89 protein-coding genes are annotated in these 87,505 nt (G+C 64.3%); 26 read left to right on the top strand and 63 right to left on the bottom strand.

All coding sequences use genetic code 11. The features are described 5' to 3' along the window. Window positions 1-75: 75 nt before the first annotated feature. Complete coding sequence (gene hisC / locus CIC12_RS19680; RefSeq protein ID WP_168666108.1) at window positions 76-1,155, top strand: histidinol-phosphate transaminase; 1,080 nt, start codon at window positions 76-78, stop codon at window positions 1,153-1,155. Between the two features lie 83 nt (window positions 1,156-1,238). Here the strand turns inward: hisC and CIC12_RS19675 are convergent, their stop codons facing one another. The 3 genes from CIC12_RS19675 to rsmD all read right to left on the bottom strand — a co-directional run bounded on the left by CIC12_RS19675 (window position 1,239) and on the right by rsmD (window position 2,799). Then, window positions 1,239-1,496, bottom strand: a complete 258-nt coding sequence (locus tag CIC12_RS19675; protein ID WP_168666106.1) for a YfhL family 4Fe-4S dicluster ferredoxin — start codon at window positions 1,494-1,496, stop codon at window positions 1,239-1,241. A 63-nt stretch (window positions 1,497-1,559) separates the two neighbouring features. Beyond that, entirely contained in the window at window positions 1,560-2,075 is a 516-nt protein-coding gene (gene coaD, locus CIC12_RS19670; protein ID WP_168666104.1) for a pantetheine-phosphate adenylyltransferase, read from the bottom strand. 109 nt (window positions 2,076-2,184) lie between these two features. Then, entirely contained in the window at window positions 2,185-2,799 is a 615-nt protein-coding gene (gene rsmD, locus CIC12_RS19665; protein WP_168666102.1) for a 16S rRNA (guanine(966)-N(2))-methyltransferase RsmD, read from the bottom strand. 254 nt (window positions 2,800-3,053) lie between these two features. On the opposite strand from rsmD, the gene ftsY reads away from it, so the two are divergent. After that, a complete protein-coding gene (gene ftsY / locus CIC12_RS19660; RefSeq protein ID WP_168666100.1) occupies window positions 3,054-4,235 on the top strand; it encodes a signal recognition particle-docking protein FtsY in 1,182 nt (393 codons plus the stop codon). Between the two features lie 82 nt (window positions 4,236-4,317). On the opposite strand, the gene maiA is transcribed toward ftsY, so the two are convergent. Together maiA and CIC12_RS19650 are read right to left on the bottom strand one after the other, a co-directional pair. After that, window positions 4,318-4,962 (bottom strand): maleylacetoacetate isomerase, encoded by a 645-nt coding sequence (maiA, locus tag CIC12_RS19655; protein ID WP_168666098.1) that lies wholly within the window; start codon window positions 4,960-4,962, stop codon window positions 4,318-4,320. Window positions 4,963-4,991: 29 nt separating this feature from the next. After that, window positions 4,992-5,690 carry a fumarylacetoacetate hydrolase family protein gene (locus CIC12_RS19650; RefSeq protein ID WP_168666097.1) on the bottom strand — a complete coding sequence of 233 codons (699 nt, stop codon included), beginning with the start codon at window positions 5,688-5,690 and terminating at the stop codon, window positions 4,992-4,994. A 261-nt stretch (window positions 5,691-5,951) separates the two neighbouring features. On the opposite strand from CIC12_RS19650, the gene ybiB reads away from it, so the two are divergent. Next, window positions 5,952-6,920, top strand: coding sequence for a DNA-binding protein YbiB (gene ybiB / locus CIC12_RS19645; RefSeq protein WP_168666096.1), 969 nt, complete (start codon window positions 5,952-5,954; stop codon window positions 6,918-6,920). Between the two features lie 167 nt (window positions 6,921-7,087). Here the strand turns inward: ybiB and CIC12_RS19640 are convergent, their stop codons facing one another. Beyond that, window positions 7,088-7,471, bottom strand: a complete 384-nt coding sequence (locus CIC12_RS19640; protein ID WP_168666095.1) for a nuclear transport factor 2 family protein — start codon at window positions 7,469-7,471, stop codon at window positions 7,088-7,090. A 42-nt stretch (window positions 7,472-7,513) separates the two neighbouring features. Next, window positions 7,514-8,077: an acyloxyacyl hydrolase gene (locus CIC12_RS19635; RefSeq protein WP_168666094.1), complete on the bottom strand. Its 564-nt coding sequence runs from the start codon at window positions 8,075-8,077 to the stop codon at window positions 7,514-7,516. A 361-nt stretch (window positions 8,078-8,438) separates the two neighbouring features. Here CIC12_RS19635 and rpoH point away from each other — a divergent pair, with 361 nt between their 5' ends. The 5 genes from rpoH to cydX all read left to right on the top strand — a co-directional run bounded on the left by rpoH (window position 8,439) and on the right by cydX (window position 12,882). Beyond that, complete coding sequence (gene rpoH, locus CIC12_RS19630; protein WP_168666093.1) at window positions 8,439-9,374, top strand: RNA polymerase sigma factor RpoH; 936 nt, start codon at window positions 8,439-8,441, stop codon at window positions 9,372-9,374. A gap of 346 nt (window positions 9,375-9,720) precedes the next feature. Further along, window positions 9,721-9,981, top strand: coding sequence for a cytochrome oxidase putative small subunit CydP (gene cydP / locus CIC12_RS19625; protein ID WP_168666092.1), 261 nt, complete (start codon window positions 9,721-9,723; stop codon window positions 9,979-9,981). Continuing rightward, complete coding sequence (locus CIC12_RS19620; RefSeq protein ID WP_168666090.1) at window positions 9,971-11,566, top strand: cytochrome ubiquinol oxidase subunit I; 1,596 nt, start codon at window positions 9,971-9,973, stop codon at window positions 11,564-11,566. The genes cydP and CIC12_RS19620 overlap by 11 nt, the downstream gene beginning before the upstream one ends. Window positions 11,567-11,600: 34 nt before the next feature. Then, window positions 11,601-12,737: a cytochrome d ubiquinol oxidase subunit II gene (gene cydB / locus CIC12_RS19615; protein WP_168666089.1), complete on the top strand. Its 1,137-nt coding sequence runs from the start codon at window positions 11,601-11,603 to the stop codon at window positions 12,735-12,737. A gap of 28 nt (window positions 12,738-12,765) precedes the next feature. Continuing rightward, on the top strand, window positions 12,766-12,882 hold the full coding sequence (gene cydX / locus CIC12_RS19610; RefSeq protein ID WP_168666087.1) for a cytochrome bd-I oxidase subunit CydX: 117 nt from the start codon (window positions 12,766-12,768) through the stop codon (window positions 12,880-12,882). Between the two features lie 159 nt (window positions 12,883-13,041). Here cydX and nagE read toward each other — a convergent pair whose 3' ends face one another. From nagE to CIC12_RS19585, 5 genes are all read right to left on the bottom strand, one after another. Continuing rightward, window positions 13,042-14,832, bottom strand: coding sequence for an N-acetylglucosamine-specific PTS transporter subunit IIBC (nagE, locus tag CIC12_RS19605; protein WP_168666086.1), 1,791 nt, complete (start codon window positions 14,830-14,832; stop codon window positions 13,042-13,044). Window positions 14,833-14,929: 97 nt separating this feature from the next. Then, on the bottom strand, window positions 14,930-17,521 hold the full coding sequence (ptsP, locus tag CIC12_RS19600) for a phosphoenolpyruvate--protein phosphotransferase (RefSeq protein WP_168666084.1): 2,592 nt from the start codon (window positions 17,519-17,521) through the stop codon (window positions 14,930-14,932). Window positions 17,522-17,532: 11 nt separating this feature from the next. Beyond that, window positions 17,533-18,540 carry an SIS domain-containing protein gene (locus CIC12_RS19595; protein WP_168666124.1) on the bottom strand — a complete coding sequence of 336 codons (1,008 nt, stop codon included), beginning with the start codon at window positions 18,538-18,540 and terminating at the stop codon, window positions 17,533-17,535. Beyond that, the gene (nagA, locus tag CIC12_RS19590) at window positions 18,533-19,636 is read right to left on the bottom strand and encodes an N-acetylglucosamine-6-phosphate deacetylase (protein WP_168666083.1); all 1,104 of its coding nucleotides are present in this window, start codon (window positions 19,634-19,636) and stop codon (window positions 18,533-18,535) included. The genes CIC12_RS19595 and nagA overlap by 8 nt, the downstream gene beginning before the upstream one ends. Window positions 19,637-19,760: 124 nt before the next feature. Then, window positions 19,761-20,495 carry a GntR family transcriptional regulator gene (locus tag CIC12_RS19585; RefSeq protein WP_168666082.1) on the bottom strand — a complete coding sequence of 245 codons (735 nt, stop codon included), beginning with the start codon at window positions 20,493-20,495 and terminating at the stop codon, window positions 19,761-19,763. 373 nt (window positions 20,496-20,868) lie between these two features. Between CIC12_RS19585 and CIC12_RS19580 the strand changes: the two genes are divergently transcribed. Further along, on the top strand, window positions 20,869-21,795 hold the full coding sequence (locus CIC12_RS19580; RefSeq protein ID WP_168666081.1) for a bifunctional helix-turn-helix transcriptional regulator/GNAT family N-acetyltransferase: 927 nt from the start codon (window positions 20,869-20,871) through the stop codon (window positions 21,793-21,795). 55 nt (window positions 21,796-21,850) lie between these two features. Here the strand turns inward: CIC12_RS19580 and CIC12_RS19575 are convergent, their stop codons facing one another. Together CIC12_RS19575 and CIC12_RS19570 are read right to left on the bottom strand one after the other, a co-directional pair. Next, the gene (locus CIC12_RS19575; RefSeq protein ID WP_168666080.1) at window positions 21,851-22,663 is read right to left on the bottom strand and encodes a MetQ/NlpA family ABC transporter substrate-binding protein; all 813 of its coding nucleotides are present in this window, start codon (window positions 22,661-22,663) and stop codon (window positions 21,851-21,853) included. Between the two features lie 222 nt (window positions 22,664-22,885). Continuing rightward, window positions 22,886-24,739, bottom strand: a complete 1,854-nt coding sequence (locus CIC12_RS19570; RefSeq protein WP_168666079.1) for a methyl-accepting chemotaxis protein — start codon at window positions 24,737-24,739, stop codon at window positions 22,886-22,888. Window positions 24,740-24,984: 245 nt separating this feature from the next. Between CIC12_RS19570 and CIC12_RS19565 the strand changes: the two genes are divergently transcribed. Continuing rightward, window positions 24,985-25,275, top strand: a complete 291-nt coding sequence (locus CIC12_RS19565; RefSeq protein ID WP_168666078.1) for a YciI family protein — start codon at window positions 24,985-24,987, stop codon at window positions 25,273-25,275. Between the two features lie 83 nt (window positions 25,276-25,358). Here CIC12_RS19565 and CIC12_RS19560 read toward each other — a convergent pair whose 3' ends face one another. The 5 genes from CIC12_RS19560 to CIC12_RS19540 all read right to left on the bottom strand — a co-directional run bounded on the left by CIC12_RS19560 (window position 25,359) and on the right by CIC12_RS19540 (window position 29,574). After that, on the bottom strand, window positions 25,359-25,976 hold the full coding sequence (locus CIC12_RS19560) for an SCO family protein (RefSeq protein WP_168666076.1): 618 nt from the start codon (window positions 25,974-25,976) through the stop codon (window positions 25,359-25,361). Between the two features lie 4 nt (window positions 25,977-25,980). After that, window positions 25,981-26,886 (bottom strand): heme o synthase, encoded by a 906-nt coding sequence (cyoE, locus tag CIC12_RS19555; RefSeq protein ID WP_168666074.1) that lies wholly within the window; start codon window positions 26,884-26,886, stop codon window positions 25,981-25,983. 6 nt (window positions 26,887-26,892) lie between these two features. After that, window positions 26,893-28,002 carry a COX15/CtaA family protein gene (locus CIC12_RS19550; protein ID WP_168666072.1) on the bottom strand — a complete coding sequence of 370 codons (1,110 nt, stop codon included), beginning with the start codon at window positions 28,000-28,002 and terminating at the stop codon, window positions 26,893-26,895. 36 nt (window positions 28,003-28,038) lie between these two features. Next, entirely contained in the window at window positions 28,039-28,701 is a 663-nt protein-coding gene (locus tag CIC12_RS19545; RefSeq protein ID WP_168666070.1) for a cytochrome C oxidase subunit I, read from the bottom strand. Window positions 28,702-28,857: 156 nt separating this feature from the next. After that, entirely contained in the window at window positions 28,858-29,574 is a 717-nt protein-coding gene (locus CIC12_RS19540) for an SURF1 family protein (RefSeq protein WP_168666068.1), read from the bottom strand. 111 nt (window positions 29,575-29,685) lie between these two features. Between CIC12_RS19540 and CIC12_RS19535 the strand changes: the two genes are divergently transcribed. After that, window positions 29,686-29,895, top strand: coding sequence for a twin transmembrane helix small protein (locus CIC12_RS19535; protein ID WP_121316432.1), 210 nt, complete (start codon window positions 29,686-29,688; stop codon window positions 29,893-29,895). A 180-nt stretch (window positions 29,896-30,075) separates the two neighbouring features. On the opposite strand, the gene CIC12_RS19530 is transcribed toward CIC12_RS19535, so the two are convergent. The 8 genes from CIC12_RS19530 to CIC12_RS19500 form a co-directional block, all read right to left on the bottom strand. Then, the gene (locus CIC12_RS19530; RefSeq protein ID WP_168666066.1) at window positions 30,076-30,933 is read right to left on the bottom strand and encodes a cytochrome c oxidase subunit 3; all 858 of its coding nucleotides are present in this window, start codon (window positions 30,931-30,933) and stop codon (window positions 30,076-30,078) included. Window positions 30,934-31,071: 138 nt separating this feature from the next. Continuing rightward, window positions 31,072-31,281, bottom strand: coding sequence for a DUF2970 domain-containing protein (locus CIC12_RS19525; RefSeq protein ID WP_168666064.1), 210 nt, complete (start codon window positions 31,279-31,281; stop codon window positions 31,072-31,074). 35 nt (window positions 31,282-31,316) lie between these two features. After that, window positions 31,317-31,928 carry a cytochrome c oxidase assembly protein gene (locus tag CIC12_RS19520; RefSeq protein ID WP_168666062.1) on the bottom strand — a complete coding sequence of 204 codons (612 nt, stop codon included), beginning with the start codon at window positions 31,926-31,928 and terminating at the stop codon, window positions 31,317-31,319. A gap of 48 nt (window positions 31,929-31,976) precedes the next feature. Beyond that, on the bottom strand, window positions 31,977-32,111 hold the full coding sequence (locus CIC12_RS33230; protein WP_042328734.1) for a cytochrome oxidase small assembly protein: 135 nt from the start codon (window positions 32,109-32,111) through the stop codon (window positions 31,977-31,979). A gap of 116 nt (window positions 32,112-32,227) precedes the next feature. Beyond that, window positions 32,228-33,841: a cytochrome c oxidase subunit I gene (ctaD, locus tag CIC12_RS19515; protein ID WP_168666060.1), complete on the bottom strand. Its 1,614-nt coding sequence runs from the start codon at window positions 33,839-33,841 to the stop codon at window positions 32,228-32,230. Window positions 33,842-33,885: 44 nt separating this feature from the next. Then, window positions 33,886-35,508, bottom strand: coding sequence for a cytochrome c oxidase subunit II (gene coxB / locus CIC12_RS19510; protein ID WP_168666058.1), 1,623 nt, complete (start codon window positions 35,506-35,508; stop codon window positions 33,886-33,888). Between the two features lie 66 nt (window positions 35,509-35,574). Continuing rightward, window positions 35,575-36,048, bottom strand: a complete 474-nt coding sequence (locus CIC12_RS19505) for a DUF2244 domain-containing protein (RefSeq protein ID WP_168666122.1) — start codon at window positions 36,046-36,048, stop codon at window positions 35,575-35,577. Between the two features lie 294 nt (window positions 36,049-36,342). Beyond that, window positions 36,343-37,308, bottom strand: coding sequence for a methyltransferase domain-containing protein (locus CIC12_RS19500; protein WP_168666056.1), 966 nt, complete (start codon window positions 37,306-37,308; stop codon window positions 36,343-36,345). Between the two features lie 167 nt (window positions 37,309-37,475). On the opposite strand from CIC12_RS19500, the gene CIC12_RS19495 reads away from it, so the two are divergent. After that, window positions 37,476-38,177: a phosphoribosyltransferase family protein gene (locus CIC12_RS19495; RefSeq protein ID WP_168666120.1), complete on the top strand. Its 702-nt coding sequence runs from the start codon at window positions 37,476-37,478 to the stop codon at window positions 38,175-38,177. A gap of 18 nt (window positions 38,178-38,195) precedes the next feature. Then, a complete protein-coding gene (gene trmL / locus CIC12_RS19490; protein ID WP_168666054.1) occupies window positions 38,196-38,666 on the top strand; it encodes a tRNA (uridine(34)/cytosine(34)/5-carboxymethylaminomethyluridine(34)-2'-O)-methyltransferase TrmL in 471 nt (156 codons plus the stop codon). Here trmL and CIC12_RS19485 read toward each other — a convergent pair. The 5 genes from CIC12_RS19485 to CIC12_RS19465 form a co-directional block, all read right to left on the bottom strand. Continuing rightward, on the bottom strand, window positions 38,639-39,187 hold the full coding sequence (locus CIC12_RS19485; RefSeq protein WP_168666052.1) for an O-acetyl-ADP-ribose deacetylase: 549 nt from the start codon (window positions 39,185-39,187) through the stop codon (window positions 38,639-38,641). The genes trmL and CIC12_RS19485 overlap by 28 nt on opposite strands. Before the next feature lie 110 nt (window positions 39,188-39,297). Next, window positions 39,298-40,296, bottom strand: coding sequence for an NAD(P)H-dependent glycerol-3-phosphate dehydrogenase (locus CIC12_RS19480; protein ID WP_168666050.1), 999 nt, complete (start codon window positions 40,294-40,296; stop codon window positions 39,298-39,300). Window positions 40,297-40,318: 22 nt separating this feature from the next. Beyond that, complete coding sequence (secB, locus tag CIC12_RS19475; protein ID WP_074762880.1) at window positions 40,319-40,789, bottom strand: protein-export chaperone SecB; 471 nt, start codon at window positions 40,787-40,789, stop codon at window positions 40,319-40,321. A 162-nt stretch (window positions 40,790-40,951) separates the two neighbouring features. Next, entirely contained in the window at window positions 40,952-41,212 is a 261-nt protein-coding gene (gene grxC, locus CIC12_RS19470) for a glutaredoxin 3 (protein WP_028199035.1), read from the bottom strand. Continuing rightward, a complete protein-coding gene (locus CIC12_RS19465; protein WP_168666118.1) occupies window positions 41,209-41,634 on the bottom strand; it encodes a rhodanese-like domain-containing protein in 426 nt (141 codons plus the stop codon). Before CIC12_RS19465 ends, grxC begins: the two co-directional genes overlap by 4 nt. Window positions 41,635-41,771: 137 nt before the next feature. On the opposite strand from CIC12_RS19465, the gene gpmA reads away from it, so the two are divergent. The 3 genes from gpmA (at window position 41,772) to CIC12_RS19450 (ending at window position 45,328) form a co-directional block, all read left to right on the top strand. Continuing rightward, a complete protein-coding gene (gpmA, locus tag CIC12_RS19460) occupies window positions 41,772-42,518 on the top strand; it encodes a 2,3-diphosphoglycerate-dependent phosphoglycerate mutase (protein ID WP_168666048.1) in 747 nt (248 codons plus the stop codon). A gap of 304 nt (window positions 42,519-42,822) precedes the next feature. Further along, a complete protein-coding gene (locus CIC12_RS19455) occupies window positions 42,823-44,406 on the top strand; it encodes a S41 family peptidase (RefSeq protein ID WP_168666032.1) in 1,584 nt (527 codons plus the stop codon). Window positions 44,407-44,569: 163 nt separating this feature from the next. Then, a complete protein-coding gene (locus CIC12_RS19450; protein ID WP_168666030.1) occupies window positions 44,570-45,328 on the top strand; it encodes a HesA/MoeB/ThiF family protein in 759 nt (252 codons plus the stop codon). Window positions 45,329-45,411: 83 nt separating this feature from the next. Here CIC12_RS19450 and ptsP (CIC12_RS19445) read toward each other — a convergent pair whose 3' ends face one another. The 7 genes from ptsP (CIC12_RS19445) to CIC12_RS19415 form a co-directional block, all read right to left on the bottom strand. Beyond that, window positions 45,412-47,160 (bottom strand): phosphoenolpyruvate--protein phosphotransferase, encoded by a 1,749-nt coding sequence (gene ptsP / locus CIC12_RS19445; RefSeq protein WP_168666028.1) that lies wholly within the window; start codon window positions 47,158-47,160, stop codon window positions 45,412-45,414. Between the two features lie 300 nt (window positions 47,161-47,460). Further along, window positions 47,461-47,730 carry an HPr family phosphocarrier protein gene (locus CIC12_RS19440; RefSeq protein ID WP_133650007.1) on the bottom strand — a complete coding sequence of 90 codons (270 nt, stop codon included), beginning with the start codon at window positions 47,728-47,730 and terminating at the stop codon, window positions 47,461-47,463. 111 nt (window positions 47,731-47,841) lie between these two features. Then, a complete protein-coding gene (locus tag CIC12_RS19435) occupies window positions 47,842-48,369 on the bottom strand; it encodes a PTS sugar transporter subunit IIA (protein WP_121319215.1) in 528 nt (175 codons plus the stop codon). A gap of 329 nt (window positions 48,370-48,698) precedes the next feature. After that, window positions 48,699-49,655 carry a glutathione synthase gene (gene gshB, locus CIC12_RS19430; RefSeq protein WP_168666025.1) on the bottom strand — a complete coding sequence of 319 codons (957 nt, stop codon included), beginning with the start codon at window positions 49,653-49,655 and terminating at the stop codon, window positions 48,699-48,701. Window positions 49,656-49,756: 101 nt separating this feature from the next. After that, window positions 49,757-51,046, bottom strand: a complete 1,290-nt coding sequence (gene gshA / locus CIC12_RS19425; protein WP_168666023.1) for a glutamate--cysteine ligase — start codon at window positions 51,044-51,046, stop codon at window positions 49,757-49,759. 236 nt (window positions 51,047-51,282) lie between these two features. Next, window positions 51,283-52,782 carry an ammonium transporter gene (locus tag CIC12_RS19420; protein ID WP_168666021.1) on the bottom strand — a complete coding sequence of 500 codons (1,500 nt, stop codon included), beginning with the start codon at window positions 52,780-52,782 and terminating at the stop codon, window positions 51,283-51,285. Window positions 52,783-52,826: 44 nt separating this feature from the next. Next, window positions 52,827-53,165, bottom strand: a complete 339-nt coding sequence (locus CIC12_RS19415) for a P-II family nitrogen regulator (protein WP_006048089.1) — start codon at window positions 53,163-53,165, stop codon at window positions 52,827-52,829. Window positions 53,166-53,565: 400 nt separating this feature from the next. On the opposite strand from CIC12_RS19415, the gene CIC12_RS19410 reads away from it, so the two are divergent. Both CIC12_RS19410 and CIC12_RS19405 read left to right on the top strand, forming a co-directional pair. After that, a complete protein-coding gene (locus CIC12_RS19410; RefSeq protein ID WP_168666019.1) occupies window positions 53,566-53,823 on the top strand; it encodes an accessory factor UbiK family protein in 258 nt (85 codons plus the stop codon). A gap of 120 nt (window positions 53,824-53,943) precedes the next feature. After that, on the top strand, window positions 53,944-55,551 hold the full coding sequence (locus CIC12_RS19405) for a YifB family Mg chelatase-like AAA ATPase (RefSeq protein ID WP_168666017.1): 1,608 nt from the start codon (window positions 53,944-53,946) through the stop codon (window positions 55,549-55,551). 332 nt (window positions 55,552-55,883) lie between these two features. Here the strand turns inward: CIC12_RS19405 and CIC12_RS19400 are convergent, their stop codons facing one another. Then, window positions 55,884-56,567, bottom strand: a complete 684-nt coding sequence (locus CIC12_RS19400; RefSeq protein WP_446728022.1) for a hypothetical protein — start codon at window positions 56,565-56,567, stop codon at window positions 55,884-55,886. A gap of 171 nt (window positions 56,568-56,738) precedes the next feature. On the opposite strand from CIC12_RS19400, the gene CIC12_RS19390 reads away from it, so the two are divergent. Next, window positions 56,739-57,266, top strand: a complete 528-nt coding sequence (locus CIC12_RS19390; protein WP_168666015.1) for a peroxiredoxin family protein — start codon at window positions 56,739-56,741, stop codon at window positions 57,264-57,266. 75 nt (window positions 57,267-57,341) lie between these two features. Here the strand turns inward: CIC12_RS19390 and CIC12_RS19385 are convergent, their stop codons facing one another. The 4 genes from CIC12_RS19385 to ugpQ all read right to left on the bottom strand — a co-directional run bounded on the left by CIC12_RS19385 (window position 57,342) and on the right by ugpQ (window position 63,261). Next, window positions 57,342-58,694: a sigma-54-dependent transcriptional regulator gene (locus CIC12_RS19385; RefSeq protein ID WP_174772104.1), complete on the bottom strand. Its 1,353-nt coding sequence runs from the start codon at window positions 58,692-58,694 to the stop codon at window positions 57,342-57,344. 18 nt (window positions 58,695-58,712) lie between these two features. Then, on the bottom strand, window positions 58,713-60,713 hold the full coding sequence (locus CIC12_RS19380; RefSeq protein WP_168666013.1) for a sensor histidine kinase: 2,001 nt from the start codon (window positions 60,711-60,713) through the stop codon (window positions 58,713-58,715). 48 nt (window positions 60,714-60,761) lie between these two features. Continuing rightward, window positions 60,762-62,042 (bottom strand): C4-dicarboxylate transporter DctA, encoded by a 1,281-nt coding sequence (locus CIC12_RS19375; RefSeq protein ID WP_168666011.1) that lies wholly within the window; start codon window positions 62,040-62,042, stop codon window positions 60,762-60,764. A gap of 433 nt (window positions 62,043-62,475) precedes the next feature. After that, window positions 62,476-63,261 (bottom strand): glycerophosphodiester phosphodiesterase, encoded by a 786-nt coding sequence (ugpQ, locus tag CIC12_RS19370; protein ID WP_168666008.1) that lies wholly within the window; start codon window positions 63,259-63,261, stop codon window positions 62,476-62,478. Between the two features lie 346 nt (window positions 63,262-63,607). Between ugpQ and CIC12_RS19365 the strand changes: the two genes are divergently transcribed. Then, a complete protein-coding gene (locus CIC12_RS19365; RefSeq protein WP_238812720.1) occupies window positions 63,608-64,030 on the top strand; it encodes a MarR family winged helix-turn-helix transcriptional regulator in 423 nt (140 codons plus the stop codon). A 102-nt stretch (window positions 64,031-64,132) separates the two neighbouring features. Here the strand turns inward: CIC12_RS19365 and lipA are convergent, their stop codons facing one another. The 3 genes from lipA to CIC12_RS19350 all read right to left on the bottom strand — a co-directional run bounded on the left by lipA (window position 64,133) and on the right by CIC12_RS19350 (window position 66,428). Beyond that, entirely contained in the window at window positions 64,133-65,140 is a 1,008-nt protein-coding gene (gene lipA, locus CIC12_RS19360) for a lipoyl synthase (protein WP_168666006.1), read from the bottom strand. Window positions 65,141-65,153: 13 nt separating this feature from the next. Next, on the bottom strand, window positions 65,154-65,879 hold the full coding sequence (gene lipB / locus CIC12_RS19355; protein WP_168666004.1) for a lipoyl(octanoyl) transferase LipB: 726 nt from the start codon (window positions 65,877-65,879) through the stop codon (window positions 65,154-65,156). Between the two features lie 222 nt (window positions 65,880-66,101). Continuing rightward, window positions 66,102-66,428 (bottom strand): DUF2917 domain-containing protein, encoded by a 327-nt coding sequence (locus tag CIC12_RS19350; protein WP_168666002.1) that lies wholly within the window; start codon window positions 66,426-66,428, stop codon window positions 66,102-66,104. 98 nt (window positions 66,429-66,526) lie between these two features. On the opposite strand from CIC12_RS19350, the gene CIC12_RS19345 reads away from it, so the two are divergent. Next, window positions 66,527-67,495, top strand: coding sequence for a transcriptional regulator GcvA (locus CIC12_RS19345; RefSeq protein ID WP_168666000.1), 969 nt, complete (start codon window positions 66,527-66,529; stop codon window positions 67,493-67,495). A gap of 21 nt (window positions 67,496-67,516) precedes the next feature. Here the strand turns inward: CIC12_RS19345 and CIC12_RS19340 are convergent, their stop codons facing one another. The 10 genes from CIC12_RS19340 to CIC12_RS19295 form a co-directional block, all read right to left on the bottom strand. Continuing rightward, on the bottom strand, window positions 67,517-67,786 hold the full coding sequence (locus CIC12_RS19340; protein WP_168665998.1) for a DUF493 family protein: 270 nt from the start codon (window positions 67,784-67,786) through the stop codon (window positions 67,517-67,519). Next, the gene (locus tag CIC12_RS19335) at window positions 67,758-68,735 is read right to left on the bottom strand and encodes a D-amino acid aminotransferase (RefSeq protein WP_168665996.1); all 978 of its coding nucleotides are present in this window, start codon (window positions 68,733-68,735) and stop codon (window positions 67,758-67,760) included. Before CIC12_RS19335 ends, CIC12_RS19340 begins: the two co-directional genes overlap by 29 nt. A 12-nt stretch (window positions 68,736-68,747) precedes the next feature. Continuing rightward, window positions 68,748-69,977, bottom strand: coding sequence for a D-alanyl-D-alanine carboxypeptidase family protein (locus tag CIC12_RS19330; RefSeq protein ID WP_168665994.1), 1,230 nt, complete (start codon window positions 69,975-69,977; stop codon window positions 68,748-68,750). A 316-nt stretch (window positions 69,978-70,293) separates the two neighbouring features. Next, window positions 70,294-70,938 carry an alpha/beta hydrolase gene (locus CIC12_RS19325; protein WP_168665992.1) on the bottom strand — a complete coding sequence of 215 codons (645 nt, stop codon included), beginning with the start codon at window positions 70,936-70,938 and terminating at the stop codon, window positions 70,294-70,296. Between the two features lie 8 nt (window positions 70,939-70,946). Beyond that, complete coding sequence (locus CIC12_RS19320) at window positions 70,947-71,270, bottom strand: (2Fe-2S) ferredoxin domain-containing protein (RefSeq protein WP_168666110.1); 324 nt, start codon at window positions 71,268-71,270, stop codon at window positions 70,947-70,949. A gap of 171 nt (window positions 71,271-71,441) precedes the next feature. Beyond that, the gene (locus CIC12_RS19315; protein WP_168665989.1) at window positions 71,442-72,599 is read right to left on the bottom strand and encodes a VanZ family protein; all 1,158 of its coding nucleotides are present in this window, start codon (window positions 72,597-72,599) and stop codon (window positions 71,442-71,444) included. Window positions 72,600-72,630: 31 nt separating this feature from the next. Continuing rightward, window positions 72,631-73,257 carry an ABC-type transport auxiliary lipoprotein family protein gene (locus CIC12_RS19310; RefSeq protein ID WP_168665987.1) on the bottom strand — a complete coding sequence of 209 codons (627 nt, stop codon included), beginning with the start codon at window positions 73,255-73,257 and terminating at the stop codon, window positions 72,631-72,633. 29 nt (window positions 73,258-73,286) lie between these two features. Continuing rightward, the gene (locus CIC12_RS19305) at window positions 73,287-74,249 is read right to left on the bottom strand and encodes an MlaD family protein (RefSeq protein WP_168665985.1); all 963 of its coding nucleotides are present in this window, start codon (window positions 74,247-74,249) and stop codon (window positions 73,287-73,289) included. 16 nt (window positions 74,250-74,265) lie between these two features. Further along, on the bottom strand, window positions 74,266-75,144 hold the full coding sequence (locus tag CIC12_RS19300; RefSeq protein ID WP_168665983.1) for an ABC transporter ATP-binding protein: 879 nt from the start codon (window positions 75,142-75,144) through the stop codon (window positions 74,266-74,268). Beyond that, on the bottom strand, window positions 75,141-76,274 hold the full coding sequence (locus CIC12_RS19295; protein WP_168665982.1) for an MlaE family ABC transporter permease: 1,134 nt from the start codon (window positions 76,272-76,274) through the stop codon (window positions 75,141-75,143). The genes CIC12_RS19300 and CIC12_RS19295 overlap by 4 nt, the downstream gene beginning before the upstream one ends. Before the next feature lie 106 nt (window positions 76,275-76,380). Here CIC12_RS19295 and CIC12_RS19290 point away from each other — a divergent pair, with 106 nt between their 5' ends. Genes CIC12_RS19290 through CIC12_RS19280 form a run of 3 tightly spaced genes read left to right on the top strand, consistent with a single transcriptional unit; the run spans window position 76,381 to window position 78,425 of the window. Continuing rightward, window positions 76,381-77,298 (top strand): biotin--[acetyl-CoA-carboxylase] ligase, encoded by a 918-nt coding sequence (locus CIC12_RS19290; protein WP_168665981.1) that lies wholly within the window; start codon window positions 76,381-76,383, stop codon window positions 77,296-77,298. Further along, window positions 77,295-78,128 (top strand): type III pantothenate kinase, encoded by an 834-nt coding sequence (locus tag CIC12_RS19285; protein WP_168665980.1) that lies wholly within the window; start codon window positions 77,295-77,297, stop codon window positions 78,126-78,128. Before CIC12_RS19290 ends, CIC12_RS19285 begins: the two co-directional genes overlap by 4 nt. Before the next feature lie 57 nt (window positions 78,129-78,185). Next, entirely contained in the window at window positions 78,186-78,425 is a 240-nt protein-coding gene (locus CIC12_RS19280; RefSeq protein ID WP_168665979.1) for a hypothetical protein, read from the top strand. Between the two features lie 49 nt (window positions 78,426-78,474). Here the strand turns inward: CIC12_RS19280 and rfaE2 are convergent, their stop codons facing one another. The 6 genes from rfaE2 to CIC12_RS19250 form a co-directional block, all read right to left on the bottom strand. Further along, window positions 78,475-78,957, bottom strand: a complete 483-nt coding sequence (gene rfaE2, locus CIC12_RS19275; protein ID WP_168665978.1) for a D-glycero-beta-D-manno-heptose 1-phosphate adenylyltransferase — start codon at window positions 78,955-78,957, stop codon at window positions 78,475-78,477. Between the two features lie 161 nt (window positions 78,958-79,118). Then, window positions 79,119-79,991: a ferritin-like domain-containing protein gene (locus CIC12_RS19270; protein ID WP_168665977.1), complete on the bottom strand. Its 873-nt coding sequence runs from the start codon at window positions 79,989-79,991 to the stop codon at window positions 79,119-79,121. 563 nt (window positions 79,992-80,554) lie between these two features. Further along, window positions 80,555-81,352 carry a PhaM family polyhydroxyalkanoate granule multifunctional regulatory protein gene (locus CIC12_RS19265; RefSeq protein ID WP_168665976.1) on the bottom strand — a complete coding sequence of 266 codons (798 nt, stop codon included), beginning with the start codon at window positions 81,350-81,352 and terminating at the stop codon, window positions 80,555-80,557. An 82-nt stretch (window positions 81,353-81,434) separates the two neighbouring features. Further along, window positions 81,435-82,379 (bottom strand): enoyl-CoA hydratase/isomerase family protein, encoded by a 945-nt coding sequence (locus tag CIC12_RS19260; RefSeq protein ID WP_238812718.1) that lies wholly within the window; start codon window positions 82,377-82,379, stop codon window positions 81,435-81,437. Window positions 82,380-82,457: 78 nt separating this feature from the next. Next, window positions 82,458-83,702, bottom strand: coding sequence for an ABC transporter substrate-binding protein (locus tag CIC12_RS19255; protein WP_168665975.1), 1,245 nt, complete (start codon window positions 83,700-83,702; stop codon window positions 82,458-82,460). A 247-nt stretch (window positions 83,703-83,949) separates the two neighbouring features. Then, window positions 83,950-84,933, bottom strand: a complete 984-nt coding sequence (locus tag CIC12_RS19250) for a fumarylacetoacetate hydrolase family protein (protein WP_168665973.1) — start codon at window positions 84,931-84,933, stop codon at window positions 83,950-83,952. 252 nt (window positions 84,934-85,185) lie between these two features. Between CIC12_RS19250 and CIC12_RS19245 the strand changes: the two genes are divergently transcribed. Next, window positions 85,186-86,082 (top strand): IclR family transcriptional regulator, encoded by an 897-nt coding sequence (locus tag CIC12_RS19245; protein WP_168665972.1) that lies wholly within the window; start codon window positions 85,186-85,188, stop codon window positions 86,080-86,082. 293 nt (window positions 86,083-86,375) lie between these two features. Further along, on the top strand, window positions 86,376-87,505 hold a 1,130-nt coding region (locus CIC12_RS19240), incomplete at its 3' end, for a DUF3108 domain-containing protein (RefSeq protein ID WP_168665971.1).

Below are 87,505 nucleotides of genomic sequence, written 5' to 3'. Positions count from 1 at the left end.
AACTCTGGTCGACCGCCTTGCATGGGACCAGAGTAAGCGCTAAAGCGCTAACTCTGGTCGACACAGGAGAATTGCTTGAGCCGCTATTGGAGTGACATCGTTCATCGTCTGACGCCGTATGTGCCGGGCGAGCAGCCCGCGCTCGCGCATCCGGTGAAGCTGAACACCAACGAGAATCCCTATCCGCCGTCGCCGCGCGTGCTCGATGCGATCCGCCGGGAGCTTGGCGACGCTGGCGAATCGCTGCGGCGCTATCCCGATCCGACCGCGCTCAAACTGCGCGAAACGGTGGCCGCTTACCACGACATCCGCGCAGACCAGGTGTTCGCGGGCAACGGCTCGGATGAAGTGCTGGCGCTCACGTTCAAGGCATTGCTGAAGCACGATCAGCCGCTGCTGTTCCCGGACATCACGTACAGCTTTTATCCGACCTACGCGCGGCTCTTCGAAGTCGATTATCGGACCATCGCGCTCGACGACAGCTTCGCGATCAACGTCGACGACTACACGGCGCCCAATGGCGGCGTGCTGTTCCCGAACCCGAACGCGCCAACCGGCCGTCCTCTGCCGCTTGCCGACATCGAGCGTCTGGTGACAAGCAACGCGCAATCGGTCGTCGTGATCGACGAGGCTTACGTGGATTTCGGCGCGGAGTCGGCCATTGCGCTGATCGACCGCTATCCGAACCTGCTGGTCGTTCAGACGACCTCGAAGTCGCGCTCGCTGGCCGGCATGCGCGTAGGTTTCGCGTTCGGTAATCCGGCGCTGATCGAAGCGCTGAACCGCGTGAAGGACAGCTTCAACTCCTATCCGCTCGACCGCCTCGCGCAAGCCGCCGCCACCGCCGCGTACGAAGATGACGCGTGGTTCCGCGCCAACTGCGCCAAGGTGATTGCGAGCCGCGAGCGGCTGGCGGCGGGACTGACGGCGCTCGGCTTCGAGGTCATGCCATCAGCGGCCAATCTGCTGTTCGCGCGCCACGAAGGCTACGACGCGGCCACGCTCGTCTTGCGCCTGAGGGAAAAGGAGATTTTCGTGCGTCATTTCAAGGCGCCGCGAATCGACCAGCATCTGCGAATTTCCGTCGGCACCGACGCCGAATGCGACATTCTGCTGGACGCGTTGCGCGATATCTTCAGCGCTCACGTCGGCTAGTCCGCGCACGACGAAAACGCGCCGCGGCAAAAGAAAAACGGCGAGGCCAAAGCCTCGCCGTTTTCTCATCGACACTGCAGATTTTATGCGCTCTTCACGGCTTGCAGGGCATGATACTTCGCCAGCAAGCCGTCGGGCGTTTCCAGGTGGTCAGGGTCGCGCGGAATACACTCGACCGGGCACACCTGGATGCACTGCGGCTCGTCGAAATGGCCGACACACTCGGTGCATTTCTTCGGGTCAATCACGTAGATTTCCGGGCCCATCGAAATCGCGTCGTTGGGGCACTCAGGCTCGCACACGTCGCAATTGATGCACTCGTCGGTAATCATCAGGGCCATGCTTCTCTCACTTCGTGCCGGCGGCAGCCGGCTTTGATCCGTCAAACCGACAGTTTACGCCGGTTACGGCTGCGCCGCAGAAGCGCCGTTGTTTGGATCCAGCGCGGCAACTTTCTCGTGCAGCCATTTTTCGACCGACGGGAACACGAATTTGCTGACGTCGCCGCCCAGCTGCGCGATCTCGCGCACGATCGTGCCCGAAATGAACTGGTACTGGTCGGACGGCGTCATGAACATGGTTTCGACGTCAGGCAGCAAATAGCGGTTCATGCCCGCCATCTGGAACTCATATTCGAAGTCCGAGACGGCGCGCAGGCCTCGCACGATCACCCGTGCGTTATTGCTGCGCACGAAGTCCTTCAGCAGTCCCTTGAAGCTCATCACCTGGACGTTCGGGTAGTGCCCGAGCACCTCGTGAGCGATGTCCAGACGTTCTTCGAGCGTGAAGAACGGCTTCTTGTTGCGGCTATCGGCAACGCCCACCACCAGCGTGTCGAAAATGCTCGACGCGCGCCGAACGAGGTCTTCGTGACCGCGCGTCAGCGGGTCAAACGTGCCCGGGTACACGGCGACTACCATGAGACTTCTCCTCTCTTCAGACAAAGGGCACGTCAAAAGCGTCGCGACGCATTTGGCACCGACCGCGCTCGTGACGTCAAACCGCCCGGCGCCTGTTTTAGAACGCGCATTATTCCTTATTTTCGCGCTGCAGCAAATGAAAGTGGACAGCGCCCGCTTTCCCCTGCCGCACGATTTCCCAACCGGCGAGCGTCTCGTTCCCGTCGAGTTCGAGACCGTTGCCCGCTTCCACGTACAGAAACCCTGCCGCGCTGACGAGCGGCACGGCCAGCGCGAGCGCTTTGCCGAGCAGGTCGCCGTCGAACGGCGGATCGAGGAACACCACGTCGAAGGAGCCGGGCGCGAGACTCGCGGCGAGACGCAACCCGTCCGCCTCGGCAATTTCGATCGTGCGTGCGGCCAGCCGTTCCTGGTTCGCGCGCAACTGGCCGGCGGCACGCGCGTTGCGCTCCACCATCAGCACCCGCGCCGCGCCGCGCGACGCGGCCTCGAAGCCCAGTGCACCACTGCCGGCGAACAGGTCCAGACAGCGCTGTCCGTCGAGGCGCTGGCCCAGCCAGTTGAACAGCGTTTCGCGCACGCGGTCGGGCGTGGGGCGCAGGCCGTCGAGATCGAGCACAGGCAAAGGCGTGCGCTTCCAGTCGCCGCCAATGATACGGATGGCGTGCGGCTTGCCGCCTTTGGATGAAGCGCCGTGGGCGCGTGAGGGTGCGGAACGAGGCATGCAGTTTCAATGACGTGATGAATGCACCCGCGACGTCGATGCGCGCGGGGTCCGAGCGACAACGTTACCACAGGGGCGGCCCGCGTCCAGCCTGGCCGACCGGCCGATACGACGGGTGGCGGCGCGCCTGATAAAATGTGCGGCTTCCAGCGCCTCGCATCCCGCGCTTTGTCTACCCCTGCAACGCTGCCTGCTGCTCCCGCCGGTCTTGTGCCGGCTGCGCGCATCGGCGCGCGCTCTCACCACGCCAGATCATGTTCAGCTTTTTCAAACGATTCAAGGGTTCGAAAGAGTCCGATACCGCGGCAGACGAATCGCAGGCGGCACCCGAAGCCTCGACGCCCGAGGCCGCCGCAGCGGTGCCGGCAGTGCCGGTCGTGCAGCCGGCTCCGCGTCCTGCAGCCTCCGTCGGCATCGAAGCGCCGACGCCCGCCCCGGCCGCAAGCGTGCCGGAGCCTGAGCCGGAACTCGAGCCGGCCCCCCCCGCCTTGGAGACCGTCGAAATCGTCCCGCCGCCCGTGCAGGACGCGGGCGCGAAACGCTCGTGGCTCACGCGCCTGAAAACCGGCCTGTCGAAGACGAGTTCGAGCCTGACCGGTATTTTCGTCGGCGCGAAGATCGACGAAGACCTGTACGAAGAACTCGAAACCGCACTGCTGATGTCGGACGCGGGCGTCGAGGCCACCGAATTCCTGCTCGAGTCGCTGCGTGAGAAAGTGCGCAGCGAGCGCCTCACCGATCCGCAACAGGTCAAGGGCGCGCTGCGCACGCTGCTGGTCGACCTGCTCCAGCCGCTGGAAAAATCGCTGATGCTCGGCCGCGCGCAACCGCTCGTGATGATGATCGCGGGCGTCAACGGCGCGGGCAAGACCACCAGCATCGGCAAGCTCGCCAAGCATCTGCAGAGCTTCAATCAATCGGTGCTGCTGGCCGCGGGCGACACGTTTCGCGCCGCCGCGCGCGAGCAGCTGGCGATCTGGGGCCAGCGCAACAACGTGACCGTGGTATCGCAGGAAAGCGGCGACCCGGCGGCGGTAATCTTCGACGCGGTCGGCGCCGCGCGCGCGCGCAAAATCGATGTGATGATGGCGGACACGGCCGGTCGTCTGCCGACCCAGCTGCACCTGATGGAAGAGTTGCGCAAGGTGAAGCGCGTGATCGGCAAGGCGCACGACGGCGCACCGCACGAGGTGCTGCTCGTGATCGACGCGAACACCGGCCAGAACGCGCTCGCGCAAGTAAAGGCCTTCGACGACGCGCTCGGCCTGACAGGCCTGATCGTCACCAAGCTCGACGGCACCGCGAAGGGCGGCATTCTCGCCGCGATTGCGCGGCAGCGTCCGATTCCGGTGTACTTCATCGGCGTGGGCGAAAAGGTCGAGGACTTGCAGCCGTTCAGCGCGGAAGAGTTTTCGGACGCATTGCTGGGCGGTTGAAACTCCCGCCCGCGCAAGGTTCGGCGCACGCGCCAGCAAAAAGGGCACTCCACGGAGTGCCCTTTTTTATTCAACCACCCTGTCACTCGGCGTCCGGCTGCACACCAGGCGCTGCGCGGGCGAACGCGTCGATCTGCATCGCGTGGTCGTAGATGCGCTGGATCGTCGGAAACCGCGTCGTGTCCACCTTGAAGCGCTGCGCATTGAACACCTGCGGGATCAGACAGGCGTCGGCGAGCGTCGGCGTATCGCCGAAACACAGCTTGCCGGTGCGCGCGTTGCCGGCCAGATGGGCTTCGAGCGTCGCGAAGCCCGCCTCGACCCAATGCCGATACCAGGCGTCCTTCGCGTCGTCGTCGACACACAGCGTGTGCTTCAGATACTTCAGCACCCGCAGATTGTTCAACGGATGAATCTCGCACGCGACCTGTAACGCCAGAGAACGAACGTACGCGCGGTCGCCCGGCGCCTTGGGCAGCAACGGCGGCTCGGGATGCGTCTCCTCCAGATACTCGATGATCGCAAGCGACTGCGGCATCAGCTCGTTGCCGTCGACGAGTGTCGGCACGATGCCATCCACATTCACCTTGCGATACTCCGGCTTCAGTTGCTCGCCGCCGTCGCGCACGAGGTGCACGGGCACATAGTCGTACGGCAGCTCCTTCACGTTCAGCGCAATGCGCACGCGATAGGACGCCGAGCTCCGGAAATAGCTGTAGAGCTTCATGTAGTCTGTCTCCTCCAAGCCGCCGCCTGTCAGACGACGCGTACGCTGAACTCGCCGAGTCCGTCCACACCGCCCTTCATCAGATCGCCCTTCACCACCGCGCCGACGCCTTCAGGCGTGCCGGTGAAAATCAGATCGCCGGGCTGCAATTCGAACAGCGTCGACAAATAGGCGACCGTCTCCGGCACCAACCAGATCAGCTGCGACACGTCCGAGCGCTGCTTTTCCTCGCCATTTACCGACAACCAGATCGCGCCGTTGCCAACATGGCCGCTCGCCGTCACCGGATGGATCGGGCCGAGCGGAGCCGAGTGGTCGAAGCCCTTCGCGGTATCCCACGGACGGCCCAGCTTCTTCGCTTCGGCCTGCAGATCGCGGCGCGTCATGTCGAGACCGAGCGCATAGCCGTAGACGTGGTCGAGCGCGCTTTCGGCCGGAATGTCCTTGCCGCCTTTGCCGATCGCGGCCACCAGTTCCATTTCGAAGTGGACGTTTTTCGACTGCGTTGGATACGGGAATTCGCCCGTGGCGCCGGGCGCGACGTACAGCACGGCATCGGCTGGCTTGGTGAAGAAGAACGGCGGCTCGCGGTCGGGATCGTGACCCATCTCGCGCGCGTGTGCTTCGTAGTTGCGTCCCACGCAGTAGATGCGACGCACCGCGAACTGCTCGCTGGAACCCACAACCGGCACCGCCACCTGCGGTGCGGGTGCAAATACGTAACTCATCCCGTTCTCCGTTGCTTGATTTGTGCCGACGAGGCGGCGAGAAAACATCGAGTGTAACGCGCGGCAAAGCGCCGCGCGCGGCAGTCGGACAGGCGCGCGCCCCGGCGGACGGCCGCGCGCCGCGCGCCGCGCGCCGCGCGCCGCGCCTCGCAGGATCGCCATAGATGCGATACTGACACCCAACAACGACCCAACAGCTTCCCTTGAATACCGTTGGTGAGCCGCCAGCGCGCGGCACGCCTTCACGCCCCCTTGCGCCCGATGACCGACACCGCCATTGACACCCCGTTCCCCTGCGCCCGCTTCATCAAGGAAATCGGCCGCGGCCCGAATGGCGCCCGCGCGCTGACCGCCGACGATACCCGCGCGCTCTACACCGCAATGCTAGATGGCCGCGTAGCCGAGCTCGAACTCGGCGCGGTGCTGCTCGCTTATCGCGTGAAAGGCGAAACCGCCGACGAACTCGCCGCGATGCTGGCGGGCGCGCACGCGTCGTTTGAGCCGATCCATTTGCCGCACGGCGCATTCCGGCCCGTCTCGATCCCCACCTACAACGGTGCGCGCAAGCAGCCGAACCTGGTCCCACTGCTGGCCCTGCTACTGGCACGCGAAGGCGTGCCGGTGCTGGTGCACGGCGTCACCGAAGATCCGGGCCGCGTGACGAGCGCGGAGATTTTCACGCATCTGCAAATCCAGCATGCGCGCTCGCACGCCGATATCGAAGACGGTCTCGCCGAGCACCGTCTCGCGTTCGCGCCGATCGACGTGCTCGCGCCGAAGCTCGCACGCCTGCTTGCGCTGCGACGGCGCATGGGCGTGCGCAACTCGACGCATACGCTGGTGAAAATCCTGCAGCCGTTCGCGCCGGCGGGGCTGCGCCTCGTGAACTACACGCATCCGCCGTATCGCGACAGTCTCACCCAGTTGTTCAACTCGCATCCGGATGCGGCCGTGGGCGGTGCGCTGCTTGCGCGCGGCACCGAGGGCGAAGCGGTGGCCGACACGCGGCGTCAGGTGCAGGTGGACTGGCTGCACGACGGCATCTGCGAAACCCGCGTGCCGCACGAGCGCTCGTCGCCCGAGGCGCCGGAAGTCGACTTGCCCGAAGCGCGCGATGCCGCCACCACGGCCGCGTGGATCAGCGCCGTGCTGCGCGGTGAAGCGCCAGTGCCGAGCGCGATCGAACGGCAAGTGGAACTGATCGCGGACGTCGCGAAAATGCCGGTGTGAAGCGTTGAAAACGAAGTTGAAGTCGTGGTCGACGCCCATGCGTGAGCCGGCGTGGCACGCTCCTGTGGCAGGAGCTAGCGCGAGGAGGCTGGGGTCGCGGGTTGACACACCGCTTCAGACCACAGTACACGAGACGCGACCGGCCTGACGATGTGAACCCAAAAGGCTTACTCGAGCGCGCACCGCGTGGCCTGCCACGCAATCAGGCGCCACTGCCCGTCTTCCTGCGTGTGAATCGCGGTGTAAGCGATCGGAAACAGCAGCGCGCCGTTATTCGCCTCCATCTCGATCAGCGCGCGGCCGGTGACGACATACGTTTCCCGTCCGGCCGGCAGCACCTCCTGCGACTGCACTTCGATCTGCCGATAGCGGCGGCGTCCTCCCGTAATCCCGTCGATGAACTGCCGCTTCGTTTCGCGTTTGCCATTCGTGTGCACATAGCTCACGTTGTCCGCGAGCAGCGTGTCGAGCGATTGTCCGTCGCCTTCGACCATCGCACGAAAGCGCTCTCGCTCCAGCCCGCGAATCGCTTCGATCATCTTTGCCGCCATTGCTCAGCCCCCACACCGGTAAGCCACACGCGGCCTCGGTCGTCAGAAGTTATATTGCAAATATAGCTGGCTGAAATTTATACCAGGATTTGGCTCTTTGATACCGCCGTTGGAAATATGCTGGAAGCGGTAGCCCGCGAGGTACTGCTGGCGGCGCCCGAACTGCACGCCGACGCCCGCGATCTCGGCGAACTGGAACGCGGTGCCGAGCGTGAAGTCCGAAGCAATCCGGGGGCTCGACAGGAGGCGGACGCCAGCGCCTACTTCAACGAAGGGGCGAACCGATCCCGATACCCTGATGAAGCGGATCACAGGCGTCACGCCGATCTCGGCGATGTCGCCGTGCACGTTCGCTTCATCGGTATGCCACCAGGCCGCGTGCGCTTCGCCGATCAGCGCGAAATGCCAGTCACCCATCTGCCACCAATACAGCCCTGGATCCCAAGCCACGCCGAAGTCAAGTTTCTTGACGTGACGATCGCCCGCGCCGACAGCGACCTGCAGCCCAAACGGACCGGCGGACGCTAGAGCCGGTGCCACGAGTAACAGGCCAGCCACGACGCTTTTTAGAGCCAGACCACGTAAAACATTGTTTTTGTTGTCCATCTAACACCCGAAGCTGCCGAGGTTAAAAATGCATAACTGTTTTGCCTATTCTAGAGAGAAAGTCGATTTCGTGGATCGTATGAAAAATACTTATTTTTCGCAATTAGTCACTTCAGATCCCGCAAATATCGGTCGTTTATAAGAGCGTAATCCGATGAGCGGGTAATTTCTACGCAGCGCGCAACATTGCTCAGTTGGTGTACCCTATGGCTATTGAAACGAGAATTTCAATAGGACTTTGCGGAACTCGGATGCCCCTACTCCCTCTAAGTATTAGCACTCCCCAAATCAGAGTGCTAACATCCATCGCTGGAGTCGTTTACTGAATACGCTTTTGTCTGATTCCAAAGGAGTTTCCCACGTGAGCCATGCAATGACCCTTCCGAGTGTTTTGAGCCCGTCGTCGGCTAAGGCCGCTTCGGCAGGTGCACTGGCGCTCTCGCATTCCTCGCTGCTGCCCGGTCAACTGGGCAATATCGACGCCTACATCCAGGCCGTTAATCGGATTCCGATGCTGACGCCGGCGGAAGAACGCCAGTTCGCCACCGAATTTCGCGAGCAGGACAACCTGGAGTCCGCGCGCCGTCTCGTGCTGTCGCACCTGCGGCTGGTCGTATCGATCGCGCGCAACTATCTCGGTTACGGACTGCCGCACGCCGATCTGATCCAGGAAGGCAATATCGGCCTGATGAAGGCCGTGAAGCGCTTCGATCCGGAGCAGAACGTGCGCCTCGTGTCGTACGCGATGCACTGGATCAAGGCTGAGATCCACGAATACATTCTGCGCAACTGGCGGATGGTGAAGGTCGCCACCACCAAGGCGCAGCGCAAGCTGTTCTTCAACCTGCGCAGCCACAAGCAGGGTTTGGGCGCCTTCACGCCGGACGAGATCGAAGGTCTCGCGAAGGAACTGAACGTGAAGCGCGAAGAAGTCGCCGAAATGGAAACGCGCTTGTCCGGCGGCGACATCGCGCTGGAAGGCCAGGTCGAGGACGGCGAAGAGTCGTATGCGCCGATCGCCTATCTCGCCGACTCGCATAGCGAACCGACTGCCGTGCTGGCTTCGCGTCAGCGTGACCGCCTGCAAAGCGATGGTATCGCCAGCGCGCTGGACGCGTTGGACGCCCGTAGCCGCCGCATCATCGAAGCACGCTGGCTGAAGGTCGAAGACGACGGTTCGGGCGGCTCGACGCTGCACGAACTGGCTGACGAGTTCGGCGTGTCCGCCGAGCGTATCCGGCAGATCGAAGCGAGCGCAATGAAGAAGATGCGCGGCGCACTGACCGAATATGCATAAGGCCTGAAGCTGTCAGCACGCCGGTTCGCCCGACGTGCGCCACCCGGCCTCGAGCCCCGCCCTCGCAAGACGGCGGGGTTTTTTTCGCCCGCGCGGCGACGCACTCGCGCACGCCCACACCGGCTGGATGAAATGGCCTGACGACGGCCTGACGCCGCAGCTTTCTTGACGTATCACAAACCAGATAGCAATACTGGACAAACGCGGCGAGTTTAGCGACTCAATGCCGCACTGCCGAATCGATGCGCGCGAGGTTCCGCTCCTAAAATCGGGATGCACTCGCCAGACCGCTCAGGCGGCCTGGATCCAGCCGGGTTCACCGGTGTGAAGTCGCTTTCGACCGACTATGACCATAGCCCTCAATCGCAATACCCCTCTCCGGCCGCGCTGGCGCAAGCGGCTCGCCGCCTGGGTGCGCGGTCCCACGCTGGCGCGGGATATCGCCATCGTCCTCGCCATCAAATTCGTTCTGCTGATGGCGCTCAAATACACCTTTTTCAATCATCCGCAGGCGGAGCATATGTCGCTGCCGCCCGAACAGGTCGCGCAGGCGCTGCTGTCCGCGCCTGCCTCGCATTCGTCTCAAGGTGATCAACATGCCCGTTAGCGAAGTCGTAGAACTGTCGCGCCTCCAGTTCGCCATCACGGCGCTCTATCACTTTCTGTTCGTGCCGCTCACGCTCGGCCTCGCATGGTTGCTCGTCATCATGGAGTCCGTCTATGTGATGACCGGCAAACAGATCTACAAAGACATGACCCAGTTTTGGGGCAAGCTGTTCGGTATTAATTTTGCAATGGGCGTCGCCACGGGTCTCACGCTCGAATTCCAGTTCGGCACCAACTGGGCGTACTACTCGCATTACGTCGGCGACATATTCGGCGTGCCGCTCGCCGTCGAAGGCCTGATGGCCTTCTTCCTCGAATCGACGTTCGTCGGCCTGTTCTTCTTCGGCTGGAAACGGTTGTCGAAGGTACAGCATCTGATCGTCACGTTTCTCGTCGCGCTTGGCTCGAACCTGTCGGCGCTGTGGATTCTCGTGGCCAACGGCTGGATGAACAATCCGGTCGGCGCCGTCTTCAACTACCAGACCATCCGCATGGAACTCGACAGCATCGGTTCCGTCCTGTTCAACCCGGTCGCTCAGGTGAAGTTTGTGCACACGGTGTCGGCCGGGTATGTGACCGCGGCGATGTTCGTGCTCGGCGTGTCGTCGTGGTATCTGCTGAAGCGCCGCGATACCGAATTCGCGCTGCGCTCGTTCGCGATCGCCGCGGGCTTCGGCCTCGCGTCGACGTTGTGCGTGATCGTGCTCGGCGACGAATCCGGCTACCGCACCGGCGAAGTTCAGCAGGTGAAGCTGGCCGCGATCGAATCCGAATGGGAAACCGCACCGGCGCCGGCGCCGTTCACGATCTTCGGCATTCCGAATCAGGCGGAGCAGCGCACGGACTACGCGATCCGGGTTCCGTACGCGCTCGGCATCATCGCCACACGCTCGATCAGCGAGCCGGTGGTGGGTCTGAGAGACCTGATCGCACGCAACGAAGGGCGCATCAAGAACGGCATGCTGGCCTACGCCGCGCTCCAGAAGTTGAAACAAGGCGACGCCACCGACGAAGCCCATGCCGCCTTCGAACTCCACAAGCAGGATCTCGGCTACGGCTTGCTGCTCAAACCGTTCACGGCGAACGTGACCGACGCCACACCGGATCAGATCGCCCAGGCGGCCAAAAGGACGATTCCACCGGTCGCACCGCTGTTCTTTTCGTTCCGCCTGATGGTCGGCCTGGGCCTGCTGTTCCTCGCGACCTTCATCCTGGCGTTCTGGTTCTGCGCGCAACGTACGCTCCTGCTGGAAAAGCGCCGCTGGTTCCTGCGCTGGGCCGTGTGGGCAATTCCGCTGCCCTGGCTCGCAGCCGAATTCGGCTGGATCGTCGCGGAAGTGGGCCGTCAACCGTGGAGCATCGCCGGTATTCTGCCGACCAGTCTCGCCGCGTCGAATCTGGTGCCACGCGATCTGTATCTGAGTATCGCCGGCTTCGTGCTGTTCTACACCGTGCTGTTCATCATCGAGATCATGCTGATGTTCAAGTACGCGCGGCTCGGCCCTTCGTCGTTGCATACGGGCCGCTATCACCACGAAGTGAAAGAGCCGCTCGTCCGGCCGCTGTCGCCCAACCCGGCTGCATGATTCACCACCGCTCTGTTCCAAGGGAAAGTTCATCATGGATTACGCAACCCTCAAGCTGATCTGGTGGGTATTGATCGGCGTGCTGCTGATCGGCTTCGCGCTCACGGACGGCTTCGACATGGGCGCGGCGATTCTGCTGCCGTTCATCGGCAAGACCGACGCCGAGCGGCGCATCGTCGTGAACACGGTCGGCGCGACGTGGGAAGGCAACCAGGTGTGGTTCGTCACCGCAGGCGGCGCCATGTTCGCCGCGTGGCCGCTGGCTTACGCGGCGTCGTTCTCCGGCTTCTACTTCGCGATGCTACTGGTGTTGTTCGCGCTGTTCTTCCGGCCGGTCGGCTTCGACTACCGCGGCAAACGTGAAGACCCGCGCTGGCGCGCCGCGTGGGACTGGGGACTCTTCATCGGCGGCTTCGTGCCGGCGCTGGTGTTCGGCGTCGCATTCGGCAACCTGTTGCAAGGCGCGCCGTTCTCGTTCGATACCGACCTGCGCGTCACCTATCACGGCGGTTTCTTCGGTCTGCTTAATCCATTTGCGCTGCTGTGCGGCCTCGTGAGCGTCGCGATGCTGGCCGCGCATGGCGCCGCCTTCGTGAAGCTGAAGTCGGATGGCGTGATCGCCGCGCGCGCGTCGCTGGCGCTGCGCATTGCAGCGGCGAGCGGCGTGATGCTGTTCGTGGTGGCCGGCGCGCTGGTCGCCACCATGATCCCCGGCTATCAGATCGTCGACGCCCCGCCGCTCGACGCGGTCGCCAATCCGTTGATGAAGACCGTGATCAGCGCGCCCGGCCTGTGGCTCTCCAATTACGCGCTGTATCCGTGGACGGTGATCGCGCCCGCCGCCGCACTGGTCGGCGGCTTGCTGGCGGCGCTGCTTGCGCGCTCACGCTTCGAGAAGAGCGCGTTTCTGTCGACCGGGCTGATGATCATCGGCGTGATCCTGACGGCGGGCTTCTCGATGTTCCCGTTCATCATGCCCTCCTCGCTCGACGGCCGCAGCAGCCTGACCATGTGGGACTCGACTTCGAGCCGCCTGACGCTGGAGATCATGCTGTTCGCCGTGATCATTTTCCTGCCGATCATCCTGCTGTACACGAGCTGGGTGTATCGCGTGCTGCGCGGCAAGGTGACCGCCGCGGCGCTCAAAGAGAATCACCATACGATGTATTGAACGGCACTACGCTTAACAGGAGTTCGTGATGTGGTATTTCAGTTGGCTGCTCGGTATCGGTGTCGCGTTGGCGTTCGGCATCATCAATGTGATGTGGCTCGAATCGGGCAGGTCGTCGGAAGCGGTGAAAATCAAAACGCACTGATGCAGGACGAACCGGCCTCGAGCCGGTCAACGCAAATGCGGCACCTTGAATCAAGGTGCCGCATTTTTTTGCTGGCTTATCGCCGCCTCATGATCGCTTTACTGCCGCATCAGCGAATGCACAGCATGGCAAGCCGCTTCGTTAGCAGCCCTGCACGCTTTACGCGGGCAACGGCGTTGCGCCGCCGCTTTCCGACATCCGCGTCGCCAGCCGCGCGGCATAGCGCTGCGCCGCTTCGCCGACGACGATGTGAAACGTGTCGCCAGAGATCCATGCGGTGTCGAGCGAGGAAAGACGCTGACGATCGACCGCCGACGGATCACGCACCACGATACGCAGACGCGTCGACGCCACTGCATCCAGCGACACCACGTTGCCCGCGCCGCCGAACACGGCGAGCCAGCGCAGCGGATCCGGGTCGAGCGGGCCGGCAGCAGCACCCGTGGTAGCACCTGCACCCGGCGCGCTTGCAGCACTCGCAACGACAGCAGCCGGAGCAGCGGCCACCACCGGCGCCACCACCTCACCACCACCCTGCGCGATCACCGTACGCATTTCGTCCGCGATGATGTCCGCTTCCGGTCCGATGATCACCTGCACATTGTTCGAGCCGCGCTTGAGCACGCCGCGCGCGCCAATCGTCTTCAGTTCGCTTTCAGAGACCTTGTTCGCATCGACCACCGACAGACGCAGACGCGTCGTGCACGCATCCACCACCGACAGATTCGCCGCGCCGCCGAGCGCCGCGATATAGCGTTGCGCGCGCGGCACGGCCGCACCGGCTGCTGGCGAAACGAAGCCGCCCGCCGCGAACGACTCGGCCTGCTCATCGGCGGCAGCGGGTTCGCGGCCCGGCGTCGCCATGTTGAACTTGCGGATGAAGAAGCGGAATAGCCCGTAGTAGGCGACCGAATACACGAGGCCGATCGGAATTGCCCACCAGCCCTTGGTCGACAGGCCGAAGTTCAGCACATAGTCGATGAAACCCGCAGAGAACGTGAAGCCGAGGTGAATGCCGAGCGCCGAGCAGATCGCGAGCGACAGCCCCGTCAGCAGCGCATGGATCACGTACAGCACCGGCGCGAGGAACATGAAGCTGAATTCGATCGGCTCGGTCACGCCCGTCAGGAACGAGGTCAATGCCATCGAGAACAGCAGGCCGCCGACCACCGCGCGGCGCTCCTTCGGCGCTTCATGGAACATCGCGAGACACGCGGCCGGCAGGCCGAACATCATCACCGGGAAGAAGCCGGTCATGAAGGTGCCCGCGGTCGGGTCGCCCGCGAAGAAGCGATGCAGGTCGCCCGTCACCGCTGCGCCGCCCGGCGGCGTGAAGGTGCCGAACACGAACCACGTCAGCGAGTTGAGGATGTGATGCAAGCCCGTGACAAGCAGCAGCCGGTTCAGCACGCCGAACACGAATGCGCCGAGCGCGCCTGCGGTGGTCAGCCAATGCCCAGCCGTATCGATGACGGCCTGCACCGGCTGCCACACGTAGCCGAACGCTATGCCGAGCCCGAGGCAGACCACCCCCGTGGCAATCGGCACGAAGCGTTTCCCTCCGAAGAACGCGAGGTAGTCGGGCAGCTTGATGTCCTTGTACTTGTTGTACAGCAAGCCCGCGACGATACCCGCCACGATCCCGGACAACACGCCCATATTGAGCTTGTCGTTGATGTCCTTCATCACCGCGATCTGCACCAGATAGCCGATCGCACCGGCAAGCCCCGCGACACCGTTGTTGTCTTTCGCGAAACCGACCGCCACGCCGATCGCGAACAGCAGCGGCAGGTTGTCGAAGATCGCGCCGCCCGCGTCGGCGATCATCTTGATGTTGAACACATCGGGCTGGCCAAGGCGCAGCAGCAGGCCGGCAACCGGCAGCACCGCGATAGGCAGCATCAGCGCGCGTCCCAGGCGCTGAATCTTCAGAAACGGATTCCCATCCATTGATATCTCCAATCCTTGTCTCGTGGTCGAACGTCGTCGTTGAGTTTTTGTCGCTATACGAAGTAACTGTGCGAAGCTGGTTGCGGACTGTGTGGGTTCAGTCCAGAGGCCAGGTTTCGCGACTTACTGCTCTTACCGCCTGCGCCGATTCGAGCGCGAGAGCATCCTGAGCGCGTTGACGGCACAGCTGATAATCGAGGTTGCGCACCCGCGCCTTGATGCCCGGCACCGACACCGGGTCAACCGACAGTTCGGTCACGCCGAGGCCGACGAGCAGCGGCATCGCGAGCGGATCGCCCGCCAGCGCACCGCACACGCCGACCCATTTGCCATGCTTGTCCGCGCCCTGCACGGTGGCCGCGATCAGGCGCAACACGGCCGGGTGCAAGCCGTCGGCCTGCGCGGCGAGATCGGCCTGGCAGCGGTCCATCGCGAGCGTGTATTGCGTGAGATCGTTGGTCCCGATCGACAGGAAGTCCGCGTGTTGCGCGAGTTGATCGGCCAGCAGCGCCGCCGACGGCACTTCGATCATCACCCCCACTTCGATCGGCTCCGTGCGGCCCGCTTCACGCGCCAGTTCGTCGATTCGCTTGCGGATGCGGATCAGCTCGCCGACATCGGTGACCATCGGCAACAGGATGCGCACCGAGCCGAGCGGCTGTACCGCGAGCAAGCCGCGCAACTGATCGTCGAGCAGATCCGGGCGCACCTGGGCGAGGCGAATGCCGCGCAGGCCGAGCGCCGGGTTCGGTTCGGGAGGCAGCGTGAGGTAGTCCACTTCCTTGTCCGCGCCGACATCCAGCGTGCGAATGATCGCAGTGCGGCCGCTCAATGCGTCGACGATTCCCTGGTAGCTCTGACGATGTTCGTCGGTGGTCGGCGCCGCCGCGCGATGGATGAACAGCAGTTCGGTGCGCAGCAGGCCCACCGCATCGGCGCCGTTGTCGACGGCGGCTTTCGCGTCGTCGAGCGTGGCGATGTTCGCGGCCACTTCGATCGCGCGGCCATCGGACGTCACCGCGGCTTGCTGCGACGTGCGGCGATTCGCTTCGCGCACGTCGGCAAGACGGCTGCGCTCGCGGCGAGCCCGTTCGACGTCGAGCTCGGTCGGCGCGAATTCGAGGCGGCCGGTGCTCGCGTTCACCACCACTTGCGTGCCTGGCGGGATCGCATGCAGCGCGTCGCCGAGCGCGACCAGCGCAGGAATGCCCGCCTGGCGCGCGAGAATCGCCGCGTGCGAGGTCGCACCGCCACGCGCCATTACCAGCGCGGTGACGCGCGAGCGATCCAGCGACGACAGATCCGAGGGCGTGAACTCTTCCGCGGCGAGCACGGCTTCTTCCGGCAACGTGCGCGCGGCGGCGTTCGTATAGCCGAGCGCGCGCACGACGCGCTTGTCGATGTCACGCAGATCGGCGGCACGTTCCGCGAGCAAGGCGTCTTCCACCTTGCTCAGGATGCCGATCTGTGCGCGGATCGCCTCGCGCCAGGCAAAGCCGGCGCTCTTGCCGAGACTGATCAGATCGCGCGCGGCGTCGAGCAGCGTGGGATCTTCGAGCAGTACGCGATGCACCGCGAAAATGCCCGCTTCGCCGTGCGCGCCGCGTTGCGACGCGTCGCGTACGGTCATGTCGAGATCGGCGTCGACGGTGGCGATCGCTTTGTCGAGCAAACGGCTTTCAGCGGCGGACGTGCCGCTTGCCTGCTCCGGCGGATCGATGTCCGCATCGTCCCAACGCACCAGCTTGCCGACCGCAATGCCCGGCGCCGCGCACACACCGGCGAGCGTATTCGGCGCGAGCGCTTCGCCTGCCGCACGCGCAACCGCCTGCGGCGCAGGCGAACTTTGCCGCGCCGGTTTCTCTTCGACTTCGCCGTGTGCTTCGCGCGTCAGTTCATGAGCGATCGCGTCAACTGCGGCTTGCGCTTGCGGACCGACACCGAGCAATTCGACGCTCGCGCCCTCGCCCGCGCCGAGCCCGAGCAGTCCGACCACGCTTTCGATCGCCGCTTTACGCCCGTCGTATCGCACTTCGACGCGCGCATCGAAACCGCGCGCCGCTTCGCGCGCACGCGCGGCAGGCCGCGCATGGAGACCGCCCGCGTGAACCAGCGTGACCTGGCGGCGCGCTTCCTCCATTACCTTCGTCGCGCTGAGCTGGCGCGACGCGTCGGCTGCCGCGCCGTCTCGGGCACGCAGTATCAGCAGCGGCGTTTCCCCCGCCTTCAGCACACCACCTTGCGCACGCTCGACGATCTCGAACGCATCCGAATTGGCGATCGCGATTACCGACACGAGGCTCGGCGCATTCAACGCGACCTGATCCTGATCGAACTCGATCAGCACCTCGCCCGCACGCACGTGCGCGCCCTGCTCGACCATTGGCGCAAAGCCTTTGCCGTTCAGCTCGACCGTGTCGATACCGATGTGCAGCAAGATCTCGGCGCCTTCGGCAGTGGCCAGCGTGAGCGCATGACCGGTGCGCGCGAGATGGGTAATGGTGCCGTCGCACGGCGCGACCAGCCGTCCCTCCAAAGGATCGATGCCGATGCCGTCGCCGAACATGCCGCCCGAAAACACCGGGTCGGGCACCTGCGCGAGTAGCACGACCGGACCGGTCAGCGGCGCGAGCAAAACAATATGGCCTTCAGAATGGCTCTTCAAGCGGGACTCCTCGACACGTCGCATCTGATGTCTCGTCAGTGAGTTTCGGTGACTTTGTTGAGATGGCGCGGCGCATCGGGATTGCGCCCGCGCGCGGCGGCAAGGCCGGCGGCCATCACGTAAAAGGACAGGATGGCGGCGATCGGGTCGAGCGCCGCGTGAGCGGTGGCGGCCAGCGGCAAGGTGGCCTCGGGCACGTCGTCCGGTGCGGCGAGCAGCACGCGCGCGCCGCGCGCCCGCATGTCGTGGGCGAGTTGCAGCAGACCGGCCTGCTCGGGGCCGCGCGGCGCGAACACCAGCAGCGGATAATCCCGGTCGATCAGTTCCATCGGACCGTGACGCACTTCCGCACTCGAAAACGCTTCGGCCTGGATACCGGACGTTTCCTTCAGTTTCAACGCGGCTTCCTGCGCGATCGCGAGACCCAGACCCCGGCCGATCACGATCATGCGCTCGACGCCGCGCAGTTCGTCCACGGCCTTCGACCAGTCGAGCTTGCCTGCGGTCTGCAAAGCGTCGGGCAGCGAGTTCAGCGCGCCGAGCAATTCGGCATCCTTCTGCCAGTGCGCGACCAGTTGCGCGGAAATCGACAGCATCGCGATATAGCTCTTGGTGGCCGCGACGCTCAGTTCAGGACCGGCGACGAGCGGCAGTTGCCATTCGCATGCATCGGCCAAAGGTGAATTCGGCGCATTCACGGCGGCAACCGTCAATGCGCCCGCCTGGCGCAATGCCTGCATCGTGCCGACCAGATCCGGACTCTTGCCCGATTGCGAGAACGCCAGTGCGAGTTGATCGCGCACCTGCAGCGGCGCCTGTTGCAGCGTCGCGACCGACATCGGCAGCGATGCGACCGGCACGCCGAGGCGGCTCATCGTCAGCGATGCGAAGTAACTCGCCGCATGGTCCGAGCTGCCTCGCGCGACGGTCAGCGCGACGTGGCGCGGCTGTTGCGCCAGTGTCGCAGCGAGCGCCGCGACGCGCGAGGTGTCCGCGAGTTGCGCGGCGACCGTTTCAGCGGACGCCAGCGCCTCCTTAAGCATATTCGACAATTGCTTCTCCTTCGACGTAAGTCGCGGTCAATGCCAGTTCACGATCGAACACGACCACATCGGCCCAGGCGCCGCGCGCGATACGGCCGCGGTCCTCGATACCGAGATAGTCGGCGGCATAGCGCGACAAACGGTTTGATACGTCGGCGATCGGCAGGCCGATCGATACGAGATTGCGCAGCGCCTGATCCATCGTCAGGGTGCTGCCGGCAAGCGTGCCATCGGCGAGACGCACACCGCCCAGGCACTTCGTCACGTGCTGGCTGCCGAGGCGGTACTCGCCGTCGGGCATGCCGGTGGCCGACGTGCTGTCCGTCACCACGTAAAGACGCGGAATCGCGCGCAACGCGGCGCGGATCGCGCCTGGATGAACGTGCAGCAGGTCGGGAATGATTTCGGCGAACTCGGCATGCGCGAGCGCCGCGCCCACCAGCCCAGGGTTGCGGTGATGCAGCGGCGACATCGCGTTGAACAGGTGCGTGAAGCCGCACGCGCCGTGCTTGAGCGCGGCGACGGCGTCGTCGTAGGTGCCGAGCGAATGGCCGAGCTGCACGCGCACGCCGCGCGCCGCCATCGCGGAGATGATCTCCATATGACCGGCGATTTCGGGCGCCAGCGTGACCACGCGGATCGGCGCGATCGACAGATACTTCAGCACTTCGTCCATCACCGCCGACACCGCCGCGTCCGGTTGGGCGCCGAGCTTGCCGGGGTTGATGTACGGCCCTTCCAGATGCACGCCGAGCACGCGCGCGCCCCCCGGCGTGCGCACCTTCGCATTGTTGCCGAGCCCGGCGACCACGTTCATCAGTTCGTCGCGCGGCGCGGTCATCGTGGTGGCGAGCAGGCTCGTCGTGCCGTAGCGCGCATGCGTGCGGGCGATGACTTCGATCGCGTCGCCGGCCTCCATCACGTCGGAACCGCCACCGCCGTGCACGTGCAGATCGATGAAGCCCGGCAGGATGTACGGCGCATCGTTCGTCGACGGATCGACGCGCTCGCCGCTGAGCGCCGTGATGCGGCCGTTTTCGTATTCGAGCGTGCCGTGGATCCACCCATCGGTGGTGAGTATGTTTCCGGTCAGCATGAGTCTTCCTGGTGAGGCGTAACACGGGTGTGGCCGACTTGCGCTCGCCGGCGCCGCGTCCGGCGGCTGGCCACCGGGGCCGCGCCTCGCGGTGCAACCGGCTGAGGCAAGTCAGACGCGCAACTCAGGTGCGCAATTCGGCGACGAAGTCGTAATAGTCGTCGCGGCAAAAGGTATCGGTCAGTTCGATCGCGCGCTGGTCCGCGCTATAGCCGATACGGGTAATGACCAGCAACGCCGTGCGCGGTTCGATGTCCATCAGCGAAGCGATCTCGCTCGACGCATTGACCGCCCGGAAGTGCTGCAACGCGCGCACGACCGCCGCGCCACGCTGCTCCAGATAGCTGTAAAGCGATACGCCGATGGCCTGGGGGTCGGGCACGATCGACGCCGGCAGCGCCGAATGCTCGACCGCCATCACGATGCCGTCCGCGCGCCGTAGCCGCCGCAGACTTGCGACCGCCGCGCCGGGCGACAGTCCGAGGTGCACCAGCTCGTCGCGGTTGGCGGCGCGGATATCGCGCTCGAGCCACACGGAATCCGGCCGGAAACCGCGCTGCTGCATCTTCTTCGTGAAACCGGTGAGCCGCGACAGCGGATCTTCGACGCGCGGCGTGATGAAGCTGCCAGCGCCGCGTGCGCGCCGGATCAGGCCTTGTTCGACCAGCAGCTCGATCGCCTTGCGCGCGGTGATGCGCGACACGCCGATCGCATCCGACAGCGTGCGCTCCGACGGTAGCGCCTCGCCCGCCGACCACACGCCGCAATGGATCGCCGTCGCCAGATTGCGCGCGAGCTGCAAATAGAGCGGCGTGACGTTGCGGGCGTCAGGCATCAGTGCGGACCAGCGAGTTTCCATGGGGCTCCGGCGGCCGTCACGAACGGATAGGCCTACGAAAAGTGAGAGCCCATTATATAACCAACATAATACCAGTCAACCAACTGGTTCCATGCCGGTACGAATGGCCGCAAAGCCTTGCCGGATAAGGCTGACGCGGGTCTCGGGGTACCGCCGGGAGGACATTTCGACGATCGGAATTTACCCGCACTCACCCCACCCGAAAAGGGTTCTCGTGGTCTTGACTAGCTGCCAATTTGATCGAATGGCAGGTCCTGATTGATACCTGTTTAATACCAGTTCGGCGCACCCTCGGTCGGCGTGTCTTTGCTCCCGACGGCCGTTCAAATATAGTGCGGGATACCAAGCCATAAAAATCCCCGGGGAGCCGCACTTGACCGATTCCGAAGCGCGGCGGCGCGCTCAGGTCGTCCGCCATTTCAACCGCTTCTACACCCAGCACATTGGCGCATTGCATGACCATCTGGCGAAGAGCGAGTTCTCGCTGACGGAGGTGCGCGTGCTGCACGAACTCTCCCGCGGCCGTGCGCAGACCGCCTCCGTGCTCGGCCGCGCGCTCGGTCTCGACAGCGGCTATCTCAGCCGTCTGCTGACCAGTTTCGAGCGACGCCGCCTGATCACGCGCCGCCCGTCCGAGTCGGACGCGCGGCAGTCGCTGATCGCCCTCACCGAGGCTGGCCACGCGGCCTACGCCCCGCTCGACGCCGCCGCCATCGACGAAGTGTCGGCGCTGCTCGGCCGCCTCACGGTGCTCTCGCAGGAGCAGCTGATCACCGCGATGAAACTCATCGAGCGGCTGCTGCGCGACAAACCGAAGCACGAACTCGTGACACTGCGGCAGCCGCGTGCCGGCGAGTGCAGCTGGCTCGTGTATCGGCAGGCGCAATGGTTCGCCGCGCAATACGGTTGGGATCGATCGTTCGAGGGGTTGCTGGCGCGCGTGGTCGCCGATTACACGCAGCGCGACGACCCATTGCGCGAGATGTGCTGGGTCGCCGAACAGGACGGTATGGTGGTCGGGTCGGCGTGCGTCGTCGGGGTGTCGACGACGGTGGCCGGCGTGCGGCTGCTATGGGTCGAACCGGACGTGCAGCGCCTCGGCATCGGCGCGCAACTGCTCAGCGAGTCGATGCGGTTCGCGCGGCGCGCGGGTTATACGAAGCTCACGCTGACCACCGCCAGCTCGCTCGGCGAACCGCGGCGGCTTTGCGAGCGCGCCGGGTTCAGGCTTGCCGGCACGACGGCTGAGCGCCGTTTCGGCAAGGATCTGATGATCGAAAGATGGGAACTGGACTGGTAGCAGCAGACGCGCGGCGGATATGGCCACGCGCGCCTGGGCGCTCAGTGCCGTTCGCTTAGAACGACGGCACCATCGAACCCTTGAACTGGGTCTTGATGAACTGGCGCACATCTTCCGACTGATAAGCCGAGACCAGCTTCTTCACCCACGGCTTGTCTTTGTCTTGCGCGCGCACGGCGATCAGGTTCGCGTACGGGCTGTGGATGTCTTCCAGCGCGATCGCGTCTTTGGTCGGCTGCAGGCCGGCGGCCAGCGCGAAGTTCGTGTTGATCACGGCCGCGTCGACGTCGGACAGCGAGCGCGGCAGTTGCGCGGCGTCGAGTTCGATGAACTTGATCTTCTTCGGATTGGCGGCGATGTCGAGCGGCGTCGCGTTATTGCCGCCCGTGCCCGAGCCAGCCTTGAGCTTGATCAGACCTTGCGACTGCAGCAACAGCAGCGCGCGGTTTTCGTTCGACGGATCGTTCGGCACCGCGACCTTTGCGCCTTGCGGCAGGTCCTTCAGCGACTTCAGCTTCTTCGAGTAGACGCCCAGCGGCGAGATGTAGGTGAGACCGGCGTTGACGAGCTTGTAGCCGCGCTGCTTGATCTGGCTGTCGAGGTACGGCTGGTGCTGGAAGCTGTTCGCGTCGAGGTCGCCTGCGTCGAGCGCGGCGTTCGGTTGCACGTAATCGTTGAATTCGACGACCTTCACGTTCAGGCCTTCGCGCTTCGCCACCTTGGTGACGACTTCCCAGATTTGCGCATCCGGGCCGCCGATGGTGCCGACCTTGATCACCTTGTCGTCGGCATGGGCGCCGACGCTGGTGAAGATCGCCGCGCCGGCGACGACGGCGGAGAGGGCTTTGAGGAGGGTTCTGCGCTGCATGTGATTCTCGCTGTTTCTAATCGACTATTTCGCACCGATGCTTCGCTCGGTGTCGGATTCGGGTGGAAGCCGGCGGCCGCCCACGGATGCGAGCGCCGCCAACCAAGCCCTAAATGGTCTCATATGCACGGCGAGATGGGAAATAGCGCGATTGCATATCGGTATGCATATGAACGGCGGGACCGCATCCGCTGAAAACGCGGTATGCGGCCGGAGTAGTGATTAGAAGGTGGTCCAGTCGTCGCCGGAGGTGCTGGTGCTTACGGAAGCGGGCCTTGCCGAAGCACCGGACGCACGGGTGGCGGCCTTGGCGTTCACAGTCGATGCGGTCAATGCAGCCGATGCGGTTCTCGCCGAACTGGTGGCCGAAGCCGGCGTGGTCAATTTCGGCTCGGCGCGTATGGGCGCGTCCTTGGCCTGAGCCGCAGCGCTGCCGTCCGGTGCCGCCCCTGCAAGCGCTGCTGGTGCCGCTTCACGCCGCCGCCCCGCAACCGCTCGTTCAGCCGCGTCCACCGCCCCACTCCCACCGCCGTTCACACGAAACGCGCTCACCGTATCGCGCAGACGCCCGGCCTGGTCCTGCAACGATGCCGCCGCAGCCGCGGCCTGTTCGACCAGCGCGGCATTCTGCTGCGTCACTTCGTCCATCTGCGTGACGGCGCGGCCGACCTGCGAGATGCCACTGCTCTGCTCCTCGGACGCCGCCGCGATTTCGCCCATGATGTCGGTCACGCGCTGCACCGCGTGCAGAATCTCGCCCATGGTCGCACCGGCCTGCTGCACCAGCGTCGACCCGTTGTGCACGCGCTCCACCGATGCGCCGATCAACTGCTTGATCTCCTTGGCCGCCGTGGCCGAGCGCTGCGCGAGGCTGCGCACCTCGCCCGCAACGACCGCGAAGCCGCGCCCCTGCTCGCCGGCGCGCGCGGCTTCCACCGCCGCGTTCAACGCCAGGATATTGGTCTGGAACGCGATCCCTTCGATCACGCCGATGATGTCGGCAATCTGCCGCGAGCTATCGTTGATCTCGCCCATCGTGCCGATCACGCGGCTCACGACGTCGTTGCCCCGGGTCGCGATTTCCGACGCATTGTGAGCGAGCCCGCTCGCCTGGCGCGCGTTGTCGGCGTTCTGCTTGACCGTCGCGGTCAGCTCTTCCATGCTCGCCGCGGTCTCCTGCAGCGACGCCGCCTGCTGTTCGGTGCGCTGCGACAGGTCGCCGTTACCGGCGGCAATCTGCTGCGTCGCCGACGCGATCGATTCCGCCGAGCGCCGGATCTCGCCGATCGTGCGTTGCAACCGATTCTGCATGTCCCGCATCGCGGCCATCATGCTCGTCGTGTCCTGCGCGCGAACCTCCACCGCGTGCGTCAGATCGCCCTGCGCAATACTGGCGGCGAGCCGCGCCGCCTGGTCCGGCTCGCCGCCGAGACTCGCGCGCACGTTGCGGATGATCAGCACCATCGCCAGCGAAATGACCGCGCCGATCACCAGCACGACCACGAGGTGACCGAGCAGCGTTTCGTAGTACACCGTGTCGATGTCCTTGATGAACACGCCGCTCGTGATATTCCAGTCCCACGGCGCGAACCGCACCACGTAACTGATCTTCGGCACCGCCGTTTCGCTGTGCGGCAGGCGCCCGCGATACTGCGCGAAGCCGCGGCCGCTGGACTTGGCCGCGTCGACGATCGCCACGTATAGCAGCTTGCCGTCCGGGTCCTTGAAGTCGCCGACGGGCTTGCCGGTCATTTGCGGCAGCGTCGGGTGCATCAGCACGACCGGCTTCGAGTCCATCACGAACAGATAGCCAGATTCGCCGTAGCGCATCGTGGCGAGTCGGGCGAGCGCCTCGCGCTGCGCGTCGGCCTCGCTCATTCTGCCGCTCTGCGACAGCGCGTAGTAGCCGCTCACCACCCCCTGCGCCGCCTCGACAAGGTTCGCCATGCCCGCCTTGCGCTCGGCCAGCATCGTGCTGCGGGTTTCGACCGCGCTCCACAGGCCGACCCCAAGCAGTCCGAGCCATACGAGCGCGAGCGACAGCCATAGTTTGCGATTCAAACTCATCCTGCTCATTGTTGTGGTCTCTCTCGTGTGATTCGTCTGCGATCCGCTTCGCGAGCGTGTTGCCGCGCGCGAAGCGCAAACGATTGCCTGAGTTATATCGGCATGCCAGCCGGCCAACTTGAGGGACCTGGCTGCGCTGCACGGCGGCGCGCGCATGAGGACTCACGCAATAAAGCGCTCGCTGACCCATAATTCAAGGTCGCAGCCGCGAGCGCAAATGCGCGCGGCTCGTTCAATTGCCTGCGAGATCGCTCATGTACGTCATCAACCTTATCTACACCGCATCGCTCGAACGCATCGACGACGCGCTCGACGCTCACCGCGCGTTTCTCGCGCAGCAGTTCGACGCGGGGGTATTCGTCGCCGCCGGACCGAAAGTGCCACGCGACGGCGGCATCATCCTGGCGGTGCGCATCGAGCGCGAGAGGCTGGACCAGATCCTCGCCAGCGACCCGTTCGCCGAGCAGAAGCTCGCTCGTTACGAAGTAACGGAGTTCAAGACGACGCGTCTCGCACCGGGGTTGCATCTGCCGATGCCGGTCTGAGAATTGGCTGGATGGGTTGCTGCGAGGGGAGTTGAAAATGGGCGCGTGATCCGATCACGCGCCCGTGTTGATGGCGCCGCGACTCAGTCGAGCAGCAGCTTGATATCGTGCACCCACGGCGTGGCGCCCTGGCCGTCGCGCGCGAACAGACGCAGCTTGCCCTGCGTGTCGAACACATAGCTCGCGGCCGTGTGATCCATCGTGTAGCTGTCGGGCGTCTTGCCCGGCACCTTCGCGTAATAGACGCGGAAGTCTTTCGCGAGCTTGGCGAGTTGCGCCTCGTCGGCGGGACGCAAGCCGACGAAAGTCGGATTGAACGCGGGTACGTATTGCCCCAGCAATTGCGGCGTATCACGCTCGGGGTCGACGGTGACGAACAGTACCTGCACGCGCTTCGCGTCTGCGGGGCCGAGTTGCTGCAACGCTTGCGAGAGTTCGGCCATGGTGGTTGGGCAAACGTCCGGACAATGCGTATAGCCGAAGAACAGCACCACCACCTTGCCCTTGTAATCCGCCATCGTGCGGATTTTGCCGGACGTGTCAGGCAGCGAGAAATCGCTCGCGAATTGGGTATTGCCCGTGATGTCGAGATTGGTGAACGCCGGCGGCTGCTTGCCGCAGCCCGCCACCAGCATCGCGCCGCCTAGCGCGCAAGCGATCACGGCGGCACGCGCGACGCGCGCGAAGCGGTTTGTGAGCATGGTATTACGCGCCGATCAGGACACGTGCATAGTGGTCGATCAGCAGCGCGGCGAACAGCAGCGACAGATAGACGATCGAGTAACGGAAGGTGCTGCGCGCCAGATCGTCCGAGTATTCCCGATAGATCTTCCACGCATACGCGAGAAACACGGCGCCCAGCAACACGGCTGCGGCAAGGTACACCACGCCGCTCATGCCGGAGATGAACGGCATCAGCGTGACCGCGAACAGGATAACCGTGTACAGCAGAATATGCAGACGCGTGTACTTCTCGCCGTGCGTGTTCGGCAGCATCGGCAGGCCGGCGTTCTCGTAGTCCTTGCGGCGATACAGCGCGAGCGCCCAGAAATGCGGCGGCGTCCACACGAAGATGATCAGCACCAGAATCCAGGCATCGCCTGGCACGTGGCCGGTGACCGCGGCCCAACCCAACGCGGGCGGCATCGCACCCGACGCGCCGCCGATCACGATGTTCTGCGGCGTAGCCGGCTTGAGCAACAGCGTGTAGATGACCGCATAGCCGACGAAGGTGGCCAGCGTGAGCCACATGGTCAGCGGATTGGCGAACGTGTAGAGCGTCCACATGCCGATGCCGCCGAGCACCGCCGAAAACAGCAGAATCTGCGCCGTGGTGATTTCACCGCGCGCGGACGGGCGCCACGAAGTGCGGCGCATCTTTGCGTCGATTTTCTGCTCGACGAGGCAATTGATTGCGAACGCGGCACCGGCCAGCAGCCAGATGCCGACGGTGCCGCCGATCAGCACGGTCCACGGCACCATGCCAGGCGTGGACAGGAACATGCCGATGACGGCGCAGAACACGGCGAGTTGCGTGACGCGCGGCTTCGTCAGGGCGATGTACTGGGAGACCCGGCTACCGGGCGTTTGGGAGAGTGTTGTGCTGTCCATGTGGAGTCACGCTGGCGCGGCATCGCGCGCTGGGAGCACGGCGCGGCCGGGACGGCTATAAGCGATCCGAAAGTTTAACATAACGAGCAAAAGCAGCAGGATCGCGGCCCCGCCGTTATGCGCGACCGCGATCGGCAAAGGCCATTGCAGGACGATGTTCGACAGCCCGGTGACGAACTGGATCAGCACCACCAGCAGCACGCCGTTCGCCGGCGCACGCAGCGATTCGAAGCGGCGCAGCTTTGCCGCGAACCACAACAGATAGGCGATCACCACGAACGCAAACGTGCGATGCGTCCAGTGGATCGCCACCAGCGCGTCCTGGGTGATCACGTCGCCGTCGCCGGTCATGCCGAGCGCACGCCACAGGTGAAAGCCGTGCGCGAAGTCCATCGGCGGAATCCATTGGCCGTTGCAGGTCGGGAAGTCGGTGCACGCGAGCACCGCGTAGTTCGTGCTGACCCAGCCGCCCAACGCAATCTGTGCGACCAGCAGCGCGAGGCCCGCCAACGCCGCCGCGCGCCAGCGCGCGGCTTCGGGCTCATAAGCCGGCAAGGGCGTGAGCCGCGCCGCCAGCCAGCCGAGCGTGCCGAGCAGCGCGAGGCCGAGCAGCAGATGCGTCGTCACGATGACCGGTTGCAGCTTCATCGTCACGGTCCACGCGCCGAATGCGCCCTGCACGAGGATCAACAACAGCAGCGAGGTCGGCCACCACGGGGACACATGCAGCGGGCGGCGCTTGATACGCGCAGTCCACGCAATGATCGTCTGCGCGATGATCAGCACGCCGATCGCCATCGCAAAGTAGCGGTGGATCATTTCGATCCAGGCCTTCGCCATGCTGACCGGCCCGGTGGGCATTGCCTGATGTGCGGCCGAAATCGCCGCGTGCGCGATGAACGGCGACGAGGTGCCGTAGCAGCCCGGCCAGTCCGGGCAGCCGAGTCCGGAATCGGTGAGGCGAGTGAAGCCGCCGAACATCACGAGATCGAGCGTGAGGAAGGTGGTCAGCCAGACCAGCTTGCGGAATTTATTGTCGTCGGCCTTGACCCACACGTAGGACAGCGGCAACAACGCAATACACAAGCCGATCAGGGCCAGTTGCAATACGAACATCTTTTTTTACTCTGTCGTCTTAGCCTGGTTGCGGCATCAGCCGATGCTCGACCATTTGAGCAGCTTGGTCACGTCGGCCTTGATCTTGCTGGGATTCGGATCTTTCGGAAAACGCATCATCAAATTGCCGTTCGGATCGACCATGTAGATGTGGTCGGTGATCTGGCTGCCCGTGTCGGCGGGCAGCCATGCGGACACCTGCGCTGGATCGGCGACCAGCATGTTGGTGTCCGGGTAGGCGGTTTGTATCACGTCGGCGACCTTGCCCGCATCGGTGCGCAGCCACACTTCCACGACGCGCTGGCGCTCCGGGCCCTGCGCTGCGCGGATTTGTCGCATGAAGTAGAGCTTGGTGACACATGCTTTGTCGCATGCGCTATTGTCGACCGAGACCAGCAGCCAGCGGCCGCGCAGCGTCGCCAGCTTGAGCGGCTTGCCGTCTTCGCCGGTGACCACGAGCGAGTCGGGAATCGGTCGCTGCGGGTCGACCAGCGCGCCATAACTCGTGCTGCCACCACTCGGCTTGATCACGTAGTACATGAAATACGATACGGCGATCGGCGCGGCGCAGATGACCGTCAGCAGCAGCAGCATCCAGCGGCCGCGCTGCCAGGAACCTTTGCCAGTGGGTTGGCCGGGCATCGATTTCGATGCGGCGGGTTTGCCGGCTCGCGGCGAACGGGGAGATTGCGTCGACACTACAGACCTCTTTCAATGATTGCGCGGCCTGTCCGTTATTTACCGGACCGTTACGCCGACTGTGCTGCGTCACGCACACAGCGCGTGCTCTGTTTCGTTACGCACCCCGCGCGTGCTTTTTCTCACGACGCGGCCTGAGCGCAGGTCACATTGCGATTACGCGCCCGGTGCTTGCTCTTTCTTGCCGGCGCGGCGCGCGGCGTACAGCCCGAAGGCCAAGGCCGCGGCTGCCATGCCCCACCACTGGAACATGTAGCCGTAGTTGCGCTCGACACCACTGGTCGGAGCGGGCCAGTCGCGCACCAGTTTGTCGCGGTCGTCGCTCAGTTGCTGAATCACGAACGACTGCAACGGCAGCCCGGTTTCCGCGGCGTACGCAGCGATATCCAGATTCTGGCGGATCAGTTGATGCGCGGCCGAACCGCCCTGCCCCAGCTCGAACGCGCGCGACGCGTCGGCCCGCGCGATCCCTTCGATCTCGATTTCGCCTTGCGGCGTCGTGTACGGCGCGATGGTCTCGCGACTGCTCAGGTTGCGCGGCAGCCAGCCGCGGTTGACCAGCACATAACCGCCGTCGGCCAGTTTAAAAGGCATCACGACGTAAAAGCCCGGTTGATCGTTATACGGACGATTATCCAGGTACACGACCTTGTCCGCGACAAAACTGCCGCGCGCCTTCACGCGATGAAACTCGATGTCCTTCAGTGCGACCGGCGCGGCACTCACCGGCTGCGCGGGCGCATTTTCGAACTGCGTAATGTGCGCTTCGAGCGCTTCCTTCTGATGCGCGCGCTCGCGCTGCCAGAAACCGAGCCGCACCGTCACGACGATCACCAGCAGAATCAGCAGCGCGGGAATCAGGCGGAACTTCATCGAACACGCTCCGACACGGCTTGCAGCACCAGCTGGAACCGGCGGCAAACGCTCACGCACGGTGCGATAATAAACTTCTTGCCTCTGCGCTTCCTGGTTTCAACCAGTTCCATGCACATTCTCGTTCCCATTGCCTTCGCTCTGATCATCGCCAGCATGGTGTCGGCGCTGTACTTCATGATGCATGACAAGGGCAAAACCAAGCGGATGGTCTGGTCGCTCGCCACGCGGGTGGGTCTCTCGATCTCGCTGTTTCTGTTCATCCTGTTCGCGCACTGGATGGGCTGGATTCAGTCGACCGGTATTCCTTACGGGCGCTAACCGCGTACGGCGGACGAACCCTCGCGCAGCCAACCGCAGCCAAACAAAACGCCGCCCTGACAGGGTCGAGGGCGGCGCTGCTTGCGTGCTTGCATACTGCTCGTGCGCCCCGCCCCGAAGGACGTCGCGCGAACGGCCTGCACGCGGTCCGGTTAGCCGGTCGGCACAGGCCAAACTCCGTTACAGCCAGTACACGACGACGTACAACCCGAGCCACACGACGTCCACGAAGTGCCAGTACCATGCGGCGCCTTCGAATGCGAAGTGATGCTCCGCCGTAAAGTGGCCGCGGATCAAGCGCGCCAGCACCACCGCCAACATCGTGCCGCCGAGGAACACGTGGAAACCGTGGAAGCCCGTCAGCAGGAAGAACGTCGAACCATACACGCCCGACGACAGCGTCAGATTCAGTTCGTTGTACGCGTGGAAATACTCGAAGCCTTGCAGAAACAGGAAGCAGACGCCGAGCACGAGCGTCGCCGCCAGCCAGATGATCGCTTTCTTGCGATGATTTTCACGCAGCGCATGGTGCGAAACCGTCAGCGTGGCGCCCGAGGACAACAGCAGCGCCGTGTTGATGGTCGGCACGGGCCACGGCTGCATCGACTTGTAGGTCGACACGAGCGCAGCCGGTCCGTTGTTCGGCCACACCGCCGAGAAATCCGGCCAGATCAGCTTGTAATCGAGACTGCCGAGTGCATGCATCGCGATTTCACGCGCATAGAACAGCGCACCGAAAAACGCGCCGAAGAACATCACTTCAGAGAAGATGAACCAGCTCATGCTCCAGCGATACGACTTGTCGACGTTCTTGCCGTACATGCCGCCTTCCGACTCGGCGATCGCGTCGCCAAACCAGTGCCACAGCGTAAAGAGCAGCCACAACAATCCGGCGAAGACGCCGATCGGCGCCCAGCTTTGTTCGTTGATCCAGGCCGCAAGCGATCCGAGCATGACCAGCAAGCCGGTGGCGGCGCTGATCGGATGCCGCGACGGATGCGGTACGAAATAGTACGGGCTCTCGTTTTGACCGCTCATTCTTGATTCTCCACTTCAGTCCAGTTGTTCCGGAATCACCGGCTGTATCTTCGGCGGCGCGTCGATACCGCACCGCTTCACTCAAATTCGTGGGCCCTGCTTCGTCTCGCCCTGCTCGCTGCTCGTGTGCCCGAACGTCTATCCCACCACGACGCGCACGATCAGGATCAGCACGCCAATCAGGATAGCCGCGGCGATCAGCGCCGCCGCGATCACATGCAGCGGGTTCAACTGTGTCGCATCCGCTTCCAGATCGCGGCGCTTGCGCACGCCGAAAAACGACCACAGCACGGCCCGCATTGACTGACCGAAATTACTCTTGCGCGGACTTCCGCCGTTCTCGCTCATCTTGTCTCGTCTTCCTTCGCCCGCGGCTCACGCCATCAGACGGGATGGGCAGCGGTTGCCGCCGTATTGACCGTGGGCCCCGCCCCGGCCTTCCCCGCTGCCGGCGTGCTCAACTCGAAGAACGTGTACGACAACGTGATCGTCTTCACATCGTTCGGCAACTTCGGATCGACCACGAACACCACCGGCATCCGTTTGGTCTGATTCGCCGTCAAAGTCTGCTGCGTAAAGCAAAAGCACTCGATCTTCTTGAAGTACTCGGTAGCCTGCTTCGGCGCGTAGCTCGGAATGGCTTGCGCCTGAATTGTGCGCGCCTGCTCGTTGCTCACCTCGTACATCACCGTCGTCACTTCGCCCGGATGCACGTCGAGGCTGCGCTGCTCCGGCTTGAAACCCAATGGACCGCGCGCGTTCGCGTCGAACTCGATCGAAATCGTGCGGCTCGTGTCGACCTGCGTATTCTTCGCCTCGCGCGCCGTGGCATCGCGCTGCACGAGGTTGTTCACACCGGTGATCTGGCAGATCGCGCGATACATCGGTATCAGCGCGAAGCCGAAACCGAACATCATCAAGGCGACGATGAACAGTTTGATCAGCATCGAACGGTTGAAAGAGCGGTCGGCCTGAGCCGGCGGTTGCCTCGACATCTCAATCCTCAACAAACCTGCATACAGACTCGAACGGCCAGGGCTGCCTCAGGCGAACCAGCACTGCTTGATGATGACGCTCGCGAAAAAGATCGCTGCGACGGCCAGCATCACAAGACCTATTCGCCTGTTGCCCGCGCGGATCTGCTCCGGTGTACGTCGTTCCTGTGGATTGCGCGTCATGCTCGACTTTCTGAATACTTTCCGTGACTGGCGAGTTGCGGCCGCCGCCCGACGGGTGCCCGGTTCCTCGCGACGCAGTCATGCGACGCCGGAGCCGGGCATCTCGCCGAAGACCTTTATTCGACCGTCGGCGGATGTTCAAACGTGTGGAACGGAGCCGGGCTCGGCACGGTCCACTCGAGGCCCGTTGCGCCGTCCCACGGCTTGTCGCCGGCTTCTTCGTGTTCGCCGCCGCCACGGTAGGCCGGCAGCGCAACCGCGAAGAGGAAGTAGACCTGCGCGAGGCCGAAGCCGAACGCACCGATCGAGATGACCTGGTTCCAGTCGGTGAACTGTGCCGGGTAGTCGGCATAACGGCGCGGCATACCGGCGAGACCGACAAAGTGCATCGGCAGGAACGCGAGGTTGAAGAAGAACATCGACGCCCAGAAGTGGATCTTGCCGCGCGTTTCGTTGTACATCCAGCCGGTCCACTTCGGCGCCCAGTAGTACCAACCGGAGAACAGCGCGAAGAGAGAACCCGCCACCAGCACGTAGTGGAAATGCGCGACCACGAAGTAGGTGCCGTGGTACTGGATGTCGAGCGGCGCCATGGCCAACATCAGACCCGACAGACCACCGAACGTGAACACCAGCAGAAAGCCGACTGCGAACAGCATCGGCGTTTCGAAGCTCAACGAACCGCGCCACATCGTCGCGACCCAGTTGAACACCTTCACGCCGGTGGGTACCGCGATCAGCATCGTCGCGTACATGAAGAACAGCTGGCCCGTCACCGGCATGCCGGTCGTGAACATGTGGTGCGCCCAGACCATGAACGACAGAATCGCGATCGACGCGGTGGCGTACACCATCGAGCTATAGCCGAACAGCGGCTTGCGCGAGAATGCCGGAATCACCTGCGACACGATCCCGAACGCCGGCAAGATCATGATGTACACCTCGGGGTGCCCGAAGAACCAGAAGATGTGCTGGTACATCACCGGGTCGCCGCCGCCTGCCGCATTGAAGAACGACGTGCCGAAGTGACGGTCGAACAGCACCATCGTGATCGCGCCAGCCAGAACCGGCATCACGGCGATCAGCAGGTACGCGGTGATCAGCCACGTCCACACGAACATCGGCATTTTCATCAGCGTCAGGCCGGGTGCGCGCATGTTCAGGATCGTCACGACGATGTTGATGCCGCCCATGATCGACGAAGCACCCATCAGGTGGACCGCGAAAATCGCGAAGTCCATGCCCGGACCCATCTGCGTGGACAACGGTGCGTAGAGCGTCCAGCCCGCGGCAGTTGCGCCGCCCGGCGAGAAGAACGAACCGACCAGCAGCACCGCCGCCACCGGCAGCAGCCAGAAGCTGAAGTTGTTCATCCGCGCGAAAGCCATGTCCGATGCGCCGATCTGCAGCGGCACCATCCAGTTCGCGAAACCGACGAAGGCCGGCATGATCGCGCCGAACACCATGATCAGGCCGTGCATGGTGGTCAACTGGTTGAAGAACTCGGGACGCATGATCTGCAGACCCGGTTCAAACAGCTCGGCACGGATCGCCAGCGCCATCACGCCCCCCGAGAGGAACATGGTGAACGAGAAGATCAGGTACAGCGTACCGATGTCCTTGTGATTGGTTGCGAACAGCCAACGGCGCCAGCCATGCGGCGTTTCGTGGGCATGGTCGCCGTGCACGTGCTCGTGGCCCGCGACTACATCGTGTCCGATGCTAGACATGACAATCTCCTAAAGCGAATTCTGCGGTGCTGATCATGAACACGTCAGGCAGCCGGGGTGATCTGAACACGCCGGGCTTCTTTCGCGTCGGTGCCGCCCGTGATCGTTTCCGGCTTCTTCAAAATGATGTGGTCTTCGGCAATGCCGGCTGCTTTCAGTGCGTCGCGCACGGCTTCGGCACGACTCTTCGCGAGCTTCGCGTTGAGGTCGGCGGAACCGGTGGCATCGGTGAAGCCCGACAGCGTGAATTTCGCGTCCGGGTGCGCCTTCGCGTAGGCGGCGGCCGCGTCGACCGCCGCTTGCGCGTCGGCCGGCAGCGTGCTCTTGCCCGTCTCAAAGTAGATGCTCGCCGGCAGCGCAGCCGACGTTGCCGCCGCGCTGTCCGAACCTGCCGCAGCAGCTTCCGCTCCTGAAGCCGCGCCCGAAGCCGCCGTCGCACTGCTGGCTGCGGCACCCGCGTCGGCCAGATGGTTGCCGCCTTCCGGCAGCTTGCCGTTGCGGGCATCCGCAACCTGCTTCGGCTGGAGAATGTCGCCGGTGTGGTTGCCCCACGAGTTGCGCTCGTACGTGACCACCGATGCGATTTCGACGTCGTTCAACGTCGGCGCCCACGAAGGCATCGCGTTCTTGCCCTTCAGCACGAGGCTCACGTGCTCGGCGATCGCGCCGTTGGCGATCTTGCTGCCGTCGAGCGCCGGGAAGGCGCCTGCGCCCTTGCCGGTCGGCTGGTGGCAGACCGCGCAGTTCGCCGCGTACACCTTGCCGCCGCGCTCCATCAGCTCGGCCATCGTGTAGGTCTTGTTCGGATCGTCCTGGCCGGCGGCCATTTTCTTCTTCTGGGCGTCGACCCACTTCGCGTAGTCGTCGGCGGAGAGCACTTCGACCACTACCGGCATGAACGCGTGTTCCTTGCCGCACAGCTCGGTACAGAAGCCGCGGAACGTGCCAATCCGGTTAGCCTTGAACCACGTGTCGCGCACGAAACCCGGAATCGCGTCCTGCTTCACGCCAAAGGCCGGCACGTACCAGGAGTGGACCACGTCGTTCGCGGTGGTGATGATGCGGATTTTCTTGTCGACCGGAACGACCAGCGGATTGTCGACTTCCTGCAGATACAGCGTGGAAATCGGCTTGTGGCCATCGGTTTCCGCGCGCGGCGTAGCCAGGGTGGACAGGAAGTTGATACCCTCGCCCGGACCCTTCACGTAGTCGTAGCCCCATTTCCACTGGTAGCCGGTGACCTTGATCGTGAGGTCGGCGTTCGTGGTGTCTTTCATCGCGACGACGGTGCGCGTGGCGGGCAGCGCCATCAGCACGACGATGACGAACGGCACGATCGTCCAGATGATTTCGACGGTGGTGCTTTCGTGGAAATTCGAAGCCTTGTGGCCCTTCGATTTGCGGTGCGCGAAGATCGAATAGAACATGACGGCGAACACGCCGACAAAGATCACCGTGCAAAGAGCCAGCATGAACATGTGGAGGCTGAAGAGCTCCTCGGCGATTCTCGTCGCAGGCGGCTGGAGATTGATCGCGTTGACGGCAGGGCCGCCCGGAGCATCGCCCACTGCCAGGGCGGCACCGGCGAAAAGCAGTCCGCTCATCGCCAGCACGCTCATGAGCGCTCGCTTGATTGTTTTCATAGCTTCCTTACCCAAATTTTCCATTCAAACCCTCGACCCCGCTGACAGCCTCTCTCGCACTCCCCTTGAACGCCGCGTGACTCGCCCCACCTAACAGCGGGAGAGCCACATACGCAATTCGCCTGCGAACTGCGCGCGCCGATACTGCGCGAGATGTTGCCCGATCATGATCGTCTGGCCGCGCGAGACCAGTTTGATCTGGTCACGCGGCGTTGCGCCCGGCTCGATCCGCACCCAGCGCGGATTGAATTCAAACTGCGTGAGCTGCTCGGCGCTCACCTGTTCGATGACTAACCGGCTTTGGAACAACCGGATACGTTCGTAATCGACAGCATGACGCGCATAAATGGCAAAGGCGATGCCCACCGCAAGCAATTCGATACCGGTGAACGGCAACACCAGCCAGGCGCCGACCAGAACCAGCATGAAAGCAATTGCCAACGAGAACAGCGCAAGCGAAACGTAGAGACAGATGAACTGCCGGGGTGATATCGAACAGTTGCGCTTCATCGTCCAGTCTTTGAGAACCGGTTCTGAACCCGCCAGCAGATCTGATGCGCCCACCGCTGTCTCCTGCGAATCGCCAACTTCGGCCATTCCCTGCGGCCGTCGATTCCGGCCGCGCGAACCCTCTACCGCGACACCGCATGTTGAACCCTACGCCTCGGGCCTGCCGCCCCAAATGTGGGAACTCCGGACGACAAACTGACGCATTATAGGCGCGATCCATAGCATCCACAAGCAAGCCCCGATTGGCCCGCAAGCCAGGCGCGACAAGCCTTAGCGCCGTTTTGACCCGCCTTTTGCGGGTCTTTCGATGTGCAAATTTCAGACATAACAGACCTCGTCTTTACCGCTTCAACGATTCCTCGATGAGCCCCGTCCGATGTCCTCGATGCGGACGATCCCATGCCCTTCGGCTGTCGTGCGCGGCACCGCTTTCCATGCGTGCCCATAGATCACCTCAAAGGTCAGCGCGATCGTGCCGTCGGCCCGGCGACGGGCTTCGAGCGCCGCCAGCAACGCGTTGTGCAGCCTGCGCGCGGCCGCACTCGCGGACGCTTCGCGTTCGAACGGATACGCGCCCCAACGGCGCACGTCAGCAAGCAACGATCCGGGCGACTTATAGGTGATGGTGAGCACTTCCTGGTCCATCACCGGAATTTCGAAGCCGCTTTCGACCAGCATGTCGCCGAGGTCGTGCATATCGACAAAGTCGATCACGTGCTTGCGCGAGGCGACGCCGTGCGCGGCTTCGACTTCGGCGTAGGCGCCGCGCAATTCCTTGAGCGTGTCGGGGCCGAGCGTGCTGAACATCAGCAGGCCATTGACCTTCAACACGCGCTGCCATTCCGGGAACACGAGATCGGGCCGCGAGTGCCAGTGCAGCGCGAGATTGGACCAGATGAATTCGAAGGCGCCGGCCGCGAACGGCAGCGCGGAGAAGTCGGCTTGCGCGAAGCGCGGACCGCGGGCGCCGAGCGCCTTGCCGAGCGAGGCCGGCAGAAAGCGCCGCCAGCTCGTGTCGCCGCCATCGTGATGGAGTGCACGCGTCAGCATGCCGTGCGACAGATCGGAGCCGAACACCGGCGCTTCGGGAAAGCGCTCGCGCAGCGCGGGGATGTCTTCGCCCGAACCGCAGCCCGCGTCGAGCACGCTCGACGGCGCGACCTTGATGTAGTCGAGACGCTCGCGCATGCGTTGCGCGATCTCGCGCGGCAGGAACGCAACCTCGTCGAACCGTGCGGCGCGGCGGTCGAAAATACGCCGGAGGCGCCGTGAATCATAGGCCGGACGGCCTGATTGAGCGGAAGTTGGGGGCATGAGTGTCGTGCTGGCGTAGAGCACGAAGTATACTCGTTCGCTTCCTTCCATTCAGTGTGAAAGGCCTTCGCGGGCGTCCACTTGTGCCAATCCGACCATTTTCTTCGTCTGCGCGCGGCAGATTTGCGCGTTTCACATGCGGCTTGCATTTGGCATGGCCGCGCGTGATGCACGCGGCGTTGCCGAACCTCTGCGCACTCTGCGGCAATTTGTCGCATAAGACGTTGTGCACCGGTTGCGACGAAGCCTACTGGAACGAGAGCCGGTTGCGATGCACGGCATGCGCGGTGCCCTTGCCGGCAACGCGATGGGCCGCTCGTGCGCGATATCGCTGTGCGGATTGCGTCGCCGAAGCGCCGCCGTTCGATGCGACCTTCGCACTCGCCGACTATCGCGCACCGCTCGACACGCTCGCGGTCGGCCTGAAATTTCGCGCCCGGCTGATGCTGGCGCAGGAATTCGCGCAGCGTCTCGCGCGCCTTGCGCAGGACGCCTGGCAAGATGAGTCCGAGCACCCCGACGTGATCGCGCCGGTGCCGCTGGCGTACCAGCGTCTCACCGAGCGCGGCTACAACCAGGCATGGCAGATCGCCAGGCCGTTGGCCCGCACGCTCGACGTGCGCAGCGACGCCACCTTGCTGCGTCGCGTGATCCACACCGCACCGCAATCGCGGCTCGACCTAGACGCGCGCCGGCTGAACGTCGGCCGCGCATTTCAGGTCGCACGGGCCGTGCGCGGACTGCACGTCGGCGTGGTCGACGATGTGATGACGACCGGCGCGACGCTCGAAGCGCTCGCCCGTACGCTAAAAGCTGCCGGTGCACGGCGCGTCACGAACTTCGTCGCGCTGCGCACACCGAAAAACTAGTCTTTACCTGGCCTCACTATGTTCAATGTCGTTCTCGTAGAACCGGAAATTCCGCCGAACACCGGCAACGTGATTCGCCTGTGCGCCAACACCGGCGCGCGGCTGCATCTGATCGAGCCGCTCGGCTTTCCGCTCGACGACGCCAAGCTGCGCCGTGCCGGCCTCGACTATCACGAGTATGCGCAAATGAACGTGCATGCCGATTGGGCCGCGTTCGTCGCCAAAGAAACGCCGGATCCGGCGCGCATGTTCGCGTTCACCACGCGCGGCTCTGGCCGCTTTCACGAGCATGCGTTTCAGGCGGGCGACTGGTTCGTGTTCGGCGCCGAAACGCGCGGCCTGCCCGAAGCGGTGCTCGACGAGTTCGCGAACGAGCAGCGCGTGCGCCTGCCGATGCGCCCGGGCAACCGCAGCCTGAACCTGTCGAATACCGTCGCGGTGGTGGTGTTCGAGGCCTGGCGTCAGGCCGGCTTCGAGGGCGGCGCCTGACGGCGCTTCAATTCGGCCTCGTAGCGCGCGAACATCGCGTCGTCGAAACAGGCGAACACCACCTGTTCGATGTTCGGCGCGCGCGGCAAGGTGTCGAGCACCGTTGCGAGCGCGATCCGCACCGCGTCGTCGGCGGGGAATCGGTAGATGCCACAACTGATCGCGGGAAACGCAATGCTCCTGCACTGCGCCTCGCGCGCCACCTCGAGCGAGCGCTGATAGCAGGAGGCGAGCAGATCGGCTTCGCCGTGCGCCCCACCCCGCCATACCGGCCCGACCGCGTGGATCACATGTTTGGCCGGCAAGCGGTAACCGTGGGTGAGCTTGGCGTCGCCGGTCGCGCAACCACCGAGCATTTCACATTCGCGCAACAAGTCGCGGCCGGCTGCGCGATGAATCGCGCCGTCCACACCGCCGCCGCCCAGCAGCGACGTATTGGCAGCGTTGACGATCGCGTCCACGGCAAGCGTGGTGATGTCGACCACACGCGCTTCCAGCGTGCAGGCATTGACCGTGAGCATGGGAACCTCGCTGATCCGAAGCGTCGATAAAAACGTGGACAGCGATAAAGGGCAGCCGTTCAACGCAGTGACGCGCTAAACGGCTGAAACGGATCGATTCAGAACAGCAACTATTCAGCCTTCGAATCGCGCCGCAGCAGGGCGCTGACGGCGTCGCGAGGCGCCACGCCGTCGAATAGCACGGCGCACACCGCTTGCGTGATCGGCATCTCGATCGCGTGCGCGCGGGCACTTGCGAGAACCGCTTGCGCGCAGCGGACACCCTCGGCCACGTGACCCAGGGCACCGAGAATGTCGTCGAGCGTGCGGCCTGCGGCGAGTTGCACGCCAACCGTGCGATTGCGCGACAGGTCGCCGGTCGCGGTCAGGATCAGATCGCCGAGACCGGTCAGGCCGGTGAACGTCTCCACCCGTCCACCGAGCGTCACGCCGAGGCGCGACATTTCGGCCAGGCCGCGCGTGATCAGCGCCGCGCGTGCATTGAGACCGAGCCCGAGACCGTCGGCAATTCCCGTTGCAATGGCCAACACGTTCTTCACCGCTCCGCCCACTTCCACGCCGACGACGTCGTCGCCGGTATAGATGCGCATGGCGTCGTGATGAAACGCGGCAACCGTGTTCTCGCGGCATGCCGCCGACGCGCTGGCGATCGTCAATGCGACCGGTAAGCCCTGCCCGACTTCGCGCGCGAAGCTCGGACCGGACAGCACGCCGTTGCTGCCGTGCGCCGGCAGCTCGGCCGCGACCACTTGATGCGGCAGCAACTGCGAATCGGCTTCGAAGCCCTTGCACAACCACACCAGGTGCGCAGGCACCTTGCCGGCGTCGCGCATCGTTCGAAGCAGCCCACGCAGGCCGGCCACGGGGGTGGCGACGACGCATAGCGCGTCATCGGCGAGGGCGTGGTCGAGTGCCGCGTTCAGGTCCGCTTCGTAGCGAAGCGCGGGCGGCAAAGCAACGCCCGCCAGGTAGCGGGCGTTTTCGTGCGTCGCGCAGAGATCGGCAATGAGCGCGGGCTCGCGCGCCCACAACACCGTGTCGTGCCGTAAGGCCAGATGGCCGGCGAGGGCTGTGCCCCATGCGCCGGCGCCGAGGACAGCAACCTTCATAGCCGGCACTGCTTGCGGCACCTTAGTGCGTCACGCCGTTCTGCGCCGCGCCTTCCTGGCTGCCCATCTGCGCGAGACGTTGCTCGTACAGTGCCTGGAAGTTGATTTCGGCGAGGTGGATCGGCGGGAAACCGGCGCGAGTGATCGCGTCGGCGATGTTCGAGCGCAGGTACGGGAACAGGATCGTCGGGCAGGCGATGCCGACGAGCGGATCGATCTGCTCTGCGGGGATGTTGCGGATGTCGAAAATACCGGCTTGCTTGGCTTCGATCAGAAATGCAACCTTGTCCGACACCTTGGCCGTGACAGTGCCCGTCACGAGGATCTCGAACACGGTGTCGGCGAGACGCTCGGCCTTCACGTCGACTTCGACCTCGACCGACGGCATTTCCTGCTCGAGGAAGATGCCCGGCGAATTCGGCTGCTCGAGCGACATGTCCTTCAAATAGATACGCTGGATGTTGAAGAACGGCTGGTTATTCTCGTCGGACATGATTGAGTGATTCCCTGATAGGTATGCATAGTGGCGGCCCATGGTTCCATGGGTCGCCGGATCGTTGCGGCGCGCCGGCCGCCCTCGCGGGGCAGGCACGCGCCAGCGTGTATTTCACCCGCCCGCTCACGCCATCCGCAGATGTGCGGAGGACGCGCGAATTCAGGCGGCTTCGAGCAGCGGCATCAAACCGCCCGCGCGGTCGAGCGCGGACAGGTCATCGTACCCGCCGACATGCGTCTCGCCGATGAACACCTGCGGCACCGTGCGACGACCGGTGCGGGTCATCATCTCCTCACGACGGGCCGGGTCCTTGTCGATCAGTACCTTCTCAACGTGCTCGACGCCGCGCGACTTTAAAAGACGTTCGGCCATCTGGCAATACGGGCACACCTGGGTGCTGTACATGATCACTTTGTTCACTTGGCTGCTCCTTGTTTCACAACCGGCATACCGGCTTTCTGCCAGGCGTCGACACCGCCTTCGAGAACGTGGACTTCCGCGTATCCCGCATCCTGCACGATACGCGCTGCCTTGTTCGACTGCTGGCCGTTCTGACACACCAGCAGCACCGGGTTGCTCTTATTCTTCACGAGTTGCGCGACCTTCGCTTGCAACTCCGCAAATTCAAGGTGCCGTGCCGAGGGCAAATGGCCCAAGGAGAAGTCGGCTGACGAACGAAGATCGATGACCGCCGCATTGCGCCGGTTGATCAGTTGGGTGGCTTCAGCGGCCGACAGGCCACCGCGGCCGCGCCGGCTGATCGTCGGCCACAGCAGCAACCCACCGGAGATGAGGACGATCGCGATCAGTACAAGGTTTGTGTAATCAGTGAAAAACTTCACGGAAAATCCGCCGAAAAAGAGAGAAATCGAAAAGGGCAATCGAGCCATTATAAAATAACCGTCTGACGCGATGGCGGCGCTCCTTCAGAGGAACCTCGCTGCGCTTTACCGCTTCCTTACTACCGACCGGCAATCTCATGTACAAACTCGTTCTCATCCGCCACGGCGAATCGACGTGGAACAAGGAAAACCGCTTCACCGGCTGGGTTGACGTCGACCTCACCGAACAGGGCAACAGTGAAGCGCAGCAGGCGGGCGTGCTGCTGAAGGAATCCGGCTACACGTTCGATATCGCCTACACATCGGTGCTCAAGCGCGCGATCCGCACGCTGTGGCACGTGCAGGACAAGATGGATCTGATGTACCTGCCGGTCATTCATTCGTGGCGCCTGAACGAACGTCATTACGGCGCGCTGTCGGGCCTGAACAAGGCGGAAACCGCCGCGAAGTTCGGCGACGAGCAGGTGCTGGTCTGGCGTCGCAGCTACGACACGCCGCCGCCGGCACTGGAGCCGACGGATGAACGCGCGCCGTACAATGACCCGCGTTACGCGAAGGTGCCACGCGAACAGCTGCCGCTCACCGAATGCCTGAAAGACACGGTGGCTCGCGTGCTGCCGCTGTGGAACGAGTCGATCGCGCCGGCCATCAAGTCGGGCCGCAAGATCGTGATTGCGGCGCACGGCAACTCGATCCGCGCGCTGGTCAAGTATCTCGACGACATCTCGGACAGTGACATCGTCGGCCTCAATATTCCGAACGGCGTACCGCTCGTCTATGAACTCGACGAGAACCTGAAGCCGATCAAGCACTACTATCTGGGCGACCAGGAAGCGATCGCCAAGGCGCAAGCCGCGGTCGCCAAGCAGGGCAAGGCGGGCTGATTCCGCCAGCGGGCCGCGGGCCCCGCGCGTTGAACATGCACGGGCGCCGCGGTCCGCCGGCTGCCCGACCGGCAACACGTACCGGTCGGCGTGGCAGCTTCATGCAAGCGCACCCTTTCGACCGCCTTCTGCGCGTTACGGCACATTACTTCGCTAGCGCGGGCGCTGTCTCACGAACCAGCTCTGGTTCGCCCTGTCGAATCACGATTGCCCGCCCTGCCCCCTGAGTAGGCGGGTGTGCAGTTATACTTGTCCGTCCAAATCCTATCGACGCTGCCACGCGCTTCCGACCGCAACAGACTCTATGCGAAAGAACCTGAAAAATATCGGCCTGATTGCCGCGGGCCTTGCTACCGGTGCATTTGCCACCCTGCAACTTTCCGCCTCGGCCCAGCAACCCGCTAGTGCCGCCGCCGCACCCCTGCCGTTAGACCAGCTCAGGCTCTTTGCCGAAGTGTTCGGGCAAATCAAGCACGAATACGTCGAACCGGTCGACGATAAAAAGCTCCTCACTTCCGCGATCAAGGGCATGGTGTCGAGCCTCGACCCGCACTCGTCGTACCTCGACAAGACCGATTACGAGGAACTGCAGGAGCAGACCAAGGGCCGCTTCGCGGGTCTGGGCATCGAGATTTCGTCGGAAGACGGCCTGATCAAGGTGATTTCGCCGATTGAAGACACGCCCGCGTTTCGCGCCGGCATCCGTCCGGGCGACCTGATCACACGTATCAACGACAAACCCGTACGCGGCATGACGCTCGACCAGGCGGTCAAGCAGATGCGCGGCGAGCCGGGTACCAAGGTCACGCTCACGATCTTCCGCAAGTCCGACGACCGCACGTTCCCGCTCACGGTGACGCGCGCGATCATCAAGGTCCAGTCGGTCAAGGGCAAGGTCGTTGCGCCGGGATTCGCGTATGTCCGCGTCACCAGTTTCCAGGAACGCACCACGCCTGATCTCGCGGCGAAGCTGCAAGACATCGCGCGTCAGGAGCCGAATCTGAAAGGCCTCGTGCTCGACCTGCGCAACAACGGCGGCGGTTTGCTGCAAAGCGCGGTCGGCGTAGCCGGCGCGTTCCTGCCGCCGAATTCGGTGGTGGTGTCGACCAACGGCCAGATTCCGGATTCGAAGCAGGTCTATCGCGATACGTACGACAACTACCGCCTGCAATCCTTCGACAGCGATCCGCTGAAGGACATCCCGCCCATCTTCAAGACCGTGCCGATGATCGTGCTGACCAACGCCTACTCGGCGTCGGCTTCGGAAATCGTTGCAGGTGCACTGCAGGATCAGCATCGTGCGCTGATCGTCGGCAAGACCACCTTCGGCAAGGGCTCGGTTCAGACCGTGCGCCCCATGACCGCGGATACTGCGCTGCGCCTGACCACCGCGTACTACTACACGCCGAGCGGCCGTTCGATCCAGAACAAGGGCATCCGTCCTGATATCGCGGTCGACCAATACGCGGAAGGCGATCCGGACGACGCACTCGTGACCCGCGAAGTCGACTACTCGAACCACCTCGCGAACACGCAGGACCCGAACGAGAAGAAGGAAGCAGAACAGCGCGAACAGGAACGCATGGACCAGTTGCGCCAACTCGAAGAAGCGAACGACAAGAAGACGCCGGAACAGCGCCAGAAGGATCGCGAGCGCAAGCCGGTGGAATTCGGTTCGGCTGACGACTTCATGCTGCAACAGGCGCTGGCCAAGCTCCAGGGCAAGACGGTGCAGGAATCGAAGTCGCTGACCGAGCGCCGTCTCGCGCAGAGCAAGCCGGCCACGTCGGCGTCCGCGCCGGTCGCGGTGAAGCCGACGCAACCGGTTCCGGGTGCATCGGGCGTCGCGCCCGCTTCGGCTCCGGCTCCGGCTACGCAAAGCAAATAAGCAACAAACCCTCGCGTGTCTTCGCGGCGAATCATGCCGCGAAGACACGCAGCAAGACCCGCAACGAGCCGCACCCTTCGCGCGATTAAAATAACAACAACGAAACGCGCACGGCAGACCGCAAGTCTGCTTCCCTTTGCGCGACATACTCACGCGCCCCGCCATGAATGACGATCAACTCCTTCGCTACTCCCGCCATATTCTCGTCGACGAAATCGGCATCGAGGCGCAGCAGCGCTTTATCGACGCGCACGCGATCATCGTCGGCGCGGGCGGCTTGGGTTCGCCGGCTGCGATGTATCTCGCGGCGGCCGGCGTTGGCCGCTTGACGCTGGTCGATGCCGATACGGTCGACTTGACCAATCTGCAGCGGCAGATCCTGCACGTAAGCGCATCGGTCGGGCGCAAAAAGGTGGAGTCGGGACGCGATGCGCTTGCGCAGATCAATCCCGAGGTGACGGTGAACGCGGTGGCCGAGCGCGTCGATGACGCCTGGCTCGATCGCGAAGTACCGCACGCGAGTGTGGTGCTCGATTGCACCGACAACTTCGCGACGCGCCACGCGATCAACCGCGCCTGCGTGAAGCATGGCGTGCCGCTGGTGTCTGGCGCGGCGTTGCGTTTCGACGGCCAGATCAGCACGTTCGACTTCCGCCACGAAGCATCGCCCTGCTATGCATGCGTCTTTCCCGAGGACCAGCCGTTCGAGGAAGTCGCGTGTTCGACCATGGGGGTGTTCGCGCCGACGGTGGGCATCATCGGTTCGATGCAGGCCGCTGAAGCACTCAAGGTGATCGGGGCGATCGGCACGCCGCTGCAGGGCCGTCTGATGATGCTCGATTCGCTGCGGATGGAATGGAACACGATGCGAATCGGGCGCCAACCGGATTGCCCGGTATGTGGACAAAGGCATCACGTCTGACGGCGCGATGCCTACGCTAACGAACCGCTGAATAAAAAAACGCCGCATGCGGCGTTTTTTCATGCGAAGAACCGGCCTCGCGCTCAGGCCAGCGCGACGCGCTTCAGCGCGGCCTGCACCTCTTCCGGTTCGAACGCTGCCAACACGTCGGCCACCGGCTTTTCCAGCGTCTTGAGATGGGAGCGCAGCACTTCCTGCTTGACCACCAGCAACTGGCTCGGGTGCATCGAGAACTCGGTGAGGCCCATGCCCAGCAATAAGCGCGTCAATGCCGGATCCCCCGCCATCTCGCCGCACACCGACACCGGCACGCCCGCACGCTTCGCCTCGCGCAGCGTGAACGCGATCAGATGCAGTACGGCCGGATGCAGCGGGTCGTACAGATGCGCCACCGCGTTGTCGGCGCGGTCGATCGCGAGCGTGTACTGGATCAGATCGTTGGTGCCGATCGACAGAAAGTCGAGCCGCTTCAGGAACAGCGGCAATGCGATGGCGGCCGCCGGGATCTCGATCATCGCGCCAACTTGCACGCTCGGATCGTAGGCAATGCCTGCATCGTCGAGTTGGCGCTTGGCTTCGCGCAGCAGATCGAGCGTCTGGTCGATTTCCTGCGCATGCGCGAGCATTGGAATCAGGATCTTCACCGTGCCGAACGCCGACGCGCGCAGAATCGCGCGCAACTGCGTGAGGAACATTTGCGGCTCCGAGAGACTCCAGCGAATTGCCCGCAGCCCCAAAGCGGGATTGGCCGCAGTCTCGTAGCCGTCACCACCGCCCATGGAGTCGAGCGGCTTGTCGGCGCCGACGTCGATGGTGCGGATCGTGACCGGCAAACCGTTCATCAACTCGACGGCCCGGCGGTACGCGGCGAACTGCTCTTCCTCCTCGGGCAGGCGGTGCTTGTGATTCATGAACAGGAACTCGGTGCGGAACAGCCCCACGCCGGTCGCACCCGAGTTGACCGCGGCGCGCGCGTCTTCCGGCAGCTCGATGTTCGCGCACAGTTCGATGCGCGTGCCGCACACCGTTTGTGTCGGCGAAAATTTCAGGCGTTGCAGCTTGCGTTGCTCCAGCTCTTTTTCGCTTTGCCGATACGAATACTCTTCGAGCACAATCGGCGCGGGATCGACGATCACGATGCCATGATCACCATCGACAATGATCAGGTCGTCCTGACGGATCAACGCGCTCGCGTGCTGCACGCCGACCGCGGCGGGAATGCCCAGGCTGCGCGCAACGATCGCCGTATGCGACGTGCGGCCGCCGAGATCCGTGACGAAGCCCTGAAACGTCTGCGTCTTGAACTGCATCATGTCGGCCGGCGCGATGTCGTGCGCGACCACGATCATCTCGTCGCAGGCGCCGTGCACGCCGCCACCGAGCGTCGCCGACGCCCCCGCGAGCGCCTTCAGCACGCGCTCCACCACCTGCTCGATGTCGGCTTTGCGCTCGCGCAGATACTCGTCTTCAATGTCGTCGAAGTGACGCGACAGGCGCTCGAGTTGCTCGGTCAGCGCCCACTCGACGTTGTAGCGGCGCGTGCGGATCAGGTCGATGGTTTCCTGCACGAGCATCGCATCGTTCAGGATCATTGAATGAACATTGATGAACGCGCCCATTTCGCTGGGCGCGTCTGCGGCGAGATCGGCGCGCAGCGTGTCGAGCTCCCGATGCACGTGTTGCTGAGCCGCGCGAAAACGCTCGACCTCACCCTCGATCTGGGCGGGTTCGATCAGATAGTGGTCTACGTCAAGTGCTGCCGGGGCGATCAGATAGGCCCGCCCGATAGCGATACCGCGTGATACGGGAATTCCATGCAGCGTGAAGGACACGCGCACCTCCTCTAGTTGTGTGATGCCGCGGCAAACCGCTGCAATGCTCTCAGACTCTGCTGGTCATTATAAATTCCGCACCCTCTCCAAGTACGGCAGGCCTATGTGCAGCGCAGCACGAATTATCGTCATCGACATGACAATGCGCCTTCAGCTGGTTTGCAGTCCGGCAAGTTGATCACGTCTATGCACGGACAGGCAAGCCGATTTCCCCGCGCCTGTCCGCCCATCTTCTCGCATTAAAAAAACGCCGCGGATAGCCGCGGCGTAGATGCTCGTTGCAAACGTGCACGCGCGACGTCACTGACCCTCGCCGAATTTATCGGCAATCAGTTTCAGCAGTGCGTCCATCGCATCCTTTTCGTCAGTGCCTTCGGTTTCGATCAGCACCGTGCTGCCGATGCCCGCGGCCAGCATCATCACACCCATGATGCTCTTGGCATTGATGCGGCGGCCATTGCGGCTCATCCAGATTTCCGCCTGGTAGTTGCCCGCGAGTTGCGTCAACTTGGCCGACGCGCGTGCGTGCAGCCCCAGCTTGTTCACAATAGTCGTTTCCTGTTGCAGCATGTGATGGTCCGAAAGCGCGGGTAAGTATGGTTGCGAAAGGTGAATTTGCACACACCCGTTGCACTGCATTTGAAGCATTGGGCATCGGGCTTTGAACGGTCTGCGCGTGGCCTACAAACCGGCCGCGTCGGTCTTCTGGGTCAGATCGGCGTCGGCCGGGAGCGCGGGTAGACAGTCACCCGCAGCCGCGTCAGGCGGCAAACCCGACATGCACTCGCTGACAGCCGCCGCGCATGCCACGGACGCCGGCGTAGCCGGTCCGATTGCATGCACGCCCTTAGTCGCGCCGGCGAGTGCCTTGTCGACCAGCGTGTCGAGCGGCGTAGCGCGATAGCAGACCGCGCGTACCAGCATCGGCAAATTGACACCGCAGAGCACGCGTACATTCGGCACCGTGGCGAGCCGGCCCGCGATATTCGCTGGCGTCGCACCGAACATATCCGTGAGCACGAGGGCGCCGTTTTCTTCCTTCAAACGCTCGATTTCCGAGTTCGCAAACGCAACCTGTTGCGCGGGATCGCAATCGGGTGATACGTCGATCACGCCGATGCGAGCCGGCAAACCGCCGTAGATGTGCGAAATACAATCGCGCAACGCGGTGGCGAACGGAGCGTGCGCAATGATCAGAATGCCTGCCATGTCAGCCTTGCTGCAAAAGAACGGCCCCAAACCGTGGGACCGGGACGAGGCCCGGTTCGTCAGCGCCCTCGACCGGCCGTAGGTCATGAGAGCCGGAACGCATCGTTTAATGAGCAGCGCGCCCCGCCGCGCCACGTCGACGCCGCCTGAACATTGCTCGCTCACCGTCCGCGATCTATGCCGGTGGCTTCGGTTGAAGCCACCGAACCGGCTTGGCGCGAAAGAGCGGGCATTGTATCAGGCTCATTTTCGCGCCAAATCCGGCGCGGCGCTTGATGCGGATTTACTACACAGGTTGGGGACTACGGCGGGCATTCAAGGGCCGAGCGTCAGGCCGCCGCGCGCTCCAGCGCGTCGAGGAACATCGCGGCGACGTCGAAGCCGGTCTGATCCATGATTTCCCGGAAGCACGTCGGGCTCGTCACGTTGACTTCGGTCAGCCAGTCGCCGATCGCGTCCAGCCCGACCAGCAGCAGACCGCGCGCCGCGAGCGCCGGCGCGAGCGTGTCGGCGATCTTGCGATCATGCTCCGTGAGCGGACGCGCCACGCCGAGGCCACCGGCTGCGAGATTGCCGCGCACTTCATTACCCTGAGGAATACGCGCGAGCGAATACGGCACCGCAGCGCCGCCGATCAGCAAAATGCGCTTGTCACCGTCCTTGATTTCGGGGATGAACTTTTGCGCCATCACCGAGCGCGCGCCATCGTGGCTCAGCATTTCGATGATCGAGCCCAGGTTCATCCCGTCGGCCTTCACGCGGAACACGCCCATGCCGCCCATGCCGTCGAGCGGCTTGAGGATCACGTCGCCGTGCTGTTCATGGAATGCGCGCAAACGGGACGCGTCGCGCGTGACCAGCGTGGGCGTGACAAACTGCGCGAACTCGCCGATCGCCAGTTTTTCCGAATGGTCGCGAATCGCCTGCGGCTTGTTGAAGATGCGCGCGCCGCCCCGCTCGGCCATTTCGAGCAGCCACGTCGACGTGACATATTCCATGTCGAACGGCGGGTCCTTGCGCATCACCACCGCGCTGAAGCTCTTCAGCGCACGCGGCGCGGCCGCGTCGGCGGCGTGCCACTCGTCGCGATGCAGATCTGTCACGTCGCCGACGATCGCAATCCGCTGCACGTTCGCTTCGACGTCCCCGCCGGTCCACGCCAGATGCTTCGGCTCGCACGTGTACACCACGTGCCCGCGGCGTGCGGCCTCGGCCATCATCGCATAGGTCGAATCTTTGTAGATCTTGAACTGGGAGAGCGGATCGGCGATGAAAAGAATGTCCATGAAGGTCCCGGTGCGCCCTGCGGGCGTGGCATTGTTCGTCAATATAGTCGTTGAAAACGGCGATGGCGGCACGCATGCCGCCATCGCCCATTCAGGATGGATTAGACCTGAATGGCTTCCGGATCGGTCTTTTCCAGTTCGACCGATGCGGCAAGCAGCCCGAGCCGCGCCACCACCCCGTACATGTAGAAGCGGTTCGGCGGCGCCGCGCCGGGCTTCGCGTGCGCGTCCGGCAGCGCCGTATGCTCGAAGCCGAGCGGCACGAAGTGCATGCCGGGTGCGTTCAGGTTCTGGTCGCGCTCGCGGCTGCCGTGCACGCGGTAGAAACCGCCCACCACGTAGCGGTCGATCATGTAGACGACCGGCTCAGCGACTTCCTCGCCGATACGCTCGAACGTGTACACGCCTTCCTGCACGATCACGTCGTGCACTTCCAGGCCGTCTTTGGTGGCCGCCATCTTCGCGCGCTCGCGCTTGGTGAGCGCGGCCACTTCCGACGCATCGTGCACGGTCATCACGCCCATGCCGTACGTGCCCGCGTCCGACTTGATGACGACATACGGTTTCTCGGAGATGCCGTACTCGCGATACTTCCTGGCGATCTTTTTGAGCACGCCGTCGATCGCGTCGGTCAGCGCTTCTTCACCGGTGCGCTCCTGGAAATCGACGCCTTCGACATGCGCGAAGTACGGATTGATCATCCACGGATCGATTTCGACCATCTTCGCGAATTTTTTTGCGACGTCGTCATAGCACGAGAAATGCGTGGATTTGCGACGAACCGCCCAGCCGGCGTGCAACGGCGGCAGCAGGTACTGCTCGTGCAGATTTTCGAGCACGGGCGGAATGCCCCCTGACAGGTCGTTGTTCAGCAGGATCGAGCACGGGTCGAAGTTCTTCAGGCCGAGACGGCGCTGCGAGCGTTCGAGCGGTTCGAGCACGAGCTTCTGGCCGTCCGACAGCGCGATCGTGACCGGCCCGTTGATGCTGTCGTCGAGTGTGCCGAAACGCACGTTCAGGCCAGCCTGGCGCATGATCGCGGCGAGACGGGCGACGTTTTCGAGGTAAAACGCGTTGCGCGTGTGGCGCTCCGGAATCACCAGCAGATTCTTGGCGTCCGGGCAGATCTTCTCGATCGAGGCCATTGCGGCCTGCACGGCCAGGGGCAGCACTTCCTGCGGCAGATTGTTGAATGCCCCGGGGAACAGATTGGTGTCGACCGGCGCGAGCTTGAACCCCGCGTTACGCAGATCGACGGAGCAGTAGAACGGCGGCGTGTGCTCCTGCCATTCGAGCCGGAACCAGCGTTCGATGGCGGGTGTGGCGTCGAGGATCTTCCGCTCGAGATCGAGCAGCGGGCCGTTTAACGCCGTAACTAGGTGCGGAACCATTGATCACTCGCAGACTGGAGAAAAAAGATTGTAGAGCAAATGCTTTGTCCATTTGGGGACGGTTTCTCCATTCGCAAGCGGACGCGAATGCATTCTCGCTATTTCGATCATAGGCGCGAGAAACTGCCGTTTTCAAGATACCCCGCAAGAAAAAAGCCCGCCATGAAGGCGGGCCAAATCGCTGCGCTTAATCGTGATCAGACAAGCCCGGGAGCGCGGGCTCGCAGAAGTGTTGCTTATTCGACGTGTTCGCCGTGCAGGCTCACGTCCAGGCCTTCGCGCTCCTGCTCCTCCGTCACGCGGATGCCCATCACCATGTCGATGATCTTCAGCAGGATGTAGCTCACCACCCCGCTGTAGACCAGCGTCGTCAGCACGCCCTTGGCTTGCACGATGACGCTGCCGTCCGCGCCGCCGATGTCCTTGACCGCGAACACGCCGGTCAGGAGCGCACCCACGATACCGCCGATGCAGTGCACGCCGAACGCGTCGAGCGAGTCGTCGTAACCGAGCTTGTGCTTGAGCCACGTCGCCGACCAGAAGCAGACCACACCCGCCACGATACCGATAACCAGCGCGCCGGTCGTGCCGACGAAGCCCGAAGCCGGCGTAATCGCCACCAGACCCGCCACCGCACCCGACACGATACCGAGCACCGACGGCTTACCCTTGGCCGCCCATTCGGCGAACATCCACGCGAGCGCTGCTGCCGCGGTAGCGACTTGCGTCGTGAACATCGCGAAACCGGCACGGCCGTCGGCCGCCACCGCCGAACCCGCGTTGAAGCCGAACCAGCCCACCCACAGCATCGCGCCACCGATCAGCGTGAGCGTCAGGTTGTGCGGAGCCATGGCTTCCTTGCCGTAACCGACACGCTTGCCGAGCACCAGCGCGCAAACCAGCGCCGCGATACCGGCGTTGATGTGCACCACTGTGCCGCCCGCGAAGTCGAGGATGCCCGCGCTAGCCAGCCAGCCGGTCGGTTCCCAGACCATGTGCGCGATCGGCGAGTAGACGATGATCGACCACAGCGTCATGAACACCAGCATCGCCGAGAACTTCATACGGTCGGCAAACGCGCCAGTGATCAGTGCCGGGGTGATGATCGCGAACGTCATCTGATAGACGAAGTAGACCGTTTCGGGAATCGTCGGAGCCAGATGGCTGACGGTCAGCGTCGTGGCTTTGTCACCCTTGATGTAGTTCATGCCGGCCATGAAGACGCGCGAGAAGCCGCCGATGAACGAGCCGCCCGGCGTGAAGGCGAGGCTGTAGCCCACCACCGTCCAGATGATCGTCACGAGGCAGGTGATCGCGAAGCTTTGCATCAGCGTCGCGAGCACGTTCTTCTTGCGGACCATGCCGCCGTAGAAAAGCGCCAGACCCGGGATCGTCATGAACAGCACGAGCGCGGTAGAAGTCAGCATCCAGGCAGTGTCGCCCGAATTGATCTTCGACGAATCGACCGAGAACGGCGCGGTCGGTGCCGCCGGGGCGGCGTCGGCTGCAGGAGCCGATGCCCCAGGCGCGGCTACTGCGGGTGCGGCAGAGGCGTCGGCGGCCGGTGCCGACGCGGGTGCGGCTGCCGGTGCCGACGCGTCCGGCGCCGGGGCGCTGGCGGTCGTATCGGCAGCCGAGGCGGCTGCGGGAGCGGACGCGTCGTCCGCAAGGGCGGCGCCAATACCGCCCGCGAGCAGCGAACCGGCCATCAGCAGGGACATCAATAATTTGCGCATCTTTCGTTTCCTCTTATCGCTATCTGTGTCGCTATCTTTTCGTGTTACAGAGCGTCCGCGCCGGTCTCCCCGGTGCGAATCCGGATCACCTGCTCGATCGGCGTGACGAAGATCTTGCCGTCGCCGATCTTGCCGGTGCGCGCTGCGCGTTCGAGCGCCTCGATCGCCTGGTCGACGATGTCGTCCGAGACAGCGGCCTCGATCTTCACTTTCGGCAGGAAATCGACGACATATTCAGCACCCCGATACAGCTCCGTGTGGCCCTTCTGGCGGCCGAAGCCTTTGACTTCCGTCACCGTGATGCCCGAGACGCCGATGGCCGACAAGGCTTCGCGCGCCTCATCGAGCTTGAACGGCTTGATGATTGCGGTAATGAGCTTCATGAAATCCCTCGCTAAGTTGCGTAACCCGTTGCGTAAGCGTTTTGCGTACCCATAACCCGTTCGCGTGGTCTCGTTCCTCTGCCGGTAAAAAGCGTCCGGCAGTGCGCGCGGGGCAGTAACAGCAACTCGCATGCCATGTTGTGTCAGACTGCGCACCGCGCACGCCAGGAAAGGCACTCTCAAGCGACCCTGGCCGGATGGCTAACGAGGGCGGGGCACGCTGGCGCGGCGTATGGATCGTTGCTAGAGTGTCCGAAGGTTTGAACACACAGGCGGCGCACCAAAGGCGCTCATGCCGCAGCGGCGCGCAACCGGGGACGCACCAAGTCAGCCCACGCGTGATGACCAAGCACAGGCGTAACGAAATATGCACATCTTTTGTGCACAAAGGGGAAACACCATGAAACAACCCAACGATGTTTTCAATGACTTTCAGGCTCGCATGAGCGAGTTGTTCAAGAACTCGCCAGCCAAAGACGTCGAACGCAACGTGAAGGCCATGCTGTCGCAGGGCTTTTCGAAACTGGACCTCGTCACGCGCGAGGAATTCGATACGCAGACCCAGGTGCTGGTACGTACTCGCGCCCGCCTCGAAGAACTGGAGCGCCGCGTCGCCGAACTTGAACAGAAGCTGCCGCTCGCTTCGCAAACGCCGTAACGCGTCGTTAGTAGCGCACTAGCTGCGCAATGCTGCCCATCACAGGCAAGCGAGCCGTGACGTCATCAGCGTTTTAGGGGACTGGCGCGCGCTTCGGCGTGCCGTCCGACGGGAGAAAATATGTCGCTTGCTGTGGTGCGCAGTCGCGCGCCGGCCTCTGGCCGCGCGCCCGAAGTTACTGTCGAGGTTCACCTCGCGAACGGATTACCCTCATTTTCGATCGTCGGCCTTCCTGATCTGGAAGTGCGCGAAAGCCGCGAGCGCGTGCGCGCGGCACTGCAAAACTGCGGCTTCGACTTCCCTGTCCGACGTATTACCGTCAATCTCGCCCCTGCCGATTTGCCGAAGGAATCCGGCCGCTTCGACCTGCCGATTGCGTTGGGCATCCTCGCGGCGAGCGGGCAGATTCCCGTTGAATCCTTGCTGTATCGGGAGTTTGCTGGCGAGCTATCGTTGACTGGCGCACTGCGGCCGATGCGCGGCGCTTTCGCGATGGCTTGCGGGACGGCGCGCAGCGGTGCGGCTCAGCGCGGCGCGCACGGCGAGGGCTTCTCATCTTCCGCGATCCCCGGAAAGTCAACCGTGGCCCCGCTCGCTGCGGAACGTACTCCGCAGCTCTATCTCCCTGCCACTAGCGCGGCGGAAGCCGCGCTCGTGCCCGGCGTCGATGTCTACGGCGCCGCCGATCTGCCGTCGCTCTGCGCCCACCTCGCCGGAGCGCCCGACGCGCGGCTTTCTGCCGTCGCTGCGCCCGACCTCGCCGAAAGCATGCCCGCTGTCGTGCCCGACATGGCCGACGTGATCGGCCAGCGCGCCGCGCGCCGCGCCCTCGAAGTCGCGGCGGCCGGCGGGCACCACGTGTTGCTGATCGGACCGCCCGGCGCCGGCAAATCAATGCTCGCCGCCCGCCTGCCGAGCCTGCTGCCGCCTATGACCGACGACGAAGCGCTCAGCTCCGCCGCCTTGCTGTCCGCCAGCCGGGCTGGCTTCACGGCAGCGCAGTGGCGGCAGCGGCCGTTTCGGGCGCCGCACCACTCCTCGAGCGCAGCGGCGTTGGTCGGTGGGCGCAATCCGCCGCAGCCTGGGGAGATCACGCTTGCGCATCTGGGCGTGTTGTTCCTGGACGAACTGCCCGAATTCAGTCGCGATGTCCTCGAAACGCTACGAGAGCCGCTCGAAGCCGGCCGCATCACAATCTCGCGCGCCGCCCTCCAGGCGGATTTCCCGGCGGCCTGCCAACTGATCGCCGCGATGAACCCCTGCCCTTGCGGATGGCGTGGCGACCCGGGCGGCCGCTGCCGCTGCACGCCGGAGATCGCGGCGCGTTATCTGCGTAAGCTGTCCGGCCCTTTGCTGGATCGAATCGACATCCAGCTTGAGATTCCGGCGCTCACGCCGGCGGAACTTGCTGCTCGGTCGGCGACGGCCGGCGAGGCGAGCGCGGCGATCGCTCGACGGGTATGCGTCGCGCGCGAGCGGCAATTGCTGCGGCAGGGCAAGACCAATCGCGAACTCGGGGGCCGGGAAGTGGACGAGGTTTGCCGCCCCGACGCGGCCGGCGAAGCGCTGCTGCGTGAAGCCGGCGAGCGCTTCCGATGGTCAGCGCGTGCTTACTATCGGGTGCTGAAGGTCGCGCGTAGCATCGCCGACCTCGCCGGCGCGACGATGCCGAGCGCTGCGCAGATTGCGGAGGCCATCCAGTACCGACGGGTTTTCGGCTCGTTATGAGGAGAAAAATATGCTGTCAAGACTTGACTTATGCACACACGCACGCTTCTGACAGATTTGGATACATTTGAAAGGCGCGCAGAAGGGCTCAATCAAAACCCATTGATTTGATTGACTTTTTTTAAATGCCAGAAGTCGGGGAGAATTCACAAAACGCCCATGGCACGGGCATCTGCGGCAAATACGGGCAAGTTCTCAACAGAGTTATCCACAGGAGCGACGCGCACGCGGAAAACTTCAACGTAAACCGGGAATTAGCTCAGGATGCTGCGAAGGAACTTTCACTCCAAACATTGCTCCTTCACGCACCCAATCGGCCAAAAATACCGCCTTCAATAAAGTTTGAACGACGAAAAAAACTGCTCGACCTGCTCTGGCTGCAGCGGTTTGTCAGCGATGATTGCCGCCTGATAGACGTGGCGCCCGCGCGCCGCCAGGCGGGCGTAGACCGTGCGCATTTCATGTCGCGAACCCGCCTCACCGCTGAGTTTCATTTCGAGGCCCAGCACCTGGCCGCCCGCCGCCAGCGGGATTTGCACTGCATGCGCGTCGGGCGCCGCGCCAACGTTACGAGCGAGGCCATCGCGCAAAAAAGCCAGCGCGGCACGCTGCGTGGTTTCCTTGTCGTCGGGCAGCATGACGGTGCCGACTGCGAAAACCGCGTTACCGGCTTCGGCCGTTTGCATCGCCATCGGCATTACCGTGTCGCCGATCTGCACCGGCCGCTGATCGTTGCCCGGCTTGGCGGGAAAGTCGACGGTGTAGCCGTTGTCGTTGTTCATGATGGTGCGCCAGTCGAAGGTCGGCGAGCAGGCGCTCAACGCGGCGCCAAGCACCAGCGCGCAGGCAGTCGCCGCGAGCCGCGCACGGCCGCGCGGCCGGCGCGACGAAGCGTCCGGCGCGCCGGCCGGCCGGTTGTGATCGGCTGGCGGCCCGCTGTGAAACCGGCTACCGAAAGAAAAGCAGGAACGAATTCGGGCGAGGAAACGGCTAACGCGAAAAGCAGCTCGGAACATGGGGACAGAAGATCGGACCGACCGGAACGTAAAACCCTATTATCCGCTGCCGCCCTGCCTCCTGCCGCGCCAACGGAATGGGGCTACAATAGCGACGCTGTTCAGCACCGGCCCAACCGCCCAATCGATCCACTGGCCCCCGCGTTCCGCGCGGCTCTCGAGGTTCCGTTCATGAGCTCCAACCCATCTTCCGCCGCCCGGCGCGCGAGCCCACTGCGCTACATCATCGCAGCCGCCGTGGCGATCGTGCTGGCGGTGGCCGGTTACTTCGCGTTTGCGGGTCAGCAGCGGGTGCCCGACGCGACCTTCACGCTGCTGTCCGGCCAGAAAGTCACGACCGCCGACCTGAAAGGCAAGGTTTATCTCGTCAACTTCTGGGCGACGAACTGCGATACGTGCATGAAGGAAATGCCGCAGATGGTCGAGACCTATAACCGATTCAAGGGCCAAGGCCTGGAATTCGTGGCGGTTGCCATGAACTACGACGCGCCGATGTACGTGACTAACTACACGCAAACGCGTCAGTTGCCGTTCAAGGTCGCCATGGACGACGGCTCGGCCGCCAAGCAGTTCGGCAACGTGCAGCTCACGCCCACCACGTTCCTGATCGATAAGGACGGCAAGATTCTGAAGCGCTATGTCGGCGAGCCGCAGTTCGCGGAACTCGAACAATTGCTGGAAAAGGCGCTGAAGGCGTAACTACCTTCGCCCCGGCTCGATCCGAGTCGATCTGATTCAAACGCGCCGGCCGCGCCTTGCCGCCGGCGCCGTTCCTCACCGCTCCCCTTCCCCCTTGGCCGCCAGGCCATATCGCTTGATCTTCTCGTAGAGCGTGGCCTTGCCGAGCTGCAGCTTGTCCGCCGCCACCGCTACCGCCCCGCCGGCCTGCTCCAATGCCTCCGCGATCATCGCCCGTTCGAATTGCTCGACACGCTCCTTCAACGGTTGCGTGGCCGCGGTGTCGTCGGCGAAAGGCATGACCGGATCTTCTGCGACGCCGAGCACGAAGCGGTCGGCGGCATTGCGCAGTTCTCGCACGTTGCCCGGCCAGTCGCGCTGCATCAGGCTCGCGCGCTGGCGGTCGGTGAGAATCGGCGCAGGACGCTGGTAACGCACCGCCGCATCCAGCAGGAAGTGTTCGAAGAGGGGCACGATGTCCTCGCGACGCTCGCCCAACGGCGGCAGCGCGATCGTCACCACGTTCAGCCGATACAGCAGGTCGCGCCGGAACGAGCCATCCGCGACGTGCTCAGCCATGTCGCCCTTCGCCGCGGCGACCACGCGGCAATTCACGCGAATCGGCTGATTCGAGCCCAGCCGCTCCAGCACGCCGTCCTGCAGCACGCGCAGCAGCTTGACCTGTAACGCGAGCGGCATGCTCTCGATCTCGTCGAGAAACAGCGTGCCGCCCGACGCATGTTCGAGCTTGCCAATTCGCCGTTTCGCCGCGCCGGTGAACGCGCCCGGTTCATAGCCGAACATTTCCGACTCGAACATCGGCTCAGGCAGCGCGCCGCAGTTCACTGCGATAAACGGCTTGTCGCGCCGCGGCGAGAGCTCATGCAGACTGCGCGCGATCAACTCTTTGCCCGCGCCGGTATCGCCATTGATCAGCACGGACGCGTCGGTCGGCGCGATGTTCGCGATCAGCCGCCGCACCTGTTCGATTGCGGGACTGCGGCCGATGATTCGTGGCGCCACCGAGTTCTGCTCCGCCAGTTCACGGCGCAGCGCGAGATTCTCCAGCACCAGCTTGCGGCGCTCCAGCGCGCGCCGCACGGTTTCGATCAGGCGCTCGGACGCGAACGGCTTTTCGATGAAGTCATACGCGCCATCGCGCATCGCCTGCACGGCCATTGAGATATCGCCGTGGCCGGTGACCAGGATCACCGGCACGTCGGGCGCGCGCTCGTGGCACTGCGCGAGCAGATCGAGCCCGCTCGCGCCTGGCAGGCGAATATCGCTGACGATCACGCCGGAAAAATCCGCGCTGATCATCTTCGCCGCGGCTTCCACCGACGCATGGCCGACCACGTCGAAACCCGCCAGTTGCAGGCTCTGCACACTGGCGCGGCGCACTAGTTCGTCGTCTTCGATATATAGCACTTGCAGGCCGTGGTTCAGCATCGCGTTTTCCATCCTGATTCAGGAACCCGTGGTCAGCGGAACCGCCGGGTGGCTCGTCTGCACGCGCGCGCGGCGCAGCGTCAACACGAATAATGCACCGCCGTCCGGCGCGTTGCGCGCGACCAGCGTGCCGCCGCAATCGCGCGCGATCGACGACGAGATCGCAAGCCCGAGGCCCAGCCCCTGCCCCATCTCCTTGGTCGTGAAGAACGGCTCGAACAGACGCGGCAGCACGTCGTCGGGAATGCCGGGGCCGTTGTCGCTCACCATGAACGACACGTTCGCCTCGGCGACTTCGATCTCGATCTCGATGCGCGGCGCGCTGATGCCGGCAATCGCGTCGAGCGCATTGCCGAGCAGGTTGATCAGCACCTGTTCGAGCCGCAGGTCGTCGCAATGCGCGATCAGTTCAGGATGGTCGTCGGCGAGACTGAGCGGCGTGCGCACGCCATTCACCGCATCGAACAGCGTGAACGCGACTTCGACGCTCTGCAAGCGCTTCTGCAGCAGCCCGACGACATTGCGCAGCGCCCGCATGATCGGCGCGCGCGCATTGCGCGGCCGCGCCCGTCCGACGAACAGCTTCAACTGATTGGTGATCTTGCCCATGCGCTCGGTGAGCGCCGCGATCGCTTCGAGATTCTCGCGCGCCGACGCCTCGTCGCCGCGTTCGAGCAGCACGCGCGTGTTGTCCGAGAAACCGCGCAACGCGGCAAGCGGCTGATTCAATTCATGCGTGATGCCGGCCGCCATTTGCCCGAGCGCGGCGAGCTTGCTCGCCTGGATCAGCTCGTCGTGCGCGGCGCGCAACTCCTGCTCGGCGCGCGTGCGCTCGGTCACTTCCTTCTGTAACTGTTCGTTCGCCTGCGACAGATCCGCCGTGCGTTCGGCGACCCGCTGGTTCAGTTCCGCGTAGGCCTTTTGCAGCAGCGTGCGGCTGCGCATCATCTCGCGCACGCGGGCGCGGCGCATACGCCAGTAGAACGCGAGCAACACGATGGAGATGTAGCCGAAGCCGGTGACGATGGTCGCCTTGCGCGCGTCGGCGTCGACCGGATCGACGGGCGACATCGTAATCAGATGCCAGTCGGGCACGCCCATGCTGCGCCGCGACGCGAGAAAGCGCGGCGCGGAGCGGCCGCCGCCGATGCGCACGATCTGCGCATTGCCTTCGAGCGTGCGCTGGATCGTCACCGGCAGCGGCGCGATCGGCTGCTGCGCGTATTGACGCGCCTGATAGATCGAATCGGCGACCGGTCCGGACAGCGGCCGGATCGTGTGATATTTCCACGCCGGCACCGAGGACAGAAAGATCACGCCGTGATCGTCGGTGACGACCAGCGGCTCGGACGCGTCGGCGCCCTGAAACCATTCGAGATCGAGTTTGACGACCGCCACGCCGACGATCTTGCCGTCGCGCCGCACCGGTTGTGAAATGTAGTAGCCCGGCGCCTGCGAAATCGTGCCGATGCCGAAGAAGCGGCCTACGCCGCCATTGACCGCATCGAGAAAATACGGCCGGAACTCATAGCCCGCGCCGATGAAACTGCCCGGCCCGCGCCAGTTGCTCGCGGCGACACAATAACCGTCGAGCGGAATGATGTACGTGACGGTGGCCCGCGCATGGCGGTTGAGGTCTTCGAGATAAAGGTTCGCGCGTTTGACGTTAGCCGGACGGGGATCGACCAGCACGTCCTGCACGATCGGATGTTCGGCAAGCAGATACGGCAGCGACTCGTAGCGCTCGAGCGTGCTCCTCAGCGTACTGGCGGTACGCTCGGCACGCACGGCGGCGTTGCGCCGCAGGTTGTCGATGCCGCTTTGCCACGCGATGCTGTAGGTCAGTCCGCATGCCGCCGCGAGCCCGGCAACGAGCGCGAAGAGGATCAACAGGCGGCGCGTCACGTTGGCAATGTCCAATCGGTAAGGATCGGACATTGTGGCATACGGTGGCGCGCCGCCGTCGCCAGCTTCGCGATGCGGGGGCGCGGTGGATGGGCGCGGAGTACCCGGTTTCATACGCGGGAGTCCGCAGCCGTTATGGTGGAGTCTGAACCTGCGCGCAGCTTAAACGCCGGCCGGTTCTTTGACCGCCACGTCGCCGCGCAACGCGGCATTCAGCTTGTTGCGGTCCAGCTCCTTTTCCCATGCCGACACTACGACCGTCGCCACACCGTTGCCGACGATGTTGGTCAGCGCGCGGCATTCGCTCATGAAGCGGTCGATGCCGAGAATCAGCACCATGCCCGACAGCGGAATGGTCGGCACCACCGCGAGCGTCGCGGCCAGCGTGATGAAGCCCGCGCCGGTCACGCCGCTAGCGCCCTTCGAGGTCAACATCGTCACCGCCAGCAGCGTGAGCTGTTGTGCCCACGTGAGTTCGATGTTGGTCGCCTGGGCGATGAACAGCACGGCCATCGTCATGTAGATGTTGGTGCCGTCGAGGTTGAACGAGTAGCCGGTCGGCACCACGAGGCCCACCACCGAGCGCGAGCAGCCGAGCTTTTCGAGCTTGAGCATCAGTTGCGGCAGCGCGGCTTCCGACGAGCTCGTGCCGAGCACGATCAGCATCTCTTCCTTGATGTACGCGACGAAGCGCAGGATGTTGAAGCCCACGAAGCGCGCGATGATGCCGAGCACGACCACCACGAACACGATCGAGGTCAGATAGAACGTGCCGATCAGCTTGAGCATCGGCAGCAGCGAGCCGATGCCGTATTTGCCGATGGTGAACGCCATCGCGCCGAACGCGCCGATCGGCGCCAGCTTCGTGATGATGCGCACGATGCCGAACAGGATGTGCGAGAGGCCCTCGATGAAGTTCGTCACGACCTTGCCCTTCTCACCGGCCGTCGCGAGCACCGCGCCGAACAGCAGCGCGATCAGCAGGATCTGCAGGATCTCGCCTTGCGCGAATGCCGACGACAGCGTGTCCGGGATCAGGTGCATCAGGAAGTCGACCGTGGTCTGGCCGTGCGCCTTGGCGGCGTATGACGCGACCGCCTTGCCGTCGAGCGTGGCCGGATCGATGTTGAAGCCGGCGCCCGGACGCAGCAGGTGGGTGGCGAACAGGCCGAGCACCAGCGCGAAGGTCGAGACGATTTCGAAATACAGCAGCGCCTTGCCACCGACGCGCCCGACCTTCTTCATGTCCTCCATGCCGGCGATGCCAGTGACCACCGTACAGAAGATGATCGGCCCGATCACCATTTTGATCAGTTTGATGAAGCCGTCGCCGAGCGGCTTCATGTCGACGGCGAGATTCGGGTAGAAATGCCCGAGTGCGATACCGATGATGATCGCCACGATCACCTGGACGTACAGCACTTTATAGAAAGGTTTCTTCACGATGGTTCCTGCTTGGGGAGATGAGCTCAAGGCCTGCCACACTGCGCATCACGCGAACGAAGATTCGTCAGCCCGTGCACGGCAATAGGCCGCGACAAGACGACGAATTCAGAAATACCGGGAAGGGAAATCAGACATCGTTGTCTCCTTGCTTTAGTTGTCGGACCGTTGCGGCCGCACCCTCTGTTTTGCAAGGTCGATGCCAGGCGGATATAAATCCTGGCGCCTTGATTCTTATGCGATTTTTATCGCAACAACACGAACGCTGTCCGGGATTCCGGAAATCTGGACGAGGGCCGTCGGGGAATCCGGAATTCGGCGAGACAAACCTTGCGGGAAAACCCGTAGGCTTTTGCGTGTGCGTGCGGTTTGCGCGGCGCGAGTGTGCCGACCGCGCCTTCACCCACGCTCCAGCGTCCGCGTCATGCCACCCTCAGGCCGGACTCGCCGGTGCGGACAACATATCGTGTTGCAGCTTGTCGATGCGATCCGTGCAAATCATGTCGACGCCCCATTGCGCGAGCAGTTGCGCGCGCGCCGGGTCGTTCACCGTATAGGCCAGCACGCGCAATCCGGCCTCGCGAATCTGCGCGACCAGCGGCTCGCTCAAATAGCGGTGGCTCGCGTGCAACGACACGCAGTCCAGTTCACGCACGATGCGCAGCCAATCCGCGGGCACCTCTTCGAACAGCATCCCACGTTGCAGCGACGGCGCGGCATCGCGGGCGGCGGCAAGCGCCTCGAACGAAAACGACGACAGCAGGGGTGGCGTCTGTCCCTGCCACAAGGTCAGCGTGCCCTGTGCCACCAGCGTGCCGGTGAGCACCTCGCGGCCCGGACACGGTTTGATCTCGACGTTGGCGGCGATTCGGTCGCGCGCGCAACGTTGCGCCGCGTCGGCAAGCGTCGGCAAGCGCGTGCCGGCGAATTGCGGTCCGTGCCACGCGCCGGCATCGAGCGCGGCCAGTTGCTGCCACATGTGTTCGACGGCCGCGCCGTGGCCGTTGGTGGTGCGGTCGAGCTTGTCGTCGTGGAGCAGAAAAATCTGGTTGTCGGCAGACAGCTTCGCGTCGAATTCGACCATGCGGTAGCCGTAACGCACGCACGCGTCGAAACCGGCCAGCGTGTTCTCCGGTACCAGCGTGCCACCGCAGCGATGCGCGACCAGGCGCGGATAAGGCCAGTCTGCGGATAGACCTCGATCAATCCCGTTTGCCACGTCTCGTTACCTTGCAGAAAAAGCGGTTGAGTTTGCTCGCGATGCAGTGCGTTGCAGGCCGCTATCCCCCGGTAACGGCGTTCATACGGCACGCTGGGCGAATTCTCACGCGAGTCCCGCGCGTAGTATCTCGCGTGAGCGAATGCGGCGATAGTCCGCCGTGGGCGCGCGTCTCGTCTCGTCGTGTTCTTCAGCCTTTGCAAGTCGTGGTCGGGATGACGAAGCGTCCGACTCCTACATCCCCCGCCACGGCGCAGCGCCAATGCTTCCCGCCTCATGTGGAATGGATGCGCGCCGGGGTCCGGCCGTTGTAGACGCAAGGTCGGGTAGTCCGCCGCTACCCGAGATGATCAGCCGCGCCAATGCGGTGTACAAGCCGGCGAGCGGTTTCGACGTGCGATCTCTGCGCGTGTTGCGAATCATCTGCGATGCGCCTGGTATCACGGCGACGGCGGTGAGGAAGCAGACCGTGATCGAGAAGACGCTGCTGTCGAAGCTGCTGGCGGATCTGATCGAGCGCAAGCAGGTACGGCGCACGATCCATCCCGATGACGCGCGTCACTTCCAGTTGTGGCCGACGACGGCCGGCAAGCGCACGCGCGCGGCCAGCGACGAACTGGGGCGGACTTTGGAGGCGGAGTTGTTATCGGTGTCGAGCGACGACGAGCATGCCGCGCTCGATCGTATCGTCGACAAACTCGTCGACGCATTTCGCGCGTCGCTCAGCGCGAGGGCGCGAAATCTACGGACTGATGCGATAGCGAGGTAGTTGCGTGAGATGAGACGGGTGGCCCGACGCAAAGCCGGCAGAAAAAAGCCCGCAACGCGTGCGGGCTTGTTCGTCTTCTATACGGACAACGAGCTAAAGCGTTCAGACCACGCCGGCCCCATGCGCCTGCAAATCGGCGTGGTAGCTCGAGCGGACCATCGCGCCGACCGCAGCATGCGTGAAGCCCATCTTGTACGCTTGTTCCTCGTACATCTTGAAGGTGTCCGGATGCACATACGAGCGCACCGGCAGATGGTGTTCCGACGGTTGCAGATACTGGCCGATGGTCAGCATGTCCACATCGTGCTCGCGCAGGTCGCGCATCACTTGCAGAATCTCTTCTTCGGTTTCGCCGAGACCGACCATCAGGCCGGACTTGGTGGCGACGTCCGGATGCAGCGCCTTGAAGTCCTTCAGCAGCTTCAGCGAATGCGCGTAGTCCGAGCCCGGACGCGCTTCCTTGTAAAGACGCGGCACCGTTTCGAGGTTGTGGTTCATCACATCGGGCGGCGCGGCGTTCAGAATGCCGAGCGCGCGATCGAGACGACCGCGGAAATCCGGCGTGAGAATTTCAATGCGCGTTTCCGGCGACAGCTCGCGCGTCTGACGAATACATTCGACGAAGTGCGCCGCGCCGCCGTCGCGCAGATCGTCACGGTCGACGCTCGTGATGACCACGTACTTGAGCTTCAGCGCGGCGATGGTGCGCGCGAGGTTGCCCGGCTCTTCGGGATCGAGCGGGTCGGGACGACCGTGGCCGACGTCGCAGAACGGGCAGCGGCGCGTGCACTTGTCGCCCATGATCATGAAGGTCGCGGTGCCCTTGCCGAAGCATTCGCCGATGTTCGGGCAGCTCGCTTCTTCACACACCGTGTGCAGGTTGTGTTCGCGCAGAATCTGCTTGATTTCGTAGAAACGCGAATTGCCGGTGGCTGCCTTGACGCGAATCCAGTCCGGCTTCTTCAACTTTTCAATCGGGACTATCTTGATCGGGATGCGGGCAGTTTTGGCTTGCGCCTTCTGCTTCGCGGTAGCGTCGTAGGCGGCGGCGGAAGCCGGCACGCCTTCGGGCGCGGGGGAAGCTGCGAGGTTCGCGGTAACGTCAGTCATTCGTTCGGTCCAGTCAGGCGGTGAGCGCACCGGCCTGTGGTTGGGCGACGGCCGCGGGACTGCCGTCGAGGTTTGCGGTGAGGCATGCTGCAAGGGTACAGGCTACGTCGTCCCAGCCTGCGGCAACGCCGAGCGTCGCCATGTCGACCGTTTCGAGCCCCGCGTAGCCGCATGGATTGATCGCCAGAAACGGCCGCAGATCCATCTTTACGTTCAGGCTCACGCCGTGATAGCTGCAGCCGTTGCGGATTTTCAAACCGAGCGCCGCAATCTTGGCGCCGGCATGCAGCCCGGCGTCCAGATGAGGCGCTACGTAGATGCCCGGGGCGCCGGCCTTGCGTTCTCCGGCGAGATTATACGCCGCCAGGGTGTCGATCACGGCCTGCTCGATCCGCGTGACCATCTCGCGCACCATCAGCTTGCGGCGACGCAAATCGAGCAGCAGATACGCGATCACCTGTCCGGGCCCGTGATACGTGATCTGGCCCCCGCGGTCGACCTTGACCAGCGGAATGCCGCTGTCGGCGGCCAGCAGGTGTGCCGGATCGCCTGCCTGGCCTAGCGTGAAGACGGGGGGGTGTTCGACTAGCCAGATTTCGTCGGGGGTATCGGCCGTGCGTGCGTCGGTGAAGGCGCGCATCGCATCGAAACTGGCTTCATAGGATTCGTTGCCGAGCCAGCGCAGCGCAAGCGGCGCGGTGGCGGGAGAGGGAGACGGGGAAACCAGGGGGGTGCTCATGGTCCCGGCAGTTTACCGAAATACCGGGATCCGCGCCGGGGGCGGCGGCATCCGAAAGGCCTCAGTGCGGACCGGCGGTGTGATGCAGGGTGCGTTGTGTAGGCAGGGGCGCTGGTAGGAAGCACATCGGACGGCGTGGCGGCACGTGGGCCGATCGCCGCCGCTTGTCTGGCCTATCGGCCTATCGGCACAACCGCCCAACGTCGTCGGCGCGCCGCGGCCTCAAACCGTGCGCCAACCGCCGCGCAGGCGCATCATCAAGCGCTCACTGACCCGCGCGAGCCAGTTCAACGCGCGTTCGTCGCAGCGCGTCGGAACGGCAAACGCCACCTTCGCGTGCGTGGAGCCCTCGGCGCTCAGCCAGAGTCGCTCACCGCGCCGCAGCCGGAGCGTATGGCCCGGTTGCAGCCAGTAGTCTTCGGTGTCGTCGCTGCGCGTGACCCAGATCGCGCCGCCATGGACCACCAGCTTGGTGCTGCGTGCGACCTTCATCGGCAGCGTTTCACCGTGACGGATTTCAAACGCAATACTAGAGGAAATTTCTCGCATGATGCCCTCGCCAAAAATCGTTTCATGGCTACAATCGTAGGCGTAGCAAGGGTTGACGCAAAACGATCTATTTTCACCTCTATGTGAGAAATATTGCGATGGACCTCCGTCAATTACCCGCGCTGAACGCGATCAAGGCATTCGAGGCCGCCGCCCGTCACGAGAGCTTCTCGCGCGCCGCCGACGAGTTGTTCGTCACCCACGGCGCCGTCAGCCACCAGATCCGCGCGCTCGAAGCCGAGTTGGGCGTGTCGCTGTTCGCTCGCGACGGCAAGCGCGTGCGCCTCACCGAAACCGGCCGGCGCTACGCCACGCACGTGCGCACCGCGCTGATGGCGCTCGCCGACGCCACCCGCGAAATCCGCGCCGGCGACCGCGAGCGCCGCCTCGTGGTGTCGATGCTGTCGTCGTTCGCGGCGCGCTGGGTGACGCCGCGCATCGGCAGCTTCATCGAGGCGCATCCGCAATGGGACCTCGAACTGCTGTCCACCAACGCGCTGACCGACTTCGCGCGCGACGACGTGGACGTGGCGATCCGTTTCGGCTTCGGCAAATATTCGGGGCTGCATTCGGAGTTGCTGCTGGAGGAGATTTTCTTTCCGGCCTGCGCACCGCATTTCAACGGCGGCAACCTGCCGAAAACGCCGCCCGATCTCGCCAAAGTCCCGCTGCTGCGTTCCGACGACGAATTGTGGCGCCCCTGGTTCGACGCCGCCGGCCTCACCGACTGGCCTGAACCCAAGCGCGGCGTGTTGTACCAGGATTCGTCGAATCTGCTGCAAGCGGCGATCGACGGCCAGGGCGTCGCGCTCACGCGCCGCTCGCTGGCGATGCATGAGATCGCCGCGGGCCGCCTCGTGCGCCTATTCGATGTGGACGGGCCGAGCCCGTGGCAGTACTACCTTATCTGCCCGCCGCAAATGCTCGACACCGCCCGCGTCAGGGCTTTTCGCGACTGGGTGTTCGACGAGGTGGGACGGTTCAAGCAATTGTTCGAGCGGGCTTGCGAGGCGGGACCCGCTGCAAACCCCGGTCTGACGGCGGACGCGTTGCACGTCACGCCGTGATACGACACACCGCGCGATACGCTACAGCACCACTTTGACCATCGGATGGCCAGTCAGCGCGAGATAGATGCTATCGAGATGCTCGCGGCTCGTGGCGCGCACGGTGACCGTCAGCCCCGTGTAGTTGCCGCCGCTGGACGGCCGCGTTTCGACACGCGAAGCGTCGACTTCGCTGTCGAACTGCCGGACCACCGTGACGATGGTTTCGGCGAACTCCGGATGCGATTTACCCATGATCTTGATCGGGAAATCGCACGGGAAATCAAACAGTGAGTCGTTCGCGGGATGCATTCTCCACTCCTTGCTGCGCTTGTTGCGCTACTTGCGCTTCTTTGTCCTTGGCTCGCTGATACGCCGCATACAGCGCCGCAAACACTGCGCCCGGCTTACCCGCGCCGACCGGCTGGCCGTCGAGTCGCGTGACCGGCAGCACTTCCTTGGTGGCCGAACTGACGATGATCTCGTCGGCCGCGCGCAACTCGGCCTCGCCGATCTCACGCGCTTCGAAGCGGATGCCGCACTCGGCCGTCAGCTCCTCGATCAGACCGTAGCGAATCCCCTCGAGGATCTTGTGGCTGCGCGGCGGCGCCGACAGAACGCCGTCCTTCACCATCCACACATTCGACGACGATCCTTCGGTCAGCATGCCGTCGCGAAACTGGATCGTCTCGAACGCGTCGTTCTCCGCCGCGAATTGCGCCATCAGCACATTGCCGAGCAGCGACACCGACTTGATGTCGCAATTGAGCCAGCGGCGATCCTCGGCGCTCACGCAGGGCACGCCCTGGGCACGCTGCGCGGCGTCCGGCAGATTGAGCGGCGTGACCATCACGAACACGGTCGGCTGGATGCCGGCCGGGAAAGCGTGGCTGCGCTTCGCGACACCACGCGTGACCTGAATATAGGCAAGCGCATCCTGATCTGCCGGCAAACCTCCATCAGCCTCGTTGGCCGCGACCACGCGCTCGATCAGTTCGCGCCAGCCGGCGTCGTTGAACGGATTGGCGATGCCGATCTTGCCGACCGAGCGCGCGAGGCGCGCAAGGTGCTGCGGAAAACGGAACGCAGTGCGCCCGCCCTGATGCGCCGGGCGCGACGCGTACAACGGTGCGACTTCATAAATGCCGTCGCCGAAAATAAAGCCGCGGTCCAGCACCGGCACGCGCGCTTCGGACAAGGGCACCAGCTCGCCATTCAGATAAACGATCGGATCGAGCGAAACCTCGGAAACAGCGGTCATTGCGTCAGGCTCTTATTTCTTCTTGTTGAACATCAGCATCAGCGAATCCCACACGCGGCCCACCACGCCGGCTTGGGGCACGGCCTGCAAGGCCACCACCGGGAACTGCGCGAGCACCTTGCCGTCGGCCACCAGCTTGGCGACACCGACCTGCTGACCATTCGCGATCGGCGCGATCAGCGTGTCGACCTGCTCGATCTGCGGCTTGACCTTGTCGGCCATGCCCTTCGGCACGGTGATGTACTGGTCGCTCTTCACGCCGATCTGCACGCTGTCCTGTGCACCCTTGTAGACGCGCGGCGTGCCGACCACCTGATTCGCCTTGTACAGATGCACCGTGTCATACGCGGTATAGCCGTAATTCAGCATCTTCAGGCTGTCCTGCACGCGGTCGTGTTCCTTGGTCTCGCCCATCATCACCGAGACGAGACGGCGCGACGCGTCGGTCGTGCCCGGCAGCGAACGCTTCGCGCTCGCGATCAGGCAGTAGCCCGCCGCTTGCGTGTGGCCGGTCTTCAGGCCGTCCACGGTCGGGTCGATCCACAGCAGGCGATTGCGGTTCGGCTGCTTGATCTTGTTGTACGTGAACTCCTTGACCGAGAAGATGTTGTAGTAGTCGGGGAAGTCGCGGATCAGACGCGCCGACAGCACCGCAAGGTCGCCCGCGGTCGTGTAGTGCTGGGGGTCGGGCATGCCGTTCACGTCGGCGAAATGGGTGTTCTTCATGCCGAGGCGCTGCGCTTCGGTGTTCATCATGTTGACGAACTGCGCTTCGCTGCCGCCGACCAGTTCGGCCAGCGCGATCGCCGCGTCGTTACCCGACTGGATGATCATGCCGTACACCAGGTCGTGCACGGTGACCGGCTTGTTCGCTTCGATGAACATGCGCGATTCGTCCGTGCGCACGCGGCGCACCGCTTCGCCCGGCATCACGGTCTGATCCATCGTGATCTTCTTCGTCTGCAGTGCTTCGAAGACGAGGTAGGCGGTCATCAGCTTGGTCAGCGAGGCCGGCTCCACGCGCTCGTCGGCATTGCCGGAGGCGAGCACCTGGTTGCTGGTGGCGTCGACGAGCACCCACGAGCGCGCGTTCACGGCCGGCGGCGGCACTTGCGCGAACGCGGTGCTGGCGGCGAGGGTCGCCGGCAACACGATGCCGAGGGTGACGGCGCGGCTAAGCTTGAGGGGAACGAAGGAAGCAACTGACGGGAAGGACGTGCGGCCGGTGGTGGAGAAACGCATAAGGTCGGTTCGTGCGGAAAATACATCGCGCGCAGGGCGCATAGTTTGGAAGAGCCGGTCGGCGGGCGTCTGGCCGTAAAACGGCGCGGCGCCCTTTGGACTTCCGGCGACCTGGTTGGTTCGCGCAGCACGCCCCACAGGCACCGCTGCGCGCGAAATGACGCTCCGCAACGCGCGAACCGCCGGATGGGCCGTGCTGCGCTCAAAAAAAGAGCGCTCATTATACGCGCGCTATCCGGCCAATCCCGCGCGGCACGGTCCGATTAATTCGCGGTTTCGCGCACCTGTACCCCGGAAACCGCGCGCGCGGCGCGGCTCATCGCCACGCGTCGACGATGATCCGCTTCAGCACGTGCAGTTTGCGGTGGAGGAAATGTTCCGCCCCGGGAATCACGACCACCGGCAATTCCTGCGGACGCGCCCAGTCGTAAACGGATTGAATGGGAACGGTCTCGTCGGTCTCGCCGTGAATCACGAGCGTGTTTTCCGGCACCGGCGCGACATCCCAACGGCTCGCCGCGGTGCCGACCAGCACCATTCGCTCGATCTCCTGACCTTCTTCGCGCAGCTTCACGGCCACGTGCGACAGCACGAAGGTGCCGAACGAAAAGCCTGCGAGCACGAGCGGTAGATCGCCCTGCCCGGCTTCGGCGCGCATGTGATCCAGCACGGCGCGCAGATCGTCGCGCTCGCCGATGCCCGCGTCATGTTCGCCTTGCGTCTGGCCGACTCCGCGAAAATTCGAACGATAGGTGACGTAGTTCAACTGCACGAAGGTGCGCGCGAGCGTCTGCGCAACCTTGTTGTCCATCGTCCCGCCGAACAGCGGATGCGGATGCGCGACCAGCGCGATGCCGCGCGGCGCGGCGCCGTTTTCGCGCATCTCGTCGGGAAGATCCAGCGCGACCTCGATCTTGCCGACCGGGCCGTCGATCAGATATTTCTTCGTGTGTACGTTCATGGGAATGCTTATTGATCGATTTTCAGACGCTCGACAACCTTGCCGTTCAGAAGGTGAGAGTCGACGATCTCGTCGATATCGCTCTCGTCGACATACGTGTACCAGACGCCTTCGGGATACACGACGAGCGCCGGCCCCAGCTCGCAGCGATCAAGGCAGCCGGCCTTGTTGATGCGCACTTGGCCGGGTCCGGCAAGGCCGAGTTTCTTCACGCGTTTTTTCGCGTACTCCTGCATTGCCTGGGCATTGCAGTTCGCGCAACTCGGGCGCTCGGCACCGGGTTCGCGCTGATTCAGGCAGAAGAAGACGTGGTGCTTGTAGAAGGAATCCATGATGTCCGGGGCGAGACTGTAAGGGAGGGTCATGGCGCTGTCCGCGCGCCTCGTGTGCGGTCGATTATAGCGAGCGGGGCTGGTGGCCGCCGATGCGGGCGAGGGGGATGGGCGTGCTGCGCGGGTACATTCCGCTTGCGTCGGTCAGGCCTCCCGCACCTCACCCGTCCCTCACACGCGCTTCATGCGCCGCTTGAGCCACGCCTGTTCGACGACAAACGCCAGCCACACCAGCGCCGCATACGGCCAGATCCACGCGAGCCAGTGCGCAAGTCCGTTGAAGTGCAGATAACGCCCTTGCCGCCAGTCCGCCAGCACGACATCGAAATAAGGATTCACCGGCAGCAGATTGACGAACACCAGCGCAACCACCAGCGCCACGCTCGCGAGCGCCGCGCGCGAGCGGCGCCGCAGATGCAGTGCGAACAGCGCGGCAGCGGTGCCGCACACGAGTCCCGTGAGCGCACCGGGCGTCGCCCAGTCGAACGCGAGGCCCGACTGCGACTGCAAGAACGTCGCGCCCACCTTCACGCACAACGTGACGGCGATGAACGTGAGCAACAGCCGCACTCGCGGCGCGTGGCGGCGCACCGGCAGCGACGCCAGCGCGAGCGCGGCGAACAGGTTCAACGTGGTGATCACGGCTTCCCACACGTCGTCGGGCAGCCATGCGGCGGCCACGGCCGGCCATGCACCGATGTGCCAGCCCTGCGGCGTCCACGCGAGCAGCGCGTCCTGCGTCGTCGAATCGAAGCGCATCCAGAGCGCGCGTGGCCAGTTGCCGAGACCGAACAGGCGCGGCGCCGGATACATCGTCGCAAACGGCCATGCGACGATCAGACACGCGAGCGCCGCACGATCGCGCTCGAACCACAGCAGCCGCATACGCCGCAGCAAGCCGCGATCGAGTAGCGCGCCAGTCGCGGGCGACATCGTCGCCGCGCCGAGCAAAGCGCCGAGCGCGTTGGCGGCCAGATCGAGGTTGGACGCGACGCGCGTCGGCAGATACGTCTGCCCCGCTTCCATCACGCCCGACAGCAGCCCGCCGAGCACGAAGGCCAGCGCGACGGCCAATGGGCCGCGGCAGCGCGGATAGACCGCGAGCACCACCAACGCGCCGAGCGGCATGTAGCCGAGCACGTTGGTGACGACGTCGAACGCCGTCAGGTACTGCGGCATGGGATCGAACAGATAGGCAAACGGCCCGAGCCCGAGCGAACGCCAGCCTGAAAACGGATACCACGAACCGTAGACGATCAGCGCCGCATAAAGCAGCAGCGCTTGCCGGGCCAGCACCGACGGACGGCGCAGCCAGGGTCGTTGGCTCATGCAGCGCTCCGGTGCGTGCGCTGCGGGCGCGTCATTGCGACGCGACCAGCGCCTGCGTGCCGAGCCATGCGGCGATCTGCGCGACCAGATCGTCGCTGGCCGTGGCGAGCGCGCGCGCGCCGCCGGCGGCGTCCGCGGAACTGGCCGGCGCACTCGCGACGAACGTGCGCTGGCCGATCACCTTGCCGCTCTTCGTGAGCGTGGCGCGCGCGGTGATCGCCGCGTGGCTTTCCGTCTGGCTGTCGAAAACCTGTTCGAACTGGCTCAGGTCGACCTTCAGCACCGGCGCGGACACGCCGTCGGCGCCCGTCAGCACGGTGCCGTGCGAGCTGAGCGCGCCGCGCAGACGCTGGGTCAGCAGTTGCGAAGGCATCATGGTCCAGTGGCTGTTCGCGTACGACGCGATCTGCTGCGCGTCGGCATAGCTGAGGCGGTACAGCAGCCGGTTCGATTCGAGCACCTCGGGCGCGCTCACATCGAGCACCTTCACGGCCGGCAAGGTGCCCCCCGACCCCGCCGCGCCCGGCGGCCCGAAGTCGAAGCGAGTGTCGGAGAGCGCCGCGGGCGCGCTCATGCAGCCCGCGGCCAGGACGCCGAACGCGAGCAGCACCGTCAGCGCGGCGCTCGAGGACAACAATCGGTGAATCGGACGTGACATGACAGAGTTCCTTCTTCAAACCTGCGGATTCATCGGGCGGTGCGGGCGGCGGGCCAGGTGAAACCGGACTCGCCGGGTCCGGGCGCGGCCGGCGGCGCGCCGAACAGCACGCTGCGCGGACTGGTGCTGAACGTGTCCGCCGCGCGATCCACCGAGCGCGCCGCGGACCGCACGTCGTCGGCGAGCGAGCTGACGCGCGGCAGCGTGTCATAGCCGACGCGCGACGACAGCTCCTGCAACGTGCCGTTCATCGACGTCAGCGCGTCGCCCGCCTGCTGCGCCGCCGTGCCGACCTTATTGAGGTTCATTTCGAACGGGCCGTTCGGGCGGTTCAGGTTGCTGACCAGTTGATTGGTCGACGCCAGCGTGCGGTTCAGCTGGTCGACCGTCCCCGGCAACTTGCCGGTGACCGGCGCGATCTGCTGGGTCAGCGTGGCGACGCCGTCGGCGGCCTTCTGGATGCTGGCCGCTGTGCCGTGCAACTGGTCGGCCATTTCCGGCGAGAGAATATTGTTCACGTCGTCGGCGACTTTTTCGAGCTTGCGCAGCAGGATGTCGCCGCGTTGCTGCAATTGATCGAGCAGGCCGGGGCGCATCGGCAACTGCGCGACCGCGTGAATCGACGACGGCAGCGGCCGCGGGTCGCGCCCGTTGTCATCCAGCTGGATGAAGGCGATGCCCGTCACGCCCTGAAAGCCGAGGCTGCCGAAAGTCGAGTGGGTAATTGGCGCGCGCGTGTCGACAAGGATGCGCACCAGAATCTGCCCCGGATGGCTCGGATCGAATTTGATCGACTGCACCTTGCCGACGTCGAGCCCGCGATAGCGCACCGCGGCATCCGCAAACAGGCCGGTCACGTTGGTGCGCGCAATCAGGTCGTACGGCACGCGCACGGAACGGTCGACGTTGAACAGAAATGCCGCCGCCGCGATAGCCAGCAGCAGGACGATCGTGAAAAGTCCGGCCCAGAAGGCATGCGATTTGTTTTCCATTGTCAGGTTCCCTGGTTCACAGCGGCAATTCGGACGATGCCGGCTCGAGCGCCGCGCGCGGCAGCCTCGCGCGGCGTTCCGGCGGCAGCGCCTGCAACGCGCGGCGCCCGCGCAGGCCGAGGAAATATTCGCGGATGAACGGATGATCGACGCCCGCCGCCTCCTCGACCGGCGCGGCGACCAGCACCTTGCGATCGGCCAGCACGGCGACGCGAGTGGACAGCGCGATCATCGTGTCGAGATCGTGCGTGATCATCACGACCGTCAAACCGAGCGCGCGATGCAGCGCGGAGATCAGCTCGACGAATTCGTCGGACGCCTGAGGGTCGAGCCCGGCGGTCGGTTCGTCGAGGAACAGCAATTCGGGTTCGAGCGCGATCGCACGCGCAATGCCGACCCGCTTGATCATTCCGCCCGACAGCGCCGACGGCATCTTCGATGCATGCTTGCACGGCAAGCCGACCATCTCGAGCTTGAGCATGACGATGTCGCGCAGCAGGTCTTCGGGCACCGTGCCGAGCTCGCGCACCGGCTGCGCGATGTTGTCGAACACCGACAGCGACGAGAACAGCGCGCCGCGCTGGAACAGCATGCCGGAGCGACTGCGCATCAGCAGCGCGGTTTCCGGCGAGATGGTCGCGAGGTCCTCGCCGAATAGTTTGATGGTGCCGGACGACGGCCGCTCGAGGCCGAGAATCTGCCGCACCAGCGTGGTTTTGCCCGAGCCCGAGCCGCCGACGATCGACATGATCTCGCCGCGCCGCACGTCCAGGTTCAGATGCTGGTGCACGATGTTGCGGCCATAGCGCTTGGTGATGTCGATCACCTCGATCACCGGCTCGGCGATCGATGGCACGGGCTGGCCGCGCACGGCCTGGGTGAGTGGCGCGATCATCCTAACCCCACGTTCTGGAAGAGGATCGCGAACACCGCGTCCGCGAGAATCACGATGGTGATCGACGTCACCACCGAGGTCGTCGTGCCTTCGCCGAGACTCTGCGAATTGGCCTTGATGCGAAAGCCGAAATGACAGCCGACGATCGCAATCAGCATGCCGAACGCGACGCCCTTGCCGAGGCCGATCCACAGGTTCGCGATCGGCACCACGCCCGGCAACGCGCGTGCGAAGTAGCTCATATCGATGCCGAGCACGACTTTGGCGGCGAGCGCGCCGCCGGTCAGCGCAATGATGTTGGTCCACATGACGAGCAGCGGCATCGCCACGCCGAGCGCGATCACGCGCGGGAGGATCAGGCGCAGGCCGTGCGGAATGCCCATCACGCGCATCGCGTCGAGTTCCTCGGTCACGCGCATCACGCCGATCTGCGCGGTGATCGCCGAGCCCGAACGACCCGCCACCAGAATCGCGGACAGCACCGGACCCAGCTCGCGGATCACCGCGAGCCCCAGAATATTGACGATGAACTGGTTCGCGCCGAACAGCCGCAACTGCTGCGCGGACAGATAACTGAGCACGATGCCGATCAGGAACGCGACCAGCGCGGTGATCGGCAGCGCCCGGGCGCCCGCGTTGTAGATGTTCGCCGAGATCTCGGTCCACGGCGTGATTTTCGGCTTGCGCACGATCGCGAGCAGATCGAGCACGACACGCCCGAGCATGCCGACGCCGCCGTACAGGTGCTCGAAGAACGAGAAGATCGCGAGACCCAGCCGCGTGAACGGATCGAACCTGACCACCGGCTCGGCCTTCTCACGCACCGTGTCGAGCAACGCGATGCGCTCGAAGATGTCGCGCTGCGTGTCGGTGAGCGTCGTGTCCGGGGGCATCCTGTGGCCCCACACGCGCCACAGCGCCTGACCGCCGACGTGGTCCATCCTGTCGATGCGCGAGAGGTCCCACTCGCCGATGCCCTCGGCGCCGGCGAGCGAGCGCAACAGAGGAATCACGTGACCCGTGGCGCGGTCGCGCGCGAGCGCGAGCGCCGTCCACTGGCCCGAGAGCCGGACGATCTTGCCTTGGCTGCCAGCCGCGACTTCAAGGCCGGGCGGAGTGTCGTAGTTCAAGGATCGCGAGAATCTGGTTATCGGATTAAGGGCCATTGTAGCGAAGGCGCGGCGGATGGGCCGTGCTCAAAACCCCACGGACTTCGCTGTCGCTACAATATGTGGCATGAACGCTTCCAAGACCCCACCCCGAGCCACCGGCGCGGCCGCGGCCGGCGCCGACTGGCGCATCGACCGCGAGCGCGCGGTCGCACTGTTCGGCGCGCATGCGCATGACTGGCCGATCGAAATCGTCGAGGAAACCGGCTCGACCAACGCCGACCTGATGACCCGCGTCAAGGCGCTGCCGCGTGAAGCCGGCGCGCTGCCGCGCCCGATCGTGCGAGTCGCGTATCTGCAAACCGCCGGCCGCGGCCGGCGCGGCCGTCCGTGGTACGCGGAGCCGGGCAATGCGCTGCTGTTTTCGGTCGCGTGCGTGTTGCCGCGTCCGCTGGAAGGACTGGCGGGGCTGAGCCTTGCCGTCGGCGTCGCGCTCGTCGACGCGCTGCGCTCGCTGCCGGTCGCCGGTCCCGGCCAGATCGCGCTGAAGTGGCCGAATGACGTGCTGCTCGAAGGCGACAAACTGGCCGGCATCCTGATCGAAACCGCGTGGAGCACGCACGACGCCAGCGCCGTCGTGATCGGCATCGGCACCAATGTGAAGGGCGCGGACGAACTGGCAGCGCAGATCGGCGCGCTGAACGCCGATGTGCCGCCACAGGCGCGCGGCACGATGCCGACCGCGCTGCAACGCGCGCTGCCCAACGCCAATCTCACCGACACGCTCGCCGCCGAACTGAACGCGCTCGAACCGGCTTTGCAGCGCTTTGGCGCAGAAGGCTTCGCGCCGTTCCAGGCGCGCTGGAATGCGGTGCATGCGTATGCAGGCCGCGAAGTCGTGCTGCTGGAACAAGGTGCGGAACTGACGCGCGGCGTAGCGGCGGGCGTCGACGAGCGCGGCCAGTTGCTGCTCGACACCGCCACCGGCCGCCAAAGCATCGCGACCGGCGACGTCTCGCTGCGCTTGGCCGACGGTGCCGCATGACGAGCGGCGCGCCTTATCTGCTGATCGACGCGGGCAATAGCCGGATCAAGTGGGCACTCGTGCAGGCGAACGGCACACAGCTCGCCGCTGGCGCGCTGGCACATATGAACCATGCGGCGCAGGGCGGTGCCGATCAGCCCAACTGGTCGAACTTGCCGACGCCGGGCAGCGCGTGGTTGTCCAATGTCGCCGGTGAAGGCGTCGCCGCGCGAGTCGCGGCGCTGCTCGATGCGCACTGGCCGCAACTGCCGCTCACCACGATCCGCTCCCGGGCGCAGCAATGCGGCGTGACCAATCGCTACACCACCCCCGAGGCGCTCGGCAGCGATCGCTGGGCCGGCATGATCGGCGCGCATGCCGCGTTTCCCGGCGAACACCTGCTGATCGCGACGTTCGGTACGGCGACCACGCTTGAAGCCTTGCGTGCGGACGGCTGTTTTGTCGGCGGTCTGATTGCGCCGGGCTGGACCCTGATGATGCGTTCGCTCGGCGAGCACACGGCGCAACTGCCGACGCTCGACGCCGCCGTGGCACGCGGGCTGCTCGATGCCGATGACGCGCGCGACACCGCACGCCGCGGCCCGTTCTTCGCGACGGATACGCCGCGCTCGCTGTCCGCCGGTTGCACGCTGGCGCAAGCCGGTTTGATCGAGCGGATGTGGCGCGACTTGCAGGATGAATGGCAGGTGCCGGTGCGGCTCGTGGTCAGTGGCGGCGCCGCGCACGAAGTGGCGAGTGCGCTCAAAGTGCCGCATACTCGCCACGATTCGCTCGTGTTGTCCGGCCTCGCGCTGATTGCGGCCGAGTGCACGGTGCAACACAGCCCCTGAATCGCTACGCCGCAAACATAACAACGGCTCAACTTTCTCTGGACGGGACCACCCACAATGCTTCGCTGGCCGATCGCCATCTTGCTTCTTGCCAACATTCTGGCATTCGTCGCGGTGCGCGGCGTATTCGGCCCGGCGCCCACGGCCGGCGGCCGCGAGCCGAATCATCTGAATCGCCAGGTGCACGCGGACTGGCTGAAAGTGCGGCCGATCACCGCTGCCGAAGCCGCCGATCAACCGGTCGTCGGAGCGCCGGCGCCGGCGGCACCGGTTGCCGCGTCGGCGTTGCCGCAGTAAGAATCTGCGGCGACTGCGCAGCGCCGCGTGTCCTTCACCGCCACACCGTTCAGCCTTGTGTGCGAACCTTCTTCAGAAGCGCGGTGGTCGAGCGATCGTGCTCGAAAGGAATCGCCAACGCCTTGCCGCCCCAGCCTCGCACGATCGCCGACTCCGGCAGCGCGTCCATATCGTAGTCGCCGCCCTTGACCAGCACGTCCGGGCGCAACGCCGTAATCAGTTCGACGGGCGTCTTCTCGCCAAAGCACACCACGTAGTCGACGCTCTCCAGCGCCGCCAGCAACGCCATGCGGTCGGCTTCGTTGTTGATCGGCCGGTCATCGCCTTTGCCGAGCATACGCACCGACGCATCGCTATTCACACCGACGACGAGGCACGCACCCAGCGCCTTGGCATCGGCAAGATAGGTCACGTGCCCGCGATGCAGGATGTCGAACACTCCATTGGTGAACACGAGCGGCGCGCTCAACGAAGGACGCAGCTTCACCAGTGCATCGCGCGTCAGAATCTTGCGTTCGAAAATAGCAGCCATGACAAAGTCGGAAAGAGAAATGCCGTCACGATACACGGTGCACGCGCTGAAACAAAACGGCCCGACACGCTCACGCCTGTCGGGCCGTTCCAGCAATCGTCAAACCGGTTCGCGGCTTCGGCACTAAGGCGCGCCTGGATCCGCGAGACCTCATCACTCCATCACGCCGGCTGTTCAACCGACTTCTGGTCCGCCTGCAAGCGCGCGACCACTTCCTTGCGATAGCGGTTCAATTCCTGCGCCGTGGTGAACGTGCGCTCGAACAGCAGCGACAGGTTGTGCAGAATGCGCTCGACCACCTTCTTTTCCCAGCCGTCATCGAAACGGATCTGTTCGTCGAGCCAGCGCTCGAGCCATTCCGGATCCGGCAGACGCGATTGAATCGTGTCGCGCGGGAACAGCGCCTGGTTCACGTGCAGGTTCGTCGGATGCAGTGGCTTTTCCGTGCGACGCGCCGAAGCCATCAGGACACCGATCTTTGCGAATGCGGCGCGGGCGATGTCGCCGGTTTGCACCATCGCCTTCTTCATGTAGCGCAGATACGCGCCACCATGGCGCGCTTCGTCGCGCGAAATGGTTTCGTAGATGTGCTTGATGACCGGCTCGGTGTGCCACTCGGCTGCACGGCGATACCAGTGATTCAGGCGGATTTCGCCGCAGAAGTGCAGCATCAGCGTTTCGAGTGGCGGCGCCGGATCGAATTCGAAGCGCACGGCGTGCAGTTCTTCTTCGGTCGGGCACATTTCCGGTTTGAAGCGGCGCAGATATTCCATCAGCACCAGCGAATGCTTCTGCTCTTCGAAGAACCACACGCTCATGAACGCGGAGAAATCGCTGTCGTGATGGTTGTCACGCAGAAACATTTCCGTGGCGGGCAACGCCGACCATTCGGTGATCGCGTTCATCTTGATCGTCGCGGCCTGCTCGTCGGTCAATAGCGATGCATCGAACTTGTCCCAGGGAATGTCTTTTTCCATGTCCCATCGAACGGATTCGAGCGATTTATAAAGTTCCGGATAAAGCATGGTGTTCATAGTCCCACCCCTGTTCTGCGCATACTGTCTGTGTCTGTAACTACTACGTGTAGCACTTTCGCTCACGACGAACGAATTACACCGTTTGTCGGCCAAGCATTCAATTTTACGCGGTAATCGGCTGCCTAGATGCACCTGACAGCAAGAAGTGCGGGCGTTTTGCGCCAGCGCCAACCCGTAAGTTACGCGCTGTGCGGCCAACCGTGGGTGAGGGATACCCTATGCCTGAGGTCGAGCCAGTCTGCGATGAAAACCGCACCGTCCAGCCCTGCGCCGGTCGCACCGGCGGCAAAATGAAACAAGGGCGGCTGGATTGGTTCTTGTCAACGCACGCCCAAAGCCAAATGAAGCTTACACAATGATAGCACGCGGACTTTACCGATTTCGCATCAAACGAGACGCAATTCCGGTGCCCGCTTGACCTGTGGCAAAAAAGCCGACAATCGGCGCAGTGTGCCTGGTAATCGGCGGCAAAAGCATGACAGGCCGCGAATCTGCGTTTTGAGCCGGGCCGGCCTTGAGACTTTGGCGGTGCGGCGCGCCGCCGTCTTTCGTTCCTGCCTTTAACTGGATTTTTTCGCAGTCGAACCGCTCGTACCCGTGCTGCTCGTGCGTTTTGCGGAGGCCGACGCACGCTTTGCCGCCGGCCGCTTCTTCGCGGCACTACCGGCTTGCTGCGATGCCGAGGCGTGAGCCGCTGCGCCGCCCGCCGCCGACGGGTTCGCTGCGTCCTTTCTGGCGTCCGTCGCTGCCCCGCTTGCAGCGGCGGCTGCCGGTTGCGTCATCGCGAACTGGGCGATCTGGTCGAACTGCGATTGCAGCAGATTCCACCAGGCCGATGCGTCGAACGGCGGCGTGGCGGGCGTGTCCTCTTCGGTGTTGCCTGCGGCTGCCGCGCTATCCGATGGCGCGGCGCTCTGCGTCGCCGGACTCGGCGCGGGCGCCGCTGGATGCGGCCAGCCGCTCGCTGGCGCAGGACTCGGCGCGGCGGACGCCGCAGCGGGCTGCGCCATCGACGACTGCGCGAACGCACCAAACGCGCGCAGGGTTGCGAGCGTCGCGCGCTGCACTTCGAGCGCCTGAATCGCGGACTGGAGCATGCTCAGATTCAGCTTCAGCCATTGCTCGACGGCGCGCATATCGGTGATGCGCTTGTCGAGTTCCTCGACGTTGGTGAGCGGCGCCATCATGTCGGACATCATCGACAGCGACGGCCCGAGGCTGCCGCCCGGTTGCGCGCCGGTGAGCGCGGAGCCGAACGGCGAGAGCCGCATCATGCCCCACATGCGATCGAGCATTTCAGCGGGCGGGAAACCTGGAAAGCCGGGAAAGGGCGGCGTGGAATCAGTCGTGTCGGTCATGCTTGTCGCCTCGATGCATTGGGGATTGGGATGAGCGCGGTTCGCGCCCGTGCGATTCGATCATACCGTGCGAAGCACGGCTTCACGACCGCTCGTTGCCCGCTGCGCCATTGTTCCCGCTGTCATCGCTGCCTCTATTCGCACCGTTATCCGACGCCGCGTGCGGCTGGCCGCGCCACGGATCGCTTGCGCCGAAATCGGGCGCGCGCCGTTGACGCAGCGAGTTCACGCCCTCGCGCACGTCCGGCCCGGCAAAACCCATGAATTCCAGCGCGAGCGACGTATCGAACGCGGGGCCCGCCGAGCGCAGCCAGTTGTTCAACGCGTACTTGGTCCAGCGAATCGCGGTCTGCGAGCCGTTCGCGAGTTTCTGCGCGACTTCGAACGCCTTGGGCAGCAGATCGTTTTCATCGACGGCGAGCGACACGAGGCCGATGCGTTCCGCCTCTTCGCCGCTCACCGGTTCGCACAGCATCAGGTAGTACTTGGCCTTCGCCATGCCGCACAGAAGCGGCCAGACGATTGCCGCGTGATCGCCAGCGGCGACGCCGAGGCGCGTATGACCGTCGATGATCCGCGCGGTCTTCGCCGCGATCGAAATATCGGCGAGCAGGCCCGCCACGAGTCCCGCGCCGACCGCGGGACCATGCATCGCCGACACGACCGGCTTGCTGCAATTGATCACGTTGTAGACGAGATCGCGCGCCTCGCGCCACACTCGCGCGCGCACGTCGAAATCGGTCGCCATGTCTTCGACCAGTTGCAGATCGCCGCCGGCCGAAAAGCCCTTGCCCTCGCCGCGAATGATCGCGACGCGCGTGTCGGGATCGCGGTCGATGTCGCGCCATACCTCGGCGAGCTCGAAGTGCATTCGCGCATTGGCCGTGGCGAGCCCGCTTTTGTTCGCGCCCTCGCCGCTCATCACGATTTCGAGCACGCCGTGCGGATGGCGATGCAACTGCAGCGACTGATAGTGCGCGTAATACGCGTCGTTGCTGTGGCCGTTACTGTGTGGTGCCTGAGACATGATGAGCCATCCGTGTGTCGCTGTGTCTGTTGAACCGGAGCCGCGCGAACGGGAAATACGGCGGCATGCGCCGCGCCTTCAACGCGGCTGATAAACCCATTTAGCGTTCCTGATTTCCACCATCACGCGCGCGCGCTGATCGAGCCCGAGATGATCGGTGGCGCTCATGTTGACTACGCCGTTGGTGTCGGCGAGACCGTGCGTCGCTTCAAGCGCATTGCGCAGCGCGCGGCGAAACTCCGGCGTGCCCGGCGCGCCCGCCTTCAGCGCGATCGGCACGGCGTGGTCGAGCAACGCGCCCGCGTCCCACGTATACGAGCCGAACGCCGACACGCTGCCCGGTCCGCGCAACGCCTCGAAGCGCGCGATGTAATCGAGCGCGAGGCGTTTGGCCGGATGATCCGCCGGCAATTGCGCCGCGACCAGCACCGGGCTCGCGGGCAGGAACGTGCCATTGCAGTCGGCGCCGCAGACGCGCAGGAAGTCGTTATTGCCGACGCCGTGATTGTGATAGATCAGGCCTTTGTAGCCGCGTTCACGCAGTGTCTTCGGCGGTAACGCGGCGGGCGTGCCGGCAGCGCCGACCACCACCGCATCGGGATGGGTCGCGATGATCTTGAGGACCTGGCCCGTCACGCTCGGGTCGGTGCGATTGAAGCGCTCGCTCGCCACCATGCCGATGTGATGCAGTTGCGCGAACTTCGCGACTTCGGCATAGAAGGTTTCGCCGAGCGCATCCGCCTGGCCGATGAACGCGATGGTTTTGACGCCGTGGGTGCTCGCGTGTTCGGCGATGGCCGAGGCCATCATCGCGTCGGTCTGCGGGGTCTTGAATACCCAGTGACGTTTCGCGTCGACGGGCTCGATGATTTTCGCCGACGACGCGAGCGAGATCAGCGGCGTTTCACCCGCGGCGACCACGTCGATCATCGCGAGCGAATTCGGTGTGATCGACGAACCGATGATCGCGTCGACGCGATTCTCGGAGATCAGCTTCTTGGTGTCCTGCACGGCCTGGGTGGTGTCGGACGCGTCGTCGAGCACGATGTATTCAACTGTCTGTCCGCCGATCTGTTTGGGCAGCAGCGCGACCGTGTCGCGTGCGGGAATGCCGAGCGACGCAGCCGGGCCCGTGAGCGACAGCACGAGGCCGATCTTGACCTGCGCGCTCGCCAGCGCCGGCAACGCACCGACGAGCGCCGTGCATAGCGCGGCGGCGCGGCGCGCGAAACGGTTGCGCACATGGCTCGCGCGCACGCCAGCACTCACGTTCGAGGCGCGCGCGCGCCGGCTTGCAGACTCAAGAGATTCCAATCGCGGCATGCTGTCTCCTCACGTCGGTTTTTCGTTTTGATGTGCTGCCGATGCGTTGCGCCCGCGCCGCCGAGCGCGGCTTTTCGCGCCATGTTTTCACTGCACGACTTGCGATGAACCAGCGGCCCGCCACGCCGGCCTTGCCGCCGCGCCAGTCAGTGTAGCCGCGCGCCGTGGCGGCGGCATCGGGCGAAACCCTTTCGCCGGTGCAGACTTGGCGCGAAGGCGGTTGTGCGCTCCGCCCCGCCGCCAGGTTTCAATCCAGCGGCGCGATGCCCTGATCGATCGAACCGAAAATCGACTTGCCCGCTTCGTCGAACATTTCGATCTTCACGGTGTCGCCGTATTTCATGAACTCGGTTTGCGGCGCGCCGTGCTCGATGGTTTCGAGGCAGCGCTTCTCGGCGATACAACAATAGCCGCGCTTCGCGTCCTTGTTCGACACCGTGCCCGAACCCACGATCGCTCCGGCGCGCAGGTTGCGCGTTTTCGCGGCGTGCGCGATCAGTTGGCCGAAGTGAAACACCATGTCGGTGCCTGCGTCGGGCTGGCCGACCTTCCTGCTGTTCCAATGGACGATCATCGGCCGGTGCACGCGGCCTTCGCGCCAGTGTTCGCCAAGTTCGTCGGGCGTGACCGCGACGGGCGCGAACGACGTGGCGGGCTTGCTCTGGAAAAAGCCGAAGCCCTTCGCGAGTTCGGCGGGAATCAGGTTGCGCAGCGATACGTCGTTGACGAGCGTGATCAGGCGCACGCTTCGGAGCGCCTGATCGGGCGTGACGCCCATCGGCACGTCGGCGGTGATGACGGCGACTTCCGCCTCGAAGTCGATGCCGAATGCCTCCGACGCGCACACCACGTCGTCTTTCGGGCCGATGAAGTCGTCGCTGCCGCCCTGGTACATCAGCGGATCGGTCCAGAACTCCGGCGGCATGTCCGCGCCGCGCGCGCGTCGCACGAGTTCGACATGGTTCACGTACGACGAGCCGTCGGCCCACTGGAACGCACGCGGTAGCGGCGCCATGCATTCCTTGGCGTCGAAGGAGAAGCTGTTACGCGCGCGGCCCTGATTGAGCGCGTCGTACAACTCGTGCAGTTGCGGCGCGTAGAAGGACCAGTCGTCGAGCACGCGCTGCATGGTGGGCGCGATCGCATCGGCGATGGCCGCCGTGTGCAGGTCGCGGGACACGACGATCAGTTGGCCGTCGCGCGTGCCGTCCTTCAGCGTGGCAAGTTTCATAGGGGAGTGAACCGTGTTAGTGACGATGGAGGGAATCTATTCTACGATGGTGAATCGGCGTGCCCCAAGTGGACGCGGGTTGCCTGGGCACGGGGCGTTGCTGGTTGCTGCTTGCCCTGCACGATGCCGGTGCGTTACCGGACGCGACCACGACTGCGCGCGAACGCCACTGCCCCGCCACTATCCATGTGCTGCCACTCCGCCACTCATTTCTTTCCATCATCTTTTAAACGCGCTCGATGCGCCCCGCTCATGCCCTCACCCCCCCGTTCCGGCGCGATGCGCACCGACACCGCCTCCGCTGACCCGCTCGACGCCTCCGAAGCCGACGACGAAAGCATCGAGGCCGGCGAGGGGAAACTGCGCTCGGGCATCCAGTCGATCGAAGTCGGCTTCCGGCTGCTCGACGTGCTGACCCGCGAACCGCGCGCGATGATGCTGCGCGATCTCGCGCAGCGCGCCGGCATGAGCCCGGCGAAGGCGCATCGCTATCTGGTGAGCTTTCTGCGCCTCGGCGTCGTCGCGCAGGATCCGCTGTCAGGCCGCTACGAACTCGGCGGTTTCGCGTTGCAACTGGGGCTTGCGCGGCTTGCGCGTGTCGACGGCGTCAAGCTCGCGCGAATCGCGCTCGCGCAATTGCGCGACCGGCTCGATCTGACGGTCGGCATCGCCGTGTGGGGCAATCAGGGGCCGACCATGGTCCACTGGATGGAGTCGAGCCATCCGGCCAAGGCGTCGCTGAAACTCGGCGACGTGATGCCGCTGCTCAGTTCCGCCACCGGCCTGCTGTTCGCCGCCTATCTGCCGGCGAGCAAAACCGCCGCGATGCTCGAGCGCGAACTGGCCGATTCGCGCCGCTCGTCGCAGACGGGCGGCCCGCGCACGCGCGAGGAAGTCGACGAGGTGCTGGCTCAGGTGCGCGAGCATCAAGCAGCGCGCGTGGAAGGCATATTGCTGCCAACCATTCACGCGTTCTGCATGCCGGTGTTCGACTCGACCGGCGAACTCGCGCTCGGCCTCGTCACGCTCGGCCAGGAAGGCGGCTTCGATATTCGCTGGGGCGGCGAGATCGACACGGCGCTGCGTGAATGCGCGCAAAAGCTCTCGTACGAGCTGGGGTATAGTGCCGCGCCACGTCACGAAAACTGAGGACCAGGCGGGGTTGCGGTCGTCGGCGGATGATTCGATGCCGGTAATACAGGATTGCGGGCGCGGGTGACGCGGTTGGCGGTTGCGAACACCGCGGGCCGCGTCGGACGCGTAGGGCTCCCGCTTGTTTTCGCCGTCGCGGAACATCACGCGCGGCTGTGCGGTCGAATCCGTTCGGCGCGTGCCATGCGCTTGCGCATCGGAGTGAACGTCTCGTTCCCGTCAGCCGACGCGCGCGCCCCGCAGCGCCCTCATCCATCCGACCCATTTCATCCACCCACATTCAATCGCCGATGGCTTCAGCTCCCACCGCACGCCGCGTCCATCGCCCGCCGCCCAACGGGCCGCGCGGCGGGTCGCGCGCGTGGCGATGGCTTGCGGTGCTGGCCACGGTGGCCGTTCTACATTGGATTGCCGCGCAGTGGTTCGAGCGCAACCGCGCGACGCTCAATCCAACCGATCACGAGCACGTCCCGGTGCAGGTCGCGCTGCTCACGCCCGAGCGGATCGAGCGCAAAGCCGTGCCGGCCGCGCCCCCTGCGCCCGCCCCGGCGCCTGCGCATAAGGCCGCGGCGAGTCCGCCGCGCGAACCCGTGCTGACCGCGCTGCAACCGGCCACGCAAGCTGCACAGCCGAGCGTCGCATCGGACGTGGCGGCAAGCGCGCCGCCCGTGGCGGCGAGTCCCAATGCTCACGCGGATGCCGCCGCACATGGCGCAGACACAGCCAGCGCACCTGCGGCGGCCAGCGCGCCTCAAGCGGCGCCCGGGGTGAAGTTTTCGGTCCCGCCATCCGCCGAATTGCAGTACGACACGTTCTATAACGGCGTGCGCAATCAGCCCGGCACGATCCACTGGACCAGCAACGCGCAAGGTTACGAGATGATCGTGTCCGTGCCGCTTCCGTTCGTCGGCCCATTTGTCTACTCGAGCCGTGGTCGCATCGATGCGTTCGGTCTCGCGCCGGATCAGTACAGCGAAAAGCGCGGCCATCGGGCGGAAGACATCGCCATCTTCAACCGCACCGACAAAAAGATCGGCTTCACGCGCACCCCGGCCTCGCTGCCACTGCCCGATGGCGCGCAGGACCGTTTCAGCATGGTGATGCAGCTTGCGAGCCTCGTACGGGGCGATCCGTCTGCGTATAAGCCCGGTGTGACGCGGCAGTTCTTCGTCGTCGATAACGACAGCGGCGAGAACTGGCCGGTCGAAACGATCGGCGACGAGACCATCCGCACGGCCGAGGGCTACCTCGATACGCGTCATTTCAAACGCTTGCCGCGTCATGACGGCGACATGCGACGCATCGACGTGTGGCTCGCGCCGTCGCTCGGCTGGCTGCCCGCGCGCATCGTTCAAACGGAACCGAACGGCACGCAAGTCGAACTGGTGTGGCGCGGCAAGCTCTCGCTCGACGACGCAGG

This window comes from Paraburkholderia sp. SG-MS1 (assembly GCF_012275575.1).
Taxonomy (GTDB): Bacteria; Pseudomonadota; Gammaproteobacteria; order Burkholderiales; family Burkholderiaceae; genus Paraburkholderia.
This window is presented reverse-complemented; position numbering and strand designations above follow the sequence as displayed.

Coding starts and splice junctions, on each gene's coding strand:
- ptsP (WP_168666084.1), bottom strand. CDS start 17,521: ATGCGACGTGTCGAGGAGTCCCGCTTGAAGAGCCATTCTGAAGGCCAT.
- CIC12_RS19350 (WP_168666002.1), bottom strand. CDS start 66,428: ATGCGAGAAATTTCCTCTAGTATTGCGTTTGAAATCCGTCACGGTGAA.
- CIC12_RS19560 (WP_168666076.1), bottom strand. CDS start 25,976: ATGCTCACAAACCGCTTCGCGCGCGTCGCGCGTGCCGCCGTGATCGCT.
- cydB (WP_168666089.1), top strand. CDS start 11,601: ATGGATTACGCAACCCTCAAGCTGATCTGGTGGGTATTGATCGGCGTG.
- CIC12_RS19300 (WP_168665983.1), bottom strand. CDS start 75,144: ATGATCGCGCCACTCACCCAGGCCGTGCGCGGCCAGCCCGTGCCATCG.
- CIC12_RS19595 (WP_168666124.1), bottom strand. CDS start 18,540: ATGCTTAAGGAGGCGCTGGCGTCCGCTGAAACGGTCGCCGCGCAACTC.
- CIC12_RS19320 (WP_168666110.1), bottom strand. CDS start 71,270: ATGGATTCCTTCTACAAGCACCACGTCTTCTTCTGCCTGAATCAGCGC.
- ctaD (WP_168666060.1), bottom strand. CDS start 33,841: ATGTCTAGCATCGGACACGATGTAGTCGCGGGCCACGAGCACGTGCAC.
- CIC12_RS19440 (WP_133650007.1), bottom strand. CDS start 47,730: ATGCTGCAACAGGAAACGACTATTGTGAACAAGCTGGGGCTGCACGCA.
- CIC12_RS19640 (WP_168666095.1), bottom strand. CDS start 7,471: ATGGCGGCAAAGATGATCGAAGCGATTCGCGGGCTGGAGCGAGAGCGC.
- CIC12_RS19265 (WP_168665976.1), bottom strand. CDS start 81,352: ATGACCGACACGACTGATTCCACGCCGCCCTTTCCCGGCTTTCCAGGT.
- CIC12_RS19420 (WP_168666021.1), bottom strand. CDS start 52,782: ATGCGCAAATTATTGATGTCCCTGCTGATGGCCGGTTCGCTGCTCGCG.
- CIC12_RS19500 (WP_168666056.1), bottom strand. CDS start 37,308: ATGCCCCCAACTTCCGCTCAATCAGGCCGTCCGGCCTATGATTCACGG.
- CIC12_RS19315 (WP_168665989.1), bottom strand. CDS start 72,599: ATGAGCCAACGACCCTGGCTGCGCCGTCCGTCGGTGCTGGCCCGGCAA.
- CIC12_RS19285 (WP_168665980.1), top strand. CDS start 77,295: ATGACGAGCGGCGCGCCTTATCTGCTGATCGACGCGGGCAATAGCCGG.
- CIC12_RS19485 (WP_168666052.1), bottom strand. CDS start 39,187: ATGCTCACGGTCAATGCCTGCACGCTGGAAGCGCGTGTGGTCGACATC.
- gshA (WP_168666023.1), bottom strand. CDS start 51,046: ATGGTTCCGCACCTAGTTACGGCGTTAAACGGCCCGCTGCTCGATCTC.
- cydP (WP_168666092.1), top strand. CDS start 9,721: ATGACCATAGCCCTCAATCGCAATACCCCTCTCCGGCCGCGCTGGCGC.
- CIC12_RS19245 (WP_168665972.1), top strand. CDS start 85,186: ATGCCCTCACCCCCCCGTTCCGGCGCGATGCGCACCGACACCGCCTCC.
- CIC12_RS19575 (WP_168666080.1), bottom strand. CDS start 22,663: ATGCAGCGCAGAACCCTCCTCAAAGCCCTCTCCGCCGTCGTCGCCGGC.
- coxB (WP_168666058.1), bottom strand. CDS start 35,508: ATGGAAAATTTGGGTAAGGAAGCTATGAAAACAATCAAGCGAGCGCTC.
- secB (WP_074762880.1), bottom strand. CDS start 40,789: ATGTCCGACGAGAATAACCAGCCGTTCTTCAACATCCAGCGTATCTAT.
- CIC12_RS19405 (WP_168666017.1), top strand. CDS start 53,944: ATGTCGCTTGCTGTGGTGCGCAGTCGCGCGCCGGCCTCTGGCCGCGCG.
- CIC12_RS19325 (WP_168665992.1), bottom strand. CDS start 70,938: ATGAACGTACACACGAAGAAATATCTGATCGACGGCCCGGTCGGCAAG.
- CIC12_RS19385 (WP_174772104.1), bottom strand. CDS start 58,694: ATGCTGAACCACGGCCTGCAAGTGCTATATATCGAAGACGACGAACTA.
- CIC12_RS19530 (WP_168666066.1), bottom strand. CDS start 30,933: ATGAGCGGTCAAAACGAGAGCCCGTACTATTTCGTACCGCATCCGTCG.
- CIC12_RS19535 (WP_121316432.1), top strand. CDS start 29,686: ATGCACATTCTCGTTCCCATTGCCTTCGCTCTGATCATCGCCAGCATG.
- CIC12_RS19650 (WP_168666097.1), bottom strand. CDS start 5,690: ATGAGTTACGTATTTGCACCCGCACCGCAGGTGGCGGTGCCGGTTGTG.
- CIC12_RS19565 (WP_168666078.1), top strand. CDS start 24,985: ATGTACGTCATCAACCTTATCTACACCGCATCGCTCGAACGCATCGAC.
- CIC12_RS19520 (WP_168666062.1), bottom strand. CDS start 31,928: ATGTCGAGGCAACCGCCGGCTCAGGCCGACCGCTCTTTCAACCGTTCG.
- CIC12_RS19250 (WP_168665973.1), bottom strand. CDS start 84,933: ATGAAACTTGCCACGCTGAAGGACGGCACGCGCGACGGCCAACTGATC.
- CIC12_RS19260 (WP_238812718.1), bottom strand. CDS start 82,379: ATGTCTCAGGCACCACACAGTAACGGCCACAGCAACGACGCGTATTAC.
- CIC12_RS19635 (WP_168666094.1), bottom strand. CDS start 8,077: ATGGACAACAAAAACAATGTTTTACGTGGTCTGGCTCTAAAAAGCGTC.
- CIC12_RS19380 (WP_168666013.1), bottom strand. CDS start 60,713: ATGAAACCGGGTACTCCGCGCCCATCCACCGCGCCCCCGCATCGCGAA.
- cyoE (WP_168666074.1), bottom strand. CDS start 26,886: ATGGACAGCACAACACTCTCCCAAACGCCCGGTAGCCGGGTCTCCCAG.
- CIC12_RS33230 (WP_042328734.1), bottom strand. CDS start 32,111: ATGACGCGCAATCCACAGGAACGACGTACACCGGAGCAGATCCGCGCG.
- gpmA (WP_168666048.1), top strand. CDS start 41,772: ATGTACAAACTCGTTCTCATCCGCCACGGCGAATCGACGTGGAACAAG.
- CIC12_RS19570 (WP_168666079.1), bottom strand. CDS start 24,739: ATGAGCAGGATGAGTTTGAATCGCAAACTATGGCTGTCGCTCGCGCTC.
- nagE (WP_168666086.1), bottom strand. CDS start 14,832: ATGGATGGGAATCCGTTTCTGAAGATTCAGCGCCTGGGACGCGCGCTG.
- CIC12_RS19255 (WP_168665975.1), bottom strand. CDS start 83,702: ATGCCGCGATTGGAATCTCTTGAGTCTGCAAGCCGGCGCGCGCGCGCC.
- CIC12_RS19270 (WP_168665977.1), bottom strand. CDS start 79,991: ATGAACACCATGCTTTATCCGGAACTTTATAAATCGCTCGAATCCGTT.
- lipB (WP_168666004.1), bottom strand. CDS start 65,879: ATGAGCACCCCCCTGGTTTCCCCGTCTCCCTCTCCCGCCACCGCGCCG.
- CIC12_RS19550 (WP_168666072.1), bottom strand. CDS start 28,002: ATGTTCGTATTGCAACTGGCCCTGATCGGCTTGTGTATTGCGTTGTTG.
- CIC12_RS19450 (WP_168666030.1), top strand. CDS start 44,570: ATGAATGACGATCAACTCCTTCGCTACTCCCGCCATATTCTCGTCGAC.
- nagA (WP_168666083.1), bottom strand. CDS start 19,636: ATGCTGACCGGAAACATACTCACCACCGATGGGTGGATCCACGGCACG.
- CIC12_RS19410 (WP_168666019.1), top strand. CDS start 53,566: ATGAAACAACCCAACGATGTTTTCAATGACTTTCAGGCTCGCATGAGC.
- CIC12_RS19455 (WP_168666032.1), top strand. CDS start 42,823: ATGCGAAAGAACCTGAAAAATATCGGCCTGATTGCCGCGGGCCTTGCT.
- ftsY (WP_168666100.1), top strand. CDS start 3,054: ATGTTCAGCTTTTTCAAACGATTCAAGGGTTCGAAAGAGTCCGATACC.
- CIC12_RS19540 (WP_168666068.1), bottom strand. CDS start 29,574: ATGAAGTTCCGCCTGATTCCCGCGCTGCTGATTCTGCTGGTGATCGTC.
- CIC12_RS19435 (WP_121319215.1), bottom strand. CDS start 48,369: ATGGCAGGCATTCTGATCATTGCGCACGCTCCGTTCGCCACCGCGTTG.
- CIC12_RS19290 (WP_168665981.1), top strand. CDS start 76,381: ATGAACGCTTCCAAGACCCCACCCCGAGCCACCGGCGCGGCCGCGGCC.
- cydX (WP_168666087.1), top strand. CDS start 12,766: ATGTGGTATTTCAGTTGGCTGCTCGGTATCGGTGTCGCGTTGGCGTTC.
- maiA (WP_168666098.1), bottom strand. CDS start 4,962: ATGAAGCTCTACAGCTATTTCCGGAGCTCGGCGTCCTATCGCGTGCGC.
- CIC12_RS19340 (WP_168665998.1), bottom strand. CDS start 67,786: ATGCATCCCGCGAACGACTCACTGTTTGATTTCCCGTGCGATTTCCCG.
- CIC12_RS19390 (WP_168666015.1), top strand. CDS start 56,739: ATGAGCTCCAACCCATCTTCCGCCGCCCGGCGCGCGAGCCCACTGCGC.
- CIC12_RS19310 (WP_168665987.1), bottom strand. CDS start 73,257: ATGTCACGTCCGATTCACCGATTGTTGTCCTCGAGCGCCGCGCTGACG.
- CIC12_RS19365 (WP_238812720.1), top strand. CDS start 63,608: ATGATCAGCCGCGCCAATGCGGTGTACAAGCCGGCGAGCGGTTTCGAC.
- rsmD (WP_168666102.1), bottom strand. CDS start 2,799: ATGCCTCGTTCCGCACCCTCACGCGCCCACGGCGCTTCATCCAAAGGC.
- coaD (WP_168666104.1), bottom strand. CDS start 2,075: ATGGTAGTCGCCGTGTACCCGGGCACGTTTGACCCGCTGACGCGCGGT.
- CIC12_RS19585 (WP_168666082.1), bottom strand. CDS start 20,495: ATGGAAACTCGCTGGTCCGCACTGATGCCTGACGCCCGCAACGTCACG.
- CIC12_RS19345 (WP_168666000.1), top strand. CDS start 66,527: ATGGACCTCCGTCAATTACCCGCGCTGAACGCGATCAAGGCATTCGAG.
- CIC12_RS19280 (WP_168665979.1), top strand. CDS start 78,186: ATGCTTCGCTGGCCGATCGCCATCTTGCTTCTTGCCAACATTCTGGCA.
- gshB (WP_168666025.1), bottom strand. CDS start 49,655: ATGGACATTCTTTTCATCGCCGATCCGCTCTCCCAGTTCAAGATCTAC.
- CIC12_RS19335 (WP_168665996.1), bottom strand. CDS start 68,735: ATGACCGCTGTTTCCGAGGTTTCGCTCGATCCGATCGTTTATCTGAAT.
- CIC12_RS19400 (WP_446728022.1), bottom strand. CDS start 56,567: ATGTTCCGAGCTGCTTTTCGCGTTAGCCGTTTCCTCGCCCGAATTCGT.
- trmL (WP_168666054.1), top strand. CDS start 38,196: ATGTTCAATGTCGTTCTCGTAGAACCGGAAATTCCGCCGAACACCGGC.
- CIC12_RS19675 (WP_168666106.1), bottom strand. CDS start 1,496: ATGGCCCTGATGATTACCGACGAGTGCATCAATTGCGACGTGTGCGAG.
- rfaE2 (WP_168665978.1), bottom strand. CDS start 78,957: ATGGCTGCTATTTTCGAACGCAAGATTCTGACGCGCGATGCACTGGTG.
- ybiB (WP_168666096.1), top strand. CDS start 5,952: ATGACCGACACCGCCATTGACACCCCGTTCCCCTGCGCCCGCTTCATC.
- CIC12_RS19330 (WP_168665994.1), bottom strand. CDS start 69,977: ATGCGTTTCTCCACCACCGGCCGCACGTCCTTCCCGTCAGTTGCTTCC.
- CIC12_RS19495 (WP_168666120.1), top strand. CDS start 37,476: ATGCACGCGGCGTTGCCGAACCTCTGCGCACTCTGCGGCAATTTGTCG.
- CIC12_RS19305 (WP_168665985.1), bottom strand. CDS start 74,249: ATGGAAAACAAATCGCATGCCTTCTGGGCCGGACTTTTCACGATCGTC.
- CIC12_RS19415 (WP_006048089.1), bottom strand. CDS start 53,165: ATGAAGCTCATTACCGCAATCATCAAGCCGTTCAAGCTCGATGAGGCG.
- lipA (WP_168666006.1), bottom strand. CDS start 65,140: ATGACTGACGTTACCGCGAACCTCGCAGCTTCCCCCGCGCCCGAAGGC.
- CIC12_RS19620 (WP_168666090.1), top strand. CDS start 9,971: ATGCCCGTTAGCGAAGTCGTAGAACTGTCGCGCCTCCAGTTCGCCATC.
- CIC12_RS19480 (WP_168666050.1), bottom strand. CDS start 40,296: ATGAAGGTTGCTGTCCTCGGCGCCGGCGCATGGGGCACAGCCCTCGCC.
- CIC12_RS19525 (WP_168666064.1), bottom strand. CDS start 31,281: ATGAGCGAGAACGGCGGAAGTCCGCGCAAGAGTAATTTCGGTCAGTCA.